Annotated in this window: 109 protein-coding genes and 1 tRNA gene (2 of these 110 cut by a window edge); 80 read left to right on the top strand and 30 right to left on the bottom strand. The window is 71.5% G+C overall.

The features are described from left to right. The 7 genes from ACQPXB_RS34435 to ACQPXB_RS34405 form a co-directional block, all read left to right on the top strand. Nucleotides 1-648: the 3' portion of an RDD family protein gene (locus tag ACQPXB_RS34435; RefSeq protein ID WP_432845819.1), read on the top strand. 561 nt of this gene lie to the left of the window's left edge; the window shows 648 of its 1209 coding nt (coding positions 562-1209); the start codon falls outside the window, past its left edge; the stop codon is at nucleotides 646-648. 121 nt (nucleotides 649-769) lie between these two features. After that, on the top strand, nucleotides 770-1237 hold the full coding sequence (locus ACQPXB_RS34430) for a CD225/dispanin family protein (protein WP_432845818.1): 468 nt from the start codon (nucleotides 770-772) through the stop codon (nucleotides 1235-1237). 57 nt (nucleotides 1238-1294) lie between these two features. Continuing rightward, nucleotides 1295-2056, top strand: coding sequence for a DNA repair protein RecO (gene recO, locus ACQPXB_RS34425; RefSeq protein ID WP_285973984.1), 762 nt, complete (start codon nucleotides 1295-1297; stop codon nucleotides 2054-2056). A gap of 43 nt (nucleotides 2057-2099) precedes the next feature. Further along, nucleotides 2100-2936 carry an isoprenyl transferase gene (locus tag ACQPXB_RS34420; protein WP_432845817.1) on the top strand — a complete coding sequence of 279 codons (837 nt, stop codon included), beginning with the start codon at nucleotides 2100-2102 and terminating at the stop codon, nucleotides 2934-2936. Continuing rightward, nucleotides 2933-3355, top strand: a complete 423-nt coding sequence (locus tag ACQPXB_RS34415) for a YbjN domain-containing protein (protein ID WP_285973986.1) — start codon at nucleotides 2933-2935, stop codon at nucleotides 3353-3355. Before ACQPXB_RS34420 ends, ACQPXB_RS34415 begins: the two co-directional genes overlap by 4 nt. Nucleotides 3356-3485: 130 nt before the next feature. Then, entirely contained in the window at nucleotides 3486-4505 is a 1020-nt protein-coding gene (locus ACQPXB_RS34410; protein WP_366582594.1) for a permease, read from the top strand. Then, nucleotides 4502-5290, top strand: coding sequence for a TIGR03943 family putative permease subunit (locus ACQPXB_RS34405; RefSeq protein WP_432845816.1), 789 nt, complete (start codon nucleotides 4502-4504; stop codon nucleotides 5288-5290). The genes ACQPXB_RS34410 and ACQPXB_RS34405 overlap by 4 nt, the downstream gene beginning before the upstream one ends. A gap of 7 nt (nucleotides 5291-5297) precedes the next feature. Here ACQPXB_RS34405 and ACQPXB_RS34400 read toward each other — a convergent pair whose 3' ends face one another. Both ACQPXB_RS34400 and ACQPXB_RS34395 read right to left on the bottom strand, forming a co-directional pair. Then, nucleotides 5298-5753, bottom strand: a complete 456-nt coding sequence (locus ACQPXB_RS34400; protein ID WP_432845815.1) for a Fur family transcriptional regulator — start codon at nucleotides 5751-5753, stop codon at nucleotides 5298-5300. Nucleotides 5754-5755: 2 nt separating this feature from the next. Then, nucleotides 5756-6157 carry an ArsR/SmtB family transcription factor gene (locus tag ACQPXB_RS34395; protein ID WP_366582597.1) on the bottom strand — a complete coding sequence of 134 codons (402 nt, stop codon included), beginning with the start codon at nucleotides 6155-6157 and terminating at the stop codon, nucleotides 5756-5758. A 281-nt stretch (nucleotides 6158-6438) separates the two neighbouring features. Between ACQPXB_RS34395 and ACQPXB_RS34390 the strand changes: the two genes are divergently transcribed. The 13 genes from ACQPXB_RS34390 to ACQPXB_RS34330 all read left to right on the top strand — a co-directional run bounded on the left by ACQPXB_RS34390 (nucleotide 6439) and on the right by ACQPXB_RS34330 (nucleotide 20465). Then, nucleotides 6439-7548: a hypothetical protein gene (locus ACQPXB_RS34390; RefSeq protein WP_366582598.1), complete on the top strand. Its 1110-nt coding sequence runs from the start codon at nucleotides 6439-6441 to the stop codon at nucleotides 7546-7548. Between the two features lie 7 nt (nucleotides 7549-7555). After that, nucleotides 7556-8194 carry a class F sortase gene (locus ACQPXB_RS34385; protein ID WP_366582599.1) on the top strand — a complete coding sequence of 213 codons (639 nt, stop codon included), beginning with the start codon at nucleotides 7556-7558 and terminating at the stop codon, nucleotides 8192-8194. A 75-nt stretch (nucleotides 8195-8269) separates the two neighbouring features. Beyond that, nucleotides 8270-8911 (top strand): class F sortase, encoded by a 642-nt coding sequence (locus ACQPXB_RS34380; protein ID WP_366582600.1) that lies wholly within the window; start codon nucleotides 8270-8272, stop codon nucleotides 8909-8911. A 91-nt stretch (nucleotides 8912-9002) separates the two neighbouring features. After that, complete coding sequence (locus ACQPXB_RS34375) at nucleotides 9003-10391, top strand: glycine--tRNA ligase (protein WP_366582793.1); 1389 nt, start codon at nucleotides 9003-9005, stop codon at nucleotides 10389-10391. Nucleotides 10392-10540: 149 nt separating this feature from the next. Further along, nucleotides 10541-11497, top strand: coding sequence for an ATP-binding cassette domain-containing protein (locus tag ACQPXB_RS34370; protein ID WP_432845814.1), 957 nt, complete (start codon nucleotides 10541-10543; stop codon nucleotides 11495-11497). Continuing rightward, entirely contained in the window at nucleotides 11494-12234 is a 741-nt protein-coding gene (locus ACQPXB_RS34365) for an ABC transporter permease (protein ID WP_366582602.1), read from the top strand. Before ACQPXB_RS34370 ends, ACQPXB_RS34365 begins: the two co-directional genes overlap by 4 nt. 111 nt (nucleotides 12235-12345) lie before the next feature. Then, on the top strand, nucleotides 12346-13479 hold the full coding sequence (locus ACQPXB_RS34360) for a sensor histidine kinase (RefSeq protein ID WP_432856904.1): 1134 nt from the start codon (nucleotides 12346-12348) through the stop codon (nucleotides 13477-13479). Continuing rightward, nucleotides 13476-14081 (top strand): response regulator transcription factor, encoded by a 606-nt coding sequence (locus ACQPXB_RS34355; RefSeq protein ID WP_360600620.1) that lies wholly within the window; start codon nucleotides 13476-13478, stop codon nucleotides 14079-14081. The genes ACQPXB_RS34360 and ACQPXB_RS34355 overlap by 4 nt, the downstream gene beginning before the upstream one ends. Before the next feature lie 43 nt (nucleotides 14082-14124). Beyond that, the gene (locus ACQPXB_RS34350) at nucleotides 14125-14775 is read left to right on the top strand and encodes a YdcF family protein (RefSeq protein ID WP_386952437.1); all 651 of its coding nucleotides are present in this window, start codon (nucleotides 14125-14127) and stop codon (nucleotides 14773-14775) included. Nucleotides 14776-14919: 144 nt separating this feature from the next. Next, entirely contained in the window at nucleotides 14920-16197 is a 1278-nt protein-coding gene (locus tag ACQPXB_RS34345) for a deoxyguanosinetriphosphate triphosphohydrolase (RefSeq protein ID WP_432845813.1), read from the top strand. Nucleotides 16198-16845: 648 nt separating this feature from the next. Continuing rightward, nucleotides 16846-17934, top strand: a complete 1089-nt coding sequence (locus tag ACQPXB_RS34340) for a serpin family protein (protein WP_432845812.1) — start codon at nucleotides 16846-16848, stop codon at nucleotides 17932-17934. Beyond that, complete coding sequence (locus ACQPXB_RS34335) at nucleotides 17934-19766, top strand: glycosyl transferase (protein ID WP_432845811.1); 1833 nt, start codon at nucleotides 17934-17936, stop codon at nucleotides 19764-19766. The genes ACQPXB_RS34340 and ACQPXB_RS34335 overlap by 1 nt, the downstream gene beginning before the upstream one ends. A 132-nt stretch (nucleotides 19767-19898) precedes the next feature. Next, nucleotides 19899-20465 (top strand): carboxymuconolactone decarboxylase family protein, encoded by a 567-nt coding sequence (locus ACQPXB_RS34330; RefSeq protein ID WP_386952446.1) that lies wholly within the window; start codon nucleotides 19899-19901, stop codon nucleotides 20463-20465. Here the strand turns inward: ACQPXB_RS34330 and ACQPXB_RS34325 are convergent. After that, on the bottom strand, nucleotides 20428-21657 hold the full coding sequence (locus ACQPXB_RS34325; protein ID WP_432845810.1) for an epoxide hydrolase family protein: 1230 nt from the start codon (nucleotides 21655-21657) through the stop codon (nucleotides 20428-20430). The genes ACQPXB_RS34330 and ACQPXB_RS34325 overlap by 38 nt on opposite strands. Before the next feature lie 143 nt (nucleotides 21658-21800). On the opposite strand from ACQPXB_RS34325, the gene ACQPXB_RS34320 reads away from it, so the two are divergent. Next, nucleotides 21801-22733, top strand: coding sequence for an alpha/beta fold hydrolase (locus ACQPXB_RS34320; RefSeq protein ID WP_432845809.1), 933 nt, complete (start codon nucleotides 21801-21803; stop codon nucleotides 22731-22733). Here the strand turns inward: ACQPXB_RS34320 and ACQPXB_RS34315 are convergent. Continuing rightward, complete coding sequence (locus ACQPXB_RS34315; protein WP_366582610.1) at nucleotides 22730-23668, bottom strand: sigma-70 family RNA polymerase sigma factor; 939 nt, start codon at nucleotides 23666-23668, stop codon at nucleotides 22730-22732. The two genes, ACQPXB_RS34320 and ACQPXB_RS34315, sit on opposite strands and share 4 nt — an antisense overlap. On the opposite strand from ACQPXB_RS34315, the gene dnaG reads away from it, so the two are divergent. Genes dnaG through ACQPXB_RS34300 form a run of 3 tightly spaced genes read left to right on the top strand, consistent with a single transcriptional unit; the run spans nucleotide 23667 to nucleotide 26973 of the window. Next, nucleotides 23667-25628 carry a DNA primase gene (dnaG, locus tag ACQPXB_RS34310; protein ID WP_432845808.1) on the top strand — a complete coding sequence of 654 codons (1962 nt, stop codon included), beginning with the start codon at nucleotides 23667-23669 and terminating at the stop codon, nucleotides 25626-25628. The genes ACQPXB_RS34315 and dnaG overlap by 2 nt on opposite strands. A 1-nt stretch (nucleotide 25629) precedes the next feature. Beyond that, nucleotides 25630-26154, top strand: coding sequence for a hypothetical protein (locus ACQPXB_RS34305; protein ID WP_432845807.1), 525 nt, complete (start codon nucleotides 25630-25632; stop codon nucleotides 26152-26154). Between the two features lie 54 nt (nucleotides 26155-26208). Further along, complete coding sequence (locus tag ACQPXB_RS34300) at nucleotides 26209-26973, top strand: trans-aconitate 2-methyltransferase (protein WP_432845806.1); 765 nt, start codon at nucleotides 26209-26211, stop codon at nucleotides 26971-26973. A 49-nt stretch (nucleotides 26974-27022) separates the two neighbouring features. On the opposite strand, the gene ACQPXB_RS34295 is transcribed toward ACQPXB_RS34300, so the two are convergent. After that, nucleotides 27023-27199, bottom strand: coding sequence for a hypothetical protein (locus tag ACQPXB_RS34295; protein ID WP_366582614.1), 177 nt, complete (start codon nucleotides 27197-27199; stop codon nucleotides 27023-27025). Nucleotides 27200-27364: 165 nt separating this feature from the next. Here ACQPXB_RS34295 and ACQPXB_RS34290 point away from each other — a divergent pair. The 5 genes from ACQPXB_RS34290 (at nucleotide 27365) to ACQPXB_RS34270 (ending at nucleotide 31057) form a co-directional block, all read left to right on the top strand. After that, nucleotides 27365-27437 (top strand) — tRNA-Asn (locus tag ACQPXB_RS34290). Between the two features lie 462 nt (nucleotides 27438-27899). Beyond that, nucleotides 27900-28649: a hypothetical protein gene (locus ACQPXB_RS34285; protein ID WP_432845805.1), complete on the top strand. Its 750-nt coding sequence runs from the start codon at nucleotides 27900-27902 to the stop codon at nucleotides 28647-28649. Nucleotides 28650-28656: 7 nt separating this feature from the next. Beyond that, entirely contained in the window at nucleotides 28657-29247 is a 591-nt protein-coding gene (locus tag ACQPXB_RS34280) for a PH domain-containing protein (RefSeq protein WP_432845804.1), read from the top strand. 16 nt (nucleotides 29248-29263) lie between these two features. Next, on the top strand, nucleotides 29264-29806 hold the full coding sequence (locus tag ACQPXB_RS34275) for a hypothetical protein (protein ID WP_432845803.1): 543 nt from the start codon (nucleotides 29264-29266) through the stop codon (nucleotides 29804-29806). Between the two features lie 433 nt (nucleotides 29807-30239). After that, nucleotides 30240-31057, top strand: a protein-coding gene (locus ACQPXB_RS34270; RefSeq protein ID WP_432845802.1) for an IS5 family transposase whose coding sequence is annotated in 2 segments (ribosomal slippage) — nucleotides 30240-30582 and nucleotides 30582-31057 — 819 coding nt in all. Because the reading frame shifts where the segments join, the coding sequence is not laid out codon by codon here. 382 nt (nucleotides 31058-31439) lie between these two features. Here the strand turns inward: ACQPXB_RS34270 and ACQPXB_RS34265 are convergent. Further along, entirely contained in the window at nucleotides 31440-32324 is an 885-nt protein-coding gene (locus ACQPXB_RS34265) for a hypothetical protein (protein WP_432845801.1), read from the bottom strand. A gap of 219 nt (nucleotides 32325-32543) precedes the next feature. Here ACQPXB_RS34265 and ACQPXB_RS34260 point away from each other — a divergent pair, with 219 nt between their 5' ends. The 5 genes from ACQPXB_RS34260 (at nucleotide 32544) to ACQPXB_RS34240 (ending at nucleotide 39358) form a co-directional block, all read left to right on the top strand. After that, on the top strand, nucleotides 32544-35015 hold the full coding sequence (locus tag ACQPXB_RS34260; RefSeq protein ID WP_432845800.1) for a HAMP domain-containing protein: 2472 nt from the start codon (nucleotides 32544-32546) through the stop codon (nucleotides 35013-35015). 1 nt (nucleotide 35016) lies between these two features. After that, nucleotides 35017-36195 carry a poly-gamma-glutamate synthase PgsB gene (pgsB, locus tag ACQPXB_RS34255; RefSeq protein ID WP_432845799.1) on the top strand — a complete coding sequence of 393 codons (1179 nt, stop codon included), beginning with the start codon at nucleotides 35017-35019 and terminating at the stop codon, nucleotides 36193-36195. Then, on the top strand, nucleotides 36195-36677 hold the full coding sequence (locus tag ACQPXB_RS34250) for a poly-gamma-glutamate biosynthesis protein PgsC/CapC (protein ID WP_432845798.1): 483 nt from the start codon (nucleotides 36195-36197) through the stop codon (nucleotides 36675-36677). The genes pgsB and ACQPXB_RS34250 overlap by 1 nt, the downstream gene beginning before the upstream one ends. A gap of 7 nt (nucleotides 36678-36684) precedes the next feature. Beyond that, on the top strand, nucleotides 36685-37692 hold the full coding sequence (locus tag ACQPXB_RS34245) for an NlpC/P60 family protein (protein ID WP_432845797.1): 1008 nt from the start codon (nucleotides 36685-36687) through the stop codon (nucleotides 37690-37692). Between the two features lie 847 nt (nucleotides 37693-38539). After that, complete coding sequence (locus ACQPXB_RS34240) at nucleotides 38540-39358, top strand: alpha/beta fold hydrolase (protein ID WP_432845796.1); 819 nt, start codon at nucleotides 38540-38542, stop codon at nucleotides 39356-39358. A 186-nt stretch (nucleotides 39359-39544) separates the two neighbouring features. Here the strand turns inward: ACQPXB_RS34240 and ACQPXB_RS34235 are convergent, their stop codons facing one another. The 4 genes from ACQPXB_RS34235 to ACQPXB_RS34220 all read right to left on the bottom strand — a co-directional run bounded on the left by ACQPXB_RS34235 (nucleotide 39545) and on the right by ACQPXB_RS34220 (nucleotide 42351). Next, nucleotides 39545-40054 (bottom strand): DUF3291 domain-containing protein, encoded by a 510-nt coding sequence (locus ACQPXB_RS34235; protein ID WP_432845795.1) that lies wholly within the window; start codon nucleotides 40052-40054, stop codon nucleotides 39545-39547. Nucleotides 40055-40085: 31 nt separating this feature from the next. Continuing rightward, entirely contained in the window at nucleotides 40086-40748 is a 663-nt protein-coding gene (locus ACQPXB_RS34230; protein ID WP_432845794.1) for a helix-turn-helix transcriptional regulator, read from the bottom strand. 110 nt (nucleotides 40749-40858) lie between these two features. After that, on the bottom strand, nucleotides 40859-41230 hold the full coding sequence (locus tag ACQPXB_RS34225) for a hypothetical protein (protein ID WP_432845793.1): 372 nt from the start codon (nucleotides 41228-41230) through the stop codon (nucleotides 40859-40861). 98 nt (nucleotides 41231-41328) lie between these two features. Continuing rightward, nucleotides 41329-42351, bottom strand: coding sequence for an Lrp/AsnC family transcriptional regulator (locus ACQPXB_RS34220; RefSeq protein WP_432845792.1), 1023 nt, complete (start codon nucleotides 42349-42351; stop codon nucleotides 41329-41331). A 327-nt stretch (nucleotides 42352-42678) separates the two neighbouring features. Between ACQPXB_RS34220 and ACQPXB_RS34215 the strand changes: the two genes are divergently transcribed. The 3 genes from ACQPXB_RS34215 to ACQPXB_RS34205 all read left to right on the top strand — a co-directional run bounded on the left by ACQPXB_RS34215 (nucleotide 42679) and on the right by ACQPXB_RS34205 (nucleotide 45362). Next, complete coding sequence (locus tag ACQPXB_RS34215; protein WP_432845791.1) at nucleotides 42679-44163, top strand: CocE/NonD family hydrolase; 1485 nt, start codon at nucleotides 42679-42681, stop codon at nucleotides 44161-44163. Then, nucleotides 44160-44306 (top strand): hypothetical protein, encoded by a 147-nt coding sequence (locus ACQPXB_RS34210; protein ID WP_432845790.1) that lies wholly within the window; start codon nucleotides 44160-44162, stop codon nucleotides 44304-44306. Before ACQPXB_RS34215 ends, ACQPXB_RS34210 begins: the two co-directional genes overlap by 4 nt. A gap of 138 nt (nucleotides 44307-44444) precedes the next feature. Next, nucleotides 44445-45362, top strand: a complete 918-nt coding sequence (locus tag ACQPXB_RS34205; RefSeq protein WP_432845789.1) for an SDR family NAD(P)-dependent oxidoreductase — start codon at nucleotides 44445-44447, stop codon at nucleotides 45360-45362. Here the strand turns inward: ACQPXB_RS34205 and ACQPXB_RS34200 are convergent. Genes ACQPXB_RS34200 through ACQPXB_RS34190 form a run of 3 tightly spaced genes read right to left on the bottom strand, consistent with a single transcriptional unit; the run spans nucleotide 45325 to nucleotide 48792 of the window. Beyond that, nucleotides 45325-45666: an AtuA-related protein gene (locus ACQPXB_RS34200; RefSeq protein WP_432845788.1), complete on the bottom strand. Its 342-nt coding sequence runs from the start codon at nucleotides 45664-45666 to the stop codon at nucleotides 45325-45327. The genes ACQPXB_RS34205 and ACQPXB_RS34200 overlap by 38 nt on opposite strands. Beyond that, nucleotides 45667-47010, bottom strand: a complete 1344-nt coding sequence (locus tag ACQPXB_RS34195) for an acyclic terpene utilization AtuA family protein (RefSeq protein WP_432845787.1) — start codon at nucleotides 47008-47010, stop codon at nucleotides 45667-45669. Nucleotides 47011-47034: 24 nt separating this feature from the next. Continuing rightward, on the bottom strand, nucleotides 47035-48792 hold the full coding sequence (locus ACQPXB_RS34190) for a CocE/NonD family hydrolase (protein WP_432845786.1): 1758 nt from the start codon (nucleotides 48790-48792) through the stop codon (nucleotides 47035-47037). 410 nt (nucleotides 48793-49202) lie between these two features. Between ACQPXB_RS34190 and ACQPXB_RS34185 the strand changes: the two genes are divergently transcribed. Beyond that, the gene (locus tag ACQPXB_RS34185) at nucleotides 49203-50672 is read left to right on the top strand and encodes an MFS transporter (protein WP_432845785.1); all 1470 of its coding nucleotides are present in this window, start codon (nucleotides 49203-49205) and stop codon (nucleotides 50670-50672) included. Here ACQPXB_RS34185 and ACQPXB_RS34180 read toward each other — a convergent pair. Beyond that, the gene (locus ACQPXB_RS34180; protein WP_432845784.1) at nucleotides 50641-51495 is read right to left on the bottom strand and encodes an alpha/beta fold hydrolase; all 855 of its coding nucleotides are present in this window, start codon (nucleotides 51493-51495) and stop codon (nucleotides 50641-50643) included. The two genes, ACQPXB_RS34185 and ACQPXB_RS34180, sit on opposite strands and share 32 nt — an antisense overlap. Nucleotides 51496-51967: 472 nt before the next feature. Here ACQPXB_RS34180 and ACQPXB_RS34175 point away from each other — a divergent pair, with 472 nt between their 5' ends. Then, on the top strand, nucleotides 51968-52786 hold the full coding sequence (locus tag ACQPXB_RS34175; RefSeq protein ID WP_386952493.1) for an alpha/beta hydrolase: 819 nt from the start codon (nucleotides 51968-51970) through the stop codon (nucleotides 52784-52786). 71 nt (nucleotides 52787-52857) lie between these two features. Next, complete coding sequence (locus tag ACQPXB_RS34170) at nucleotides 52858-53745, top strand: alpha/beta fold hydrolase (protein WP_386952496.1); 888 nt, start codon at nucleotides 52858-52860, stop codon at nucleotides 53743-53745. Between the two features lie 66 nt (nucleotides 53746-53811). Here the strand turns inward: ACQPXB_RS34170 and ACQPXB_RS34165 are convergent, their stop codons facing one another. Continuing rightward, nucleotides 53812-54858, bottom strand: coding sequence for an AraC family transcriptional regulator (locus tag ACQPXB_RS34165; protein WP_366582795.1), 1047 nt, complete (start codon nucleotides 54856-54858; stop codon nucleotides 53812-53814). A gap of 46 nt (nucleotides 54859-54904) precedes the next feature. Between ACQPXB_RS34165 and ACQPXB_RS34160 the strand changes: the two genes are divergently transcribed. Together ACQPXB_RS34160 and ACQPXB_RS34155 are read left to right on the top strand one after the other, a co-directional pair. Further along, the gene (locus ACQPXB_RS34160) at nucleotides 54905-55372 is read left to right on the top strand and encodes a MarR family winged helix-turn-helix transcriptional regulator (RefSeq protein WP_432845783.1); all 468 of its coding nucleotides are present in this window, start codon (nucleotides 54905-54907) and stop codon (nucleotides 55370-55372) included. 104 nt (nucleotides 55373-55476) lie between these two features. Beyond that, nucleotides 55477-58362 (top strand): ATP-binding protein, encoded by a 2886-nt coding sequence (locus ACQPXB_RS34155; protein ID WP_432845782.1) that lies wholly within the window; start codon nucleotides 55477-55479, stop codon nucleotides 58360-58362. 50 nt (nucleotides 58363-58412) lie between these two features. Here ACQPXB_RS34155 and ACQPXB_RS34150 read toward each other — a convergent pair whose 3' ends face one another. Further along, nucleotides 58413-59210: an SDR family NAD(P)-dependent oxidoreductase gene (locus tag ACQPXB_RS34150; protein ID WP_432845781.1), complete on the bottom strand. Its 798-nt coding sequence runs from the start codon at nucleotides 59208-59210 to the stop codon at nucleotides 58413-58415. Between the two features lie 402 nt (nucleotides 59211-59612). Here ACQPXB_RS34150 and ACQPXB_RS34145 point away from each other — a divergent pair, with 402 nt between their 5' ends. Together ACQPXB_RS34145 and ACQPXB_RS34140 are read left to right on the top strand one after the other, a co-directional pair. Then, nucleotides 59613-60452 (top strand): alpha/beta fold hydrolase, encoded by an 840-nt coding sequence (locus ACQPXB_RS34145; protein ID WP_432845780.1) that lies wholly within the window; start codon nucleotides 59613-59615, stop codon nucleotides 60450-60452. 114 nt (nucleotides 60453-60566) lie between these two features. Continuing rightward, entirely contained in the window at nucleotides 60567-61118 is a 552-nt protein-coding gene (locus ACQPXB_RS34140; protein ID WP_386952513.1) for a DUF302 domain-containing protein, read from the top strand. 30 nt (nucleotides 61119-61148) lie between these two features. Here the strand turns inward: ACQPXB_RS34140 and ACQPXB_RS34135 are convergent, their stop codons facing one another. From ACQPXB_RS34135 to ACQPXB_RS34110, 6 genes are read right to left on the bottom strand one after another with little or no spacing between them, the layout of a single operon-like run. After that, nucleotides 61149-61697, bottom strand: a complete 549-nt coding sequence (locus ACQPXB_RS34135; protein ID WP_366582633.1) for a hypothetical protein — start codon at nucleotides 61695-61697, stop codon at nucleotides 61149-61151. After that, nucleotides 61694-62449 (bottom strand): FAD:protein FMN transferase, encoded by a 756-nt coding sequence (locus ACQPXB_RS34130; RefSeq protein ID WP_432845779.1) that lies wholly within the window; start codon nucleotides 62447-62449, stop codon nucleotides 61694-61696. Before ACQPXB_RS34130 ends, ACQPXB_RS34135 begins: the two co-directional genes overlap by 4 nt. Then, nucleotides 62446-62886, bottom strand: coding sequence for an FMN-binding protein (locus ACQPXB_RS34125; RefSeq protein WP_432845778.1), 441 nt, complete (start codon nucleotides 62884-62886; stop codon nucleotides 62446-62448). Before ACQPXB_RS34125 ends, ACQPXB_RS34130 begins: the two co-directional genes overlap by 4 nt. An 11-nt stretch (nucleotides 62887-62897) precedes the next feature. Next, a complete protein-coding gene (locus tag ACQPXB_RS34120) occupies nucleotides 62898-64307 on the bottom strand; it encodes a ferredoxin reductase family protein (RefSeq protein WP_432845777.1) in 1410 nt (469 codons plus the stop codon). Between the two features lie 51 nt (nucleotides 64308-64358). Then, entirely contained in the window at nucleotides 64359-65747 is a 1389-nt protein-coding gene (locus ACQPXB_RS34115; protein WP_432845776.1) for an ATP-binding protein, read from the bottom strand. Next, complete coding sequence (locus tag ACQPXB_RS34110) at nucleotides 65744-66427, bottom strand: response regulator transcription factor (RefSeq protein WP_432845775.1); 684 nt, start codon at nucleotides 66425-66427, stop codon at nucleotides 65744-65746. Before ACQPXB_RS34110 ends, ACQPXB_RS34115 begins: the two co-directional genes overlap by 4 nt. A gap of 205 nt (nucleotides 66428-66632) precedes the next feature. Between ACQPXB_RS34110 and ACQPXB_RS34105 the strand changes: the two genes are divergently transcribed. From ACQPXB_RS34105 to ACQPXB_RS34055, 11 genes are all read left to right on the top strand, one after another. Beyond that, nucleotides 66633-67649 carry an Acg family FMN-binding oxidoreductase gene (locus ACQPXB_RS34105; RefSeq protein ID WP_432845774.1) on the top strand — a complete coding sequence of 339 codons (1017 nt, stop codon included), beginning with the start codon at nucleotides 66633-66635 and terminating at the stop codon, nucleotides 67647-67649. Next, on the top strand, nucleotides 67646-68512 hold the full coding sequence (locus ACQPXB_RS34100) for a universal stress protein (protein WP_366582640.1): 867 nt from the start codon (nucleotides 67646-67648) through the stop codon (nucleotides 68510-68512). Before ACQPXB_RS34105 ends, ACQPXB_RS34100 begins: the two co-directional genes overlap by 4 nt. A 13-nt stretch (nucleotides 68513-68525) precedes the next feature. Further along, nucleotides 68526-69158 (top strand): CBS domain-containing protein, encoded by a 633-nt coding sequence (locus tag ACQPXB_RS34095; RefSeq protein ID WP_366582641.1) that lies wholly within the window; start codon nucleotides 68526-68528, stop codon nucleotides 69156-69158. Continuing rightward, nucleotides 69155-70027 (top strand): polyphosphate kinase 2, encoded by an 873-nt coding sequence (gene ppk2 / locus ACQPXB_RS34090; protein WP_432845773.1) that lies wholly within the window; start codon nucleotides 69155-69157, stop codon nucleotides 70025-70027. The genes ACQPXB_RS34095 and ppk2 overlap by 4 nt, the downstream gene beginning before the upstream one ends. 50 nt (nucleotides 70028-70077) lie before the next feature. Beyond that, on the top strand, nucleotides 70078-70914 hold the full coding sequence (locus ACQPXB_RS34085) for a universal stress protein (protein WP_366582643.1): 837 nt from the start codon (nucleotides 70078-70080) through the stop codon (nucleotides 70912-70914). Between the two features lie 18 nt (nucleotides 70915-70932). After that, on the top strand, nucleotides 70933-71505 hold the full coding sequence (locus tag ACQPXB_RS34080; RefSeq protein ID WP_366582644.1) for a CBS domain-containing protein: 573 nt from the start codon (nucleotides 70933-70935) through the stop codon (nucleotides 71503-71505). 176 nt (nucleotides 71506-71681) lie between these two features. Then, nucleotides 71682-72575, top strand: a complete 894-nt coding sequence (locus ACQPXB_RS34075; protein WP_432845772.1) for a universal stress protein — start codon at nucleotides 71682-71684, stop codon at nucleotides 72573-72575. A gap of 255 nt (nucleotides 72576-72830) precedes the next feature. Then, nucleotides 72831-73445, top strand: a complete 615-nt coding sequence (locus ACQPXB_RS34070; protein ID WP_366582646.1) for a CBS domain-containing protein — start codon at nucleotides 72831-72833, stop codon at nucleotides 73443-73445. Further along, complete coding sequence (locus ACQPXB_RS34065; RefSeq protein ID WP_366582647.1) at nucleotides 73442-74344, top strand: universal stress protein; 903 nt, start codon at nucleotides 73442-73444, stop codon at nucleotides 74342-74344. The genes ACQPXB_RS34070 and ACQPXB_RS34065 overlap by 4 nt, the downstream gene beginning before the upstream one ends. Nucleotides 74345-74542: 198 nt before the next feature. After that, nucleotides 74543-76207: a GAF domain-containing sensor histidine kinase gene (locus ACQPXB_RS34060; protein ID WP_366582648.1), complete on the top strand. Its 1665-nt coding sequence runs from the start codon at nucleotides 74543-74545 to the stop codon at nucleotides 76205-76207. Nucleotides 76208-76321: 114 nt separating this feature from the next. Continuing rightward, on the top strand, nucleotides 76322-76960 hold the full coding sequence (locus ACQPXB_RS34055; protein ID WP_366582649.1) for a response regulator transcription factor: 639 nt from the start codon (nucleotides 76322-76324) through the stop codon (nucleotides 76958-76960). A 4-nt stretch (nucleotides 76961-76964) separates the two neighbouring features. Here the strand turns inward: ACQPXB_RS34055 and ACQPXB_RS34050 are convergent, their stop codons facing one another. After that, the gene (locus ACQPXB_RS34050) at nucleotides 76965-77951 is read right to left on the bottom strand and encodes an Acg family FMN-binding oxidoreductase (protein WP_366582650.1); all 987 of its coding nucleotides are present in this window, start codon (nucleotides 77949-77951) and stop codon (nucleotides 76965-76967) included. A gap of 145 nt (nucleotides 77952-78096) precedes the next feature. On the opposite strand from ACQPXB_RS34050, the gene ACQPXB_RS34045 reads away from it, so the two are divergent. Continuing rightward, on the top strand, nucleotides 78097-79827 hold the full coding sequence (locus ACQPXB_RS34045) for a GAF domain-containing sensor histidine kinase (RefSeq protein ID WP_432845771.1): 1731 nt from the start codon (nucleotides 78097-78099) through the stop codon (nucleotides 79825-79827). A gap of 39 nt (nucleotides 79828-79866) precedes the next feature. On the opposite strand, the gene ACQPXB_RS34040 is transcribed toward ACQPXB_RS34045, so the two are convergent. Then, complete coding sequence (locus tag ACQPXB_RS34040; RefSeq protein ID WP_366582652.1) at nucleotides 79867-80346, bottom strand: universal stress protein; 480 nt, start codon at nucleotides 80344-80346, stop codon at nucleotides 79867-79869. A 190-nt stretch (nucleotides 80347-80536) separates the two neighbouring features. On the opposite strand from ACQPXB_RS34040, the gene ACQPXB_RS34035 reads away from it, so the two are divergent. Both ACQPXB_RS34035 and ACQPXB_RS34030 read left to right on the top strand, forming a co-directional pair. Beyond that, on the top strand, nucleotides 80537-81514 hold the full coding sequence (locus ACQPXB_RS34035; protein WP_432845770.1) for an Acg family FMN-binding oxidoreductase: 978 nt from the start codon (nucleotides 80537-80539) through the stop codon (nucleotides 81512-81514). Between the two features lie 28 nt (nucleotides 81515-81542). Then, nucleotides 81543-82526 carry an Acg family FMN-binding oxidoreductase gene (locus ACQPXB_RS34030; protein WP_386952553.1) on the top strand — a complete coding sequence of 328 codons (984 nt, stop codon included), beginning with the start codon at nucleotides 81543-81545 and terminating at the stop codon, nucleotides 82524-82526. A gap of 17 nt (nucleotides 82527-82543) precedes the next feature. Here the strand turns inward: ACQPXB_RS34030 and ACQPXB_RS34025 are convergent, their stop codons facing one another. Continuing rightward, nucleotides 82544-82966, bottom strand: coding sequence for a CBS domain-containing protein (locus ACQPXB_RS34025; RefSeq protein WP_386952556.1), 423 nt, complete (start codon nucleotides 82964-82966; stop codon nucleotides 82544-82546). Between the two features lie 213 nt (nucleotides 82967-83179). Between ACQPXB_RS34025 and ACQPXB_RS34020 the strand changes: the two genes are divergently transcribed. From ACQPXB_RS34020 to ACQPXB_RS34010, 3 genes are read left to right on the top strand one after another with little or no spacing between them, the layout of a single operon-like run. After that, the gene (locus ACQPXB_RS34020; protein WP_432845769.1) at nucleotides 83180-83779 is read left to right on the top strand and encodes an Rv1733c family protein; all 600 of its coding nucleotides are present in this window, start codon (nucleotides 83180-83182) and stop codon (nucleotides 83777-83779) included. Between the two features lie 25 nt (nucleotides 83780-83804). Next, nucleotides 83805-84071, top strand: a complete 267-nt coding sequence (locus ACQPXB_RS34015; protein ID WP_366582657.1) for a dsRBD fold-containing protein — start codon at nucleotides 83805-83807, stop codon at nucleotides 84069-84071. Nucleotides 84072-84084: 13 nt separating this feature from the next. Next, a complete protein-coding gene (locus ACQPXB_RS34010; protein WP_366582658.1) occupies nucleotides 84085-84606 on the top strand; it encodes a flavodoxin family protein in 522 nt (173 codons plus the stop codon). Nucleotides 84607-84792: 186 nt separating this feature from the next. On the opposite strand, the gene ACQPXB_RS34005 is transcribed toward ACQPXB_RS34010, so the two are convergent. Continuing rightward, the gene (locus ACQPXB_RS34005; protein ID WP_366582659.1) at nucleotides 84793-85419 is read right to left on the bottom strand and encodes a hypothetical protein; all 627 of its coding nucleotides are present in this window, start codon (nucleotides 85417-85419) and stop codon (nucleotides 84793-84795) included. 176 nt (nucleotides 85420-85595) lie between these two features. On the opposite strand from ACQPXB_RS34005, the gene ACQPXB_RS34000 reads away from it, so the two are divergent. From ACQPXB_RS34000 to ACQPXB_RS33965, 8 genes are all read left to right on the top strand, one after another. Further along, nucleotides 85596-86126, top strand: a complete 531-nt coding sequence (locus ACQPXB_RS34000; protein ID WP_432845768.1) for a flavodoxin domain-containing protein — start codon at nucleotides 85596-85598, stop codon at nucleotides 86124-86126. Nucleotides 86127-86402: 276 nt separating this feature from the next. Then, entirely contained in the window at nucleotides 86403-86903 is a 501-nt protein-coding gene (locus tag ACQPXB_RS33995) for a universal stress protein (protein WP_432845767.1), read from the top strand. Between the two features lie 113 nt (nucleotides 86904-87016). Then, nucleotides 87017-87865, top strand: a complete 849-nt coding sequence (gene mobA, locus ACQPXB_RS33990) for a molybdenum cofactor guanylyltransferase (protein ID WP_366582662.1) — start codon at nucleotides 87017-87019, stop codon at nucleotides 87863-87865. 39 nt (nucleotides 87866-87904) lie between these two features. Further along, entirely contained in the window at nucleotides 87905-89707 is a 1803-nt protein-coding gene (locus tag ACQPXB_RS33985) for an aldehyde ferredoxin oxidoreductase family protein (protein WP_386952567.1), read from the top strand. 53 nt (nucleotides 89708-89760) lie between these two features. Then, on the top strand, nucleotides 89761-92715 hold the full coding sequence (fdhF, locus tag ACQPXB_RS33980; protein ID WP_366582664.1) for a formate dehydrogenase subunit alpha: 2955 nt from the start codon (nucleotides 89761-89763) through the stop codon (nucleotides 92713-92715). Further along, nucleotides 92712-94442 carry an NAD(P)H-dependent oxidoreductase subunit E gene (locus ACQPXB_RS33975; RefSeq protein ID WP_432845766.1) on the top strand — a complete coding sequence of 577 codons (1731 nt, stop codon included), beginning with the start codon at nucleotides 92712-92714 and terminating at the stop codon, nucleotides 94440-94442. Before fdhF ends, ACQPXB_RS33975 begins: the two co-directional genes overlap by 4 nt. Next, nucleotides 94439-95659 carry a molybdenum cofactor synthesis domain-containing protein gene (locus tag ACQPXB_RS33970; RefSeq protein WP_432845765.1) on the top strand — a complete coding sequence of 407 codons (1221 nt, stop codon included), beginning with the start codon at nucleotides 94439-94441 and terminating at the stop codon, nucleotides 95657-95659. The genes ACQPXB_RS33975 and ACQPXB_RS33970 overlap by 4 nt, the downstream gene beginning before the upstream one ends. Beyond that, a complete protein-coding gene (locus tag ACQPXB_RS33965) occupies nucleotides 95656-97563 on the top strand; it encodes a molybdopterin biosynthesis protein (protein WP_432845764.1) in 1908 nt (635 codons plus the stop codon). Before ACQPXB_RS33970 ends, ACQPXB_RS33965 begins: the two co-directional genes overlap by 4 nt. Nucleotides 97564-97794: 231 nt before the next feature. Here the strand turns inward: ACQPXB_RS33965 and ACQPXB_RS33960 are convergent, their stop codons facing one another. Continuing rightward, nucleotides 97795-98151 (bottom strand): VOC family protein, encoded by a 357-nt coding sequence (locus tag ACQPXB_RS33960; protein WP_366582668.1) that lies wholly within the window; start codon nucleotides 98149-98151, stop codon nucleotides 97795-97797. A gap of 123 nt (nucleotides 98152-98274) precedes the next feature. On the opposite strand from ACQPXB_RS33960, the gene ACQPXB_RS33955 reads away from it, so the two are divergent. The 10 genes from ACQPXB_RS33955 (at nucleotide 98275) to ACQPXB_RS33910 (ending at nucleotide 109017) form a co-directional block, all read left to right on the top strand. Then, on the top strand, nucleotides 98275-98676 hold the full coding sequence (locus ACQPXB_RS33955; RefSeq protein WP_432845763.1) for a nuclear transport factor 2 family protein: 402 nt from the start codon (nucleotides 98275-98277) through the stop codon (nucleotides 98674-98676). A 93-nt stretch (nucleotides 98677-98769) separates the two neighbouring features. Then, nucleotides 98770-99687 (top strand): LysR family transcriptional regulator, encoded by a 918-nt coding sequence (locus ACQPXB_RS33950; RefSeq protein ID WP_432845762.1) that lies wholly within the window; start codon nucleotides 98770-98772, stop codon nucleotides 99685-99687. 172 nt (nucleotides 99688-99859) lie between these two features. Then, nucleotides 99860-100693, top strand: coding sequence for a helix-turn-helix transcriptional regulator (locus tag ACQPXB_RS33945; RefSeq protein WP_432845761.1), 834 nt, complete (start codon nucleotides 99860-99862; stop codon nucleotides 100691-100693). A 99-nt stretch (nucleotides 100694-100792) separates the two neighbouring features. Continuing rightward, complete coding sequence (locus tag ACQPXB_RS33940) at nucleotides 100793-101638, top strand: SDR family NAD(P)-dependent oxidoreductase (protein ID WP_432845760.1); 846 nt, start codon at nucleotides 100793-100795, stop codon at nucleotides 101636-101638. A gap of 48 nt (nucleotides 101639-101686) precedes the next feature. After that, complete coding sequence (locus ACQPXB_RS33935; RefSeq protein ID WP_432845759.1) at nucleotides 101687-102367, top strand: isocitrate lyase/PEP mutase family protein; 681 nt, start codon at nucleotides 101687-101689, stop codon at nucleotides 102365-102367. Nucleotides 102368-102400: 33 nt separating this feature from the next. Continuing rightward, nucleotides 102401-102544 carry a hypothetical protein gene (locus ACQPXB_RS33930; RefSeq protein ID WP_432845758.1) on the top strand — a complete coding sequence of 48 codons (144 nt, stop codon included), beginning with the start codon at nucleotides 102401-102403 and terminating at the stop codon, nucleotides 102542-102544. 299 nt (nucleotides 102545-102843) lie between these two features. Continuing rightward, on the top strand, nucleotides 102844-103890 hold the full coding sequence (locus tag ACQPXB_RS33925) for an amidohydrolase family protein (protein ID WP_432845757.1): 1047 nt from the start codon (nucleotides 102844-102846) through the stop codon (nucleotides 103888-103890). Between the two features lie 41 nt (nucleotides 103891-103931). Beyond that, complete coding sequence (locus ACQPXB_RS33920; protein WP_432845756.1) at nucleotides 103932-104786, top strand: amidohydrolase family protein; 855 nt, start codon at nucleotides 103932-103934, stop codon at nucleotides 104784-104786. A 281-nt stretch (nucleotides 104787-105067) separates the two neighbouring features. After that, nucleotides 105068-107830 carry an AAA family ATPase gene (locus ACQPXB_RS33915; protein WP_432845755.1) on the top strand — a complete coding sequence of 921 codons (2763 nt, stop codon included), beginning with the start codon at nucleotides 105068-105070 and terminating at the stop codon, nucleotides 107828-107830. Nucleotides 107831-108192: 362 nt separating this feature from the next. After that, nucleotides 108193-109017: an alpha/beta fold hydrolase gene (locus ACQPXB_RS33910; protein ID WP_432845754.1), complete on the top strand. Its 825-nt coding sequence runs from the start codon at nucleotides 108193-108195 to the stop codon at nucleotides 109015-109017. A gap of 98 nt (nucleotides 109018-109115) precedes the next feature. On the opposite strand, the gene ACQPXB_RS33905 is transcribed toward ACQPXB_RS33910, so the two are convergent. Beyond that, on the bottom strand, nucleotides 109116-110183 hold the full coding sequence (locus tag ACQPXB_RS33905) for a cupin domain-containing protein (protein WP_432845753.1): 1068 nt from the start codon (nucleotides 110181-110183) through the stop codon (nucleotides 109116-109118). A gap of 227 nt (nucleotides 110184-110410) precedes the next feature. Here ACQPXB_RS33905 and ACQPXB_RS33900 point away from each other — a divergent pair, with 227 nt between their 5' ends. Then, on the top strand, nucleotides 110411-111220 hold the full coding sequence (locus ACQPXB_RS33900; protein ID WP_432845752.1) for a class I SAM-dependent methyltransferase: 810 nt from the start codon (nucleotides 110411-110413) through the stop codon (nucleotides 111218-111220). 12 nt (nucleotides 111221-111232) lie between these two features. On the opposite strand, the gene ACQPXB_RS33895 is transcribed toward ACQPXB_RS33900, so the two are convergent. Next, the gene (locus ACQPXB_RS33895; RefSeq protein WP_432845751.1) at nucleotides 111233-111934 is read right to left on the bottom strand and encodes a maleylpyruvate isomerase family mycothiol-dependent enzyme; all 702 of its coding nucleotides are present in this window, start codon (nucleotides 111932-111934) and stop codon (nucleotides 111233-111235) included. Then, a protein-coding gene (locus tag ACQPXB_RS33890; RefSeq protein WP_432845750.1) for a (2,3-dihydroxybenzoyl)adenylate synthase crosses the window boundary here: on the bottom strand, nucleotides 111931-112608 show its end. Its footprint extends 1011 nt past the window's final position; only the last 678 of its 1689 coding nucleotides appear in the window; its start codon lies beyond the right edge, outside the window; the stop codon is at nucleotides 111931-111933. The genes ACQPXB_RS33895 and ACQPXB_RS33890 overlap by 4 nt, the downstream gene beginning before the upstream one ends.

The raw sequence follows: 112608 nt of genomic DNA, 5'->3' as shown, positions 1-112608 counted from the left end.
CTCGTCAGCGAGGCCACCGGGCAGCCGATCGGCGCCGGCATGGCGTTCCTGCGCGACCTCGCGCACGTCCTCGACGGCTTCCTCTGCTCGCTCGGTTACCTGTGGCCGCTGTGGGACGCCAAGTCCCAGACGTTCTCGGACAAGATCGTCGGCACAATCGTCGTGCCCGCCGACGCCGCGCCCGCGGGCCAGGCGGGGCAGCCGGGCTTCGGCCAGCAGCAGCCCTTCGGCGGCGGGTTCCCGCCCGCCGGGCAGCAGCCGGGCGGGTTCGCCCAGCAGCCCGCCGGGTTCGGCCAGCAGCCGAGCGGGTTCGGCGCGCAGCCCGGGTTCGGGCAGCCGGCCGCCGGCGGTTTCGGCCAGCCGGGCCAGGCGCCGTCGGGCGGTTTCGGCCAGCCGGGTGCCCCGGCGAGCGGCGGGTTCGCGCAGCCGGGCGCCGAGTCGCCGGGTGCGACCGCGTTCGAGCAGGCCGAGCCCACGCAGATGCTCAAGCCGGGCGGCGGCGCCGCGCAGCCCGAGAGCGGCGCGTTCGACGGAGCCGAGCGCACGCAGATGCTGCAGCCGGGTTCGCCGGCCGTGGAAGCGCCCGCGCCGCCCGCGGAGACGCAGAAGATCCAGCCGGGCGAGTTCGGCCAGCCGCCCCAGCAGTGACCCGCGAAGCTGTCAAACCGATCGACAGCGCCGGGCCACGGCCTCGATCGCGCAGGGGCGCGGACCAAGACCCGCGGCGGGGGGAGCTCGCCGGAAGCACGAGGAGTTTGGGGAACCAGTCATGACCAATCCGTACGGTCAGCCGCAGCCGCCCTACGGCCAGCAGCCGTATGGCACGCCGTCCGGCCCGATGCCGACCCCGTATGGCCAGCAGGGCCCGTACGGCCAGCAGGGCCAGTTCGGGCAGCAGGCGCCGTTCGGGCAGCCCGGTTACGGCCCCGGCATGGGGATGCCGCCGGGTGGCGACATCAACGCCATCAAGGAGTACAAGGGCTGGGCGATCGGCTGCATCTTCCTGATGTGGATCCTCGCGATCTTCGCGATCATGAAGTCCAACGAGGTCCGCACCTTCAAGATGCAGGGCAACTACGCGATGGCCCAGCAGGCGTCGCAGACCACGAAGACGCTGTGCCTGATCGCCACGATCATCGGCGGCATCGGCTACGCCCTCGCGATCACGTTCCTCATCATCGGGATCGTCGCGGCGACCACGGTCACCACGTACTGCACCGGCTACTACGGCTGCTGACGCGCCCAACCAGGGTGTCACCGCCCCGGCATCGCCCGGAAGTGGGACGATGTCGGTGTGGTGAACCTCTACCGCGACACCGGAGTGGTGCTGCGCACGCACAAGCTGGGTGAGGCCGACCGGATCGTCACCCTGCTGACCCGCCGGCACGGGAAGGTCCGTGCCGTGGCCAAGGGCGTGCGCCGCACCTCGTCGCGGTTCGGGGCCCGGCTGGAGCCCTTCGGGCACGTGGACGTGCAGTTCTACACCGGCCGCACTCTCGATGTGATCACCCAGGTCGAGACCGTGGACGCGTTCGCGCTGCCGCTGGTCGCCGACTACCAGCGCTACACCGCGGCCAGCGCGATCGCGGAGACGGCCGACCGGCTCTCGGCCGAAGAGGGTGAGCCGGTCCTCAAGCTGTACCTGCTGGTCGTGGGCGCGTTGCGCGCGCTCGCGGGTGGCGAACGCGACGCCTCCCTCGTCCTCGACGCGTTCTTCCTGCGGGCCATGGCCTACGCCGGCTGGGCGCCCGCCATCACCGAGTGCGCCCGCTGCGGCCTGCCCGGCCCGCACGCCGCGTTCAACGTGGCCGCCGGCGGCTCGATGTGCCCGGACTGCCGCATCGCGGGTTCCGTGCACCCCGCGCCCGAGGTGCTCACCCTGCTCGAGGCCCTCCTGCACGGCGAATGGCCGGTGGCGGAGGCCTCGCACGGCGTGACCCGGCGGGACGCGTCGGGCCTGGTGGCGGCCCACCTGCAGTGGCACCTCGAACGCCAGCTGCGTTCGCTTCCGCTGGTCGAAAGGCGTGCCCGGGAGACCGTGACACCGGCCAAGTAGGGTCTTGCGCGTAGGAAATTTTCACTCTTCCAGGAGGCGCGAAGTGCTGCGCAGGGGACGCGAGGTCCGGGCGTCGGGGTACGAGCTGCGGGCACCGGATCCGCACCCGTCGGGAGCCAGGCCGCCGGAGATCCCGAAGGATCTCGTGCCGAAGCACGTGGCGCTGGTGATGGACGGCAACGGGCGCTGGGCCAACCAGCGGGGCCTGCCCCGCATCGAGGGCCACAAGCGCGGCGAGGCCGTGATGATCGACGTGGCCAGCGGCGCCGTCGAGCTCGGGGTGAAGTGGCTTTCGGTCTACGCGTTCTCCACGGAGAACTGGAAGCGCAGCCCGGAGGAGGTCCGCTTCCTCATGGGCTTCAACCGCGACACCATCCGCCGCCAGGTCGACTACCTGGGCTCGATCGGCGTGCGCATCCGCTGGGCGGGGCGCCGGCCGAAGCTGTGGGCCAGCGTGATCAAGGAACTGCAGGTCGCGGAAGAGAAGACCAAGAGCAACACCAAGCTCAACATGACGATGTGCGTCAACTACGGCGGCCGCGCCGAGCTGGGCGACGCGATGCGCCGGATCGCGCAGGACGTGGTGGACGGCAAGGTCAAGGCCGACAAGATCGACGAGCGCACCATCGCGAAGTACCTGTACCAGCCCGACATGCCCGACGTGGACCTGTTCCTGCGGCCCTCGGGCGAGCAGCGGACGTCGAACTTCATGCTGTGGCAGTCGGCGTACGCGGAGATGGTCTTCCAGGACACGCTCTTCCCCGACTTCGACCGCACGCACCTGTGGAACGCCTGCCTCGAGTTCGCCAAGCGCGACCGCCGGTTCGGTGCCGCGGTCGACCAGGCGGAAGCCGAGCGCGCGGCCGGGGAAGCGTCGTGAGCACCTCCGAGGCGGCCGACACGGCCGCGCTGCTCGCGCTCGCGCGCGAGGCCCTGGAGCGCTACCTCGACGTGCACGTGGACGACGACGGCGCGATCACCTTCCGCCACGCCGAGGTCCCGTGCGTCATCCAGGCCACGCGCCTGGCCGACGGGCTCACGGTGCTGAGCCTGACCTGCGTGGTCGCCTGGGACCTGCCGGACAACCCGGCGATCGCCGTCGCCGTGGCCGAACGCGCGGGGCAGGGCCTGTTCGGCACGCTCGGTGTGGGCCACACCGACAGCGGGGTCGACGTGACCCTGCGCTACGCGTTCCCGGCCGAGGGCATGGATCCGTCGGCGCTGGGCACGTTGCTGATGCTCGTGGTCTCCACCGCGTCGCAGCTGCGGACGGAACTGCCGGGGCTGGGCCAGGACTGACGTTTCGCGCCCGGCTTGTCCGGTTGGCGGGCGCGCGAACGGCGGATTCGGGCCGAAAACGGTCCGAGCGGTCCCGTCGCGCTGTGTCCCGCTGGGGTCGGGCGGGTCCGGGCTGGCATCATCGGGCCTCGTGAAAACCCTTGTCGACAACGCGCCCGAGCAGAAGCGGCGCGCGCGGCGGATCCGGGTCAGCTCGATCGAGATCCTGTGCGCGGTGCTGCTCGTCGCGATCCTCGCTCAGGGCCGGCTGCAGGACCTGTTCGACGTGCCCGCGCTGCGCACCGGCTCCACGGTGTTCGTGGCCGTGTGCGTGCAGGCGCTGCCGTTCCTCGTGCTCGGCGTGCTGATCAGCGGTGCGATCGCCGCGTTCGTGCCGGCGCGGGTGCTGGAACGCGTGCTGCCCAAGCGCGCGGGCGCGGCGGTGGGGGTCGCCGGGCTCGCCGGCGTCGCGCTGCCGGGGTGCGAGTGCGCGTCCGTGCCGGTGGCACGGCGGCTGATCGGCCAGGGGGTCGCACCGGCCGCGGCGCTCACGTTCCTGCTGGCGGCGCCCGCGGTGAACCCGGTGGTGCTGGTGGCCACGGCGGTCGCGTTCCCGGGCCGGCCTGAGATGGTGCTGGCGCGGTTTCTCGGTTCGCTCGCGACGTCGATGGTGATGGGCTGGATCTGGGCCCGCTGGGGCAAGCTCTCGTGGATCACCGAACGCGCGCTGCGGCGGCTGCCCGACGTCGAGCCGGGGCAGCGCTGGAAGGTCTTCGCGGAGACCGCGCGCACGGATCTCGTCGAAGCGGGCGGGTTCCTCGTGCTGGGCGCGCTGATCTCGGCGACGCTCAACGTGCTCGTGCCCGCGAAGTGGTTCGGGGTGCTGGCCGACCAGGTCGTGGTCGGCGTGATCGTGATGGCGGTGCTGGCCGTGGTGCTCGCGCTGTGCAGTGAGGCCGACGCGTTCGTGGCCGCTTCGCTCACGGCGGTGCCGATGCTGCCGAAGCTGGTGTTCCTCGTGGTCGGCCCGGCCATCGACGTGAAGCTGTTCGCGCTGCAGGCCGGCACGTTCGGGAAGTCGTTCGCGGTGCGGTTCGCGCCGGTGACGTTCGTGGTGGCGCTGGCGTGCGGCACGGTCGTGGGCGCGCTGCTGCTGGGGGGTGCGCGATGAGGCGCGAGACGCAGAACGTGCTGCTGATCCTGCTCGGCGGGGCGCTGGTGAAGATCGCCGTGAACGGCGACTACCTGCGCTACGTCAAGCCCGCGCAGCAGCCGTGGATCATCGCGGGCGGCGTGGTGATGCTGGTGCTCGGCGCGGTCGCGATCCTGCGTGACCTGGTGACGGCGCGGGCCGCGGCCAAGGCGGCGGCGCTCGAGCCCACGGCGGCCGGACACGGCGGTCACGAAGGCCACGACGGCCACGAGCACGTCGACGACGGCCACGGCCACGCCCACACGGCGCGCTCGGCCTGGCTGCTGGTGGTGCCCGTGCTCGCGGTGTTCCTGGTGGCGCCGCCCGCGCTCGGCGCCGACTCGGTCACGCGCACCACGGCGCGCGTGCCGCAGAGCGCCGCGACCACGTCGGCGGCCGCGTTCCCGCCGTTGCCGGCGGGCAAGGTCGTGGAGCTGGCGATGAACGAGGTCGTCACCCGGGCGGGCTGGGACTCCAACGGGACGATGAACGGCCGCACCATCGGCATGTCCGGGTTCGTCGTGCACGAGGGCAGCACCACGCTGCTGGCGCGCCTGGTGATCAGCTGCTGCGCCGCCGACGCCGCACCCGTGACCGTGCACCTGAAGGGCGGCGCCGCCGACCGGTTCCCGAGCGACACGTGGCTGAAGGTCACCGGGCAGGTCGTGCCCGGCACGGCGAACGAGAACAACTCGTACACGCCCGATTTCGTGCCCGCGACCGTCGAGCGGATCGCCGCGCCGAAGGACCCCTACGAGTACTGAGGGCGCGTCAGCCCGCGTGCTCGGCGCAGGTGCCCGTGATCTCCACGGTGTGGCTGATGTCGGAGAACCCGTGCTCGGACGCGATCTTCTCGGCCCAGCGCTCCACGGCGGGGCCCTCGACCTCCACCGTGCGCCCGCACACGCGGCACACGAGGTGATGGTGGTGGTGCGTGGAGCAGCGGCGGTAGATGGCCTCGCCGGAGTCGGTGCGCAGCACGTCGATCTCGCCGGCCTCCGACAGCGACTGCAGCGTGCGGTACACGGTGGTCAGGCCGATGCCGTCGCCGCGCTTGCGCAGCTCGTCGTGCAGTTCCTGCGCGGACCGGAAGTCGTCGACCGTGTTGAGCAGGTCGACCACCGCCGTGCGCTGCTTGGTCGAGCGGCGCCCGGGCACCGGGGCGGAGTTGGTACTGGGGCTCGGGGTGGGGGCCGATGGGGGCGCCGGGTGGGGGGTCGAGGTCATGGTCACTTCCCTTCCTGCACGTGGGCGACCGCGTCGACGACGATGTGGGCCAGGTGGTCGTCCACCAGGCGGTACACGACTTCCCGGCCCCGGCGTTCGCCCTGCACGACGCCCGCCGTCTTCAGCACCCGCAGGTGCTGGCTGATCAGCGGCTGAGCGACGTCGAGGGCGTCCACCAGCTCGTGGACGCACCGGTCGGCCTCGCGCAGCTGCAGCACGATGGCGATCCGGACGGGGGCGGCGAGCGCGCGCAGCAGGTCGCCGGCGTCGGCGAGCGCGGAGCCCGACGGACCCAGCGGGCCCGAGGCGGAACCCGGAGCCTCGAGCGGGCCGGCCGGCGCCGTCACCGGGTCACCGGACGTGCCGGTGCCGGCCGAAAGAGCGCCCGTGCTGGCCGGTGCCATCATTGCCTCCCCTTGCGCGCGAAGCCGCCGGACGAGCCGGCGGGTTCCGAAGTCGGATGTCATTGTCGACAACGGTCATCGCCATCGTAGTGTTCCCCTCCGTGGCCCCGGTCGGTCACCGGTCACCCACACCAGTCTCACCCGATCGGGTGAGTTCGTCAGGAATCGGCACTTCGGCTTCGCAACCGGTGGCCGACGGTGCAAGGTTGACGCGGGGGCGTTTCGTCGCTTCTCGTACGCTGACGATCCGCCCGGATCGAGGCGGAGGCAGTGGGGAGACAATGACTCGTTTCGTGACGAAGGCGGCAATTCTGGCGGTGGCGGCGTTGCCCGCACTCGCTCCGGTGGCCGCCGCGCAGACGACGCAGACCGTGAAGGCCGTCGACGAGAAGACCGGTCCCGTGTCGTTCGCCAACGTGGCGTCGGTGCGGCTGGGCTCCGACCCGCAGCACGGCGGCTCGCTGATCACCGAGACGCAGCGTTCACCGCTCACCCCCGGCCAGTCGAAGCTCTCGGCCGACCGCGTGGCCGTGCCGAAGAACGACGGCGAGCGCTCGACGTTCGGCGGCAACTGGGAAATCGACCTCGGCAAGTTCGGCGACGCGGCCACGAGCCCGTACCCGGCCGGGATCGCGAGCCGCGACCACAACGTCGTCGCGGCCCTGCAGGCCACGAACGTGCCGACGGCCGTCGCCGAGACCAACTACGCCCTGCGTGACAACGCCCGCAGCAAGGCCCGCCCGGTCGACAACACGATGCTGGTGCTGGAGAACGCGCGCAGCGCCGCCGACTGCTCGGCCCCGAACAAGGTCACCGGCACCACCACGCTCACCCGGCTCTGGGTGCGCGGCGAGGACGACACGCTCAAGCAGGTCTCGATGCCCGCGGGCTCGGCTTCGCTGAGCGTGAAGAACCTGCGCATGGGCGCGCCCGGCTCCGTGCCGCAGGCCGACGCCGGCAAGACGCTGTCGGACGTCGTGGTGTCGCGGATCTCGGCGTTCGACCAGCTGATCAAGCAGGACGGCTGGCGCGGCGGCGACGTCACGGCGCAGGCCGGCTGGCGCGTCGACGTGACCACCCACGTGCACGACGCGTCGAACGCGTTGCTGCAGGACGTGAACACCACGCTGGTGCTCGGCGGCGTGAGCTGCTCGATCCCGAAGAACTTCGTGGCCGTGTCCGGCGGCAGCGGAAACGGCAACGGCGCGACCGCGACGCAGCCGCCGGTGCCGACCGAGGTCCCGGCCGGTTACCTCGGCACGACGGCCGCTGCTCCGGCGAGCGACTACCGGCTGCCGCTGGGCCTCGGCCTGCTGGTCGCCGGCCTGGTGTTCGGCGGGCTCGCGATCGGGCTGGGCCGCCGGCGCACGGCGCGTTCGCGCGGCGAGTAGGTCCCCCGTGCTGCGCACCGCGCTGGCCGTCGTGTCGGCGGTCGTCGCCGTGCTCGCGCTGGCCGCGGGCGTGGTCGTGCTGACCTGGGGCCCCGCGCCCGTGCCCGCCGCCGCGGCCGAACCGCCGCCCGGCTCGCTGCCGGGCGAGGACGGCGCGCCCGCCGAGCTGCCCGCGGACGGCGCCGCCGTCGGGGTGCAACGGCCCGGCAGCGTCCGCCTGCCCGACGGGTCCGAGGCCCGGCTCGTGCGCACCGAGGTGACGCTCGACGGGATCCTGCCGATCCCGCGCGGGCTCGGCGACGCCGCGTGGTGGGGCGCGCGCCTCGGCTCGAAGCAGGGCGCGGCCGTGTTGTCCGGGCACGTGAACTGGGCCGGCACGAAGGGACCGTTCGACGACCTGTGGCGCGTGCGCACGGGCGACAACGTGAGCATCGTCGACTCCGCGGGCGGGCGCTGGCTCTACCGCGTGACCGGCGCGGCGACCGTGCGCAAGGAGCAGCTCCCGGAGCAGGCGCCGCAGTGGTTCGCGCAGACCGGGCCGCACCGGCTGGTGCTGGTGACCTGCGGTGGCGACTACGTCGGCGGCACCGAGGGCTACGACGAGAACCGCATCGTCACGGCGAACCTGGTCTCGCGTCCGGACTGAGCCCGATCGGGTGCAACCCCGCCCGCGTCCCGCGGCATGTCTTCCTGCGCACGACACACCGGAGCAGGGAGCACGATGCAAGGGACACAGGAACGGCCCGCGAGGACCAAGTGGGCAGCGGCCGCCGTCGGGGCCGTGGTGGTGGCGGCGCTCGTCGCCGCCCTCCTGATTTTCACCCGAAACGATGAACCCGGTCTCGCCAGTACCGCGGCCTCGGTGCCGGTACCGACGGCGGGAGCGGGCGCGGCGCAGCGGCAGGCCGACCCGGGGCGGACGCCGGGCACCGTGCTGCTGCCCGGCGGTGGCACGGCGAAGCTCGTGCAGGAACCCGTGGGTGACGACGGCGCGCTGGTGATCCCGCAAAGCCTCGCCGAAGCCGCGTGGTGGGGCTCGGGTCTGGGTGCCGACCAAGGCGTGACGCTGTTCTCCGGGCACGTGAACTGGAAGGGCCGCACCGGTCCGTTCGACCAGCTGTGGCAGGTGAAGCAGGGCCAGACCGTGACGGTCACCGACACCTCGGGCGGCAAGTGGAGCTACCGCGTGGACGAGGTCCGCACGATCCACAAGTCCGGGCTCGCCGCGGAGTCGGCGAAGCTGTTTTCCCCGGACGGGCCCCACAAACTGGTGCTGGTGACGTGCGGCGGCGACTACGTCGGCGGCACCGAGGGCTACGACGACAACCGGGTCGTCACGGCGTCGCTGACGGGCCGGCCCTGAGCCCTGCTCACCTCGCCGGAAGCACCGCGGGGGCGGCCGGATACGCTGAACCTCCTAGTCCAACCGTCCCCGCATGCGTCCGGAGCGTGGAGTGCCCGCCAACACCATCGAAACCGTCGTCAGTCTGTGCAAGCGCCGTGGCTTCGTCTTCCCGTCGGGAGAGATCTACGGCGGCACCAGGTCGGCGTGGGACTACGGGCCTCTCGGCGTGGAGCTGAAGGACAACATCAAGCGCCAGTGGTGGAAGACCATGGTGCAGGGCCGGGAGGACGTGGTCGGGCTCGACTCGTCCGTGATCCTGCCGCGTCAGGTTTGGGTCGCCTCGGGCCACGTGAACGTGTTCACCGACCCGCTGATCGAGTGCCTCCACTGCCACAAGCGCTTCCGCGCCGACCAGCTCGCCGAGGACTACGAGGCCCGCACCGGCAAGGCGACGTCGGAGGACGACCTGTCCGACGTGCCGTGCCCGAACTGCGGCACGCGCGGCAGGTACACCGCGCCGCGCGACTTCAACATGATGCTCAAGACCTACCTCGGCCCGGTCGAGTCCGAGGAAGGCCTGCACTACCTCCGCCCGGAGACCGCGCAGGGCATCTTCGTGAACTTCCTGAACGTGCAGACGGCTTCGCGCAAGAAGCCGCCGTTCGGCATCGGCCAGGTCGGCAAGTCGTTCCGCAACGAGATCACGCCGGGCAACTTCATCTTCCGCACGCGCGAGTTCGAGCAGATGGAGATGGAGTTCTTCGTCGAGCCGGGCGAGGACGAGCGCTGGCACCAGTACTGGATCGACGAGCGCACCAAGTGGTACACGGACCTCGGCATCAAGCCGGAGAACCTGCGCCACTTCGAGCACCCCAAGGAAAAGCTCTCGCACTACGCGAAGCGCACCGTGGACATCGAGTACCGGTTCGACTTCAACGCGGGCCAGGAGTGGGGCGAGCTCGAGGGCATCGCCAACCGCACCGACTTCGACCTCACCACGCACTCGAACCACTCGGGCGTGGACCTGTCCTTCTTCGACCAGGCCTCGGGCCAGCGCTACCGCCCGTTCGTGATCGAGCCGGCGGCCGGCGTCGGCCGCTCGATGATGGCCTTCCTCGTCGACTCCTACGACGAGGAAGAGGTGCCGAACGCCAAGGGCGGCACCGACAAGCGCACCGTGCTGCACCTCGACCCGCGACTCGCGCCGTTCAAGGCCGCGGTGCTGCCGCTCTCGCGCAACGCCGACCTTTCGCCCAAGGCCCGCGACCTGGCCGCCACCCTGCGCAAGCACTGGAACGTCGACTTCGACGACGCGCAGGCCATCGGCCGCCGCTACCGCCGCCAGGACGAGATCGGCACCCCGTACTGCGTCACCGTGGACTTCGACTCGCTCGAAGACCAGGCCGTCACCGTCCGCGAACGCGACAGCATGACCCAGGAACGCATCGCGATCGACAAGGTCGTGGACTACCTGGCGCCTCGGCTGCTCGGCTGCTGATTTCTTTCCGCGCAACGGCCCTTCCCCGGTTTCGGGGGAGGGCCGTTGCGCTTTGCCGGGCCACGACCGGGGACCCCTGACACCTGTCACGGTCACGTCGTGACGCTCGGCCTGCGGACCGACGCCGAAATCCCGGCAGTCTTCAAGCCATGGAAACCACACAGGCCACGCGCGGGGCGCGGGACGTCGCGGCGGGGGCCGCCGTTCGGTTGGACGGGTTGAGGAAGCACTACGGCGCCGTGAGGGCCGTCGACGGGGTCGAGTTGACGATCGCGCCGGGGGAGGTGGTGGCGTTGCTCGGGCCGAACGGGGCGGGCAAGTCGACCACCGTCGACATGATCCTGGGGCTCAGCAAGCCCGACGCGGGCGAGGTCACGGTGTTCGGCAAGACGCCGGGTGACGCGGTGCGCGCCGGGATGATCGGGGCGATGCTGCAGGGCGGGGCGCTGCTGGAGGACCTGACCGTGCGCGAGACCGTGCGCATGGTCGCGAAGCTGCACCGCACGCCGATGCCGCTCGATCAAGCGCTGCAGCGGGCGGGCATCGAGGACATCGCCGACCGGCGGGCCAACAAGCTCTCCGGTGGGCAGAAGCAGCGCGTGCGCTTCGCCGTCGCGCTGGTGTCGGACCCGGATCTGCTGGTGCTGGACGAGCCGACGGCCGCCATGGACGTGGGGACGCGGCGCGAGTTCTGGAAGTCCATGTACTCCTTCACCGACAGCGGCCGCACGGTCCTGTTCGCGACGCACTACCTCGAAGAGGCCGAGGAGTTCGCCGACCGCGTGGTGCTCATGCGGGCCGGGCGCGTGGTCGCCGACGGGTCCGTCGCGCAGGTGCGCGCGCTGGCCGGGGGACGCACCATCCGGGCCGTGCTGCCGGGCGCCACCGAACAAACCGAACGGCTCGTCGCGACGCTGCCCGCGGTGACCGACTTCGAGCTGCGGGGCGAGCGCGTGGCGATCTCCAGCAGCGAGTCGGACGCCACGCTGCGCGCGCTGATGGCCGCCGTGCCGGCCGTGCACGACATCGAGATCGGCGCCGTCGGCCTCGAAGGCGCGTTCCTGTCCCTGACCAGCGACGAAAACCAGGAAGAAGCAGCCCGATGAACCCGTCCTACCTCGCCGTCGAGATCCGGCGGCTGTTCCGCTCCATGCGGTTCCTCATCTTCGTCGTTGCGTTCCCCGTGGTGATGTTCCTGTTGCAGGCCAACGTCTTCACGAAAGCGTCGGCCCCGGACCACGCCGCCGTGGTGGCCGTGGTGATGGTCAACATGATGGCGTTCGGGCTCTTCGCCGCGGCGACCACCAACGGCACGCGCCTGGCTCTCGAACGCGCCAGCGGCTGGCAGCGGCAGCTGCGGCTGACCCCCTTGTCGGGTACGTCCTACCTCGGCGGCAAGGCCGTGGCGGGCATGCTCGTGGGCCTGCCCGCGCTGCTGCTGGTGCCGCTCGTGGCGATCTTCGCCGAGGGCGTGCACCTCGACGGGGCCGGCTGGCTGCGCGTGATCGCGGGCCTGTGGCTCGGCACCATCCCGCTCGTGCTGCTGGGCCTGCTGATCGGCCAGATCGCGACGCCCGAGTCGATGCAGCCGATCTCCATGATCGTGATGCTCGGCATGGGTTTCCTCGGCGGCCTGTGGATCCCGCTGGAGGGCATGCCGGCGTGGATGCAGGACGTGTCGCAGTTGCTGCCCACCTACTGGCTGATCGGGCTGGTGCGCCCGGCCGTGACCAACGAGCTGCTCGTGAGCTTCCCGGCCGCGCTCGCGGTGCTGGCGGGCTGGACCGTGGTCCTCGGAGCGCTCGTGATCAGGCGATACCGTAAGGACAGCGCCCGGGTCTGACCGGGTCAGGAGGGAACGACGGTGGAGCGGACGAAGGACGACCCCGGGTCGATCGCGGTCACCCGGTTCCGGTTCGCGTTGAACGACCGGGCCTCGTGGTGGGACGACCCGATGGTCGGGCACCGGGGCGGGCCCAACAAGATCGGCTGGCCGATCTTCGCGGTGCTCTTCCTGCTGCCGTTCCTGATCCCGGCGACACACGGGCTGGTCGAGAGCACCGACCCGCTGTGGGCGCGGGTGCTGATGGGCGTGCTGTTCTACGCCTACGGCGCCTGCTACGCGATCTTCCCCGCGGTGTTCGGAAAACCGACCAGGGTCAAGCTCGTCTTCGGCTGCGCGATGCTGGCGCTGGGCCTGCTGTCGGCGCTGCTCACCGACGTCAGCCCGTACATCCTGCTCTACGCCACCGCCACGCTCGCGTTCCTCTTCCCGGCCGGCTGGGCGGCGATCCTCGACACGCTCGCGTTCGGCGCCGTGGCGATCGTGCTGCTCGCCGGCGGCAAGATGGACGCCGACGGCGGCGACCTGATCTCCGTCGCCGCGATCACGCTGGCGATGTTCTTCATGGCCAACCTCATCCGCGCCATCCGCCGGCTGGAGATGGCCAACAAGGAGATCGCCACCCTCGCCGTCGCCAACGAGCGCCAGCGCGTGGCCCGCGACCTGCACGACCTGCTGGGCCACAGCCTCACCACGATCACGGTGAAAGCCGGCTTGGCGCGGCGGGTGCTGGAGAGCTCCGGCGACATCCCGCGCGCGGTCGAGGAGATCCGCGAGGTCGAGGGCCTGACGCGGAGCGCGCTGTCGGACGTGCGGCTGACCGTGTCGGAGTACCGCGAGGTGTCGCTGGCCGCGGAGCTCGCGGGGGCGCGGGCGGCGCTGCGGGCGGCGGAGATCGAGGCGGACCTGCCCTACGCCGTGGACAACGTGCTGCCGCAGTTGCAGAGCACCTTCGGGTACGTGCTGCGCGAAGCGGTCACCAACGTGCTGCGCCACTCCGGGGCCAAGTGCGTCAGCGTCCGGTTCGGGCGCGACTGGCTCGAGGTGGAGGACGACGGCGCGGGGGCCGATGCGGTGCAGGGCAACGGGCTGCGTGGGCTCACCGAGCGCGTCGGCGGCGTCGGGGGGACGCTGCGCAGCGGGCCGCGGGCCGGGGGAGGATGGGTGGTCCGGGCGGAGGTTCCGGAACCGGAGCCGCCGGCCGTGCAGGCCGTGCGCGCCGAACCCGCGGGAGGACTGGCGTGATCCGCGTTCTGCTGGCCGACGACCAGGCGATGGTGCGGGGCGCCCTGGCCACCGTGCTCGGGCTGGAGGCCGACATCGAGGTCGTGGCGCAGGTCGGGTCGGGCGACGAGGTGCTGGCCGCGGCGAAGGAATCGGCGCCGGACGTCGCGCTGCTCGACGTCCAGATGCCCGGCAAGGACGGCCTGGCCGCGGCCGCCGAGCTGCACACCGCGCTGCCCTCGTGCCGTGTGATCATCTGCACCACCTTCGGCCGGCCCGGGTACCTGGCCCGCGCGATGGCCGCGGGCGCCGCGGGGTTCGTGGTGAAGGACGCGCCGCCGGAGCAGCTCGTGGAGGCCGTCCGGCGCGTCCACAGTGGACTGCGGGTGGTGGATCCCGCGCTGGCGGCCGAATCGCTGGCGACCGGGGCGAGCCCGCTCACCGGGCGCGAGCGTGACGTGCTCTCGACCGCGCGCGACGGCAGCACCGTCGCGGACATCGCGAAGGCGCTGTTCCTCTCGGAAGGCACTGTGCGCAACCACCTTTCGGCCGCGATCGGCAAGACGGGCGCCCGCACGCGCGCCGAGGCCGTGCGGCTGGCGGAGGAACGCGGCTGGCTCTGACGCCCGGGGTGCCTCCGTCCGGATCGCGCGCGGCTCTGAAAAGATGACGGGCATGAGGACACCACCCACGTGGGCGAACTGGCTGCGCCGCGTCGCGTTCGGCGCGGTGCTCGTGGTGCTCGCCGTCGTCGGCGGCACGGCGTTTCGCGTGTGGCAGGTCGCGCGCGAGAACGACCGCACGCCGGCCGACGTGATCGTGGTGCTGGGGGCAGCGCAGTACAACGGCAAGCCGTCGGACATCTTCACAGCGCGGCTGGAGAAGGCGCGCCAGCTCTACGACGCGGGCGTCGCGAAGATCGTGGTGACCGCCGGGGGCAAGAAGGCGGCCGACAACTTCACCGAGGCCGCGGCCGGCGCGCGGTGGCTGACGCAGCACGGCGTGCCCGCGTCGGCGACGCTGGCGGTCGGCGAGGGCAGCGACACGCTGCGGAGCCTGCGGGCCGTGGCCGACCAGGTGCAGGCGCGCGGCTGGCACACGGCGGTGCTCGTGAGCGACCCGTGGCACTCCTACCGCGCGCGGACGATGGCGGCGGACCTCGGTCTGGACGCGTGGACCGCCCCGACGCACAGCGGCCCCATCGTGCAGGAGCGCGTGACGCAGGTCCGCTACATCTTCCGCGAGACGGGCGCGCTGCTGTTCTACGAGCTCACGAAATCGCCGGCCGACGAGCTGTTCGACACCTTCATGGGCTGAACTTCCCCGGGGAATTGTCGGTGGCCGCGCTACTGTGCCGATTATTACTAATCCGACCACAGTCACGGCCGAATGGCTTCATAGCAACGGTTGCGTGTCGCTCGGGGGTCGGCCTACTTTTGGCCGGATCAGTAAACTGACCGGGTGAGCGACGGGTACTCCGAGTACGACCGCGCCCGGGTGCTGGCCGAGGCGCCCAAGGGCGCGGCGCTGGCCGGCGCGCGGCCCGACGGGCGCAGCGACTTCGCGCGCGACCGCGCCCGCGTGCTGCATTCGGCCGCGCTGCGCCGGCTGGCGGGCAAGACGCAGGTGGTCGGCCCCGGGGAGGGGGCCGAGGTCAGCGGCGTGCCGCGCACGCGGCTCACGCACTCGCTGGAGGTCGCGCAGATCGGGCGCGGCATCGCCGAGGAGCTGGGCGCCGACCCGGACCTCGTCGACACGGCCGGGCTCGCGCACGACATCGGGCACCCTCCGTTCGGGCACAACGGCGAGCAGGCGCTCGACGACGTCGCCCAGGCGTGCGGCGGCTTCGAGGGCAACGCGCAGACGCTGCGCATCCTCACGCGCCTCGAACCGAAGTCCCTCGACGAAGCCGGCGCGGCGGCCGGGCTGAACCTCACGCGCGCGTGCCTCGACGCGACCACGAAGTACCCGTGGCGGCGCCGGCCGGGGCAGCAGAAGTACGGCGTGTACGCCGACGACGTGCCCGTGTTCGAGTGGGTGCGCTTCCGGGCGCCGGGCGAGCGGCGGTGCCTCGAGGCCCAGATCATGGACTGGTCCGACGACGTGGCCTACTCCGTCCACGACGTCGAGGACGGCGTGCTGGCCGGGCGCATCTCGCTCGGCGTGCTGGCGGACCCGGACGAACGCGCGGCCGTCGCGGAGGCCGCCGCGCGGCACTTCTCCACGCTGTCGGCGTCCACTTTGGAGGGCGCGGCCAAGGAGCTGCTCGACCTGCCCGTGGTGGCCGCCCTCGTCCGCACCGCTCCGGACGGCTCGCTGCGCGCGCAGGTGGCCTTGAAGCAGCTGACGAGCGAGCTCGTGGGCCGCTTCGCCTCCGCCGCGGTCACCGGTACCCGCAGCGTCTACGGCGAGGGCCCCCTCCTGCGCTACGGCGCCCGCCTCGCCGTCCCGGACCAGGTCGCGGCGGAGGTCGCGCTGCTCAAGGCCCTGGCCCTGCGCTACGTCATGAGCGACCGGCGCCGCCTCGCCATGCAGGACGGCCAGCGCGAGCTGATCGCGCAGCTGGTCGCCGCCCTCCTGCGCCGCGCCCCGGAATCCCTGGACCCCCTCTTCGTCCCCCCTTGGCACGCCGCCACCGACGACGCCGCACGCCTGCGCGTGGTGGTCGACCAGGTCGCCTCACTCACCGACGCACAGGCCCACGAATGGCACCGCTGGCACGTGGGCCGGCACGCCTGACCTGGTGTTGTCGTGCTTGCTGCTGTTGGGGGTGGCGGTGGGCCGGGTCGCGTCGTTGACGGATGCGCAGGTTCGCGAACGGCATTGCTGGTGCGTGGGCCGGCACGTCTGACCTGCTGTTGTCGTGCTGCTGCGCGCCCTGTGTGTGGCCGTGGGCGGGGTCGCGTCGATGACGGACGCGCGGGTTCACCAAGGGCACCGTGGGCACGTTGGCTGGCACGGTTGAGCTGTCGCCGGCTCGACCGCGCCCTTCTCGACCGCGCCCGTCTCGACGACGCCCTTCTCGACGACGCCCTTCTCGGCCGCGCGGTCTTGACCACCGCGCTGCCCTCCGCTCCGCCTGCCCACAGCCCTCGCGGGCCGGCCAACCCCGCCCAAATGCGGCGTTCGGTGCGCTCAACGCACCGAATGCCGCGTTGGGTGCGCTCGGCGCAACCAACGCCACATTGGGGTGCTCGGGGCCGGCCGGAGAGATGGCGAGCCGAGGGGGTGAGCCGACCGGAGGGGTCAGGGGTGAGCGAGAGGGGACGGGCGAGCCGGAGCGGAGGGCCAGCCGGAGTGGCAGGGCGGGGCGAGGCAGGGGCGGGACGAGGCTTCAGCTGATCGGTTCCGTGCCGCCGGAACCACCCGGTCGGGTACGGTCGCCGCATGGCCGTGGACAGCCACTTGGACTTCACGCTCGCCCTGGGACGCACCGCTGCGGCGGGTGGGGGTGACGCGTGTTTTTCGCCGTACTCCGCGGCCAGTGCGCTGGGCCTCGCGGCCCGGGCGGCGCGCGGGCGGACCGCCGAGGAGCTGCGCGAGCTCCTGGCCACCAGCGAAGCCGACCTCGACGCGCACGCCACAGTGCTGCGCGACGCCGCGGCGCTCGGCGATGAGGCCCGGCTGGCCGTCGCCAACACGCTCTGGGCGTCCGATGAGATCACGGTCGAGAGCGCCTTCCTCGACGAGCTCATCACCTGGCCCGGTGGCAAAGCCGAGACCGCGCCCTTCACCACGGACCCCGAAGCCGCGCGCGGACTGATCAACACCGACGTCGACCGGATCACCCACGGCCTGATCCCGGAGCTGCTGCCCTCGGGCACGATCAGCGCCGACACGCGCGCCAGCCTCGTCAACGCGCTCTACCTCAAGACCGCCTGGCGCCACCCGTTCCCCGACGGTGCCACCGCGCCCGCGGACTTCCACAGTCCCGGGGCCACCCGCCGGGTGCCGACGATGCACCTCGAGGAGACCGTCGGCCACCACCACGCCGATGGCTGGCAGGTCGTGAGCCTCCCCGCGCAGGGCGGCGTCGAAGCCGTCGTCCTGCTCCCGGACGGCGACCTTGCCCCGGCCGAGGCCGCGCTCGACACGCAGAGCCTCAAGCAGCTCCTCGACAGCCCGAAGCGCCGCAAGGTGCGCCTGTCCCTGCCCAAGATCAAGCTCGACGTCCGCACCGACCTCGACGGTGCCCTGCGTGCCCTGGGCGTGCGCGAGGTGTTCACGCACGGCGCCGACCTCACCGGGCTCACCGCCACGCGTCCGCTGTGGGTCGACAGCGTGGTGCACCAGGCCGTGCTGCGCCTCGACGAGCAGGGTCTCGAAGGCGCGGCCGCCACGGCGATCCAGATGCGCACGCTGTCCCTGTCCACGGCCGAGCCGCTCGAAGTCGTGGTGGACCGGCCGTTCCTCCTGCTCGTCCGGCACGCCGGCACCGGCGCGGTGTACTTCTTCGCGCGGGTGGTGCGCCCGTAGTGAGCCTTTTCCAACCGGAAGCGAGGACCGAGCTGATCCCCGCCGTTCCCGGGCCGTCCGCGCCCGCCGCCACACCGAAGCTGCGCCCGTCGTGGGCCGACGCCGGCATCATGGCGGCCTTCCTCGCGTTCGCCTTCATCCTGTACGGCGGGCTCTGGAGCGACCTGGGCACGGGCTACCTGTGGAACAGCGCGTCGGACCAGAACCTGTGGGAGTGGTTCTTCGACGTCACCGCGAAGTCCGTGCTGCACCTGCAGAACCCGCTCAACTCGGACCTGCAGAACTACCCGCTCGGCGTGAACATGATGGCCAACACGGCCATGCTCGGCGTCGGCATCCCGCTCACGCCGATCACGCTCGCCTTCGGCCCCACGGTCACGTGGGCGATCGCGCTCACCGGCAGCCTCGCCGGCACCGCGGCCGCCTGGTACTGGGTGTTCTCGCGCCACCTCGTCCGGTACCGCGCGGCCGCGGCGATCGGCGGCGCGGTGGCCGGGTTCGCGCCGTCGATGATCTCGCACGGCAACGCGCACCCGAACTTCGTCGCGTGGTTCGTGCTGCCGTTCCTGGCGCTGAAGGTGATCCACCTGGCGCAGGGCCGCAAGCTCGTGCGCAACGGGATCTGGCTCGGCGTGCTCACGGCGTACCAGATCTTCCTCGGCGAAGAGCCGCTGCTGATCTTCGCGCTGGGCTTCGTGATCTTCGCCGTCGCGTACCTCGCGTCGCGCCCGCGGGAGATCAAGGCCATGGTGCGGCCGCTGCTGCTCGGCGGCGGGCTGGCCGTGGTGATCACCGCCGTGCTCGTGGCTTTCCCGCTGTGGTGGCAGTTCTTCGGCCCGCAGAGCTACTCCGGCCTGGAGCACGGCCCGGTCGGCAACGACCTCGCCGCGTTCACGCGGTTCGCCACGCAGTCGGTCGCCGGCCAGCCCGACGCCGCGGCCGACGTGTCGATCAACCGCACCGAGGAGAACGCGTTCTTCGGCTGGCCGCTCATCGCGCTCATGGTCGTGGTGACGATCTGGCTGTGGCGCGAGGTCGTGGCGCGCTCGCTCGCGATCTCGATGTTCCTCATGGCGTGGCTGTCGATGGGCGTCGAGCTCATGGCGGTGCACGTGGACACCGGTGTGGCGGGGCCGTGGAAGCTGCTGGCCGACCTGCCGCTGTTCGAGTCGCTGCTGGAGTCGCGCCTGGCGATGGCGTGCGTGCCCGCGATCGGCGCGCTGCTCGCGATCGCCACCGAGCGCGTGTTCGCCACGGCCGAGACACTGCCGGACCCGGAAGAGGGCCGGCGCCGGTTGCCCCTTCGCCTGCTCTGGGTGGGTGCGGTGATCGCCGTGCTCCTCCCGATCGCGCCGACGCAGCTGCTGGTCAAGGACCGCCCGCCGACGCCGGCGTTCTTCGCCGACGGCACCTGGCGCACCTACGTCGCCCCGGCCGGCACGGTGGTGCCCGTGCCGTTGCCTGGCTCGGGCGAGTCCGAGCCGCTGCACTGGCAGATGGACGCGGGCCTGGGCTACGCGATGCCCGAGGGCTACTTCGTGGGCCCGAGCGGCCCCGACGACAAACGCGGCCGCTACGGCTCCTACCAGATGCCGACGTCCACCCTGCTCGACCGCGTCCGCGACTCGGGCGAGACCCAGCCCGTCACCGACGCCGACCGCGACCAGACCATCAAGGACCTGCGCTACTGGAACGCCAGCGTGCTCGTCCTCATCCCGCGCGAACACGCCGACGCGTACCGCGCCACCGTCGAGCTGCTGCTGCGCAAACCCGCGCAGTTCGTGGACGGCGTGTGGCTCTGGGACGTGCGCGCGATCACGGCCGGCCGCTGAGGCGCGCTTGTCCGTGCTGCGGGCGTCTGGTGTTCGAGGTGGTGGCGCCCGGCCTACTGGCGCCGCCGGTAGCTGTCACACCTCCGGGGCCCGTCTCGTTCCTCCGTCAGCACCGACGAAGAGGAGACGACCATGCCCCGCATTCCGGCGAAGCGCACCACCGAGGCCGGCCCGCTGCTGAAGCTGTTCTACCGGTTCGCCGGAAAGCGCTTCGGCGCCGTGCCCGAGCCGATGGCCGTGGTGGCGCACCATCCCGGGCTGCTGCGCGCGACCGTGGTCCACGAGCTGATGGCCGAGAAGGCGTCGAAGCGGCTGCCCGCCAACGTGCGCGAGCTGGCGGTGTACCGCGTCGCCACGCGGATCGGGTGTTCGTGGTGCGTGGATTTCGGCACGATGCTGCAGCGCCACGACGGCCTGGACATCGAGCGGCTGCGCCACATCGACGACTACGCGACCTCGCCCGCGTTCTCGCGTGCCGAGCGGCTGGCCGTGGCCTACGCCGACGCGATCTCGGGCGCGCAGGTGAGCGTGACCGACGAGCAGGTGGCCGAACTCGAAGCCGAGTTCGGCCGCGCCGGCGTGCTGGAGCTGACCTACCAGATCGCGCTCGAGAACTCCCGCGCGCGCATGAACAGCGCGCTCGGCATCGTCGACCAGGGCTTCACCTCGGGCGACGCGTGCCGGGTGCCGCTGCCATGAGCGGCTGGAACGCGGCCCGCAGCTCGGCGGCGAACAGGTCGGGTTCCTCCCACGCGGCGAAGTGACCGCCGCGCTCCGCCTCGTGGAAGTAGTCGAGGGTGGGGTAGGCCTGTTCGGCCCAGGTGCGCGGTGTCCGCCAGATCTCGCCGGGGAACGTCGTGAAGCCGACCGGGACGCGGACCGGGGGCGGCGGCGGGTTCTGCGCGGCGGGCGCGTCCGGCCCGTACGCCTCCCAGTACGACCGGGCGGCCGATGCGCCGGTGCCGGTCAGCCAGTACGCGGTGATGTTGTCCAGGACGTGGTCGGGGGTCAGGTTGCCGGAGGGCTGCCCGTCGAGGAAGGCGCGGGCGATCTTGGCGTAGGCGTCGGTGTCGTGGTCGAGCATCCAGGCGGCCAGCGCCGCGGGGGAGTCCAGCAGCGCGTAACCGATCGTCTGCGGCCGGGTGGCCTGCTCGACGAAGTAGCCGTTGCCGCTGGTCTGGAACGTCTTGATCGCCGCCTGCGCCGCCCGTTCCTGCTCGGTGCCCGACGGCAGGGCCGCCGGGTCGTTCAGCGCGGGCACGAGCAGGTTGGTGTGGATGCCCACCAGCCCCTCGGGTGCCTGGCGGCCCATCACGTCGGTGACCCCGGCGCCGACATCGCCGCCCTGCGCCACGAAGCGCGAGTAGCCGAGGCGGCGCATCAGCTCCGCCCAAGCGTGGGCGGTGCGGCCGAGGTCCCAGCCGACCTCGGCCGGCTCGGCGGAGAAGCCGTAGCCGGGCAGCGAGGGCAAGACGACGTGGAACGCGTCCTGGGCGAGCCCGCCGTACGTGGTCGGGTCGGTGAGCGGGCCGATCGAGTCGAGCAGCTCCATGACCGAGCCCGGCCAGCCGTGGGTCATGATCAGCGGCAGCGCGTCTTCGTGCCGCGACGGCACGTGCAGGAAATGGATCTCCACGCCGTCGATCTCAGTGGTGAACTGCGGCAGCGCGTTCAGCCGCGCCTCGACCCGCCCGGTGTCGTACCCGCTTGCCCAATACCGGCAGACCGCTTGCAGCACGGCCAGCTGGACGCCCTGCGAACGGTCGTCGACGAGTTCCGCGCTCGGCCAGCGGGTCGCGGCGAGGCGCCGCTCGAGATCGTCGAATGCCTCGGGCGGCACGGCCACCGAGAACGGGCGGACGGCACCGGTTCGCTCACCTGTCGTTGCCACGACGGACCTCCGGATCGTTGGGGGCGGACGACCCCGGACAGTGGCACGCGCTCGCGGGCCACGGGTCATCTGCCGGAGGTGATGCCGTCCGCAAGGGGGCCCAGAACCATGCATGCCTCAGGGCCGAACCCAGCGAGGCGACGATGAACACGAGCGAAGGCCGCGCCGGCGGCGCGAGCGGGAAACCCGACCGGCAGGCGGCGTGGCTGGGCGGCGACCTCCGTGAGGGCTACGCGGAAGTCGGCGACGTACGGCTGCACTACGTCGAAGCCGGCGAAGGCCCGCTGATCGTGCTGCTGCACGGCTTCCCCGAGTTCTGGTACGGCTGGCGCAAGCAGATCGCACCGCTGGCGGCAGCGGGGTTCCGCGTTGTCGCGCCGGACCTGCGTGGCTACAACCTGTCCTCGCGGCCGACGGAGGTCGACGCCTACGACACCGACCGGCTGACCGCCGATCTCGGCGGCCTCATTCGCGAACGCGGCGCCGAGCAGGCGCTGCTGGCCGGGCACGACTGGGGCGGAACCGTCGCCTGGGCGACCGCGATGAGCCACCCCGAGGTCGTGGACCGGGTGGCCGTCCTCAACGCGGCCCACCCGCGCAAGCTGTCGCAGGGACTGCACCACCCCGGCCAGCTCCGGAAGTCCTGGTACTTCTTCATGTTCGCCCTCCCGGACCTGCCCGAGACGATCGTGCACGCGAACAACTGGCACTTCTTCCGCCACTTCCTGCAGGACGCGAACCCGGCGTACACAGCGGAGGAGATCGACCGGTACGTGCAGGCGTGGTCCCAGCCGGGCGCGGCGACCGGGATGATCAACTACTACCGGTCCTCGGTGCGGACCCCGCCGAAGAAGGCGGAAGCGGCGATCCGCCCGATCAAGGCGCCCACCCTGGTCATCTGGGGCGACAAGGACCGCTACCTCGGCCAGGAGCTGGCCGAGCCCGAGGCCGAGGACGTCCCCGGCCTCGACCGCGTGGAACGGCTGCCCGACGCGTCGCACTGGGTGCACCACGACGAGGCCGAGCAGGTCACGCGACTGCTCGCCGACTTCTTCGCACCCGCCCGCCGAACCTAGGCGGGGCGCGTGATGTGCGTGAGCTTGTCGGGGTTCACGATGTCGTAGATGGCCACGATGCGCCCGTCGCGCAGGCTCATGGACTGCACGTGCTCGTCGACGGACAGGAACCCGTCGCGGCCGGGCATCGGCGGCAGCCACAGGCCGAGGTCGCCGTTGACCAGGATCGGGGCACCGCGGCTGAACACGCCCGGCTCGTACTTCTCCATCAGGCCCAGGAAGAAGCGCATGAGCTTGTCGGCGCCGACCATGATCTGGCGCGTGGTGCGGCCCTTGCCGTCGGAATCGCCGATGAGCACGACGTCCGGGTGCAGCACCTCGGTCATGCCCCGGATGTCTCCGGCCAGCAGCGCGGTCACGAACCGCTCCAGCACCTGCTGCTGCTCCGTGAGCTCGGCGCGCGGCGGCGGGTCGGCGCTCTCGAGCGCGCGCCGCGCCCGGGAGCCGTGCTGGCGGGCGGCGTCGGGTGAGCAGCCGAGGATCTCGGCGATCTCCCCGAACGGCACGGAGAACGCGTCATGCAGCACGAACGCCACGCGCTGCTCGGGCGTGAGCTTGTCCAGCACCACGAGCGCGGCCATGCGGATGCCGTCGTCGCGCACCGCGGCCTCGAGCGGGTCCTCGCTCACCGGTGCGCCGAACGGCGTCACGATCGGCTCGGGCAGCCACTGGCCCACGTACTGCTCGCGCCGCGCCGGCGCCGACCGCAGCCGGTCCAGACAGATCCGGCCGACGACCGTGGTCAGCCAGGCCCGCAGGTCGCGGATGCCGGCGCGCCCGGCGTCGTCGAGCGCGGCCAGGCGCAGCCACGCTTCCTGCACGGCGTCCTCGGCGTCCGAGCGGGTGCTCGTGAGCCGGTAGGCCACCCCGATCAGGTGGCCGCGGTGGGTGGCGAACTCCCGGGCGAGGTCGTCGAGCGCCGTCGGTGTGGGCATGAGGCCGAGTGTGCCGCAAAGCCACCGGGGAGGGAGAACTATTGTGGATACCGTGGCAGGACGGATTCGGGAGAGCGACATCGCGGAGGTGCGTGAGCGCAACCGGATCGACGAGGTCGTGGGGGAGTACGTCGCGCTGCGGCGCGCCGGGGGCGGCAGCCTGAAGGGGCTGTGCCCGTTCCACAACGAGAAGACCCCGTCGTTCAACGTGCGCCCCACGCACGGCACGTTCCACTGCTTCGGCTGTGGCGAGGGCGGCGACGTCATCAAGTTCATCCAGAAGATCGACCTCGTCTCGTTCGTCGAGGCGGTCGAGCGGCTGGCGGACCGCGTCGGCATCCGGCTGAACTACGAGGGCGGCGGCGGGAGCGTGCAGCGCGACCGCGGCACGCGTTCCCGGCTGATCGAGGCGCACCGCGCGGCGAGCGAGTTCTACATCGAGCAGCTGGTGACCGACGAGGCCCGCGCCGCGCGCGACTTCCTCTCCGAGCGCGGGTTCGACGCGGCCGCGGCCAAGCAGTTCGGCTGCGGCTTCGCACCGGGCGGCTGGGACAAGCTCACGAAGCACCTGCTCAACCGCGGGTTCGAGGTCAAGGAGCTGCTCGCGGCGGGCTTGTCCAAGGAGGGCCAGCGCGGCCCGATGGACCGCTTCCACCGGCGGCTGGTGTGGCCGATCCGCGACGTCGGCAACGACGTGGTGGGCTTCGGCGCGCGGCGGCTGTTCGACGACGACCGCATCGAGGCGAAGTACCTCAACACCTCCGAGACGCAGATCTACAAGAAGTCGCAGGTCATGTTCGGCCTCGACCAGGCCAAGCGCGAGATCGCGAAGCGCCACCAGGTCGTGGTGGTCGAGGGCTACACGGACGTGATGGCGATGCACGCGGCCGGCGTGCCGACGGCCGTCGCGTCGTCGGGCACGGCGTTCGGCGAGGACCACATGAAGGTGCTGCGCCGGCTGATGATGGACGACGACGCCTTCCGCGGTGAGATCATCTTCACCTTCGACGGCGACGCGGCGGGCCAGAAAGCCGCGCTGAAGGCGTTCGAGGGCGACCAGACCTTCGCCGGCCAGACCTACATCGCGGTGGCGCCCGACGGCATGGACCCGTGCGAGCTGCGCATCGCGAAGGGCGACGCGGCGGTGAAGGACCTCGTGGCGCGCCGGACGCCGCTGTTCGAGTTCGTGATCAAGAGCACGCTCAAGCAGTTCGACCTCGACGCGGTCGACGGCCAGGTCTCGGCGCTGCAGAAGACCGTGCCGATGGTCGCGGCCATCAAGGACCGCGCGAGCCGCGACGGGTACGCGTCGAAGCTCGCGTGGTGGGTCGGCTGGCAGGACGTGGCGCAGGTCGTGAACCGCGTGCGCGGCGCGGCAGGGGCCACGGCCAAGCGCGGCGGCCAGCCGCAGCTGCGGCAGCCCGCGTCCCGGCAGGCGCCCGCGCCCGAGCCGGAGAAGCAGGACCTGCCGCGGCCCGCCCCCGGCGACCCGCGCTTCATGGGCCAGCGCGAGGCGCTCAAGGCCGCGCTGCAGCAGCCCGCGATCGCCGGGCCGGAGTACGACTCGCTGCCGGAGGAGGCGTTCACGCACCCCGTGTACGTCGCCGTGCACCTGGCGTTGCTCAAGGCCGGCGGTGCCGCATCGGGGCTCACCGGCTCGGCCCTGCTCGACGCCGCGCGGCAGCACTGTCCGGAAGGGACGGTGCGGCGCGTGCTGAGCGAGCTGGCCGTGGAACCGTTGCGCGCCTTGGGAGAAGTGGACTCGCGTTACATCTCCGGCGTGCTCGCGGGGGTGCAGGAAAGCCTCGTCGGTCGGCAGATCGGCGAGATCAAGTCGAAGCTGCAACGACTTTCGCCGGTCGAGGCGCCCGACGACTACCGTGCGTTGTTCGGCGACCTCGTGGCGCTGGAGCAGTACCGCAAGTCGCTGCGCGAGCAGGCCGCGTCCGGATGGGACTGACATGGGCTGGCTGAACCGGCTGATGGGCGGGGGACTCCCCGCGGACTTCCCGGGGGAGCTCGCTCCGGGCGAGAACGTGATCGCGGTCGCGGGCGTCGAGGGCGGTGGCGAGCTCGTGGTGACCAGCCTGGGCCTGTGGGTGCCGTCCGAGGGCGGCCCCCGGCGCGTCTACTGGCACCTCGTGGCCAAGGCCGCGTGGGGCGACGGTGTCTTCGAGCTCACGGAGTCGGAGGAGACCGGGGAGGCCGGCGCCGTGATGGTGGTCGTCGACCGCCCGCCCGTGCGGTTCCGGCTGCCGGCGCCGGGCAAGGTGCCGCCGCAGGTGCGCCTGCGCGTCGACGGCTCCGTGCGCGCGCGCCACCGCCACGACTTCGGGGCCGGCGGCGGCGCGTGGTTCGTGCAGCGGAAGGTCCCCGGCCGCGACGGCACGGTGCTTCAGGTGCGCCCCGACCCGGGCACGGATCCGGCGCTGGTGGAGGCGATCGCGGGGGAAGTCGCCGAGAAGCTGGCCAACCCGGGGGAGTAAGCAGTACGCTCGTACTCAGTACGGGCGTACGGTTTAGCTCTCGGGAGGCTCGCCATGTGGGATCCGGCCAAGTACCTCGACTACGCGGACCTGCGGGCCCGCCCCTTCTACGACCTGATCGGGCGAATCTCGTCCGACGCGCCGCGTCGCGTCGTCGACCTGGGCTGCGGCCCAGGCAACCTCACGCTCGACCTGGGCCGCCGCTGGCCCGGCGCCACGCTGGAGGCGCTCGACAGCTCGCCGGAGATGGTCGATGCCGCCCGCGCTCGCGGCGTGGACGCGCACGTCGCCGACGTCCGCGAGTGGGCGCCGCACCCGGACACCGACGTGGTCGTCTCCAACGCGGTGCTGCAGTGGGTGCCGGGCCACGACGAGCTGCTGCGCCGCTGGGTCTCGCAGCTGCCGTCGGGTGCCGTGCTGGCCGTGCAGGTGCCGGGCAACTTCGGCGCGCCGTCGCACCGCATCACGCGCGAGCTGGCGGCGTCCCCGGCGTGGGCCTCGCGCCTGGCCACCCTGGTCTTGCGCGAGGACGAGGCCGTGTCGTCGCCTCTGGAGTACGCCTCCCTGCTGGCCGACGCGGGCTGCCTCGTCGACGCCTGGGAGACCACCTACATGCAGCGCCTGGCCGGCGAGAACGCCGTGCTGGAGTGGATCACCGGCACCGCCCTGCGCCCCATCCGCGCCGCCCTCCCGGACGACGACTGGGCCGCCTTCCGCACGGAGCTGGCCCCGCTCCTCGACGAGGCCTACCCGCCCCGCGCGGACGGCACGACGTGGTTCGAGTTCCGCCGCATCTTCTTCGTGGCGCGCATCCCCTGACGTTTCCGGGCGCGCTCGCAGGCCCCCTCGGCGGCAGTGTGCGCGAGGCTCAGCGCCCCCGGCCGAACTTCTCCCCGACCTTGGCCCGCGCCACTCCCGCGGCGCCCTGGACCATCGGGTGGTCGATCACCTTGCGGTAGGTGCGCACGAGCTGCTCGTACCGTCCCCGGCCGGCCCTGGTCCCCAGCACGTATCCCAGACCCACGCCCAGCAGGAACTTCTTCATCAGTGGCCACGCCTCTCGTTCGTCGGACTCCCGACTCTCCATTGTCCAGCAATCCGGCGCCCCCTGGGCGTGATCCGCAAAGAGGGGCCCCCTGTTCGGGTGGCGCGGGGGGTGCGCTAAAGTTCTTTCCATCGCACCGGAGATCCGGTGCACAACCGAATACGATCCCCTGTAGCTCAACTGGCAGAGCATTCGGCTGTTAACCGGAGGGTTCTTGGTTCGAGTCCAAGCGGGGGAGCAAAGCCCAGGCCACAGGCCTGGGCTTTTTTGCTACCCGTTGGTAGGGGCGGTTTGAGGGCGATAAAAACCCCAAGTTGTGACGGCCAGGGGACCGTCCAACGTGCTGGTCATGTTCGCCTTCCACGGATGAAGCGGTCGGCTCCGGCCGACAACCCGACCGCCGTCGGCACCGCCACCCAGGACTTCGACCCCGCCGGCCAGCTCTGCTGGACGCTCCCGCCGGAACAATCCCCAACCCGGCCTGCACTGCAGCACCGACCGGCGCCACGGGAAACACGTACAACACCCAGGCTCAGCGCACCTCCGCCACCCCCGCGTCGGGCCCGGCCACGACCGAGGCCTACGACCAAGCAGGACACCTCACCGCCTTCACCGGCCCCACCGGAACCTCCACCTACGTCTACGACGGCCTCGGACAACGCACCTCGAAAAGCACGGCGACTTCCTCCACCGCGTTCACGTGGGACGGATCACCACCCCCAACCTGCTCTTCGACGGCACGCCGGCCTACCTCTACGGCCCTGATGGACTCCCGATCGAACAAACCGGACCCGCGGGCACCAACTGGTTCGTCCACAACAACATCGGCTCCATCATCGCCCTGCTGACCAACACCGGAACCGTCGACACCACACACGCGCCCTACGCCTATGCCGGTGACAACCCCGTCAACGCCAGCGACCCTGGAGGACTGGCCAGCCTCTGCACGTATGCGCAAGAGAAGCATGACCCGGCGCTGATCGCGCGAGATTGCAAGGCACCCACCCAAACGCCGGACCCCAATCGCTGCCCACGATTCAATGAGGACGGCCTCGGGTGTGCGGACGCGGCCTGGAACCAGGCGCACCCCTTCAGCAAAGGTGCCACCGGCGTCTGCTTGGGCGGCACCCTCGCGTTCGTAGGAGGAGTCACAGGCAATGTCTGCTTCGCGGCCACCGGATCCAGCGCTGGTTTCACCGCTTCCTGCGGGCCTGTTCTTGGCGTCGCCGCGGAAGCCGGCCTTACCGGCTTCTCCTCGAATGCGAAGAAGATCAACGATCTCAGAGCGGGCTTCGAGTCGGGCTCTGGGTCCGGCCTCGGACCGTTCGGCGCCTCGTACTCGGGGGAATCTTCCCCCGACGGGTGGGTCAACGTGTTCGGCCTCGCATTCGGCTATGGCTTCGGCTCCTGGACCGGCCCCACGTACACCTGGCTACTGTTGGGTGGGTGACGCAGCGATGACGACTTTCCGCCCTGTCGGCTCGAGGCTGGTGGCGTTGGGTATGTGCCTCGGCCCGAGTGCGCTTGTGGTGAAACTGGTTGCCATGGCGACACATTTCGGCGCGTCGCCCGGTGTCACGAACGTCGCGGCCGGCGCGTTGGGAGTGGTGCTCGCGCTTGCCGACGTGGCGCTCTCGTCGCGGGTCCGGATCACTGTCGACGACCGCGGTGTCCGTTTCCGCAATCTGTTTCGCAGCCGGAGCTACGCCTGGAGCGACCTCAGCGCCGTGACGATCAAACGCTGGGGCGCCCGTATCACCGCCGCCGACGAGGTCGCCGCCACGCTCCCGGTCGGGCTCGGTACGTATGGCCGCAAACACGGCATCGCGTTCGAGCTTGCCGACGGCACGCTCTCCCCGACCTCCGCGGCAACTGCGTGGGTTGGCGCGAACTCGCGTCGAATCCTGCTCGATGCTCTCGACACCCGTGCCACAGCCCACGGTTTCGTCGTCCGGATCATCAACCCGAACAACGGTGGCCTGTTCGGGTTCGGCTGGGACATCCGCATCGGAGACGGAGTTCCACGACCGCAGAAAGCCCGTCCATGAACGAGAAAACCACCAGGTGGATCGATCGTGGGGGTCGGCCGTGCGCTTGATCGCGTTGTGGTGCGCGCTGGCGTTGGCCGCCTCCCTGGCGGTGTTCGTCGACTCGTTCCTCCCCGGCGCGCCGCACCTGCCGGGGCCGGTGTTGTTCACCGCTGTCGTCGGGATCTTCCCGGTAGTCGCGATCACCGTCGCGACAGTCGCCCTGCGTCGCTCCGAGCTGCCTGTCGCGACGATCGCGCCTCGCCTCTTGCGGCTGCTTCCCGCCGCGCTGCGGTGGGGTGCTCCGGCCGTCATCGTGGGTGCCGCCATCGTCGCTGTGCTCACCGGCCCGCAGGTGCCCGACGGTGTCCCCGAGACCACCCCCGGCGGCTACCTCATGGACACCCGCACCGGCGACGTCCCGATCAGCGCAGGCGAGTACCTCCACGCCCAGGCCGAGAACCGGAGGTTGTTCGCCGCGATCTCCATCGCTCTGAACACCGCGGGCGGCACCGGTGCGTTTGCCCTACGACCTCAATCCCGGCGCCGACCGCGACTCGACGCGACGAAGCCGCTTTGACGGTGGCTGCTGTCGAAGACCGCGCAGATAAGACGCCGTTCTCGTATTTCTGGCAGGATGGTTGGTGACTATGAACAGGGCCAGGTTGGGCTCGGCAATGGGTTATCACGTTGGTGAAGTTCTACGGGTTTCCGCCCCAGCTTTTGATACGCACGTCGTGAAGTCAACTTCGCGACGGGTTCTCGTCAAATGGCCATGGTTGGAAGTGGATCAAGCCTCACAAAACGATTGGGATGGAACATTCGGGTTTCCGCGTGACCCGGATTCCGGCGAATGTTCTAACACGCCTTGGCGGGTTGAGCCGGACCCTCTGGGGCTACGGGTTGGCGACAACTGTATGGTCGGAATACCTAGCGTAGATGTTCGGGTCATCGCAATCTATAAGAGCGTGTCTTACGTGGTGATCAACGACTGATGCGTCATGATCTTGGTTGTGGTTGATCGTTTGTCGTTGCGGCTGGTGCCGGACGAGCTGTGGGACCTGGTGGAGCCGTTGATCCCGGTGTTCGTGGCGCGTCCCCAGGGCGGAGGAACAGCGCCGTTGGAACCGCGGCAGGTGTTCACGGCGATCGTGTACGTGCTGACCAGTGGGTGCGCGTGGCGGGACCTGCCGCCGTCGTTCGGGGTGCCGTTCCAGACCGCGCACCGCCGCTTCGCCCAGTGGACCGAGGCTGGGCTCTGGCGCGAGCTGCACCATGTCCTCCTCGACGAACTCGGGAGCAGGGGCTTGCTGGACTGGAGTCGCGCGATCGTGGACGGTGCCTGTGTTCGCGCGAAAAAGGGGGATCTCTGACCGGTCCCAGCCCTGTCGACCGGGGCAAGCCGGGCTCGAAGATCCACGTCTTGTCCGATCGCGGCGGGCTGCCGCTCACGGTCGCGATTTCCGCCGCGAACACTCACGACTCACACGCACTCAAACCCCTGGTGATGGCCATCCCGGCGGTGAAGTCCCGTCGCGGCCCCCGGCGGGGCCGGCCGGCGAAGCTGCATGCAGACAAGGCCTACGACCAGCGCGCGCTGCGCCACTGGGTCAGAACCCAAGGCATCGGCGTGCGGATCGCCCGCAAGGGCATCGAATCCGCCGAGAAACTCGGCAAACACCGGTGGGTGATCGAACGGACGATCGCCTGGCTGACCGGCTACCGACGTCTCACCCTGCGCTACGAACGCAAAGCCGCACACTTCCTCGCCTTCCTTCAACTCGCAGCCGCCGTGACCTGCTGGAAGAAACTCCGAAAACTAACCACATGAGACAAGCTCTAAGTATGACCCGCCGGCGGACTTCGGGTTTCTGCCTCGTCCAGAGTATGTTCTCGATGTCTGCCCTGTGGGCGAATTGGACGACGAGGAAGCCGGTTTCGGGATAAATCTGAATAGTGGTGAGCCGATTGAGATAGATTTTGTTGAGCGCAGGGATTAGCTGGTGTGCCATTGATTCAAATTGTGCCGTCGATGTCTTCTGCGTGGCGATTGTATCTGGAGAAAGTGGAGCTCAGGAGACGTTGAGACCTGCCGAGTTGCTTTGACTCGCCAGCATCGGCACCGGCCGCTTCACAAATGCAGCCGATACCGCGGTCGCCGACAGCGACGGCACGGCATCTCCGCGAGCGACGCGGCCGGCTGTCAGGTCCTGCTACGGCGTGCGCAGATCGGCTTCCACGAGAGCGCGGACGACCTGTGCCCGGCGTTGCGGCGACTCGCGGACTGTGCGGCTCATCTCGACGTGCAGGAAACCCGTGTCGTCCTTGGCGGCTGCTTTGCCCTGAACGTTCGTGCCGCCCTCCAGGCCTGTGCACCGGTCTGCCCAGGCGCGGCACACGGCGAAGCCGTCCGCCGCCAGCCGGTCAGCGGCGCGGCGGGCGGCACCGCCGGCAACTGTGGCGCCGGACGACAGCACAACGTCCGTCGACGGCAGGTTCTGGTCGTGAAAGCCGTGCAGCTGCACCTGCGTCAGCCCGCGAGCCGCCAGCGCGGCCGCGACGACGCGGAACACCGAATTCTCTTCGTGCGCGACGTCGGCGTGGCTGTCGTCGGCTTTCCGGTGCGCGCCCGCGACCAGCAGCACTGCGCCGGGCACCTGCCGGAACAGGTCGACCCCGAACAGCTCCGTCCGCAGGTCGAACCCCGGATGCGGTACCTCGACGACCAGCGACGGCGGCGCCGAGCGGTCGATCACGTACATCCCCCACGCGCGCTCGGTGCCCGGCTCGTTCGTCGCGATCGTGTACGGCCGTCCGGTCGCGGGGTCGACGCCGTCCCGTACCGAGAAGCCGAGTTTCTGGAAGTCAGCGGGACCGCGGCGGTCGAGCAGCGCGGCGAGCCCCGCGGCGGCCGTCCGCCGTTCGCCGGCTTTCGGCGGGCGGTAGGTCTGGTCCGCGGACAGCGCAGAGGTGAATTCCGTGACCAGGGTGTCCAGGCCGGGTTCTGGTGCCGGCCGGGCTACCTGGGGCGCCGGGGTCGCACCGGGCATCAGCAGCAGGATCAGCGCCAAGGTGAGGGCCAGGCTGACGCCAGCCACGCTGAGCAACACTCGACGTTGCCTGATCACCATATGGAGTGTACGGGTCCGTCCCGTCCGTGAGTCTTGCCCCCGTTTGCGTTGTGCAGAGGCCTTGTAACGCTACTGTCGGTTTCGTTGATACGTTCTCGGAGCCCAAATGGGTGGCGACGTTCCACGAACGGCCGGGAGGCCGGCGATCCTGCGGGATCGAGCGCCTGAAAGGCCTCGGGGGACAAGGTGAACCGGCCGAAACAATCCGACGACCGTGCTGCGCGGCTACGCGAGCAGATCCCCGAGGCGGGTTTCCCGCGCGGGGCCGGAGTGGCCTCGGCCACCACCTTCGTGTTGCTGGTACTGGTCGCCGCCTTCACCGCCGTGTACCTGTCGACTGCCGGGCCGCTGTCGTTGATCCACGCGAACGCAGCCGCGGACGCGGTTTCCGACCAGGTCACCGCCGATCAGCAGCGTGCGACTGTCGGGCTGGCCCAGAGCGTCGCGACGTCGGCCGCGTCGGTCGCGGAAGACCTACAGGTCGCCGGCAGCTCCGGCGTGTTCGACGGCGCCGACGATGCCGCCCTGCTCACCCGGCTCGGCGAAACCTACCCGGACTGGCGCGGCACGGTCGTATACGACCCGGACAAGCACAAGGTGCTGGCCGCCCACGGTGAGCCGGTGCCCGTGGAGACTCTGCGCGGGGTAGCAGTTGCCAGGCTCACTCTGCGCCCGGTCGCTCGTCCCGGCGATGCCCCGCTCGTGCTCACCGCGCTCCCGCTCACCGGCGCCCGCACCGGGCGCCTCCTCGTTGTTTCGGCGGCGCTGCGCGAAACAACCGGCGACCTGGACAAGGAGGCGCGGCAGCAGGTCCGCCTGGTCACCACCGACGGCGCGGTCCTGCACTCGCTCGGTACCACGGTGCCCAAGCAGGACACCGGCGCGCAGGACCTGCTCACGCGCGCCGCGATGGCTGCCGCCGCAGGTCAGTCCGGCGTGCTCACCGGCGACGCCGCCGGTGATCCCGGTCGGCGGGTCGCCCCGGTCGTCTCCTACGCCCCGGTGGCCTCGCGAGAGATCGGTGGCAGCCTCGGCCTGTCCGTCGTGTCCCTCAGCCGCGTCCCGATCGAGCCGGTGGCGGCCCGCTGGCCCGGCCTAATCCCGGCGGCCGCACTTCTCGGCCTGGCCCTGGCCGGGTTCGGGCTGCTGCGTCGCGCGGTCGTCGCACCGATCCGGCGGGTACGCGCCGACGCCCTAACCATCGCGGCGGGCCTGCACACCGAACCGGTCCGCCAGTCGCGGATCCGCGAGGTCAACCGGCTGACCGCTGCTTTCGAGCGCTACCGATCCAAGCTGCACCGGCGGAAGCCGACGGCGAGCGCGAAGCCGTTCCTCTCCGCCCAGTTCGTCGTCGCCGTGGTCACGCTGGGCCTGCTCGGGTGGTCCGGTGCCGTCGCCGCGACGCTCGGCCGGCAACACGCCGAGGTCTCGCCGGCGATGCTCAGCGAGCAAGGCGTTCGCGTCGCGCACTCGGCCGACACCCTCCGCCGCAGCCTCGTCGAAGGCCTGAGCGACTTGCGCTCGCTCGCCCGGCTGGCCGCGGGGAAGCAACCGGATCAGCTGCGCGGCATGCTCGGTCGGCTCGCCGACGGGGACAGCCGCTTCCGCAGCGTCTACATCGCCGACGGGCAGGGCGCCGTGGTGCTCCAGGCCGGGCGAGAGTCGTTGCGAGACCCCGGAAAACTGCCCGCCGGCGAAGGGCTGCACCAGCACAACACCAGCGGCCGCGTCCCGGTCGTCTACGCCTTCACGCCGCTACCCGGCTCGGCGAACACCCTCGTCGGCGAGTACGACGTGCCGCGAATGGCCGAGCTGCTCGGCTCCGCGGGCGGCCGCGTCCGCGTCGTCGACGAGGGGAAGCGCACCATCGCCGATACCGAGGGCTACCTCGCCTTCGCTGCGCTGACCGATCCGACTCTGATCAAGAACGTGGACGCCGCGCAGTCCGGCAAGAACGCCCGCGAGACGACTTCCGCGTCGCTCGTCGCGGCACAGCGACTGGCGGCGGAAGGCACCACTGCTTCGTTGAAGTGGGTCGTCGTTGCCGAGCAGCCGATCGGGTCGCTCGGCCTCGCGGACAACACCGTTCGTGCCGGCGCCCGCGTCGCGGCACTCCTCGTCGCCGTCGTCGCGCTGCTGCTGTTCGGCTGGCACCTGCTGATCGTCGTGCGGCCATTGCGCCGCGTCGGGGACGAGGCCGTCCGGATCGCCGGCGGCGACACCGGCGCCGTCGTGTACCCACAGCGCCACGACGAAATCGGCACGATCGCTTCGTGCGTCGAGATCTGTCGGCAAGCTCTTGCCGAGGGCAAGGACCGGCTGGGGGAGGTGCGCCGCCCGGCCGGTGCGGCGACGGACAAGACCGAGCTGTTCCAGCGCCTCCACCGCGAGCCCGGGCCTCGGCGGGCCGGCAAGCCTCGGCCGCGGGAGGAACCGGCCGCGGCTCGCAAGGCACCGCGGGCAGAACACCGTGACCGTGGCGAATCGGGGCCGCCGCGTGACGAACGGCGTCGCGAGCCGGCCGGCCCGCAGCGGAGGCCGTCGCAGACCCCGGCGGCGCAGTCGCGGACGCAGAAACCGCCACCGGCCCCCGCCCGTACCGCGGAGGAGCAGGCTCGTAGGGACTACCTGCGCTGGCTGGACGAGGCCGGAGTCTGACGTGCTGTTTCTGTACCTCGTGCTGCTGCTGGCGTCGGCGGCCATGCTGACCGCGGGAATTTCCGAACAACGCCAGCACTACAAGCACCTGCACAGCATCCCGACGCGTGTGCTCGTCAACGGCATCCGCGGCAAGTCGTCGATCACGCGGCTGTGCGCGGGCGCCCTAAGGGGTGGCGGGCTCGTCACCACGGCGAAGACCACCGGCACCGCGGCCCGGTTCATCCACCCGGACGGTAGCGAGGAACCCGTCTACCGCAAGTTCGGTATTGCCAACGTCGTCGAACAGATCGGCATCGTCCGCCGTGCCGCGGCCTACCGGCCGGACGCATTGGTCATCGAGTGCATGGCGGTGATGCCGGACCTGCAGGAGATCAACCAGAGCAAGCTGATCCGCTCGAATATCGGTGTGCTGTGCAACGTCCGCGAAGACCACCTCGCGGAGATGGGCCCGACGCTCGACGACGTCGCCCGCTCGCTGAGCCGCTCGATGCCGATCGGCGGGATCTGCCTGACCGCCGAACGGGACCGGCTGCACATCCTCGAGGAGGAGGCGGCGAAGCGGAACTGCAAGCTCATCGCCGTTGACCCGGAATCGGTCTCCGACGAGGAGATGCGCGGCTTCAGCTGGATCACCTTCAAGGAAAACGTCGCGATCGCGCTGGCCGTAGCCGACCTGCTGAAGGTCAACCGCACCTCCGCCCTCGAGGGCATGTGGGCGGCGCCGCCGGACCCGGGTGTGCTGCAGGTGCACCAGTACCGGGCGGGGCGGCGGCTGCTGCGCTTCGCCAACGTCTTCGCCGCGAACGACCCGGAATCGACGTTGATGAACATCGATCAGCTGCGCCGCCAGGGCGCGATTTCGGACCCGCTGCACGTCATCATCAACTGCCGGCCGGACCGCGTCGAGCGCAACGGCCAGATGGGCGCGCTCATCCCCCGCATCGCCCCGCACCGCGTAGTGCTCATCGGTGAGCCCACGCGCAGTGCCCGCGTCGCCATCCCCGCAGAATGGCACGACCGGGTGGTCGACCTCGGCGGTTCACGCGCGCCGAGGGAGCTGCTGCGCGGCATCGTCAGCGGCGTCGAGCGGGAGGCGTCGTTGGTCGCGATCGGCAACATCCACGGCCAGGGGGAACTGCTCCTCGAAGAACTCGCGAAAATGGAACCCGCCGCCTGATGCTGACCACGTCCCTCGCCCCCGAGGTCGCCACCGTGGGGCTTGCCCTCGGCTTGCTGTTCTCGCTGGTCTGCTACCTCACCACGAACCTGTCTCCCGGCGGCATGATCACGCCCGGCTGGATCGCGCTCACACTGGTGGAGGACTACCGGCGGGCGGCGATCATCGTGCTCATGACGGCGCTGACGTACGGCGGGACCAGGTTCCTGCAGCGCGTGGTGATCCTCTACGGCAAGAGGTTGTTCGCCGCGGTGGTCCTGCTCGGTGTGGTACTGCAGACGACGTTGCTCATCGTGTTGCAGGCCGACTTTCCGCTGCTGTTCGTCCACCAGACATTGGGGTTTGTCGTGCCCGGCTTGGTGGCGTACCAGCTCGTCCGGCAGAAGCCGGTGGCGACGATCCTCGCCACCGGCGGGGTGAGCCTCGCCAGCTACGCGATCCTGATCAGCGGAGTGCTGGTCGGCTTGGTTCCCACGGTATGAGGTGAGAATGCGCAGGGCGATTCGAATCGGGGTGCTGGGTGCAGTCATTACATTCTCCGGCACGGCCGCCGTCTACGTCGCGACGCAAGACGACAACCAGATCATGGCCGTGTCGGCGGCCTCGGTCCCGGCTGGTGCCGCACTGACCGGCAGCTACACCTACGAGCGGCTGGACAACCCGCCCCGGACGATCGTCCGCGACTCGGCGGGGGTTCAGCTCGCATCCTTCACCGACGGGTCCCGCACGGTGATGCTCACCGGTCCGAGCCGGACCTTCACCGAGTCCCGCTTCACGAAGGTCACGGTGACCTCCACCGCGTGGATCCGCCTGGCTCCGCAGGAGTGGAGGGCCGGTGCGGAAAAGGAGAAGTGGTTCACCGACTGGTTGCCCAAGGTCGTAGGCGACACCTCCGCGGACGTCCTCGCCATCGCACTCCAGTACACCGACGGCGCCACCGACCAGATGGCGAAGAAGCTGCGTGTCGGAGGGGACGCCAGCTTCGGCCCCGACAGCGCCGAAGGCCGGTTGGAGAAGTCCGACTTCTACGATTACCTCGGCGTCGACTGGGACTTTCCCGACGGTGTGCACGAGAGGGCCGAACCGATGCGGGCGCGGTCGCTGGACTGCTCCGGATTCGTGCGCATGGTCTACGGCTATCGATCGGGGTACCCACTGCTGGGCACGAACACGAAGGGGCCAGGGCTGCCCCGGCGAGCGTGGGCGCTGTCCGAACTGGGTCCGGGCACCGAGGTGATCCACGACGAGAAGAAGGAGGCCACGAACTTCAGCGCCCTTCAGCCCGGCGACATCCTGTTCTTCAACCTGGAACCGCAGCTCGGGTCGCAGGTGTCGCACACCGGCATCTATCTGGGCATCGACAGCGACGGGCACCGGCGCGTCCTGTCCAGCCGCAAGGTCGCGAACGGGCCGACCTTCGGCGATGCCGGCGGCGTGTCCCTTATCGACGGTTCCGGCACCTACGCCAAAGCATTCCGCGCCGCCAAGCGGCTCTGACCCACGCCAACGGTCCTTCGCGCACCCAGGCGGAGCCGCAAGGGTCATTGCGGTGCGGACGCTGCCCTCGTGCCGAGTCGCCCTCCACTGGTCGGAGGCATTCCCTGCTGGTGGGGTCTGGTCGGGAGTAGAGCGTGGATCCGCAGCCGGCCGCAGCGCACCACTCCGCGAGCTGATCGAGCAGCTGGTCGAACTGGAAGAGCACGGTCTTGACGGCGTCGATGATCGAGCCGATTGTGTCGCCCCACTCCATGGTCGGCTTCCCGGATGGACTGGGTGGCGTTGTTCCTCGACGACAGCGTCCGTAAGACGCCGGTCTGTCGACCTGGGGCGGGGAAGCCTGTACAACCGGGTGGAGTGTGCGGGTCGTCGATGGCGGACCAGTATTCGCCTCGAGTGGCTCTGGAGTCCGTTTGCGTGGTTGTTGCTCAGAGCCGGCTAGGCAGCCTGGCTTCCGTGATTCGCATGTTTCGACGGTCATCGTCGATGCCATGGCGGTCGCTGTCGAACCAGGGGCGATTTGAACGAGGCGTCACCGTCGACTACGCGAACGTCCACCGATGGGCCACTTGGGTCGGCAGCGTCAGCCCCGACGGCGGTCACGAACTGGGCTTCTACCGCCCTGGCCGCCGTCCACGACAGCTGACACTCGAGCAGAAGGGCAGCGCCCGACCGAGTCCGGCACGGCCCGCTGTCGCCGTCCGACCGGTCCCGCTGGGTCCGTCCGGACCGCCGGGCCTGCGCGCTCGCCCGCGACCGGCCACAGGACTCATTACGTGCCAGGTAATCGACCAGCGTCTCATCCTCGGCGACCATTGGGTCACAACACAATGGTGAGGAGCGGAAAATGCCTTTCTTCGAGGTCGGTGACGGGACCCGCCTGTCGTACGAGGATTACGGTTCGGGCGCGCCGATGGTGTTCGTTTCCAGTTGGGTGCTGAACGCCGAAATGTGGGAATATCAGGTTCCGTTCTTCGTCGAGCGAGGATTCCGGTGTGTCCTGCTGGACCGGCGGGGGCACGGCCGCTCGGACCGCCCCTCCTCCGGCTACGACGCGGACACCGGCGCCGACGATCTGGCCGCGTTGATCGAGCATCTGGACCTGCGCGGCATCACGCTCGTCGCCCACTCGGCCGGCGGTGGCGAGGCCGCACGCTATCTGTCCCGGCACGGCGAGGAGCGGGTCTCCCGTGTCGCGTTCCTGGCGGCGACGTTGCCGTACCTCGAATTGACCGAGGACAATCCCGAGGGAATTCCCGAGGCGGTCAACGAGGCGACGCTGGCACAGCTGCGCAAGGACCGGCCGAAGTGGTTCGCCGATCGAGCGCAGGGCTATTTCGCCACGCACTTGGGCAACGACGTTTCACCGGCACTGATCGAGCACGAGATCCGGCGCTGCCTGTCGGCATCGCCGTTCGCGACGGCCGCGATGTTCCACTCGAACTTCCACACCGATTTCCGCCCTGATCTGCGTCAGATCACCATTCCGACGCTCGTTGTGCACGGAGTGGCCGACCAGTCCGCCCCCATCGACGTCACCGGCCGTCGCACCCGGAAGCTGGTGCCCCACGCCGTCTACCGGGAATATCCCACTGCCGGGCACGGCCTGTATGTCACCCACGCTGAGCAACTCAACGCCGATGTCTTGGAGTTCATCAAGAGCTGAGGTGGTTCCGGGTCGCGCGCGAGGGGCCGGAGATCGTACTTCCCCGGAACGACTGATCGAGAGGAACGCCGTGTCCACAATGGATTGATTGCGGTACCCGGTGGGGCTGTCGGTCCACGTTTCCGCCGCGAGCTGCGCCAAACTGATCCTGCTGCACGGATTCCCTCGCGGATCGCGCGGCCGCCACTACCTCGCGAGCTGGCGGCGCCGAGGAGCCTCCGCCGGGTGCCGAGGTGTCGAGTCGCCGTCCGCGGGCTGGTAGGTGTCGCGGAAACCGAAGGCGCTGGGCGTGGGGCCCTGTGCGCGTAACAGTTCCAGGCGTTCGACGGCCTCGTCGACGGTGGGAGTGTGCCCGGCGGGGATCCACCACATGACCTGGAACGGCGCCTTCGGAGGCTCGAACCATTCCGCCCGGCGGCGCAGCACGTCCAGGTGGCCGCTGCGGTAGACGTAGTCCCACAGGGCGTCCCGGCTTTCCCAGACGGACATGTTCACCAGGACGTCATTGCCCAGGGACGTGCGGATCGCGGTGGCGTCGGTGCCGCTGTCGTCGACCAGGCGCCAGATGAAGCCGGGTGCGTTGTCGGCGACCTCGTTCAGCGTGTCGAGCATGGACGTGAAGCCGTCCATGCGGCTGTCGGCGAGGGGGAATTTCATCGTGCCCACGTTGAGCTGGGCGAGGTGGTGTCCCGTCATGCCCTCACCTCACCATCGTGGTGTTTCTATGTCAACTCGCGTTATTTTTAGAGAGTTCGACGACGACGCAGCACATCCCCGGTCGCGGGTCCATGCGGGCCTGCAGGCTGACGGCGTCCTCCAGTAGCCCTTCCAGCAGCGCCAGGTTCATGCCGCACACCAGCACCGGATGCCGCTCGGAAAGGGCGTGGAAGGGGCAGTTGGCCAGGCGCAAGGCGTTCTGGTCTTCGTCCAGGCGGGGCTCGTAGCCGCGAGCGGCCAGCAGGGCCTTCGCCGCGTCGAGACCGTCGACCGGCGCGGGCGCAGAGGCGCGAGCGGCCCGCCCCTCCCGCCTGGCGGCGGCCTGCAGTTCGGTGTCCAGGCGGGCGGTCTCGGCGACCTCGGCCAGCAGATCGGCGGGGGTGCGGTAATCGCGCGGGGGAACCGAGAACTGGCGCTCGGCGCCGGACCTGCGGTAGAGCTTGGCCGGCCGCCCGGCGCCGGGGCCCGTCCGCCCGCTCAGCCGCCTGCTGTCGGTCTCCAGCAGCCCCGCGTCCACGAGCTTGTCCAGGTGGAACGCGGCCAGCGTGCGCTGGATCCCGGCGCTCTCCGCCGCCTCGTTCCGGCTCACCTCGTGGTCCTGGGCTGCCACGTAGTCGTACAACCGCCGCCGGACGGGGTCCTGCAGCAGGGTGATCGCTTCGATGTCCTCCACGCGGCCAGTCTAAGAACAACGGGGATACTTGTTAGAGACCGCCCGGGGCGATCCTTGGCGAAGCCCTCGCCGCGCTGATGCGGACGAAGGCCGACCGGTTCGTCGCAACGCTACGGTCGGAGCCGCTCGAGCTGGGGGTCATAGCAGACCAATCCGTGTTCCGCGGCGAGCTGCGCGGCCCAGGCGGAGACCTCCTCGCACCGGCTCCACACCATCGGGAAGTACATCAACGGTCCGACCGCCTCGCTGAGCAGCGGCGCGGTCGACCAAGGGCTGTCTTCGCCGTCTTCCTCACTGATGTCCGGGTAGCGATCGAGCAGAGCCAAGGCGAAGGTACGGATGCGGTCCGAGGGTGGTTCCTGACTGTCGGACTCGATGTGGCGCTCGTACAGCGAATGGAACTCGTCGCCGGCCGCTTGGTCGCCGGCCGCTTGGTCGCCGGACGGACGGTCGCCCTCCCATACCGCCAAGTCGTAGCTCATGCGTGGATCATGCCAGCGATGCTGTCGCCGCCTCCAGGCGCGAGCCCATCGCCCGTGCGAAGGCCGGCGAGGCCTGAGCCGCCGCCGTTGACGACTGCCTACTGGGCGGGCTGCGGTGTGTCCGTGTCGAGGTGGCCGTCGGGGCGTAGCAGCCAGCCGGCGCGTTTGCGCGTGCGCAGGGTTACGGAGCTGTCGATGAGGGCGCCGGGCGGTAGCAGGTCCTCGAGTACGCCCTGGAGCTGCATCAGGTCGGCGAGGCCCGCCGTCCAGGCGAAGACGACGAAGTTCGCGGGGCCGGTCATCGACATGCACATCCGCACGCGCGGTTCGGCCCGCATTCTGGCGACGACGGACAGCAGGAGAGGTTTCGGCACGCGGCACCACCAGATGACGCTCACCGGCCACCGGGTGTGCAGCTGGGACAGTTCGCACCGCATCGCCAGCGCACCTGCTTTGAGCAGCCGGCCCAACTGCCGCCGGACGGTCGAGGCCGGGCGGCCGACCTGGTCGGCGATGTCGATCGCCGTCGCTCTTCCGTCTTTGCTCAGGGCCGACATCAGCGGGGCGTAGGTGGGCGCGGTGATGTCGACCGGCGCGCCACGCGGGCTGGGGGTGGCGGCCTTCGCGGCCTTCTCGATCGCGGCCTGTTCACGGGCGTCGAGCGCGTCGAGCCGCCACTGCCTGCCTTCGATGTGCATCTCGGTGCCGAGGTGCGTCCTCGTCGACTGCACGCCCGGGATCCGGGACAGCTCGTCCAGGATCAACGACGACAGCTTCTCGAAAGTCGGTGCCGCGACGATCGTCATCAGGTCGCGGCCGCGGGCCGCGTACTCGATGGCGCGGACGTGGACCAGCCCCTCGAGTGTGCCGACCACGTCGTCGAGCCGGCCCGGCGCGCAGTCGAACTCGACGATCGCCAGCTGACGGTTGCGCGCGGCCACGCCGCCGAGCGGGTAGGCGTAAACCCACGCGACCTCGTTCTCGCGCAGCCGGATCCACCGGCTCGCGAGCGCCGGGGCCGACGTGCCCAGCACGGGCGCGCGGGAACTCCAGCTGGCTCGTGGCCACAGTTGCAGCGCATGGATGAGCGCGAGGTCGTCCTCGGACAATTGCTCTTGCATGACAGGGCTCCAGGAGCGCAGGGTGCGCGGGAAACACCCATGGTGGCCGAACGCTACCTGTTTCTGCGTACGAAGGTCACTTCCGTGATCGCACAAAGGATTGAATCCGGCCGGCGCGCGCGTTCACCGAATCAAGATCTCCGGCGCCGCGTTTGCGCAGTTGGGCGGGTTTCGGTCGCACCAGAAGTCAGAGAGGACGCCGGTCGAAGTGACCGCAGAACGCCCGATCAGAGGTTGGAATGGGTGTTTCTGCGCCACAAGGCGGAACGAATGATCACTTTGTCGACTTGGCGCCCTCAGCCAGGCTGTCGTGGATACGCTCCGGACATGCCGGAACCGTTGTCACCTGCCGATCTGTCCGCGCACTTCGCGGGACTCGATCTCTCGAAGCCCGTGGCTCCCTCGACCTCGTCGACGGATCCGTTCTTCACCTATGCGAGACCGGAAACGCACGGCGTTCACGTGAGCAAGGTCCAGGTCGAGATGGGGGACGGGGTGCTGCTGGCCGGGGAGCTCCACCGCCCCGCGAACCCGGACGGTTCCCCTGCGCCCGGGCGGTTTCCCGGCATCGTGTACGAGTTCAACGGGTACAACGCGGTGTCGTTCATGGCCGCCGGTGCCCGCGCGTTCGTGACCCGGGGGTACGTGGTCCTGGTGTGCAGCGTGCGCGGCAGCGGTGACTCGCCGGGGGAGATCGACCCGTTCGGCCCGCAGGAGCAGCGTGACAACGTCGACCTGATCGAGTGGCTCGGGACGCAGCCGTTCTCGACGGGCAAGGTCGGCCAGACGGGCGTGAGCTACGGCGGGCACACCACCCTCCTCGCCGCCGTGCACCAGCCGGAACACCTCACCGCGGTGATCGCGGCCCAGGCGCTGAGCGACTGGTACGAGGACACGATCTACCTCGGCGGCGGCATCTACAACAACCGGATCCGCGGCTGGCAGTCCGACACCGCCCCGGCGACCCTCGAGACCTACCCCCGGCACCCGCTCTACGACGACTACTGGCGCGACCGCAGTGTGCGGGCGCGCTGGGACAGGCTGGACGTTCCGGTGCTCGACGTCGGCGGCTGGCTGGACCAGTACCGCAACGCCATGGTGAAGAACTTCCAGGCCCGCCCCGAAAACGTCTGGATGGTCGCGGGCCCGTGGAGCCACGGCATGCTCCCGGGCCAGTTCGAGGACATCGCGACCGCGGCGTACCTGGCGTGGTGGGACCACTGGCTCTCCGACGACGTCCCCGGCCTCCTGCCCGAAACCCGGGTGACCTCCTACGAGATGCCCGACGCGGGGTGGAAGCAGTACTCGACCTGGCCGCCGGCCCAGGCGCGGGAAGACCACCTGACTTTCGCGCCCGGCGGCAAGCTCGTGGCCGGTCCGGTGGCAAAGGGCACCGAAGTGTTCGACGTGGAGACCGGTGCGCCGCTCGCCGAGACGGAGTCCCTTCCGGCGGATCTGGTGCTGGCCGGTACGCCGTTCGTCGATCTGCGCGTCGCCTTCACCGCGGACGAAGGCTACGTCGCCGTGATCCTGGAAGACCTCGGCCCCGACGACGAGGTCTCCAGGGTCACCCACGGTTTCCTGCGCGCCAGCCACCGGGCCGGCAACGAGGTGCGGGTGCCGGTGGAGCCAGGAACTCCCTACGACCTGCGCGTGCCGCTGTGGGCGACGCACCACCGGTTCAAGGCGGGGCACCGGCTGCGGATCCGCGTCGCCAGCCGTGACGAAGGCGTGATCGACTCGGACTCGCCCGCCGGAACCGTGACCGTCCACTATGGTCCGTCCGCCTTCACCTACCAGGCGATCGGATGACCCGGCCGATCCCCGCCGGCGAGACCGCCGTCGTCACCGGCGCGGGCCAGGGCACCGGTGCCGGAATCGCCCGGGCGTTGGCCCACAAAGGCGCTTCCGTGTCGGTGGTCGTCGACGGAGCCAGGGCGGCATCGCGGGCCTGACCCGGGTCGCCGCCTGCGAATGGGCCTGCTACGACATCACTGTCAAAGCCGTGGCCCCTTCGTGCTCAGCGAGCAGGCAATTCGGCGGTTGCGGCACCTTCTTCAGCTGACCGACTCCTACGAACCGGAAGGTTTTCCATGCAGGACAAAGTCGCGCTCATCACCGGGGCCGGCGGCGGGATCGGCGCGGCCTGCGCCGCGGAGTTCGCCCGGCGCGGGGCGGCCGTCGTGCTCGCCGACATCAACGGCGAGGCCGCCGAAACCCGCGCGGCCGAAATCGTCCGCGGCGGCGGTCGTGCGGTCGGCATCGAAACCGACGTCGCCGACGAGAAAGCGGTGCAGGCGATGATCGCCGAAGCGGTCGACCGGTTCGGCCGCCTCGACATCCTGCACAACAACGCGGCGGCGACCTTCGCGTCGCAGCAGGACGACGATCTGACCACAATGGACGCGGACCTGTGGGACCGGTCGCTGGCGGTCAACCTGCGGGGACCCATGCTGGGCTGCAAATACGCGATCCCCGTCATGATCGAGGCCGGCGGCGGGGTCATCGTCAACACCTCGTCGGGATCCGGCGTGATCGGTGAACCGACGCGATTCGCCTACGGAGCCTCGAAAGCGGGGCTCAACTCCCTCACTCGCTCGGTCGCCGCCCGCTACGGCAAGCAGAACATCCGGTGCGTGGCGGTCATGCCGGGAATCACGTTGAGCGAGCAGGGACTGGAAGCGCTGAGCGGTACTCACTGGCTCAGGATGATGGCCCGCCACCACACCACCCCCCCGGCTCGGGCACTTCGACGACATCGCCAAGTTCGTCGCCTTCGTCGCTTCCGACGACGCCGGATTCATCAGCGGCAGCGTGCACGCCGTCGACGGCGGCGTCCTCAGCGTCGCGCCGTATGCCGCCGACATGCGCGAGTTCGGCACACAACCCTTCTGAGCACAGTCAACCCGAGGAGACCTGGGGCCATGGCGAGGCAGAACTCCGCCGCCGTCGGCCACCGCGGGATCGCGGAAATCACCAGTTCATGGCGAAGCGGGCCGGATCGACGGTGACCGGTTCCGGGACGACCATTTCCAGCAACGACGAGGACAGGCTCTTGCCGTGCGCGTCGAGATCGGGTGTGCGGGTGACCCCCGTCAGCGCGTCGCGCAGAACGAACTTCAGTGCGAAGAGCTGCGGCACCTCGTATCGCTCCACCTCGCCGAGGGCGAGGTCCGCGAAGTGCTCGCGGACGCGCTCACCGGTCACGTACCGGCGCAGATGCTCGTAATGGTGCGGCCGGTAGGCGACGAGTGTGATGTCCGAGGTCGTCCCCTTGTCGCCGGCGCGAGCGTGGGCCAGCAGGTGCAACAGCATTCATACCTCCACAATGGACACTTCGGTACGGACGGCGTGCCTGGGCAAGAGTGCCGACGCGATCGCCACGACCGGTTCGGCTCGCCGGGTCGCGCCGCCTCCGCCGGCCGGGCCGTTGAGCCACAAGGCGCTCACCTCGCGGCCGAGGTACCGGGCCGCGTCGAGCGAGCTGGTCCAGCCGGCGACGCGAACGCGCACCTCGCGCGGATCGGCGACGTCCACCCGCGGCCCGCGCAGCACGGCGTCGACCCCGATCAACTCGTACCGCAGGTCCGCGCCGGAAAGACCGGCGGTCGTGAGCCGCTCCCGGACGATGTCGAGAGCCAGCCGGCCGCGGGCGACCGCGTTCGGTCCGGCGTAGGAGATTTGGCCTTCACCGAGGAAACCGTCGAAGTAGCCGACCGAGACCTTCAACCGGTCCGGGCGCGCACGACCCGTGGCGCCGGTGACCTGGACCCGGTCCGTGCCCAGCTCACACAGGCGGACACCGGAGAAATCCGCAACGGCGTCGGGACAGACGTAGGCGGCCGGATCGTGCACCTCGTACAGGAGCTGCTCGGTGCAGGTGCGCACGTCGACGAGGCCACCCGAGCCGGCGACCTTGGTGACGACGAAGGTGCCGTCGGCCTCGGCGACCGCGAGGGGGAAGCCCAGCCGCGCGAGGGCCGGGACGTCCTTGAATCCGGGGTCGGCGAAATAGCCGCCCGTGACCTGAGCCGCGCACTCGAGCAGGTGGCCGAGGCAGAGCCCCTTGCCGATCCGGTCCCAGTCGTCCAGGGCCCAGCCGAACTCGTGGACCAGCGGCGCGAGGTACAGGGACGGATCCGCCGTACGGCCGGTGACGACCACGTCGGCGCCTTCGGCGAGCGCGCGGACGATGCCCTCGCAGCCCAGGTAGGCGTTGGCGGAGACCACATTTCCCAGGGAGGAGACCGACCCGGGCCGGTCCAGCAGCGGAAGGTCCTCGGCGGTGACGAGGGAAAGGACGTCGTCACCGGTCACCGCGCCGACCCGCAGGCCCGCGAGGCCCTCGTGCCGCGCGATCTCGACCACGACGCGAGCGGCCTCGAGCGGATTGGCCGCACCCATGTTCGTGATGATCTTGGTGCCGTTGGCCGCACAGGTCGCCAGCACCGCCCGCATCCGGTCGGGGAGCCATTCGTGGTAACCGGCCAGCGGGTCGCGTGACCGCTCCAGCTGGGCCAGAGCGATCGTGCGCTCCGCGAGGCATTCGAAGACCAGGTAGTCGAGTTCACCCCGCTCGGCGAGCTCGACCGCCGGCTCGATCCGGTCGTCGGCGAAGCCGGCACCCGAGCCGATCCTGACCGTTCGCCTGGACGCCATCCTGCACACCTCCTGTGCGGTTCGCTAGCGGGGGATGATCGGCAGCACGACGCGGCTGGGACAGGCCGCCGTCCGGTGGACCGTCTGGCGGGCCGTGCGCAGGTCTTCGTTCGTGTCGGTTCCGAGCGGGTTTCCCGTGTTGGGGTTGGGTTCCCATTCGGGGTAGCTGCTGGAAGAGACGTAGACGCCGACGCGGTGGCCCGGCGCGAGCACGATGCTCGTCGCGGCGAGGTCGAGGGTGAAGTGGTAGACCGCGCCGGGTTCCAGCGGCTTCGCCGGGAGCTGGTGCCTCGCCCGGACCGCACCCTCGCAGAGGTTGAGGGCGCGACCGTCGGGGTGCACGTCGAGGAGGACCGCGGTGAAATCGGTGTCCGGGGCGTCGGTGGAGGCCCACAGGTCCATGGTGACCGGGCCGGTGAGCTCGAGTTCCTCCGTGAGCTCGGCCGACAGGTAGGTCAGCACGTCGCCGCGGGCGAGGTTGGGCCGTTGGTCGGCCGGGCCCGCGACTTCGCCGCCACTGCCGAGCAGGCGTCCTCCGATGGTGGGGACGGGATCGCGCGGGTCGTAGGTGAAGGCGTCCGCGCCGGTGTCCGCGGTGGGGCGCCGCGGGTCGAGCACGGCGCCGTCGTGGAGGTAGAACGGGGTGAACTCGGTTCGGGCCAGGGGCCATTCGGCTTCGTCCCGCCACTCGTTGCGCCCCATCACGAACAGTCGGACCGGCGCCGTGTCGTCGGGTGCGCCGTCGAAGTGCCGGCGGAACCACCGGGCGCGGACAGCGGTGATGTCGATGGCGGCTTCGGGACCGAAGTCGACCTCACCGACGAGGTGCACCGTCGGGTGCCAGTGGTCCCAGGGGCCGATGATCAGCCGCTGCGCAGCACGCGCGGCGGCGGTGGGCGCCTGCCGGCGCATGCCGGTGTAGTGGCGGAGCGTCGCGCCGAGGTGGATGTCGTACCAGCTGCCGATGTGGAGCGCGGGCAGGTCGATCCCGCTGTAGTGCGTGGTGGGATTGTGCCGGAGCCACGTGGAGTCGTCGCGGGATTCGTGGTCGAACGCTTCCTCGAGCCACCCGGCCCGGCCGTGCCACAGCGGGTTGTCGCGGAACGGCCGGGTGCGGAAGATCTCGTCCAGCGCGGTGGCGGCCGCCGCGCGGGCCTGCCGCCGCTGTTCGGGATCGCCGGTGGCGACGGCACTGTGCAGGCCGAGGGTGACGCTGCGCAGATGCGCCAGCCGCGCGTCGTCGATTCCCCATTCCTCGGCCATTTCGGAGATGACGTGCGCCGTCCAGCCGACTCGCAACGCGAGCCGGAAGGTGCCGCCCGCGTCGAAGGTGCCTTCCCAGTAGTCCGCGGCGCAGGCTTCAGGGGCGATCACTTCGAGGTGCGGCGGGCGCGTCTGGGCGGCCAGCCATTGGGTCGACCCGCCGTAGGACTGGCCGAACATGCCGACCCGCCCGTCGGACCACGGGCGGCCGGCGGCCCATTCCACGGTGTCGTAACCGTCTTCGACGTCGGAATGGACGTAGGACCACGTGCCACCGGAGCCGAAGCGGCCGCGGCAATGCTGGACGAGCACCGCGAAACCCGCCGCGGCCAGCCGGTGCGGGTTCAGTGCCGCCGTCACCATCGAGGGGCTGTAGGGCGTCCGGGAAATCAGCACCGGATGGCGATCGGGTTCCGCCGGGCGCCACAGGTCGGCGCGGAGCAGTACGCCATCGCGCATGGGTATCCGGATGTCGTGTTCGGTGATCACCAGCGGCGTCGGCGGTGCGGTGGCGGTCATGGGCCGGCTGCTCCTTCGGGTCTGACGTCGGTGTCCGGGTGCCCGAGGGCGTCGGCCGAGGCTGCTCCTCGACGTCGTCGAGCGTGCGGACGAGCGTAGATCCGGAGTGCGTGGCCATCGGCCGATTCCGCCGAAGCGCTCATCGAGGGCCGAGCTCGCTTCGCAAACGACCAAGACCGGGTGCCAACGGGGATGAACGATCACCGTCCGTTCGCAGCGGCCGCCGAGCGGTCGTGAACGCGGTCCGGCGGCCACCTCGGCGAGCGTTTCCGAAGAACGATCAGCGAACCGGCTCCCTCGACCTACCTTCTGTGGACGCCGCGGCACGCGTGGGTCCCGTTCGCAGGACGACGCAGCAGCCGCGGCGCTCTCCCTCCACGCGGACCACGATCGGAGCTCCCGTGAACGAAATGACGACGGCAGCGTCGCCGTCGACGACCGCTTCCCCGCACCGCGGCTCAGTCCGGCGCGCGGTGGGAATGCTGGTGGTCGTCGAGATGGTGAGCGGCCTCATCCAGGGCATGACCCCGTCACTGATCCCGCAGATCGGCAAGCAGTTCGGCATCGTGGCGGCGGACCTCAACTGGATCGCGTCGATCCAGCTGCTCGCCGCGTCGATCTCGGTGCCGATCGTGAGCCGCCTCGGTGATCTCTACGGACATCGCCGGCTGATGAGGTTCTCCTTGGCCTCGGTCCTGATCGGGGCGGCACTGTTCGCCTACGGTCCCTCGTTCCCGGTGATGCTGCTGGGGCAGGTGTTCCTCGGCCCGGTCGCCGCCCTGCTGCCGCTGCAGCTCGGGATCGTGCGCAGCCGGTTGGACAGCACCAGGGCGCGCAGCGCCATCGGCTTCCTCGCCGCCGCGGCCATGATCGGCGGCACCGCCGGGTTCGAAGTGGGCGGGATCGTGCAGGCGACCACGAACAACGTGCGCGCCACGCTCACCGTTCCGGTTCTGCTCGCCGTTCTCGGCCTCGTGATCGTGTTCTTCTTCGTGCCGCAGAGCGGCGTCCGGGCCCGCGGCAACGTGGACTGGGCCGGTGCGCTGGCCGTCAGCGTCGGACTGGGCTCACTGCTGTGGGTTCTCGGCGGAGCGAGTGGCCGTCCGCTCGCGATGACCGTCGGGCTGCTCGCCGGATCCCTTGCGGTGCTGGCCCTGTGGGTGGTGATCGAGCTGAGGAGCGATCATCCGCTCGTCGACGTGCGCGCGCTCGTGCGGCCGCAGCTTCTCCGCTGGTACCTCGCGGCGATCACCCTCGGCCTCGCGCTGATCGGCTCGCAGACGGTCGGCTTGACGTTCCTCTCCGCGGATCCCGCGAAGGTCGGGTACGGGCTGAAACTCCCGCCCATCGTCCTCGCCCAGGTACTGGTGGTCGCCGGTTTGGCCGGGGGAGCGGGCGCGTTGCTGATGTCCCGGTTGAGCCGCGCCATCGGGGGCACCCGCACCGCGGTCGCGGGCATCGTCATCGACGTGGTCGTGCAGATCGTCTTCATCGTGCAGCACGAGTCCACTGTGCTGTTCGTGGTGCTGACTCCGCTCTCGACGCTGGGCACGTCGCTGGCGTTCGCCGCGCTCCCGGCGATGATCGCCGAGCACAGCCCCGCCGACGAGATCGCGGTGGCCACGGGGATGTACAACACGACGCGAGCCATCGGCGGCAGCCTGGGCGGTGCGGTGTTCGCCTTCGTCCTGTCCAGCATCACCTTGCCCGGCACGAGAATCGCCCGCGAAGGGGCCTACGTTCTCGCCTGGACGATCTGCGCGGCAGCGGGCGTCCTCACGATCGGTTTCCTCGCTCTCGTCGGCCGCAGGAGCAGCCGGGAACAGCGCGACTCGTTCGGCGGCGTGGTCACCAGGTCGCCGGTGCGCGGTCCGCGATGACGTCCGCGACGCGGGCCGGTGCCGACAGGAACGCCGAATGTGCCGTGGGCAGCTCGACGACCGTCGTGGGGTTCGTGGGGAACGCCGTGTCCGCCTGAGTGATGAAGAGCCGCTGCAGCCCCGCCGGAATGGTGCGGTCCTTTGTGCACACCACGTACGTGCGGGGAATCGATCCCCAGCCCTGTTCGGTCAACGTGGTGCTCTCGGCCACCATGGCCAGCGGCGCGTCGCAGCTGAGCAGAGCGGTCGCGGCCGCCGCTCGTGAAGGTTCGACGTCGCCGTAGAAGGCTTCCCGGATGGCCGACTGGGCCTCGGGATCCGGGCTGCGGTGGTCGATCCGCAGCGCGCCGATGGCCGCCGGGTCGCCGACCAGCAACTGCATGAACCGGTTGTCCCGGCCCTCGGGAAGCGCCGGGTAGCCGAGGCACGGCGTGTTCGAGGCCGGCATGTACGCGGCCAGGTACACCATGTGCGCGACGAGCCCGGGCTGCCGTTCGGCTGCCCGGGTCAGCACCGCACCCCCCATGCTGTGCGCGACCACGCAGACCGGCTTTCCCTTGCCGACGCTGTCCAGCTGCGTCACCAGAAGGTCGGCGGCGGCGTCCAGCCCGACCCCCGAGACCGGCGACGGCTCCGTGGCGTAGGCGACCGGGTCGAACGGACGCCGGGCGGCCGACGCCGGAGACGCCGCGTGCAGGCCGTGCGCCGCCATGTCGACGGCGACCGCGGTGCGGCCCCGCCCGGCCAGCTCGGCGATCACGTCCGTCCAGGCCCACGCTCCGTGGTAGAAGCCGTGCAGCAGAACGACCGGCTCGTTCGACATGAATCCTCACTCTCGACGCGGGGGCGCGGGTGTTCCGCCGCAAGGTAACGGATTCGGGACCGTCGCGGGCACTGTCATCCGACTGTCGCCGCCTTCGCGGTGGGCGGACGTGCTGCCCTGCCCGGATTAAGCCAAGTGACTGTGCGCAGGCCCGCGGCTCGTCTTGACCGCGGCCGGGGGATGCGGAAGGGCACCCGGGAGAGCTGGAACGGCCGCGCGCCTCGAAGTGCGACCGGCCTACGCGGCAGCGACAGCTGTTGAACGACTGTCCGAGGCGGCGCGCCGGCGTCGATTCCCGGTGGCCATCCGACAGAAGCGGACGAGCGGAGCGGCACCGGATCCTGAGAACCGCCGCGGGCGCGTGCTCGGCCCGCATCGAGGCGGCTTTCGAGGAGCGCCGGCCGGGCCTGCTCCGGTGAGGACGGTGTCCGGTTCAAGTCCTGTTCAAGTCCTGCTCAAAGGAAAGATTCGCATGACTGATTTCTCTGCCCACGAGGCCGACACGATCGTGCTCGTTCACGGCCTCTGGGTGAACCCGCGCAGCTGGGAGGGGTGGAAACACCATTACGAGGCTCGGGGATACCGGGTGTTCACCCCGGCCTGGCCGGGGCTCGACCGCGAGGTGGAGGAGCTCCGGCGTGATCCCGCGGGCATCGCGGGCGTCGGCCTTCGCGAGGTGGTCGACCACTACCAGAGCGTCATCCGCTCGCTGGCCCGGCCGCCGATCATCATGGGCCACTCGTTCGGCGGCACCATCGTGCAGCTGCTGCTCGACCGCGGGCTGGGCCGCGTCGGCGTCGCCATCGACTCGGCAGCCGTCAAGGGCGTCCTTCCGCTGCCGCTGTCGACGCTGAAGTCGACCTGGCCGGTCCTGGGAAACCCGGCCAACAAGAACAAAGCGGTTTCGCTGACGCCCGAGCAGTTCCACTACGCCGTCACCAACACGCTCACCGAGAGCCAGTCCGCCGCCCGCTACGAGCGGTACGCCGTGCCCGGCTCGGCCCGTGTGCTTTTCCAGGGGGCGTTCGCCAACTTCAACCCCCGCGCCGTGACCCGGGTCGATTTCCGCAAGCGCCAGGCCCCGCTGCTGTTCATCGCCGGGGAGGCCGACCACCTCGTTCCGCCCAAGGTCAACAAGGCCAACTGGCGTCTGTCGCGCAAGTCCGCGGCCGTCACCGAGTACCAGGAATTCCCCGGGCGCTCGCACTTCATCATCGGCCAGGACGGCTGGCAGGAAGTCGCCGACTACGCGCTGAACTGGGCCGAGGAGCACGCCCCCGCCCGCGTGTGACCCACCACGAACCCCCGCGGACAGACCTGTCCGCGGACCGCAGTGACAACCTTTTCGAACAAGGAGAAACCGTGCGTAAACGTCGTGTTTTCCGCTCCGCCGTCCTCGGCGTGACCGGGATCGCCCTCGCCGCCGGCGTAACCACGCTGGCGTCGGCCGCACCATCCCCGCAGACCGCGCCTGCCGCGCTTTCGCACCCGGCGACCGCGGCTCCGAAGCCGACGATCGTCCTCGTCGACGGAGCCTGGTCGAACTCCCAGAGCTGGGGCGATGTGACCAGGTCCCTGCAGGCGGCCGGCTACCCGGTCGTCGCCCCGCCGACGGCCCTGCGCAGCCTCTCCGGCGATTCCGCCTTGCTGGCCTCCTACCTCAAGACCATCCAGGGCCCGGTCGTCCTGGTCGGGCAGTCCTACGGTGGAGCCGTCATCACCAGTGCCGCCACGGGCAACCCCAACGTCAAGGCGCTGGTCTACATCTCGGCCTTCGAGCCGGACACGAATGAAAACGTCACGACCCTGACCGGGCAATTCCCGGGCAGCCACATCAGCACCGATCCCACCGCGGTCCCTCCCACCGCGCTCAGCCCCGTCCCCGTTCCCTACCCCAACCCCGCCGGCGATCCCGAGATCGAGCTGTACGCCAAGGCGGCCCAGTACCGGGACCTGTTCTTCAGCAACCGCGTCTCCGCGGCCACCGCCGCGGAACTCGCCGCCACGCAGAACCCCGTCGCCTCGACGGCCCTGGGCGAGAACCTCGCCGGCGAGCCGGGCTGGAAGACGATCCCCTCGTGGACCCTCGTCTCCACCGCCGACCACTTGATCCCCCCGGCCGCCGAGCGCTTCATGGCCACTCGCGCCCACTCCCACATCGTCGAGGCCAACACTCCCCACGCGGCACAAGTGACCAACCCGGGGATCGTCGTCAACCTCATCGAACGGGCCGTCGCGGGCACCCGGTGACGTGAACCGGACGACACCGCCGGCCAATTCGGCGGTGTCGTCCGGTGTCGTCCGGTACCGGCCGATTTATTCCGGCGTTCGTTCGGCGGAATCAGAACCGGCCCCGCCGCGCCACGCCCGTGGCGAACTGCCGTAGGCACGGGAAAAGGCGCGGCTGAAGGCGGCTTCGGAGGTGTAGCCCACGCGGGCCGCGATCCGGCCGACCGGGTCGGCCGTGCCGCGCAGCAGGTGCGCCGCTTGGCCCAGCCGGCACCGCAACACGTACGAACCGGGCGTTTCCCCGACCGACTCGGCGAACCGCGTCGCGAACGCCGAACGCGACAGCGACGTGAGCCGCGCCAGCTCGTCGACGGGCCAGTCACGGCCGGGGTTTCGGTGGATTGCCGTGAGGACCGGTGCGAGCACCGGGTCCAACGCCGCCGTCAGCCAGCCGGCGTGGCGCACATCGCCGGACGCGGCCCACGTCCGCAGCGACCAGATGAAGAGCAGATCGAGCGCTCGCGACACCATCACGCGGGCGCCGGGTGCCGAGCGAATCACCTCGGACACGAGCAACTCCCGGATGGGCAGCAGCCACCCCGCCGATCGCTCGTCGCCGCGGATCACGATCGCCGCGGGCAGAACATCGAGCAGCGGCGCGGCGACGACCGTCTCGACGAGGAACTCCCCGGTCACCCAGCTCGCGTCCGGCGACGCTCGGACGACGTGGGCGTCACCCCGCGCGAGCAGCACCAGGTCCCCGGTGCCCAGTTCCGCCGCGTTTTCGCCCGCGACCTCGACGCTGATCCCGCCCTCCTCGACGATGTGCAGCACCCTGGCCCCGGCCGGGTGGCGCTCACGCGGGCTCGACCGGCGTCGCACATCGCCACCCTGCAGGTGAATCGCCTGCAACACGTCCGAGAGCGCATCGTGCTCGCCGTAAGCCGGCGGCTCTGGAGAATCGGCAAAGTCTTCCGGATCTTGAGTCATGTTTTTACTTCGACCTCCTTCTAGGCTGCGACGCTGAACGCGCGAGTGGTTCCGCACGACCGGATCCCGGCGCTCCCGGCCAAGGAGGCAACCGCCATGATGTCTGCCGAGTGGACCATATGACATCGGATCATCTGATCGCATCTGATCCACGCTTGGACGATCCGGATGCGGATGATACGTTCGCGCGGTGTCTCCGAAGAGCGAGCGCCGCAACCCGTTGCCGCCACCCGACGCCGCCTCGGCGATCGGTGACCTGACCTGGCTGGCCCACCGCGCGGCGGCGGCGCTCGGCGACGCGTTCAACGAGGTCTCGCGGGATGCGGGGCTGGCCGATCTGCGCGACTGGCTCGTTCTCGAACTGATCAGCACCGGTCCGGAGCGGACGCAGCTGGAGATCGCGACGGAGCTCGGTGTCGACAAGACCACGCTGGTGTCGATCCTCGACCGGATGGAGCGCGACGGGCTCGTCGTCCGCGAACTCTCCGCTCGGGACCGGCGGGTGCGCATTCCGAGGGCAACCTCGAAAGGCGTCGAGGTGAAAGACCAGGTCGCCATCGCTCGCGACACGGCGATCATGCGTCGCCTGTCCTCGATCCCCACCCGTGACCACGCCAAGTTTCACGCGATGCTCTGGAGCATCGTCCAAAATTACTGAGCACCCGAACGCGGAACCACTGCTTCAGCGCCACGTCTGCACAACGGCTGACGTCGGCACTCCGCGCGGCCGGAGTGAAGGATCGCCTACGTTGACAGCCAGAAGTGAGCACCGGCGAATCGCTTGTGGACAGTCCGGCCCGCGAGGTCGCGCACCGGGCCGGGAATTCCGGACGGCCCGCGTGGGCGGGGGAGCGTGATCCGGTGGGAGACAACGGACTTTTCGAACACGGTGGTGTCGATTCCCTGGTGGGACGCGGCGTGGCGCTCGAGAGGATCCGCGGGTTCCTCGCCGCCACGGATCGCGGTGGGGCGCTGCTGTTGTCGGGCGCGGCGGGGGTGGGCAAGACCGTTCTGCTCGATGCCGTGGCCGAAGCCGCGGTCGCGAGTGGCTCGCGGGTCCTGCGGGCCGCCGGCGTCGAGTTCGAGGCCGACGTCAGCTATTCCGGGCTGAACCAGGTGCTTTTCCCCCTCTACGAGGCGTTCGGCGAGCTCGACCCGCCGCACGCCGATGCGCTGCAAGTCGCCCTGGGCTTCGGGAGCGGAGCACCGCCGGAACGGCTCGTCGTGTCGAACGCGAGTCTCATGCTCCTGCGTCACGTGGCGAAAGCCGGCCCGCTGCTCCTGATCGTCGACGACCTGCCGTGGCTCGATCGGGCCAGCGCCGCCGTGCTGGGCTTCGTCGCCCGCCGGCTCAACGGCACCCGCGTCACCTTCCTCGGCGCCATGCGCTCGGGAAGCGAGACCTTCTTCAACCACGGCGGCCTGCCCGAGTACGAGGTGCCGCCGTTGGACGGAGAATCCTCGCAGCTCCTGCTCAACACCCGGTTCCCGACCCTGGCGGCTCGCGTGCGTCAGCGCCTGCTGTCGGTGGCCGAAGGGAACCCGCTGGCTCTGCTCGAGCTGCCCACCGTGCTGAGCGGGGAGCAGCGGGTGGCCCTGGAGAGCCTTCCCGCGATCCTCCCGCTCAGCCAGCGGCTCCAGGCGCTGTTCCTGTCCCGGGTGTCCGCCCTCTCCCTCGCCGCGCGGCGGCTGCTGCTGCTCGCGACGCTGGAGGGAACCGGCAATCTCGCGGTCCTGCAGGCGTCGGCACGCCAGGCCGGCTACGAGTCCGACCTCGAAGACCTCGCTTCGGCCGAGCAGGACCGGCTGGTGGCTTTCGACGAAGGGACGCGCCGGCTCGTGTTCCGGCACCCCTTGATCCGGTCGGCGGTGGTGGATGCCTGCACGAGCGCCGAGCGCCGGGCGGCCCATCGAGCGTTGGCCCACGTGCTGGTGAGCCAGCCCGAGCGGCGGGCCTGGCACCTCGGTGAGGCTTCCGTCGAGCCGGACGAGCAGGTGGCCGGCCTGCTGGAACAGGCGGCCAGAAGCATCGCGGCCCGCGGAGACGCCGTCGGAGCGGTCGCGGCGCTGGTCAGGGCGGCCGATCTGAGCCCGCACAGCTCGAACCGCGCTCGCCGCCTCGCCGAGGCCGCCTACATCGGCGCCGATGCGACCGGGCAACTCCGCAACGCCTCGGAACTGCTCGAAGATGCCCGCCTGGCCGACCCGGAGCTGATCGGCTCCCTCCACTTCGCGGCCGCCGCGGTCTTCTTGATCATCAACGGCGACGGGGACATCGACACCGCCCACCGGCTGCTGACCGGTGCCATCGAAGCAGGTGTGCACCGCTACGACGCCAAGGACGGCGCACTCATCGAGGCGCTCCACCTGCTGGTGCTCCTCTGTTTCTTCAGCGGCCGCGCGGAGCTGTGGGAGCCTCTGTACGCGACGCTGCGACGCCTGCGACCGGAGCCGCCCGCCCTGCTGTCCGTGGCCGCCAAGACCTTCTCCGACCCGGTCCGTTCCGGTGCGGGGGCGCTGGCTCAGCTGGACTCCGTTCTCAGTGACCTGCAGAAGGAAACCGACCCCGGCCGGATCGTCCGCGCCGGCACCGGCTCGCTCTACCTCGATCGCCTGGCCGATGTCCGCGAGCCGTCGTGGCGAGTCGTCTTCCAAGGGCGAGACGGTGGTCCGCCGCGCCGGCACGTCGGCGCGCTGATGCACCTGTGCCTGGACGACTACCTCACCGGCCGGTGGGACGAATGCCTGGACCTGGCCGACGAGGGAACCCAGTTGTGCCAGGACTCCGGGTACCACTTCTTCACCTGGTACTTCTGGTACTGCCGAGCCGTCGTCTCCGCGGCCCGCGGCGACGACGAAGCGGTCGACCGGCTGACCGACCAGATCATCCGCTGGGCCACGCCCCGGGGAGTGGGGGCGGCACTGCACTACGCCCGGCACGTCCGCACCGTCGCCGAATCCGGCCGCGGTGACTTCGAAAACGCTTACCAGAACGCGACGGCGATCAGCCCGGCCGGCACGTTCGCCTCCCACGTGCCGCATGCGTTGTGGGTGGCCTTGGACGTCGTCGAAGCCGCGGTGCGGACCGACCGGCAGAGCGCCGCCGCCGCTCACGTACGCGCCATGCAGGAAGCCGGCATCGCCGCGCTGTCCCCGCGGCTCAGCCTCCTCGCCGCCGGTTCGGCGGCGTTGTGCGCCATCGACGACGACGAGGCGGTGCGCTTGTTCGAGGAGGCGCTGGAGATCCCGGGCGTCGACCGGTGGCCTTTCGACCTGGCCCGCGTCCACCTGGCGTACGGGGAGCGACTGCGCCGCGCGCGGGCGAACGCCGACTCCCGGGAGCCGCTGCGCCTGGCCCACGACGCCTTCACGCTGCTCGGCGCCGGCCCCTGGGCGGATCGTGCCGCGAAGGAACTGCGGGCCACCGGATGGGGCGCACCGAGAACCACCGCGAGCGGAGACGTGCTCACGCCCCAGGAACGGGAAATCGCGGATCTCGCGGCGTCCGGCTTGAGCAACAAGCAGATCGCCGAGCGCCTGTACCTGTCGCACCGGACCATCGGCGCGCACCTCTACCAGATCTTTCCCAAGCTCGGGATCACTTCCCGAGCGGCACTTCGCGACGCCCTCGCGGCCCTGGAGGAATGACGCCGCCACGGTGCGCAACGCCGAGTAGCCGGATCGCTCGTCCACCGGGCTTACCACACGGCGCCCTCGCCGGATCCGGCGTCGGGCCGACCGGGAACGATCCTCAGTGGACGGGTGCCCTTGGGGCTGCCGACGACGGCCGCGATGGCCTGCGCCGCGAGGGCGACCTCCGCGCCCGTGAGCGCCCGCGCGGCCAGCTTCGAGTCCACCTGGTGGACCAGGCCGGGGTATCGGCTTTCGTACGCCTGAATCGTCTCGGTGTCGTCCGGGTGGACGGTGCGAACGTGCGGGCCGTTCTCGGGGACCAGGAAACCCGGGAAGACGATCGTGGTCTCGACCCCGAACTCGGTCAGTTCCCGGGCGTAACTGCCCGCGAGATGGTCGATCATCGTGACGACTTCGGAGTGCAGCGCGAGGTAGGGCGCGTCCTCGGTGTCGTGGTTCGCGGGCACCACCCAGACCAGGAGGCCGTCCTGCCGCTCCCGCATCCGCGGCAGCACGGAACGGTTGACGCGCTGGGTGGACAGCACATGCGCGTCGTAGATCTGCGCCAGCTGGTAAGGGGTGAAGGACTCGAGAGGTCCCCGGGGCACCGGGCCGACGGCGTGGACCACCGCGTCGATCCTCCCGGCTTCGGTCAGGATGTCACCGACCGCGGTCGAGACCGAGCGCTGGTCGGCCACGTCCAGCGAAATGGGGCGCACGCCGGTCCCGTGCTCGCTCGGCTCGGCAAGGCGGGCGGCCGGGCCGATCCCCGCGTACGCGGTGTGGCCTGAACCGGCCAGCGCACGGGCGGTGGCGGCTCCGAGGTCACCGGAAGCCCCGGTAACAAGGACGATCTTCGACATGCTGCTCCTCGTCACCCTTCGGCAGATCACGGACGCGGCGCGGCGACCGAGAACGGTCGGCACCGGCCGGCTCACCCTCGCCGGCCCACACCCGGCTGTCCCCTCAGTGTCGGCACGACGGAATCCCTTCGCATAGGTCGAATGACTGCCGGCGAGACTGCGGCTCGGTGATCCGGCCCTGAGCACGTGAAATGCGCGGGCGGTGCCGTCGTCCCGCCTGCGCCGACCCGCGCGCAAAGCGGTGGCACGGAGGAATGACTGCCTGGCGCGGAATGCCGCACTGCCCGGCGGTGGTCTTCCGACGGAAGCGGCTGCCCGCCGATCCCCGCGAGGCTGTCGAACAGCGCCTGGAGGCGAATTCCTCTCGAAGAGCGCGGGGCCACCGCGCGGGAAAGGCAAGACATGGCAGCGAGTTTTGTGCAAGCACCGGCCCAGACGGTGGACGTCGGCGGAACGCCGTTCGCGTACCGCGAGCTGGGCCCGGCCGCCGGCGTGCCGCTGGTGTTGCTGAACCACATCACCGCGGTGCTCGACGACTGGGACCCCGCCGTGGTCGACGGCTTCGCGGCCGAACGACGCGTCATCGTGGTGGACCTGCGGGGTGTCGGCGCCTCCGGTGGCACCACCCCCGACAGCATCGAGGCGATGGCCGCCGACACGGTGGCCTTCCTGGCGGCGCTCGGGCTGGACACGGCCGATCTGCTGGGCTTCTCCCTGGGTGGCATGGTGGCCCAGGCGGTCGCCCAGCAGCGACCCGATCTGGTCCGGCGGATCGTCCTGGCCGGCACCGCGCCCGCCGGCGACGAAGGGCCGGCCGGCTGGGGCCCCGGGCTGCAGCGCGCTTTCGGGAGGTCGGCGGCTGAAGGCAAGCACCCCAAGCACTTTCTCTTCTTCACGCCGACGGCCCGCAGCCAGGCGGCCGCGGACGCCTTCATCGCCCGCCTGGACGAGCGTACCGAGGACCGCGACACGCCCGTGACGGACGAGACGATCGGTGCCCAGCTGACCGCGGCCGCGAAATGGGAGCAGGACACCTCACCGGCCGGTCTGGCCACTGTGGACAAGCCCGTCCTGGTCGTCAACGGCGACAACGACATCCTGGTGCCGACGATCAGCTCGTTCCACCTCGCGCGGCTGCTGCCCGATGCCACGTTGAGCATCTACCCGGACGCGGGTCACGGCGGGATCTTCCAGTACCACGAGCTGTTCGTGCGGCAGGTCCTGGACTTCCTCGGCGACTGACCGGCCGCCACGGTGCCGTCGGCGATCGGCACCGTGGCCGCCATCCTCGCTCGTCCCACCGGTTCCCCCGGCCCCTGTCAAGCAAACCCATGACGATCGAAGGACGGCAACGCCATGCCCGCCAGCGATTCCCCTTCCATCCAGACCTTCGCGCACGAGGTGCTCCGCCTGAGCATCCCCGTTCCGACGACCTTTTCGGAATTCCGAGACGCCTACGAACGCGCGGTGCCCGTGCTCGACGCCGCTCGAATCGAGCAGTTCAAGAGGGAACGGGCCAGTTGGGACGTCGTCCGGGAGGCTGCCGAGGAAAACGCCCCGCACAGCTTCATCCGGTACTGGGGCACCGATGTCGCCTCTCTCATGGAGCTGGCCGCCGAATCGCGTCCGTGCGCGGAATACCTGATGGGCAATCACGTCTACGCCCAGCGCATGTTCCGGCACGACCCGTCGGTGATGCTCTACGCGCCGTTGCGCACCGCGATCTACGTGGACGGCGACGACCGCACCTGGTTCACGATCGACCAGCCCAGCACCCGATTCGACAGCTTCCACGATCCGCGCATCGCGCAGGTCGGGCGAGAACTCGACGCCGAGCTGGCCGACCTCCTCGACCACCTCGGCCTGCCGGTGCCGGCCGAATTGATCCCCGACGCCCACCACGACTGACGATCGGCGCGCGGCAGCCACCGCGTCCGATCAGCGGTGGCTGCCTCGGGGTGCGGGGGTGGCGGAGAACTGGCCCTGCCAGCTGGCTTGCGCACCGGAGTCGCCGATGCGGTAGATGTCGTAGGCGGCGCCGGCGGCGACGAGGATCGCCGCGGCCGCGATGGCCGCGGTCACGGGTGTCGAGCGGGGTGCGAGGAGGGTCCGGCGAGGAGCCGGCAGCCGCAGCACGCGCCGGGGAAGGCCGTCGGCGGGGAAGGTGCTTTCGCGGTGGCGCCACCAGATCACGAGGGCGAGCGCGGCGACGGCGACGGCCGCCCAGACGGCGGTGTCGCCGAGTTCGGTGTGGGCGCGCACGAGTGGCGTGGCGGCCACCCGTCGCTCGAGCCATTCGCCGGCGTCGGTGGTGATCGGGACGAGGACCAGCACGAGGACGGCGAGCACGGCGTTGGGCCCGGCCAGCTTGCGCCGCGCGGCGGGCCACAGCGCGCAGAGGACGAGGAGCAGCGCGGCGAGGGGGAGCAGCACGACGATGGCGTGCACGAGCAGGATGTGGGCGGGCAGGCCGTTGAGCGTGGTCATCGGTTCCTTCGGGCGGGTTCAGGGCAGCGGACTACGAAGCAGGCTTCGTAGTCCGGAGCTCGGGCGCGCACCCAGCGTTCGACGTTGCCGCCGCGCGCGATCGCGGCGGTGGCGTACACGTCGGCCCACAGCAGGCTCGGGCCGGTGACCGTCGCGGACATCAGGGCTCGCGCCGGGGCACCGGTGCGGGGATCGACGATGTGGTGTCCGCGGGCCGCCGTGCCGGACGTGGCCACGCCGCCCGCGCGCACGGTTCGCACGGCCAGCAGGCGGCCGCGGTCGCGGGGGTCTTCGACGCCGACCCGCCACGCCGCCGAATCCGGGCCGCGCGCGGCCACCACGACGTCGCCGCCCGCGTTCAGGCAGTAGTCGTGGTCCGGCAGCCGGTCGAGCAGGGCGGCGGCGGTCTGGGCGGCCCAGCCCTTGACGAGTCCGGACGGGTCGTATCCACCGGGGAGGTCGGCGTCGAACCACCCGTCGGTGCGCTCGCGGGCTTCGGCGCACAGCCGGGCGACTTCGCGGACCCACGGATGCCGGCCGCCGGGCGGGAGCTCGCCGCGGCGGACGCGGTTCACCTCGCTCCCGGGCCGGTGCAGGCTGAACAGCCGGTCGATCGCGCGCAGGTGTGAGAACACTTCCGCGACAACGGCTTCCGCCGCGGCATCGGTGCGGACACCCGGGCCTCGCAGGTGCAGGCTGATCGGCATCCCCATGATCACGCGCGTCCACGCGCGCCGGTCCGGCCCGGTCACCGGTGGGCCGCGTCGATCGCGGACTGCAAGGACTGGACGTAGCCCTGCGAGGTGTAGGTCGCGCCGCTGACGGTGTCGATCTGCGCGCTCTGCGCCTGCAGCACCTCCTGGTTCAGGACCGGCACCGCGGCGGAGTTGATGCGCACGTCGCGGCCGGACTCCTGGGGCACCTGCAGCACGCGCGCGGCCGTGATCTTCCCGCCTGCCACGGTGATCTCGACCTGGACCGGGCCGTACGGCGTGTCGGCGGCCTCGCCGGTGAACGTGCCGGCACCCGAGCCGGTTGCGGACGGAGCCGACGGCGCCGAGGTCGACGGCGACCGGACGACCCCGGGTACCTGTGCGGTGACCGACGTCTGGTTCGTGCTCGTGCGGTAGCTGAACAGCAGGACGACGATCGACACGGTGGCCGCGATCGCGATGGCGATTCTTCGCATGTCGGGAGCTCCTACCAGGCGAACTGTTCGAAGTGGATCCGCTGCCGTGGGACCCCGCACCGCGAGGCGCACTCGATCGCGACCCCGGCCCACGCCGTGGGGCCGCAGACGTACACGTCGTGCTCGGCGATGTCGGGGACGAGGTGGCGCAGCACGGTGTGGTCCGGCACGGGCGCGTAGCCCGTGGGCAGCCACGAGACGCGGTCGTGGGCGCGATGGCCTGGCAGGTAATGGATCCGCACGCCGCGCGTTCTCGCGAGGTGCTCGAGCTCGTGGCGGAACAGGGCCTGCGCAGGAGCGGCGAACCGGTAGAACAGGACGGCGTCGCCGGGGGCGTAGGGCAGTTCTTCCAGCAACGCCCGCAACGGCGTGATGCCGATCCCGGACGCGAGCATGGTGATCTTGCGGCCGGTCCGGACCGCGCCGGTGAGGGTGCCGTAGGGGCCTTCGAACCACACCGGCGTCCCGGCCGGGAGGGTCGCGAGCCGCGCGCTGCCGGGGCCGAGGTCGCGAGCGGTGATCCGGAGGCGGCGGCCGTCCGGAGCGGCGGACAGGGAGAACGGCTTGCCGCGCGTCCAGCCGGTGCCGTGCCGGAACCGCCACACGAAGAACTGCCCGGCCACCACGGGCAACGCCTCGAGCCGGCGGCCGCGCAGGTGGACGGAGACGACCCCGTCCCCTTCCCGCACCACGCGATCGACCACGAGCCGGTGGCGCAGGCTGCGCGTGAGCGGCAGCGCCACCCGGAACACCAGCATCGCGGCGGCCGCCGCGGCGTAGGCGGTCCACCAGAACGCGGTCGCCGCGGCCGAGCCGGTGAAGTCCGTGCCCGTCCACAGCTGGTGCGGCAGGGCGAGGCCGGCACCGAGGTAGGCGTAGAGGTGCAGCAGGTGCCACGACTCGTAGCGCAACCTGCGCCGTGCGGCCCGCACCGAGGTGACGACGACCAGCACGAGCGCGGCCGTGCCGGCGGTCGCCAGCAGCATGCCCGGGTACGTCGTCACGAGGTCCCACACTTCGGCGATCAAGCCGGTGCGGTCGGTCGCGGCGTAGCCGAGCGAGATCAGGACGAGGTGCAGGCACAGCAGCACGAACGACGTGAACCCGGTCAGCCGGTGCCGGCGCGCGAGCGCGTCCTGGCCGTAGCTGCGCTCGACCCACGGGATCCGCGCCATGAGCAGCACCTGCAGCAGCAGGAGCGCGGCCGACACCAGGCCGGTCAGCCGGCCCGCGGAGGTGAGCCCGGACGCGGCCGAGCCCAGCTGCCGCACGCCACCGTCCGAAACCCACAGCGCCGTGACGAACAGGACCGTCGCCCACGCCACCAGCCCGGCGGCGTCCCGCCACCAGCGGGGTGCCGGACGGGCGCGGCGCCGGGCGGGAGCCTCGCCTGGCCGGATCGACAGGGGAACGGTGGACATCGGGTGCTCCTGGTGGTGTTCGCGGTGTGCCACCACCCTTGCGGAGCCCGGTTAGTCCCCGGCGTGATCCGGGTGAGAAGACGGTAAGAGCCGATCACCGCCTACGGTGAACCCCACGACGGCTCCGCCACCGGGGCGCGGGCGGGCGAGGACCTCGCCCTGGTGGGCCAGGGCCGTCTCCCGCACGATCGCCAGGCCGAGCCCGGAACCCGGCAACGCCCGGGCGGCGTCCGCGCGGTGGAAGCGGTCGAACACGTGCGGCAGGTCCCGCTCGGGGATCCCCGGGCCGCGGTCGAGGACCTCGATCCGTCCTTTTCGGACGGTCAGCTCGATCGGCCGGGTTCCGCCGGCGTCGAACTTGACCGCGTTCTCCAGCAGGTTCGTCACCGCGCGTTCCAGCCGCCGCGTCTGACCCGACGCGACGGTGCCGTCAGCGTCGACCACGATCGTCCGGCCGGACCGGCGCCGCACGCGTTCGGCGGCGCGTTCGGCGACCCCGGCCAGCTCGACCGGCCCGTCGTCTTCGCTGTCGTAGCGGCGGGTCGCGAGGTCGACGATCTCGGTGATGAGGTGCGTCAGCTCGCGGGTTTCGCCGTCGACGTCGTCGAGCAGCCGGGCGCGGGAATCGGGGGACAGCTCGTCGAAGCGCCGCATCACCTGCGCGTTGGTCCGCAGGCTCGTCAACGGTGTCCGCAGCTCGTGCGCGGCGTCCTGAACGAGCCGCTCCTGGTCGGCGCGGGCGTCGGCGAGCCGGCCGAGCATGCGGTCGAAGGACGTCGCCAGGCGGCCGACCTCGTCACGTCCGCCCGCGGGGACCCCGGCCTGCCCGAGGCCGCCGTCGCTCACCTGCTCGGTGACGGCCGTGAGCCGCACGAGCCGGCGGGTGATCTGGCGGGCCAGCAGCCAGCCGACCAGCGCGGCGGCGACCAGGACAGCGGCGCTGACCAGCGTGATCCGCGTGGCGAGGGAGGCCAGGACGTGCCGGGACTCGTCGACGTCGACGCCGAGCTGGACCGCCCCGCGGTCCCGGCCGAGCGCCACGGTGATCACGCGGTAGTCGTCCGGGCCGACGGTCAGATCGCGATAGGAGTCCTGGCCCGGCCTGCCGTTCGCCGCCAGCGCCCGGTCGGTGTCGTCGACGGGGAAGGAGACCGCCGGGCGGCCGCCGATCCGCCGCACTTCGCCGTCCGGTGCGATGGCCTGCGCGACCATGGGCTGCGCCTCGTCGTGGTCGTTGTCGTGCGGGCCGGCGGTGAACGGGCTGGGCGCGAGCACCTGCGTCGCGCCGGCCTGGATCTCGGCCGACGTCGTGAGCAGCGCGCGATCGAGCTCGGCACTGATCCGCTGCGACGCCGTCTGGTAGCTGAACACGCCGACGAGCACGCTCGCGGCCGCGCCGACCCCCGCGAACGCGATGGCCAGCTTGCTGCGCAGGTTCACGACGCCTGCACCGAGTAGCCGACGCCGCGCACGGTCCGGATGAGCTCGGTCGCCCCCGCCTTGTCGAGCTTGCGGCGCAGGTATCCGATGTAGACGGCCAGGTTCTTCGAGTCCGAACCGAACTCGTAGCCCCAGATGCGCTGGTAGATCGTGGCGCGGTCGAGCACGATGCCGGCGTTGCGGACCAGCAGTTCGAGCAGGTCGAACTCGGTCTTCGACAGGTCGACCTCCACGTCCTGCCACCGCACCCGCCGTGCGGCCGGGTCCACGGTCAGCGCGCCGAGCCGCAGCACCCGCGGCGCCGCGGCGTCGGGTGAGGTCCGCCGCAGCAGCGCCCGCAGACGGGCGAGCAGCTCGTCGAGATCGAACGGTTTGACCAGGTAGTCGTCCGCCCCCGCGTCGAGCCCGGCGACTCGGTCGGGCGGCTCGACGCGCGCGGTGAGCATCAGGATCGGCGTCGGGTCCCCGTCGGCGCGCAGCACACGGCACACCCCGAGCCCGTCGACGCCGGGCATCATCACGTCGAGGATCAGCACGTCGAAGCGGTCCCGCCGTGCTGCGGCGAGTGCGGCGACCCCGTCGGTCACCTCCGTGACCTCGTAGCTCTCCAGCTCCAGCGCACGGAGCAGCGACTCTCGGATGGCGCGGTCGTCGTCGGCGAGCAGGACGCGGGGCGGCATGCCGCCATCATGCACCGGCGTTTCGCGGGATGCCGGGCGCGAAAGGCAAGCGGGCGGCAAATTCCAGTCCGTTGTGGACACCCGAAAAGCGGCGCCGCTTCGGTGACGTTGGTCCTTCACCGCGGTGGCTTGTGGCCGGCGCGCCGGGCCCGCTGCCGGCGGTTGGCTGAGTGGGTCCGGCCAGTCGACACGCACAGGAGAAGCCTTGACCAGCGAAGCCGATTCGGCACCCGGCCCGCGGGGTGGTGCCTGGACGAGCGCCGAAGTGGAGGTGCTGGGCCGCGCGGTCCTGCGGGCGCCGTCAGTGCACAACACCCAGCCCTGGACGGTCGAGCCGATCGCGGGAGCGGTCGTGCTGCGCGAGCGGACGGATGTCGCGTTGCCGCGGCACGATCCCGATCGGCGCGACCTGGTGATGTCGTGCGGGGCGGCGCTGGCGAACCTCGAGCTGGCGGTGCGGGTGCTCGGCCGGCGGGCGGACGTCACGATCCTGCCCGACCCGGCCCACCCGGAAGTGGTGGCGCGCATCGATGCGACGGTCCCGGAGCCACCGTCGGACACGGACCTGAAGCGGTTCTCCGCGATCGCGACCCGGCGCAGCCAGCGGACGCGGTTCACGGGAATCCCCGTGGCGCGGCGGTTGGTCGCGGAGGTGGCGCGAGCCGCGGTGACGACCGGGGCCCAGGCGGTGCCGCTGCCCGACGCCGGTGAACTGGCGGCGTTGTTCGGCCACGCGGCGCGCGAGATCCGTGACGACGGGGCGTACCAGCGGGAGATCGCCCTGTGGACGATTCGCGACGAAGCGAGCCACCGCCACGGCGCGGGGCTGGGGCGCACCGCGGTTCCGGGCGGCGAGTTCCCGTGGGCGGGGCTGGTCCGGCGCACCACCGAGGTGCCGGAGCTGCCCGTCTTGCGCTCCCGGCTGGCGGGCGAGACCTTCCTGCTCTTCCTGACCACCGACGACGGCCGGGCCGATCACGTCCACGCGGGCCGCGCGCTGGAGCAGTGCTGGCTCGAGGCGATCACGCGCGGGCTGTCGGTGGCGGTGCTGACCCAGCCCCTGCACGTGCCGGAGGTGCGTTCGGCGCTGTGCGAGGACCGCGGTTTGCCCGGTTTCCCCCAGGCGTTGATGCGGCTGGGTCGCACGGCCCGCATCGCACCGCGGAGCCTCCGCCGGGGTCTCGGGGAAGTCCTGATCGGGCAGCGGGGGAACGGGTCGTGACCGATCACGTGGTCGTGGGTGTCGACGGCAGCGAGGCGGCCGCGGTGGCGGCTCGCTGGGCCGCCCGCGAAGCCGCGTGGTGGCGGACGTCGCTGACTGTGCTGACCGTGAGCGGGGTGGAGGGTCCGTCCGTCGGCGGGCCCGAGTGGCGCGCGGCCAAGGAGGCACTCGCGCTGGAGGTGGCGCGGACGACGCGCGACGAGCTGGCGGCGGCCGAGCCGGGCGTGCCGATCACCACCGAGACGAGCGACGCCGGCGTCGAGGCCGCCCTGCGGCAGGCGTCCCGGCACGCGCTGCTGCTGGTGGTGGGGCCGCCCACCGGCACGCTGTCCGGTCTGCTGGCGGGTTCACCGGACGCCGACCTCATCGCCCGCGCCGGCTGTCCGGTGGCGATCGTCCGCGGCAGTGGCTCCACGCGGGTGACCGGGCCGGTGGTCGTCGGCGTGGACGGCAGCCCGACGAGCGATGCCGCGATCGGATGGGCGTTCGAGGAGGCATCGCGGCGACGCGTCCCGCTCGTGGCCCTGCACGCGTGGCAGGACAGCTACAGCGGCCGGCCGTTCGGGGAGAACCGCGCGACTCCGTTGATCGACGTCGGCGAAGCGGAGAAGCGCGCACTCGCCCGGCGCCTGGCCGGTCGGCGCGAACAGTTCCCGGACGTCGGCGTCGAGCTCGTCGTCGAGCGGGACCGGCCGCGCGACCGGCTGATCGACCACGGCAAGGCGGCGTCCGTCGTGGTCGTGGGCAGCCGCGGGCGAGGCGGCTTCACGGGCATGGTGCTCGGTTCCACGACCCACGCGTTGCTGCACCACGCCGACTGTCCCGTGCTGGTGGTCAGCCGGGAACGGAACGGACGGACCTGACACTGGAGGAGCGATGAACACGAGCACGACACCTGTGGCCGCGGTGATGACGCCGAGCCCCGTGTGCGCGCGGCTGGACACGCCGGTCAAGGAGATCGCGGAAACCCTGGTCCGCCGGAGGATCAGCGCGGTGGCCGTGGTCGACCGCTACGGCGCGATCGCCGGTGTAGTGTCCGAACGGGACCTGCTGCCGCTGCTGCGCTCGGATCGCCCTCGCGGCTGGTGGCGCCGCAACGCGCTGCCGCTGCGCACGGCGCGGGACGTGATGACGAGCCCGGCGTTGACCGTGGCCGCCGGCGCACCGATCGCCGACGTCGCCGCGCGGCTGGCCGAATCGGGGCTGCGGCGGCTTTTCGTCGTCGCCGCCGGGCGGCCGGTGGGTGTCGTGGCGCGGCGCGACCTCGTCGGGTTGATGTCGCGCCCCGACTCCGAGATCGGCCGCGACGTGACGGAGGTGCTGAGGAAGTCCCTGAAGATCGGGCCGGATCGCGCGCGGGTGATGGTCCACGCCGGGGTGGTGACGGTGGCGGGCCGGGTCGAGCGGTGCAGCGACATCGCGGCCGTGACCAGTAGCGTCGAAGCGGTGCCCGGGGTGGTCGAGGTGTGCAACGGCCTCGACTTCGTGTGGGACGACGTGACCCGATGAGCGGCAAGCACCCCGTGGCGCGGCTGTCGCGCGCGGTTTACGAGAAGGAGCTCGCCCGGCTGCAGATCGAGCTGGTGAAGATGCAGGAATGGGTGCGCGCGGAAGGGGCGCGCGTGGTCGTGGTGTTCGAGGGCCGGGACGCGGCGGGGAAGGGCAGCACGATCAAGCGGCTGACCGAGCACCTCAATCCCCGGGTGGTGCGGGTCGAGGCGTTGCCGAAGCCGACCGAGCGGCAGCGCACGCAGTGGTATTTCCAGCGCTACGTGGAACGGTTGCCCGCCGCCGGTGAGATCGTGCTGTTCGACCGCAGCTGGTACAACCGCGCCGGCGTGGAGCGGGTCCTCGGGTTCTGCACCCCCGACGAGTACCACCGGTTCCTGCAGCAGTGCCCGATTTTCGAGCGCCTGCTCGTGGGCGACGGCATCCTGCTGCACAAGTACTGGTTCTCGGTGAGCCGCGACGAGCAGGAACGCCGGTTCCGGGCGCGGATCGACGACCCGCTCCGGCGCTGGAAGCTGTCCACGACGGACCTGGAATCGGTGTCGCGGTGGGAGGACTACTCCCGGGCGAAGGACGACATGTTCGTGCACACCGACATCCCCGAGGCACCGTGGAACGTGGTCGACAGCGACCGGAAACGCAACGGGCGGATCAACATGATCGCGCACCTGCTCGCGGGCATCCCTTACCGCGAGATCCCGCGCGAAGCCGTGGCCATCCCGCCGCGGCCGCGCGAAAGCGGGTACGAGCGAACGGACCGGCGGTTGCAGCGCGAGGTCCCCGACTACGCGGCGACGCTGACGAAGCACTCGGCGCTTTCGTCCCACCCGGAAGGGACTTCCTCCCCTGACCGCGCTCATCGTGGCTGAGCGACGGTGGAGCGAGTCATCGGCCGAGGTGGCGGGAACGGAGGCACGTCGTGAGGGGAACGACAGTCCGCGCCGCGGTGGTGGTCGGGGTCGACGAATCCGAGGCGGCGCTGGCCGCCGCCCGGTGGGCGGCGGAAGAGGCGGTGCGCCGGGAGTGCGTGCTCCGGCTGTTCCACGCCGGCCTGGTCGACCCGGCCGGCCGTGAACGGCCGGGCGAAGAACCGTTGCCGCTGGAGCGCGCCCGCCGCTGGATCGAACGAGCCGTGCAGGTCGCCCAGGAGGCCGCGCCGGGCGTGCGCATCGAGTACGTGGTCCGGCTCGGAACCGCCGCCGACTTGCTCGTCGGGCTGTCGGACGAGGCGGCGCTGATCGTGCTGGGTTCGCACGGACTCGGCGGGCTGCGGGGTGCCGCGATCGGGTCGGTGGCGTTGCGGGTCGCCGCGAGCGCGCGCTGTCCCGCGGTGATCGTGCGGGGCCGGGCGAAGCCGGGCGGGCCGGTGGTCGCGGGTGTCGTCGGCGACGGTGACGATCGCACGCTGCGGTTCGCGGCCGAGGCCGCACGCGGCCGCCAGGTGCCGCTGATCCTGGTGCACGCGTGGCACGAGGGACTGCTCGACGATCCGGACCTGGTCGAAGCGGCCGCGGAGGGTGAAGAACGAGCGCTCCGGCGCCGGGCCGACGACCTCGCCCGGACCGGCCCCGGCGGCACGATCCTCGCCCGGGCCGTCCACGAGCGCTCGGCCGCGCGGGCGTTGCTGGGTTTCGAGGACGCCCAGTTGCTCGTGATCGGCAGCCGTGGCCGGGGCGCGGTGACCGGCGGTCTGTTCGGCTCGACGGGGAACCGGTTGCTCGCCCACGCGATCTGCCCGGTCGCCGTCGTTCGTTGACACATCAGGAGGACAGCCGTGCGCGCACGGGACATCATGACCCGGCCGGTGGTCGGGGTCGGGCCGGCGACACCGGTGCGGGAGGCGATCGTGCTGCTCATGGAGCACCGCATCGCCGCGCTGCCCGTGGTCGACGAAGAAAACCGCGTCGTCGGTTCGTTCACGGAGGCCGACGCGCTCAGCGGGGTGCTGACCGGGGAACCGGTCGCGCCGGGCCGGCTCGTGGAATCCGTGATGACCAACGCAGTCGACGTCGTCGAGCTCGACACCGATGTCAGCGACATCGCCGCCCGCATGCTCGTCGACCGGCTGCGCAGCATCCCGGTCGTGGACGACGGTGGTCTGGCGGGGATGGTCAGCCGGTGCGATCTGCTGCGCGCGCTCGTGCGGCACGACGACGCCATCACCGCGCAGGTCCGCGGCTTGTTCAAGGACTACACGGGCCACCGCGACCGGTGGTCCGTCTCCGTCACCGAAGGTCTGGTGACTGTCCACGGCACGTTCGCCGACGAGGCCGAACGCCGGCTCGTCACCGCTCTCGCGAAAACGGTCGAGGGCGTCACGGCGGTGGAACTGGCCGGCGCGAGCTGACTCGCGAGGCCGCGGTCCGGGCCGCCGAACCTGATCTCGAGGAGGAGTGATGCACGCACGACGCGGCGACTGGCTCGTGGTGAGGGGAGCCCGGGTCGAAGCGGAGACGACCGCGCGTGGCGAAACGGACCTTGCGCGGTTCGAGCGGCCGCGGCAGCCGGACGGAGGTGCGCGCGGTGTCCCGGCCTGACGACCGGGTGGTGCTGGCCGGCGTGGACGGTTCGGCTTCGGCCCGGCACGCCGCGGTCTGGGCCGCCGAGGTGGCTGCGCGGCGGGGCGCGGTGCTGAGGCTCGTGCAGGCGTACGTGGTCCCGTCGCCGGGAGTCTCGGGAATGGCTGTGACCGCCGTCCGCGAAGGGTTCCGGTCGCGCGCCGAGTCGGGGGTGGCCGAGGCCGAGGGTGCTGTGCTGGCCGAGTGGCCGTCGCTGCGGATCGAGCGGGCGGTCGTGGAGGGCGGCCGGGTGGGCGTCTTGCTGCGAGAGTGCGCGAACGCGGAAGTGGCGGTGCTGGGCTCGCGCGGGCTGGGCGGGTTCACCGGGCTGCTGATCGGCTCGACCGCGGTCTCCCTCGCCGCCCACGCACCGTGCCCGGTCGTCGTGGTGCGCGGGCGCCGGCCGGACGACCCGCCGCCGATCGCCGGCCCGGTGCTCGCCGGGCTCGACGGGTCTCCCGAAAGCAACGACGCCCTGGGTTACGCGTGCGAAGAAGCGGCGGCCCGTGGCACCACGCTCGTGGCGGTGCACACCTGGAACGAGATCACGCCGGAGGGACGGTTGCGGGCGGCGGCCACGCGTCCGGAGGACGTCGCCGCGGCCGAGCGACGGCGGGTCGCCGATCAGCTCGCGCCCTGGCGTGAAAAGTTCCCCGACCTCCCGATCGACGTCGTGGTGGTCCGGGGACGGCCGGTGCGGACCCTGCTGGAGCTCGGTGCGGACGCGCGGCTCGTCGTGGTGGGCAGCCGGGGCCGCGGCGGGTTCACCGGGATGATGCTGGGCTCCACCAGCCGAGCGCTGCTCGTGCACTCCGCGTGCCCGGTCGCGGTCGTCCGCCCGGGTGGCCGACCGTCGTGAACCTCCGCGGCCCGGCGGCGGCCGGGTCACTCGCCGTGTCCTCGGGCCGCTGGGTTCGCGGTGATCGGGAGCCGCGCACCCGCGCGGCGGAAGCGTCCCTTGTGGACAGTCGTGCCGGCAACCGGCACGGCGCCCGGGGCGACCGGGCCGGCGCGCAGCCGGTGACGTTGGTCCTTCGCGGTGATGACTCCGGACCGGCGTGGCCGGCCCCGCCCGGTGGCTACTTTCGGTGTGACGAATGAAGAGGTGAACTCCATGCGCGCACGAGACCTGATGTCCGCGCCGGTGGTGACGGTGTCCCCGGCGGCGCCGGCCAAGGAAGCGGCCGAGGTGCTTTCCGAACATCGGTTCACCGCACTGCCGGTGGTCGACGACGACGAACGCCTCGTCGGCATCGTCACCGAAGCCGACCTGATCCGTGGGCGCCTCCCGGCCGACGCGCGGTCGGCCCACCTGCACCCGGAAACCCCGTCGGTGGCGGAGACTTCGGTCGAGCAGGTGATGACCACGCCGGTCACCGCGATGTCGTCGGGGACCGACATCGCCGAACTCTGCCAGGCCCTCGTCGACGCCAGGATCCGCGCGATGCCGATCGTCGACGGCAGCCGCCTGGTCGGGATCGTCACCCGGGGCGACGTGGTCCGCGTGCTCGCCCGGGCGGACAGCGCGATTTCCGCCGACGTGCGGCACCGGCTCGAGATCTACGGCGGCACCGACCGCTGGAAGGTCGAAGTCCACGACGGAATCGTGCGGATCGTCGACCGCTACGACGACCGGACCGACCGCCACGTCGCGACGCTGCTCGCCCTGGCCGTGCCGGGTGTCGTCGGAGCCGAGACGGTCGCGTCGGGAGAGGACCCGTGGTCATGACCACGCACAACAGCACCACCGTGGTGGTCGGCGTCGACGGTTCGGCCGGCGCGGACGAGGCGGTCCGCTGGGCCGCGCGGCTCGCGTCCGGGCGGGGGCTCGCGCTGGAACTCGTAAACTGCTTGCAGGGCGCCGCGCTCTACTACGGTGGCGGCCTGGCCGGGAGTGACGAGCTGTTCGAGCAGTTCCGGCAGGAAGGTGAGCGGCTGGTCTCGGCGGCTCGCGAGCTGGCCCTGTCCGTCGACGCGGCCCTCGCCGTGCGAACCGGCGTGCTCTTCGACGATTCGGCCCCGGCCTTGCTCGACCGGTCGAGGCGGGTTCGGCTGATCGTGGTCGGCCGCAGCGGCACCGGCGGCTTCGCCGGGATGCTCGTCGGCTCCACGGCCGCCACCGTGGCCGCCCACGCCGAGTGCCCGGTCGCGGTGGTCCGCGGGCGGCACGGCGACGGCCCGGTTCCGCTGGAGGGCCCGGTCGTGGCCGGCGTCGACTGCACCCCGAACAGCGAGGCCGCCGTCGCGGCGGCCTTCGAGGAAGCGGCGTTCCGCGGTGTGCCGCTCGTGGCCGTGCACGCGTGGAACGACGTCACGTACGACTCCGCGGACAGCACGGCCCGCCTGATGCCCCAGCCGGAATCGCTCGAGCCGACGGAGGAGCGGCTGCTGGCCCAGCGGCTGGCCGGCTGGCAGGAGAAGTTCCCCGACGTGGAGGTCCGCCGGGCGCTGGTCCGGGACCGGCCGCGGCACGCGCTGCTCGACGAGTCCGACCGGGCACAGCTGGTGGTGGTCGGCAGCCACGGCCGCGGCGGCTTCACGGGAATGCTGCTGGGCTCGACCGCCCAGGCACTGATCCATCACTCGTCCTGCCCCGTGCTCGTGGTCCGGCCGGAGCCGCGACGGTAACCGGCTCTCCGCGGGCCGGTACGGGTGCACGTCGGCGGAAAACCCGTGGTCAACTCCCCGGCGGCCGTGCCGCCGGTGGCTTGACGGGTTCGCCCGGCTGCGGCGAAACTGAGGCGCTTCGCGGGTTTCGTCTGAAGTGCGCGCTGCCGACGTGCGGGAGTTGCGGTGAGCGAGGACGACGTAGCCGAGCCTGGCCGGTTGACGTTTCCCGACCAGCCGCGGCTGGAGCTGGACCAGCTGCTGGGCCAGCTGGTGGATCGCGCCCAAGAGGTGATCGGCACCCAGGGCCGGTTGCGGGGCCTGCTGCGAGCGACCCAGACGATCACGAGCGACCTCGCGCTTCCCACGCTCCTGCGGCGGATCGTCGACGCCGCGCGCGAGCTGATCGGCGCGCGGTACGCCGCACTCGGGGTGATCGGTGCCGACGGCCGGCTGCTGGAGTTCGTGCACGTCGGCATGGACGCGGGCACCGTCGCCGAGGTGGGGCACCTGCCCGAGGGCAAAGGCCTGCTCGGGGCCCTGATCGAGGACCCGCGGCCGATCCGGTTGACCCGGTTGCAGGAGGACCCCCGCTCCATCGGGTTCCCGGCGGCCCACCCGCAGATGGAGAGCTTCCTGGGCGTGCCGATCCGCGTGCGTGGCGCGGTGTTCGGCAACCTCTACCTCGCCGACCGACAACGCGGCCGGTTCACCGCCGAAGACGAGCAGCTCGCGCTGGCGCTCGCGGCCGCCGCGGGCAGCGCGATCGAAAACGCCCGCCTCTACGAGACCGCGCGCAGCCGGCAGGCCTGGCTGCGCGCCTCCGCCGAGATCGCCCGCGAGCTCCTGTCGTCGGATTCGGGAAGCCCCCTGGACCTGATCGCGAACCACACCCGGGAGCTCGCCGCCGCGGATCTCGTCACGATCATCCGGCCGACGGGGGAAACCGGTGCGCTGCGGGTCGACCGCGCGGTCGGCCTCGAAGCGGACCGCCTGGTCGGAGCGCACGTACCCGCGGAGACGACGCTGGCGGGAACGGTGATGGCGAGCGGGACGCCGATGACGGGTTCCTGGCCGGAACAGCGGGCTCGGCTGGCGGCCCGGCCGCTCGTCGAGCTGGACCTCGATGCGGTGCTCGTGGTGCCGCTGACCGCGGGTGGCCGGGTGACCGGCGTGCTGACCGCCGCCCGGCGGGCGGGGCGGCCGCTGTTCACCGAAGACGACCTCGCGATGGCGGCGGCGTTCGCCGACCAGGCCGCCGTGGCGATCGAGCTGGCGCGGGCCCGCGTCGAGCAGCAGCGCAACGCCCTGCACGACGAGCGCGACCGGATCGCCGCCGAGCTGCACGGCAATCTTGTCCAGCGGTTGTACGCGACCGGGCTGTCCTTGCAGAGCACGGTCGGCCTGGCGAAATCGAGGATCGTCGCCGCGCGGCTGCGGGACACGATCGCCGAGCTCGACGACATCATCGGCTACGTGCAGGCGACCGTGTTCCGGCTCGACGACGTCGCTCCGGGCCCGGAGGAACCGTTGCGTGACCACGTGCTGCGCGTTCTCGCCGAGGCGACTCCGGCGCTCGGCTTCACCCCGGCCACGGAGTTCTCCGGCAAGTTCGACGCCTGTCCGCCCGAGGCCGTGATCCCCTTCCTCAAGGAGGCGCTGCGAGTGGTGGCCAGGGCCGGCGCGACGTCGGCCGATGTCACGCTCAGCGCGGAGCCTGACCGCTTGCTGGCCGTCGTGCGGTGCGCGGGCGCCGAGGACCTGGATCTGGCCGCCGGCCCCGAGCTGGACGCACTCGGCGGCCGGGCGCGCGAACGCGGGGGCACGCTGGTCGTGGACCACGATCGGGGGCGGTCCCGGCTGTCCTGGTCCGTGCCCGCGTGAAAGGGACTTCCTGCCGGTGGCCGGGGACTTCCGTCATCGCCGCCGCGGCGCGCGCGGTCGTACGCTTCTCGTGGCCGCACGGGGCACCGCTGTGCCGGAGTGGGAGACAGTCGAATGCTGCGGGTTTTCCTGGTCGACGACCACGAGGTGGTCCGGCGCGGTGTCGCCGAGATGCTGGAGGACGACGAGGAGCTCACCGTCGTGGGTCAGGCCGGCAGTGTTTCGCAGGCGCTGGCCCGCATCCCGGCGCTGCGGCCGGACGTCGCGGTGCTGGACGTGCGCCTTCCCGACGGCAACGGCGTCGAGCTGGCGCGCGAGCTGCTGTCGAAGCTGCCCGGGCTGAAGTGCCTGATGCTCACGTCCTACACCGACGAACAGGCGATGCTCGACGCCGTGCTGGCCGGGGCGAGCGGTTACGTCATCAAGGACATCAAAGGGGTCGACCTGGTGTCGGCGGTGCGCGAGGTCGGTGCCGGCAAATCGCTGCTCGACGCGCACGCGGCAGCGGCGCTGATGACGAAGATCCGCGACACCGCGCAGAAGAAGGGGCCACTGGCCCAGCTGTCCGAACAGGAACGCACGTTGCTGGAGCTGATCGGCGAGGGACTGACGAACCGGCAGATCGCCGAGCGCATGTTCCTGGCGGAGAAGACGGTGAAAAACTACGTTTCGCGGCTCCTGACGAAGCTGGGCCTGGCGCGGCGCACCCAGGCCGCGGTGCTCGCGACGGAACTGCGTGGCCGGCGCGACTGAGCGCTCACGCGGTGAGCGACGAGCGTTCCCTGAGCACTTCGGCGAGAGCCCGCCGCGGGGTCCACGCGACCGGGGCGCCGTAGCCGATGCGCAGCACGATCTGCGGCCACAGCCCGTCGCCCAGCAGCTGCCGCAACCGGATCCGCGTCGCGGGGACCTGGACCGGCTGGGAGATGAACGAGGCGTCGAGGCCGTGGGCGGTCGCGGTCAGCAGCACCCGCTGCATCGCCTGCCCGGCCCGCAGCCGGTCGGCCTGCGAGTCGCCGAAGGACCCGATCACCACGACGAGCGGCGGCGCCGGAGCGGAAACCCGTTCGGCCGGGTCGCCGAAGTCGCGCAGCACCCAGCTGTCGTCGGCGGCCGGGGTTCCGCCGGCGGAGGAGGGCACGCCGTCCCGGGCCGTCCGGGCCCGGCCGGTCCAGCGCCGCCACTCGGCGCGGAACGCCGGGTCGCGCTCCTGGACGAGGTGGCTTTCGCTGACGAGTTCGCGCAGGCAGGCGAGCTGGTCGTCGTCGAGCCGGGGCAGCCACGCCTGCTCGGCCTCCGCGGCGCGGCGGAGCAGGCCGACGACCTCCGCCGGGACGGGGCCGCCGCTGAACGGTGTGCGGTTCGTGTGCCGCCGCGGGACGGCCTTGGCCAGCCTGACGAGCCGGTGGTCGAGCGCGACCGGGTTGCGCGGCCGCACGACCGCGAGCAGATCGGAGTCGTCGCGGCGGGGGAGCAGCACGGTGTCGGGGTGCACCCCGAGCGCGTGGATCGTGATCCGCAGGTTGAACAGCGCCGCGCCGCAGGAGAGCATGAGCTCGCGCCGGTCGGCGTCGGCGACCGGCAGCACCCGGTCGGCGTCCGCGTAGAGCTCGATGCCCGCGGCGCCGCTCGTGAAGAGCCAGGGCTGGGTGTTGTGAGTGGACGGAGCCAGCGTCGCGGCCCGCAGCGCCGAGACCACTTGGTCGGCGTCGAGCCGTCCGGCCGGCTCCACTCGGAGAGTCATCGGTCTCCCTTTGCCACGCGAAGCGGCAGACTGTCGGTGGTGGAGAGTCGTCATGGCCAGCGTGGGCGCCCCGTCCTCCCGGACACAGGGGACAAAGTCACCAATCGCCCCGCGGTGGCGAGCCGGCGCGGAAGAGGGTGACGGGATGCCGGGGTCGGAGGAAGGAGGAGGCGGCCGTCGGCTGTCGGGCACCTTGTCCCAGCTGCACCTGCGGGAGACCTTGCGCGACCTCCAGGAGCGCATCGAGGTGCTGATCGGCACCCGCGACAAGATGGACGGCCTGCTCGACGCCGTGCTGTCCGTCGCGTCCGGCCTCGAGCTCGACACCACGCTGCAGCGAATCGTGCGGGCGGCGGTCGAGCTGGGCGAGGCGCGGTACGGAGCGCTCGGCGTGCTCGGTGAAGACGACGGTCCGCTGGCCGAGTTCGTGTACCGGGGGATCGACGCGGAAACACACGCGCGGATCGGTGACCTGCCGGAGGGCCACGGCCTGCTGGGCGTGGTCATCGACGACGCGAAACCGTTGCGGCTGGACGAGATCTCGGCCCATCCGGCGTCGGTGGGCTTCCCGGCGAACCACCCGCCGATGCACTCGTTCCTCGGTGTTCCGGTGCGCGTGCGCGACGAGGTCTTCGGCAACCTCTACCTGACCGAGAAACGCGGCGCGGCCGGATTCACCGACGACGACGAGGTCATCGTGCAGGCACTCGCCGCCGCGGCCGGGATCGCGATCGAGAACGCCCACCTCTACGAGCAGACGCGCCTGCGCCAGCAATGGCTGGGCGCGACCGGGGAGATCACCACCGAGCTGCTCGGCGGCACCGACCCGGTCGACGCGCTGGACCTCATCGCCGGGCGCGCACTCGAGCTGACCGGCTCGGACGCGACGATGCTCGTGCTGCCCGGGGCCGGCCGGCTGGATTCGGACGAGGACCCGGACACCGAGCCCGACGATCTCACGGTCACGGTGTGTGCGGGCGTGCGCGCGGACGAGCTCACCGGGCAGCGCATCGAAATCGCCGGCACCGTGCCCGGCTCGGTGTACCGCGACCGCACGCCCCGGCGCGTCGCCGAGCTCGCCCTCGACGGCCACCGGCGGTACGGCCCCGCACTGGTGGTCCCCCTGCGCGCCGGTGAGCGCACCTCCGGGGTGCTGATCGCGATGCGGGAGCCGGGCGCGCCGGCGTTCGGGACGGTGCAGCTGCCCGTCGTGGCGTCGTTCGCGGACCAGGCGGCGCTGGCGCTGCAGCTGGCCGCGCAGCAGCGCGCGGCCCGCGAGCTCGACGTGCTGTCCGATCGCGACCGCATCGCCCGGGACATGCACGACCACGTCATCCAGCGGCTGTTCGCGGTCGGTCTCGCGATGAAGGGCACCCAGCGCCGGGCCCAGGACCCGGACCTGCGGCGCCGGCTGCAGGAAAGCGTCGACCAGATGCACGAGATCGTGCACGAGATCCGGACCGCGATCTTCGACCTGCACGGCGGGAGCGCCGGGGAGACCCGGCTGCGGCACCGGTTGCACGACGCGATCGCCGAGCTCACCGACGACGCTCCGCTGCACCCGACGATCAGCATGGCCGGCACGCTGGACACGGTTCCCCCGCTGCTGGCCGACCACGTCGAGGCGGTCGTGCGCGAGGCCGTGAGCAACGCCGTGCGCCACTCCGGCGCGGCGACGCTGACCGTGTCGGTGTCGGTGCGCGACGGCGAGATCAAGATCTCGGTGGCCGACGACGGAGCGGGCCTGCCGGCCGACATCGCGGCGAGCGGGCTCGCCAACCTGCGCGACCGCGCGGAGTCGGCCGGCGGCACGTTCACGCTCGACTCGCGTCCCGGCGGCGGCGTGCGGCTTCAGTGGACCGCGCCGTTGCGGTGATCCCGGCGCGTCTCGGCTGATCCCGGCGTGTCTCGGCGGTCAGGCGGACGTGGCCGCGGCCAGGCGGCGCGCGGCCCCGGGCGGGACGACCACGACCGGGCAGCGCGAATAGCGCACGCAGTCGCGCGAAACGCTGCCGAGCAGCAGTTCCCGTGTACGGCCGGCGCCGTGTGCGCCGACCACGAGCAGATCGGCTTCGGTGGACGCGGTGATCAGCTCCGTGGCCGGATCGCCCCGCGGGGTCGAGATCGTGACGTCCGCGGCGCCCGGGAACTGGGCGCGGATGCGCGCGATGTCGTCGTGCGGGGCGTACGCACCGGCGGCCCGGCGGCCGCGCGGCTGCGGCGCGAAAGACGAGCCCGGCAACAGGGTTTCCGCCGGCCGCACCAGCACGGCCCGCACGGAGTCACCGGGCTGGGCGGCGACGCCGAGCACCCAGCGCAGCGCCGCGTCGCTCTGCGGAGAGCCGTCGAAGCCGACGAGGATGAGGCGGCCGGAGGCCGGGTTCGCGGAACTCATCGCACACGCCTTTCCTCGGGTCACCGGTCGAGCGTGGTCTAGGGGGTCGGGCGGGGCTAGGGCACGAGGTCACCGGTACGGGCGAGGACGTCTGCCGTGGGCGCGGTGACTTTGGGCCCCATCGGCGGGATCGCGGGACGGCGAGCATGGGGTTCGCCGGAGTGACCGTCTCCGGGTACAGGAGTGGAACATGAGGACCTCGGCGCAGGCGACGGCGCTCGCTCCTTCCGAGATCGCGGTGCTCGCCCGGGCGATGAGCCGGGCCCCGTCCGTGCACAACACGCAACCGTGGCGCATGCGGGTCCGGCACAGCGACGTAGACCTGATCGAGCGCGCTTCCGTGGCGCTGCCGAGCCACGACCCGGAGGGCCGCGACCGCATGGTTTCCTGTGGCGCGGCGCTCGCGCACCTGCAGACGGCGGCTCGGGTGCTGTGCCGGGCGACCACCACGACCTACCCTGCCGGCGGTGCGGTCGTGGCCACGGTCCACGCCGAGCCGGGCTTCAGCCCCGACCACGCCGAGCTCGCGCGCTTCCACGCCATCGGGCGCCGGCGCAGCCACCGCCGCTGGTTCTCGGCCGAGCCGGTGTCCGAAGTGGACCAGAAGGCGGTGTCCGCGGCGGGCGGCGAGACGTGCGTGTGCGCCGTGGTGCCCCGGCATCTCGGCGAACTGGGGGCGATGCTGGGTTTCGCCACCCGGGCCTTCCGTGCCGACCCGGCCTACCAGCGAGAGCTGCGCGCGTGGACCGCGAGCACGTTCGGTTCCCACGCGTCGGGCGCCGAGGACGGAGTGCCCGAGGCGGCGCTCGGCTCCGAGTCGCTGCCCGCCGCGGGGCTGGTGCGCCGCGAAACGCCGGTGCCGGACGACGCCCGGCTCACCGCGCGGCTCGAAGCGGAGCACCTCCTGGTCTTCTGCACCGAGGAGGACAGCCGGCGCGAGCACCTCGCCGCCGGCGCCGGGTGCGCCCGGACGTGGCTGGAAGCGACCGCGCGCGGACTCGCCGGGTCGGTCCTCACCCAGCCGCTGCACCTGTGCGGCTTCCGCGAGGTGCTCGCCGAGCGGCTTGCCCTGCCGGGACTGCCGCAGGTGATCTTCCGCTACGGGCACCCGCTGGCCCCTGCGCCGCCTTCGCCCCGCCGCCCCCTCGCCGACCTGCTCCCGGACTGACCCGGGCCGGCTCGCCCAGGAGACCACGATGACCACAGTCCTTTCCCCCGTCGTCGAACAGGCCCTGTCGGCCGCGGTCCGCGCGCCGTCACCGCACAACACCCAGCCGTGGCGGTTCGTGGTCGAGGGGCCCCGCATCGAAGTGTGGCTCGACCACGACCGCGTCCTGCCCGTCGCCGACCCGGATTCCCGCGAGGCCCGGCTCTCGTGCGGGGCGGCGGTGTACAACCTGGTGATCATGTTGCGGGCCAACGGATTCGACGCCGCGGTGCGGATCATCCCCGAACCCGACCGCCCGGACCTGCTCGCCGTCGTGCGGGTCGTCGGCGGCACGTGCCCGGCCTTGCCCGACCGGCGGCTCGTCGAGGCCGTCTGGCGCCGGCACACCAACCGCCGCCCGATGTCCGCGCACCCGGTGTCGCCGGTCGCCCGCGCGCGGCTCAAGTCCGCCGCGCTCGGTGAGGGTGGGGTGCTGGAGTTCCTCGACGCGTCGGGCCGGTACCCGAAGGTGACCGCACTCGTCCGCCGGGCCGAGGCCGAACAATCGCTCGACGCCGAGTTCCGCGCCGAGACCGCCCGGTGGACGGGCCGTGAGCCGGACAGCCCGGACGGGGTGCCGACGATCGCCTTCGGGCCGCCGCCGGACGTGCCCGGGACGTCGCCGTTGCGTTCGTCGCACGAGAACCCGGCCATCGCGCCCCGCTCGTTCGAGCAGGATCCGGTGCTGGCCGCGGTGCTGACCCGCGACCGCGGTGCGGCCGCCGAGGTGCGTGCCGGGCTGGTGCTGCAACGAGTCCTGCTGACCGCAACCGCGGAAGGCCTCGCCTCGTCGTTCGTGTCGCAGCCCTTCGAAGCGCCGGGCACCCGCGCGCCGTTGCTCGACCTGTTCCGCGGCACCGGCCGGCCGCACACGCTGCTGCGCCTCGGCCACGGCCTGCCCTCGCGGATGACGGCGCGCCGTCCGGTGGCGGACGTGACGACCGTGCGCGCCCCCGACGTGCCCGCTCGCTGACCACCTGCCGCGATGTCCTATGAGGACGGTTCTCCGGCGGGCAGGACGCGCAGCAGGTCCTGGAACGTCACCATGCCCACCAGCAACCCGCTGTCGTCGACCACGGGCAGCGCGCGCACCCCGGCTTCGGTCATGCGGTGCGCCAGCGCGGTGGCGTCGAGGTCGGGGGTCGCGGTCGTGGCACACGGGCGCATGACCGCAGACACGGTGCGATGGCCGGCGAGCAGGACGCCCGTGTCGGGGTCCCCGGTGGCCGAGTCGCCGGGGAAGCCGGCCTGGACGAGGTCCGTTTCGCTGATCAGGCCCACGAGCTTGGCCGAACGGGTGACCACGGGCAGGGTCGTGAAGCCCCACCGGGTCATCACGCGAGCGGCTTCGGAGAGCGAAGCGTCGAAAGTCACGCTGATCACCGGGGTCGTCATGACGTCACGCGTTCGCATCGCGGTTCTCCGTTCGGGCGCGTGGGTGTCTCGTCCGACCTTGACGCCCGCGGCCGGGACGGGCCAAGGGTCTTTGGTCCCCGGCCGGACACCGGCAGGGGTGCACGCCGGGGACCGGCGACCCGGCGATGCGGGCAGAAGGCCTCTTCGGGCCGGCCGGTGCGCGGCCCATGCTGAGCGGAAACCGGCCCGTCGAACGGAAAGGCGCGAGACATGATCCCGTCGGCGAACCGCTTGCCGCGGTGGTGGCACGTGCTCGTTCCCGCACGCGGTTCCGTCGCGCGGGCTTCGGACCGGCTGCAGGCCGGACTGGTGCTCATGGTGCTTCTCGCGGCCCTGGCCGCGGTCCCGTTCTCGGCCGCCGCCGGCTCGTCGGTCTACGCTTCGCAGCAGGCGGTCTCGGCGCGGGAACTCGCCGACTACGCGCCGGTGACGGCGACTCTGCTCGCGGACGGTCCGCCGGTTTCCGTGAGTGGCCGCAGCGGCGCCGCCGGCAGCCCGGTGCCGACCGACGCGACCTGGCACTCCGCAGACGGTGTCCGGCACGTCGGGAAGGTGGATGCGATCGAAGGCTCCCACCGCGGCGATACCGTGCCGATCTGGGTGGATCGCGCCGGCGTCGTGGTCGACCCGCCGCTGAGCGCCGCCGCCGCCGTCGTGAACGCGGTCGCGGCCGCGGCCGGGCTGTTGTTCGCGGGGTGGCTCGGGCTGGCGCTGCTCTACGGGATCGCCGTCTTCGCACTGAACCGCCACCGCATGGGGAAGTGGCAGCAGGAGTGGTTCGCCATCGCGAGCAGGAAAACGCGCTCGTGAACCGTCGGCGGAACAGGAGGAAGTCATGCACACCAGGCAATGGCACGTCGAAGTGCTGCTCAGCGAGGACGAAGGGCGGACGAACGCCACGGCCCGGCTGCACACCGGGTCGGGTACGCCGCTCGACGCCGCGGGCACCGCGCGGCTCAACCCGGTCGACCGCGACGTCCCGGAGATCGGCGACGAGCTCGCCGCCGCCCGGGCGCTGAGCGCGCTCGCGCACCGGCTGCTGGACGTCGCCGCGGAGGACATCGAAGGCAGCACGCACGAGCCGGCTCGGCTCGACAGGTGAGGAGGTGGACGGGATGCACGCGATCATCGTGTACGAGTCCATGTTCGGTGACACCGAAGAGGTGGCCCGCGCGGTGGCGGACGGGCTGGGTTCCGCCGAGGTCGTCCCCGTCGACCTCGCGCCGCGCGATCTGATGGGGCGCGACCTGCTCGTGGTGGGCGCGCCGACGCACGTCCACGGGATGAGCCGGCCGTCGACGCGCAAGGCGGCGGCGGAGCAGGCCCCGGAAGGGACTCTCACGCACGAGTCGGGGATGCGCGAGTGGCTGGGCGGGTTTCACGTCCTGCCACCGGGAACGACCACGGCCGCGTTCGATACCAGGCTCCACAAACCTCGGTGGCTGACCGGCTCTGCCGCGAGGGTGGCCGACAAGATCCTGCGCCGCCTCGGTCATCCGCCGATCGTCCCGGCGACGAGCTTCTTCGTCGAGGTGGTGGACGGCGAAACGCGGCTGGTGGAGGGAGAACGAGCCCGCGCCCGGGAGTGGGGCGAGTCCCTCGCCCGGGCCCAGCGGACCGGGTCCGGCCGCGGCTGAGGATCCGGTGCGGCGGTGACGGCTCGGTGGGGGCGGCTCGGCGGGAAGGTCGGTCGCGCCACCGGATGATGCCGTGACCCGCCGGTCGGGGGACGGCGCGCGATCGGGAAAGCCGTGGTGTCCGATACGCCTGCGGGGAACCCGAGCCGGTTCCCGAAGCCGCGGCCGCCGGGTCGAGCAGCGTGTTCAATCCGGCCGGCCGGGGGCGGCGAGAGCCCGGGCCCGTGCCTCCTCGGAGATCGTCCGCACCAGCGTGGCGTGCGCCGCCTGGGCGAAGGGCCGGGCGATTCGCCAGTACCGGCGGAACTTGAGCCAGCTCTGCGGGTCCGTCATCTGCACTCGGCTGTCGACGGTCAGCAGGCTGTGGTGGACTCCGTAGGACCGCACGCCGAACGTGATCACCAGTTTCCCGTACCCGGGTTCGGAAAACGCCGCGAAGTCGTCCGGGTCGACCCGGCGCCAGGTGACGACCGGGCGCCAGAACTTCCCGGCGACGCCGACCGCGAACTCGGTGCCCGGGTGCTCGCCGAGGAGCGCCCAGTCGGAACCGCTGTCGAGGTCGTCGACGGTCAGGCGGGTGGGCTGCCGGGGCGGGCCGTGGCGCCGGTCGCGCCAGCGCGCGGGCAGCTCGCGGACCCGCTCCGTGACGGTCAGAAGTCCACTGTGGACGTCCGTCAGGTCGAGGTCGCGTGCCGCCGCGTACGTCTCCTTGGCCGGCGCGTCGACGATCTCATGGCGCACCAGGGAGAACTGGGGGTGCGGGACGAACCGGTCGCCGAGCAGATCGGGTGCCTGCGGGTGGGAATCCGTCATGGTTCCTCCTCTTCGGGCGGGGGTGGAGTGTCCAGGCTCGGCGCGCCCCCGTGCGCGCGCCAGGATCGGACGGTGTGTGCGTGGCCGATTTCGTCATCGCCGGAAGTGACTTCCTGCTCTGCCGCGGGCCGCGGCGGGACGCCACGGTGAGGGGGTCGATCGGAAGGCGGCTGGCCATGAGGATTCTCGTCGTGGTGGCGACCAGGCACGGCGCCACGAGGGAAATCGCCGAGCAGATCGCCGCGACGGCCAGGGCTTCGCTCGAGGAAACCGGTGTCGTGGTGGAGGCCGAGGTGCGCGATGCCGAGCACGTCACGTCGTTCGCGGGGTACGACGCGGCGGTGCTCGGCAGCGCGGTCTACTTCGGGCATTGGCTCGACAGCGCCCGTCGTGTCGTGCACGAGCACCAGGAGGAGCTGCGCCGCGTCCCCGTGTGGCTGTTCTCCAGCGGGCCGGCGGGGGAGCAGGCGCACCCGGGGGAGGATCCGGTGGACGTCTCGGACGTGCTGGTCGCTTCGGGCGCCCGCGAGCACCGGCTTTTCGGCGGCCGCATCGAGCGCGCGAAGCTGCGCTTCCCCGAACGGGCCGTGGTCGCCGCGCTGCGAGTACCGGACGGCGACAACCGCGACTGGCCGATGATCCGGGCCTGGGCGCGGACCATCGCCGGCGAGCTGGCCGCGGCGCCCGCCCAGCGGCAGGGCCGGTGATGAGGGGGAGAGCCGCGGACGTGCCCGTTCCGGCTCGTGCGCCGGGGGCGCCGCGCGGACGACGGCACGGGACCCGGCTGCCGTCGCCGGCGATCCGGGCCGCGTCGATCGGGTGCGAACGTCGGCGAAACCCGCCTTCACCGAGCTACTGGTGCGGACCGGTATCACGTCGATCTCGGTGGACCCCGACGTGATCGGTCGGGCCTGGCACGCGATCGCCGCGGCCGAGCGCGGCGCCCTGCCGGGGCCCTGTCCCCGTCGGGAGAGGAGAACGCCGTGACCACGGCAGACGAGAACGACATCGTCGTCGGTGTCGACGGTTCGGCGGGCAGCGCCGCGGCGCTGCGCTGGGCCCTGGCCGAGGCGAAGGCGAGCGGCCGACGGGTCGTGGCGGTCCGGGCGTGGACCTACGACCCCACCGCCGATCTGGAGTCGGCGGCGGCGCGGTCGTCGCGGGACCTCGAAAACCGCTACCGGCAGCGGCTGGCGCAGTCCGTCGCCGAGGCACTCGCCGGCGCCGACCCGGTGCCGGTCCGGGCGGAGCCCGTCGACGGCGCGCCCGGTCCGGTCCTCGTGCGGGTCTCGCAGAACGCGGCGATGCTCGTCGTCGGGAGCCACGGCCACGGCCGCCTGCTGCGGCTGCTCGTCGGGTCCGTGTCCGCCCACTGCCTCAAGGAGTCCCGCTGCCCGGTTGTCGTCGTGCCGGTTCGCACGGCGGAGGAACGGGGGCCGGTCCCGGACCCGGCCGTGACCTACGAGCCCGGCCCGCTGCTGTGAGCACGCCGCAGTCGCTCTTCTCGCTCCCCGGCCCGGCCGAGGCGGCCGGGCCGGGGAACGCCGCGGTGGCTGTTCCTCGCCATCGTCCGCGACTCGCGGCTATCCTCCGGCAGATGCAGACCGAGGCGGGTGTGGTGCTTGCCGGTGGGCGATCGTCGCGGATGGGCCGGCCCAAGGCCGGCTTGGAGTGGCACGGCTCGACGCTGCTGTACCGGACGTGTGCCGTGCTGGGACGGGTGATCGACGGCCCGGTGGTGGTCGTCGCGGCGGCCGGGCAGGAGCTGCCCGAGCTGCCGGCGGCCGTCGAGGTCGTCGAGGATCCGGTCGAGGGCCTGGGGCCGATGCAGGGGGTCGCGGCGGGACTGGCGGCGGTGGCGGAGCGGGCCGAGGCGGCGTTCGTGTGCTCGACGGACATGCCGTTGCTGCATCCCGCGTGGGTGCGGCGAGTGCTGCGCGGGCTGGCGGAGACGGGTGCGGACATGGTGATGCCGGTGGCCCGGGGGTTCCGGCAGCCGCTGGCGGCCGCGTACCGGACGTCGCTGGCCGGGCTGATCACCGGGCTGATCGGGGAGGGCGACCTGCGGCCGGGGATGTTGTTCAAGCACTGCACCGTCGCCCAGCTCGAGGACGCCCAGCTGCTCTCGGACCGGGCGCTTGCGAAGCTCGACCCGGAGCTGGAGTCGGTGATCAACGTGAACACGCCGGAGGACTACGCCGAGGTGCGGCACCGCCCGGCGCCGGAGGTGACGGTCGAACGGTTCGGGGCACTGGCGGGCAAGGACGGGCACCGGCCGCGGACCGGCCGGGCGGCCACGTTGGGTGCGGCCGCCGAGCTGGCCGGGCTGGCGCTGGACCGGCACGTGGTCGCCGCGGTGAACGGTGAGCAGGTGACGCGGGATCCGTTGCTGCCGCTCGTGACGGGGGATTCGGTGGCGTTCCTGTCGGCAGATGCCGGCGGCTGAGCGCGCCACAACCGCTCGAACGGGCCTACAGTCGGAGGCATGGCGCCGGGAGGCTTTTTCGGGCGGGCACTGGTCGTCGACGTCGGGGACGACACGGCGACCGGTGAAACGTGCGAGCTGGACGAGCGCGTGCTGCGCGCGTACCTCGGCGGCGTCGGGCTGGGCACGTGGCTGCTGCACCGGTTCGCGCCGCCGCGGGTGGATCCGCTCGCGCCGGAAGCACCGTTGGCGTTCGTGTTCTCGTCGCTCGTGGGCACGCCACTGACCACGAGCGCGAAGTTCGCCGTCGTCGCCAAGTCCCCGTTGACCGGCCTGCTGACCGACGCGTTGGCGTCGAGCCAGTTCGCCATCGCCGGGAAGCTGACCGGGCACGACGCCCTCGTCATCCGCGGTCGCGCCGCCCGCTTGTCGGTGCTGCTCGTCGACGGCGACGGAGTGCGCCTCGAACCGGCGCCGGAGCTGGCCGGGTTGCCCGCGGCCGACGCCGAAGCACGGGCCCGGCAGCGGTTCGGGCGGGGCTGGCGCACGGCGGCGATCGGGCCGGCCGGGGAACGTCAGGTCCGCTACGCCACGATCAGCCACGACGGCCGCCACGCCGGGCGCGGTGGGCTCGGCGCGGTGCTGGGCGCGAAGAACATCAAGGCGGTCCTCGTGCGGTCGGCGACCAAGGTGGCCGTCGCGGACCAGGCCGGGGTGCTGGCCGCGGCGAAAGACCTGCGGCGACGCAGTTTCGGCCCGGCCACCGCGAAGTACCGGGAGCTGGGCACGCTGGCGAACCTGCTGGCGTTCAACGCGGTCAGCACGTTGCCGACCCGCAACTTCACCGCCGCCACCTTCGACGGCGCGCCGAAGCTCGCCGCCGAGGAGCTGCACGAGCTGCGCGGGGTGGCCCGCAACAGCTGCGCGTCCTGCTCGATCGGCTGCGAGCACATCTACTCCCGCAAGGGCGGCGGCAGTCAGCGGATGGAGTACGAGAACGTGTTCGCGCTCGGCCCGCTGTGCGGGGTCTCCGATCCCGACGACGTGTTCGCCGCCAGCGCGAAGTGCGACGAGCTGGGTCTGGACACGATCTCGGCCGGCGGCACGATCGCGTGGGCCATGGAATGCGTCGAGCGGGGCCTGATCGACGAGCCGTGGTTGAAGTTCGGCGACGGCGCCGCGTTGCTGCGGGCGCTCGAGGCGATCGGCGCCCGCGAGGCCGGGCTGGGCGAGCTGCTGGCCCAGGGGTCCCGGCGCGCGGCCGCGATCGTCGGGCACGGCTCGATCGGCTTCGCCCCGCAGGTCAAGGGCCTGGAGCTGCCGGGTTACGAGCCGCGCAGCCTGCAGTCGATGGCGCTGGGCCTGGCGGTGAACGCGCGCGGCGCCGACCACAACCGGTCCGGCGCCTACGAAGCCGACCTCTCGGGCGAGGTGAACCGGTTCCGCGGCGGGGCGGCCCACGTCGGCGCGGCGATCGGCACCGAGGACCGGGCCGCGGTGATGGACTCGATGATCCTGTGCAAGTTCCTGCGCGGGGTGTTCGAGGACCCGTTCACCGAGTGGGCCACGCTGCTGTCCCTGGTCACCGGCTGGCCGGTCGACGCGGACGAGCTGCGGGCCACGGCCGAGCGGATCGTGCGGGCCAAGCGGGCCTTCAACCAGCGCGAAGGTGCCACCGCGAAGGACGACACCCTGCCGCCCCGCATGCTGGAAACGCCGCTGGAGCTGGCGTCCGGTCGTGCCGCGACGTTGACCGCGCAGCAATTGCAGGCCATGGTCGACAGTTATTACGTTGCCCGTGGGCTCGATGAGGAAGGACGGGTGCGCGCCAGCGACCTTCCCGGACTCCTCCTCGAAGCCTGACTGTACGAGGTATGTTGTATACGACATACGCTCGCTTGTGACGGAGGTCAGTGATGACGACAGTCGATGAGCCGGCCACAGCGGTGCGTACGGTGACCACGACGATCGACGGCCACTCCGTGACGGTGCCCGAGGGAACGAGCATCTACAACGCGGCTCAGCAGGCCGGCATCGACATTCCCGTGCTGTGCCACAACGAGCGCTACGACCCCGTCGGCGTCTGCCGGATGTGCGTGGTCGACACCGGCGGCCGCGTGTTCGCCGCCGCGTGCGTGCGCCCGTGCGAGGACGGCATGGAAGTCAAGACCAGCACGCCCGAGCTGGAACGCAACCGCGCGACGCTCACCGAGCTGCTGCTGTCGGACCAGCCGGACCGCGCCGAGGACCCCAAGCAGACCACGACCGGCGACAACCTGCTGCTGGAGCTGGCCGACCGCTTCGACGTCGCCAAGGAGACCACCGACCTGCCCTGCGGCTCCGGGCGCGGCACGGACCTGTCCAACCCGGTCATCGCGGTCAACCACGACGCCTGCATCCTCTGCGACCGCTGCGTGCGGGCCTGCGACGACATCCAGGGCAACGACGTGATCGGCCGCTCCGGCAAGGGCTACTCGACGAAGATCGCGTTCGACCTCGACGACCCCATGGGCTCCAGCTCCTGCGTCACCTGCGGCGAGTGCGTGCAGGCCTGCCCGACGGGCGCGCTGACCAACAAGGCGATCAACCTCATCCCGATCCAGCCCCGCGAGCAGCTCGACGCCGTCGACAGCGTCTGCCCCTACTGCGGGGTCGGCTGCGCGCTGACGTACTACGTCGACCGCGACCGCGGCGCGATCTCCTTCGCCGAAGGCCGCGACCAGCCCGGGTCGAAGAGCCGGCTGTGCGTCAAGGGCCGCTACGGCTGGGACTACGCCGCTTCACCGCAACGGCTCACCACGCCGCTCATCCGCATCGACTCGTCGTACCCGAAGGGCCCGCTGTCCGCGGACGTCCGCGGCGACGCCGAGAACGACCGTGGACGCGGCGGTGGCGGCGGGAACCGCAGCGGGGGCGGCCGGAGCCAGAAGCGCGGCCGCGACGGCCGGCGCAAGCCGGGTGGGCTCGTCGACTACGACGAGGTCATGCCGCACTTCCGCGAGGCGACCTGGGACGAGGCGCTCGACCTCGTCGCGCGGCGGCTCAAGGAGATCCACGCGACCGGTGGGCCGGGCGCCATCGCCGGGTTCGGCTCGGCGAAGTGCTCCAACGAGGAGGCCTACCTCTTCCAGAAGCTCATCCGGGCCGGGTTCGGCACCAACAACGTCGACCACTGCACCCGGCTGTGCCACGCGTCCTCGGTCGCGGCGCTGTTCGAGGGCGTCGGCTCGGGCGCGGTGTCCACGACCTACGGCGACGTGACCAACGCGGACATCGTGATCATCACCGGGTCCAACCCGACGGCGAACCACCCGGTCGCCAGCTCGTTCTTCAAGCAGGCCCGCCGGCGCGGTACCAAGATCGTGTACGTGGACCCGCGCGCCAGCACGGTGTCCGAGCACGCCGACTACTACTGCCAGGTCAAGCCCGGCACCGATGTCGCGTTCTACAACTCGATCATGCACGAGGTGATCCGGCTCGGGATGATCGATCGCGAGTTCATCGCCGAGCGCGTGTCGGGCTACGAGGAGCTCGCGCGCACGGTCGCGGAGTACCCGCCGGAGCGGGCCGCGCAGATCACCGGCGTGGACGCAGACCTGATCCGCGAGGTCGCCCGCGAGTGGGGCGAGGCCGGCGCGGGCGTCATCTACTGGGGCATGGGCATTTCCCAGCACACCACCGGCACCGACAACGCCCGCTGCCTGATCGCGCTGTGCTCGATCACCGGCAACGTCGGCCGGCCCGGTACCGGGCTGCACCCGTTGCGCGGCCAGAACAACGTGCAGGGCGCCTCCGACGCGGGCCTGATCCCGATGTTCTACCCGGACTACCAGGGCGTCGACCGCGACCGCACCCGGCAGCGGTTCGAGCAGGCCTGGGGCACGACCCTGGACCCGAAGCGCGGGCTGACCGTCACCGAGATCATCGGCTCGGTGCTCAAACCCGGTGGCGTGCGCGGGATGTACATGCTCGGGGAGAACCCGTTCCTGTCCGACCCGAACATCAACAAGGTCCGCAAAGCCCTCGGCGCGCTGGACTTCCTCGTGGTGCAGGACATCTTCCTCACCGAGACGGCCGAGTTCGCCGACGTGATCCTTCCCGCGTCGTCGTACCTGGAGAAGGACGGCAGCTACACCAACACCGACCGGCGGGTGCAACTGGGCCGCAAGGTCATGGACCCGCCCGGGCAGGCGCGGGTCGACTGGGAGATCGTGCAGGACATCGCCCGGCGGATCGGCCTGGACTGGAACTACTCGGGCCCCAGCGAGATCTTCGACGAGATGGTCGCGCTGATGCCCTCGTACAAGAACCTGCGCCACGACAACCTCGGCCTGTCCGGGAAGCTCTACCCCAACGCCGACCCGGAGCACTCCGACGGCACCGTGGTGCTGTTCGACGAACGGTTCAACACCGACGACGGCCTGGCCCACCTCGTCGCCGCGCAGTGGCTGCCGGCCAAGGAACTCCCGGACGCGGAGTACCCGCTGGTGCTCAACACCGGCCGGCTGCTGGAGCACTGGCACACCGGGTCGATGACGCGGCGCTCGTTCGCGCTGGACTCGATCGCCCCGATCCCGGAGGTGTACATGCACCCGAAGGACGCCGCCGACCGCGGCCTGGCCCACGGTGAACGGGCGCGCGTGCGGTCCCGGCGCGGGGTGATCGAGCTGCAGGTGAAGATCTCGCACCGCGAACAGCTCGGGAACTGCTTCATCCCGTTCCACTTCCGGGAAGCGGCGGCGAACCTGCTGACCATCGACGAGATCGACCCGTACGGCAAGATCCCCGAGTTCAAGTTCTGCGCGATCCAGGTCGAGGCCCTGGGCGCGGCGCACACGGAATCCGTCACGGCGGCAGGAGTCGCGGAATGACCTTGAGTCCCGAGCGGGTGCCCGGCGTCGAGGCGCGGGCGGGCAAGTTCCCCGGCCCGTCGCTGATCCCGGCGCTGAACGCGATCCAGGCCCGGCTCGGCTGGCTGCCGCGCGAGGAGCTGGAGGAGCTCGCGCGCGACGTGAGCCGGCCGCGGTACGAGATCGAGGGCCTGATCTCGTTCTACCCGCACTTCCGCACCACCCCGCCGAAAAAGGTGCAGATCAGCGTCTGCCACGACCTGTCGTGCTGGCTGCGCTCGGGCGAGGACCGCATCGCGGAGATCAAGCAGCAGTACGGCGAAGACACCGACGTCGAGCTGGTCGAGGTCTCGTGCCTGGGCCGCTGCGACGCCGCGCCCGCGGCCGCGGTGAACGAGCACCCGGCGCCGGTGTCCGAAGTGGACACGTTGGTCACCGCCGCGCGCGGCGGGGGAGTCGGGCCCGCGTCGGCGGTGCGGCGCGAGGAGCCTTGGCCGAACGATCCGTACCCCGGCGGTTCCGGGGTGGGCGAGCGCTATCGCTCATTGCGCGCGTTGCTGGCCGGCGAGATCAGTGCCGAGTCCGTGGTGGCGACGCTCAAGGACTCCGGGCTGCGCGGCATGGGCGGTGCCGGGTTCCCGACCGGGCAGAAGTGGAATCTGGTCGCCGGCGCCCAGCCGGGCACGGTGAAGTACGCCATCTGCAACGCCGACGAGTCCGAGCCGGGCACGTTCAAGGACCGGCAGATCCTCGCCGAGCAGCCGCACCTGGTGCTGGAAGGGCTGCTGCTGGGCATGGCCGTCGTCGGTGCCGAGCAGGGCTGGGTGTTCATCCGGCACGAGTACGGCCCCGAGGAACACGTGCTGAGCGACGAGATCGCCGCGTTGCGCGAGGCCGGGGTGATCGGGCCGGACGCGTGCGGCAGCGGGCGGCGGCTGGAGCTGGACCTCTTCGTCTCCCCGGGCGGCTACATCCTCGGCGAGGAGACGGCGCTGCTCGAGTGCATGGAGGGCCACCGCGGCGAGCCCCGCAACAAACCGCCGTTCCCGGGCAACTACGGCCTGCACGGGCGGCCCACCCTGATCAACTCGGTGGAGACCTTCGCCGACGTGCCGGTGATCCTGCAGCGCGGCGCGGACTGGTGGCATTCGCAGGGCATCGGCGACTCGACCGGCTGGAAGTTCTTCGCCGTCTCCGGGCATGTGGCCGACCCCGGCGTGTACTGCGTGCCGATGGGTACCACCGTGCGGGAGCTGATCGACACCGCCGGCGGGGTGCTCGACGGTGCGTCCGTGGGCGCGGTGCAGCCGGGCGGGGCGTCGTCCAATTTCATCGGACCCGACCAGCTCGACCTGCGGCTGGACTTCGCGTCGCTGGCCGAGGCCGGGACGATGCTGGGCTCCGGCGCCCTGGTGGTGCTGGCCGAGGGCACCGACCTGCTGGCCGCGTCGACGAACGTGCTGCGGTTCTTCCGCAACGAGTCGTGCGGCAAGTGCGTGCCCTGCCGGGTCGGGTCCACGAAGGCGCACACGCTGCTGCGCGGTGTGCTCGACACGGAGTCCGAATTGGACGAAGCCGGGCGCGGGAAGATCCTGCAGCTGGAAGAGGCGATGCGCAAGACGTCGATCTGCGGGCTCGGCCAGGTCGCGCTCGGGCCGGTGGTGTCGGTGCTGGGCTTGGCCAAGGGCGGCGCCGCGGCGCGTCCCCACCCGAAGCCCGAGGGAGCGAAGGACCAGCCGGGTCGGTGAGCGGACGCGAGTTCTTCACCACCCGCACCGTCGCCGAGGCCCTCGCCGGGTTCCGTCCGGCGCACCGCACCGCCGTCGAGACCGTCGCGTTGCCGGCGGCCCTGCACCGGGTACCGGCGGGCGACATCCCTTCGCCGCACGCGCTGCCGGGCTTCGTCAAGTCCACAGTGGACGGGTTCGCGGTCCGGGCGGCGGACACCTACGGCGCCTCCGACGGCCTGCCGTCCTATCTGGACCTGCTCGGCGCGGTCCGGATGGGCACCGCGCCCACGGTGTCCGTGCGGCCGGGCGGCTGCGTGGCGATGCCGACCGGCGGGGTGCTGCCCGACGGGGCGGACGCGGTGGTGATGGTCGAGTTCACCGCCGAGACCATGCCGGGCACGATCGAGGTCACCCGGCCGGTCGCGCCGGGCGGCGGGCTGGTGCGCGCCGACGACGACGTGGCCCCCGGCGCGCCGCTCGTCCCGGGTGGACGGCCGTTGCGGGCGCCGGAGCTGGGTCTGCTGGCCGCCGCGGGAGTGGTGTCCGTGCCGGTGCGCGCGCGGCCGCGGGTCGTGATCATCTCGACCGGCGACGAGGTCGTCCCGCCCGAGACCGCCACGCTCGCCGCCGGCCAGGTGCGCGACGCCACGGCGTCCGCGTTGGCCGGCTTGGTCTTCGAAGCCGGCGGCGACCCGGTGCTCGCCGGCATCGTCTCGGACGAACCCGGGGCGCTGAAGGACAAGCTGACGGCGGTGCTGCCCGGGGCGGACCTGGTGGTCGTGTCGGCCGGGTCGTCCGTCGGCGCTCGGGACGAGACCGCGGGCGCCGTCGCCGCGGTCGGCGAGGTCTGGTGCCACGGGCTGGCGATCAAACCGGGGAAGCCGACGCTGCTGGCCGAGTGCGGCGGGATCCCGGTGATCGGCCTGCCGGGCAACCCCTTGTCCGCGCTGGTGGTGTTCGGGCAGATCGGGATTCCCGTGCTGTGGCGGCTCAGCGGGTGTGAGATCCCGCCCGCGCGGCCTTCGACGCGCGCGCGGCTCTCGCGCGATCTGGCCTCGGCCGCCGGCCGGCTCGACGTGGTCCAGGTCCGCGTGCGCGACGGTGTCGCCGAGCCACTGTTCGGGCCGTCCGCGCTGCTGTCGGTGCTCACCCGCGCGGACGGGTACGTGGTCGTCCCGGAACCGGCGACCGGGCTCGACGGCGGCCTGGACGTGGATGTCACGCTGTACGCATGAACAGCCCGTTCATCTCCGATGTCCCCGCCGCCCAGGCCCACGCCGCCTGGCGGGAAGCGCGGGCGGCCGCCGGGTGCCCGGCGCGGGTCGGGGCGATCCGGGTTCCCGTCGGCGAGGCGGTGGGGCGGGTCACCGCGGAACCGGTGTGGGCGCTGCGGTCCTCACCGGCGTTCGACTCGTCCGGAATGGACGGCATCGCCGTGCGCGCGGCCGACACGGTGGGGGCCTCGGAGACGGCGCCCGTGGTGGTGACGGATTTCGAAGTCGTCGACACCGGCGACCCGCTGCCGCCCGGGTACGACGCGGTGGTCATGCGTGAACACGTCCACCACACGCCCGGCGGCGCCGAGCTGCACACGGCGGTGCCGCCGTACCAGCACGTGCGCTCCATCGGGGAAGACATCAGCGCGGCCGAGCTGCTGCTGCCCGAGGGCCATCGGCTGCGTCCGGTCGACGTCGCCGCGAGTGCCGCCGCCGGCGTGACCGAGCTGGCCGTGCGGCGGGCACCGGTCGTGGTGATCATCCCGACCGGTGACGAGATCCGGCCACTCGGGACCGAGCTGCGGCCGGGCGAGATCGCCGACACCAATTCGGTGATGCTCGCCGCGCAGGCCCGCGAGGTCGGCTGCGACGCCCGCGTCACCGCCATCGTCGCCGACGACCCGGCCGCCATCACCGCCGCCGCGCGCGCGGCCGCCCGCGAAGCCGACCTGGTCATGCTCATCGCGGGGTCCAGCGCGGGCCGCGACGACTACACCGCCCGCGTCGTCGCCGAAGCCGGAACCGTTGCCGTGCACGGGGTCGCGGTGCGGCCCGGGCATCCCGTGGTGCTGGGGACCGTCACCGGCGATCCGGCGACGCCGATCCTCGGGGTGCCCGGTTATCCCGTGTCGGCGGCGCTGACGTTCGACATCTTCGCCGCGCCCCTGCTGGCCGAGCTCGAAGGCGCCGCGCCCCGCGAACGGCCCTCGACCACGGCCCGCCTCGCCCGGAAACTGCCGTCGGTGGTCGGCATGGACGACTGGGTGCGCGTGCGGCTGGGCCGCGTGCAGGACCACGTCGTCGCGACCCCGCTCCCGCGCGGCGCCGGGGTGCTCACCTCCCTCGTGCGGGCCGACGGCCTGCTCGTGGTCCCGGCCGGCGTCGAAGGGCACCACGCCGGGACCGAGGTCCGCGTGGAGCTGCTGCGCGGACTCGCCGAGATCGACCGGACCATCGTCGCGATCGGTTCGCACGACCTCGTGCTCGACCTCGCCGCTTCGGCCCTGCGCGCCGCCGACCCGCTCGTGACACTGGCCTCCTCCAACGTCGGCTCGCTCGGCGGCCTGGTCGCCCTGCGCGACGGGCTGTGCCACCTCGCCGGCTCGCACCTGCTCGACCCCGCCACCGGCGAGTACACCCTGCCGTACGTGGAACGCCTGCTCGGCGACGAGGCCGCCGTGATCCGGCTCGTGCACCGGGACCAGGGGCTCCTCGTCGCGCCGGGAAACCCGTTGGGCCTCAAGGACATCGACGACCTCGTCCGGCCGGGGGTGCGCTACGTCAACCGCCAGCGCGGCGCCGGCACCCGCGCCCTGCTCGACCACGAACTGGGCCGCCGCGGCCTCGATCCCGCCGCCATCCCCGGTTACGCCCGCGAGGAACACACCCACCTCGCCGTCGCCGCCGCGGTCGCCGCCGGCCGCGCCGACACCGGCCTGGGCATCCTCGCCGCGGCCCGCGCCTTCGGCCTCGACTTCGTTCCGGTGGCGCAGGAACCCTACGATCTCGTGCTGCGGGCCGCGGACGTGTCGCACGAGCTCCTGGCTCCACTGTGGACACTGATCGCGGACCCCGGCTTCCGCACGCGCGTCGAGGAGCTCGGCGGCTACTCCTGCGCCGAGACGGGCAACCGGATCCGCTGAGTCGATCTCGACAGAAGCCGATCTTCTGGCGCACGGGAATCTCCGGCTCGTTCTGACACGATCGGAAACGGTCACGGAGAAGGCCGAGTCGCACCAGGATCCGATCGAGGAGACAGACGTGCTGATCAGCTTGCCGCTCGATGCCGCCCGGCCCCTCGCGCCCGCAGGAACCGCCGGCTGCTCGCCGAGGGCCAGGAGGAGTGACCACCCCATCCGGTGCGTGCCGGAGGCCTATGCCGCGCCCGGCTCGAAGCACTCGAACAGGTTGCCGTCCCGGTCCTTCAGGTGCACGCGGCGGCCGCCGGCGGCTGGGGCGACCGGGGACACCAGCTCGCCGCCACGGCTGGTGAAGGCGGCGATGGCGGCGTCGAGGTCGTGGACCCGGAGTGTCGCATTGCGACGGTGCGCCGCCAGGACTTCCGGGTCGCCCTCGAACAGCATGAAGGGGCCGACGACCGCGAGCCGGAATTCGGGGAACGACAATTCCCGCACCGGGCTGTCGCCGGCGAGGCACTGGTAGGTCGGCAGGGCTTCGCCGATGTTCTTCACTTCGATCCGGGTGCTCACGGAATCGATGATCTCGCTCATGGAATCGAGCGTAGGCGGATCCGTGCACCGATGGTGGTTTCATCACCACCAGCCTCACCGCTGGTGAAATCGCCGCGGCCCTGCTTAGGGTCGGGAATCAAGCGGGGGAGAGAGGTCGCGAAGATGACGAAGTACGCCGGTGGCGAGAATCGTCAGGCACTCGAAACGATCGCGGACGCGTTCGCCCGCGCCTGGACGGACGGCGAGTGGGACGGCTACCTCGCGCTCTACGCGGACGATTTCGTGTTCGAGTACCCGGCTGAGCCGTCCGCGGGGCGGTGGACGGGTGCGGACGCGGTGGCCCACCGGGACCGGTGGCACCAGCGCTTCAAGGACGTCCGGGTGGTCACGACGGGGGAGGACCTGCGGATGTTCGCCGGGCCGTGGGTCGCGGTGTGCAACCACAGCGAAAGCGTGATCGCGGGGACCCGCCGGAAGAACGTGCTGACAACCGTCCTGCACCGCATCGACGGCAGCGGCCGGATCGTGGAGTACCGCGAGTTCCTCGGTGCCCGGCCGGAATGAGCGCAGCGGCCGCGGAACCGAAGGTCCACCGGGTGGCCGCACCCGCGCCGTCGTGACCCCGGGCCGCGGGCGTGGCCGGTATGGCTGACCACGATGGCCTTCACTGACTCGTCGCTCACCTCCCTGCGGGTGTTGCGGGAGGTGGCCGAGCGAGGCACGTTCACCGCCGCCGCGCACGCGCTGGGCTACACCCAGTCCGCGGTGTCCCGGCAGATCGCGTCGCTGGAGGGCGCGGCGGGACTGCCGTTGCTCGAACGACGTCACGACGGGGTTCGCCTCACGCCCGCCGGCCGGATCGTGGTGCGTCGTGCGGCCGCGGCGATCGACCAGGTCGACGCCGCCGCGCGGGAACTGGCGGGCCTGCCCGAGGAGCACGGCACGGTGCGGCTGGGCTGGTTCGCGAGCGCCGGCGCGTGGCTCGTTCCGCGCGCGCTGGCCGCGCTGCGCCGGACGGATCCCGCCATCACGGTGATCACCCGCGAGGGTGGCACCCCGGCGTTGGCGCGGGCGTTGCGCGCCGGCACGCTGGACCTGGCCGTGCCGGCCGCGGCGCCGCCGTTTCGCCCGCCGGACAGCGAAACGCCCGCCCTCGACCTTCAGCCGCTCGTCGAACGCAGCCTGAGCGTTGCCGTGCCCAGCACGCATTCCCTGGCCCGCGCCGAGTTCATCGACGTGGCCGACCTGCGCGGCCAGCGCTGGATCGCGAACCCGGGTGACGAGCGGGCGATCGGGGTCTGGCCGGGACTGGACGAACGCCCCGCGATCGCGCACACGGCACGGGACTGGCCGGCCAAGCTCCACCTCGTCGCCGCGGGCCTGGGTATCACCACCATGCCCGCCACCTTCGCGCAGCTGGCGCCACCCGGGGTGCGCGTGCTTCCGGTCCGCGGCGGTCCGGCCGAACGGCGGCGCATCCTGCTGGCCCGGCTGCCCCAGCGTCCCCCTGAGCCCGTCGCCCGGCTCGCCGCGGCCTTGCGCGCCGCCGCGATCGACGAAGGCTTTCCCGCCTGACGCCGGCCCGTTCCCGGTTCCTCCGCGAGCCATGACAAGACCGCATACCGGGTGTGCCGAACTCTCGTTGGCCTCATGGCTCAACGGCTCCTACGCTCGACCCGTGGAGTGCCGCGGGCCCTCCTCAGCCCACACGGTGATGTCCTCGCGAGCGCAGGAAGGGAGGTTTCGCATGCCCGAACTGGTCCAGCGCACCGAACTCGGCGCCTTCCTGCGCGCCCGCCGCGAAGCCACCGATCCGGCGTCGGCCGGCTTCGCACCGGGCCCGCGCCGGCGCACACCCGGTCTGCGCCGGGAAGAACTCGCGCAGCTGGCGAGCCTGAGCGTCACTTGGTACACCTGGATCGAGCAGGGCCGGGACATCAGCATCAGTCACCAGGTGGTCGAGAGCCTGGCCCGCGCCCTCCGGCTGTCCCCGTCGGAGCGGGCGCATCTGTTCACCCTGGCCGGGCTGGCCCTTCCGCCCGCTCCGCCGAAACCGCGGTGCGTCGACCCGCTCCTGAGCCGGCTGGTGCGCGAGCTGCACCCGAAGCCCGCCTACGTGGTGAACCCCTGGTGGGACTTGCTCGCCTACAACGACGCGTACGCCGAGCTCCTCGGCGGGCTGGACCAGCGGACCGAACGGGAACGCAACATCCTGTGGCTGACCTTCGTCGAAGCCCGGGGGCCGGGGCTGTTCGTCGACTGGGCGGCCGAGGCGCGCGCTCTGGCCGGCCGGCTGCGGGTGGCGCTGGCGCGGCATCCGGACGATCCGCGGGGCCGCGAACTGCTTCACGGCCTGGAAGAAGCGTCCGAAACGTTTCGTGAGCTGTGGGCCGAGCAGAGCGTGAGCGGGTTCTCCCCGGCCCGAAAGGAACTGCGTCACCCGCGTCACGGCCGCGTCGACCTGGACTGCCTCAAACTGATGGACGCGCAGAACGAGCAGCAGTCACTGATCGTTTTCCTGCCTGCCGAAGAAACGGCAGAGATCGCGCCCACAGGGCATTTGGCCGCGTTACCCAGGTAGCGGCGGCACTAGCACAACAGACACCCAAACAACGGGGTGCGGCACGCATTTCTCCCCGGCATTCTGGTGTTCACGGCAAGAGATGACCGGAGGAAGAACATGACGGACCGACCGCGCGTTGCACTCGTCACCGGGGCGACCCAGGGCTTGGGCCTGGCTCTGGTGAAGGGCCTTGCCCAGCGCCTCGGCCCCGACGACGTGGTCTACGCGACCGGACGTGACCGCGGGCGGCTCGACAAGGTCGCCGCCGAGCTCGGCGGTCTCGGCGGTCTCGGCGCGCAGGTGAGGACCGAACTGTTCGACGTGGCGGACCCGCACCGCGCCGAGGAGCTGGCGGCTGCCCTGACCGAGCGGCACGGCGGGGTCGACATCGTCTTCAACAACGCGGTCATGGCCGTCACGCCCGACGACGACGCGCGCGCGATCGTCGGCGACTACACGCAGGTCAACAACTTCGGCACCACGCGCGTGCTGCGGGCGTTCACGCCGCGGTTGCCCGACGGCGGGCGGATGATCGTCGTCGCGAGCTCACTCGGCACCCTGCGGTACCTCGCTCCCGTCCTGCACCGGCAGTTCGACGACCTCGCGACGCTCGACGACGTGGACGCGGCGGTGGCCGCGTGGCGTGACGCGGTGCGGGACGGCAGCGCGTTCGGGGGAGCGTGGCCGGCGTTCGTCAACATCCCCTCCAAGATCGGCCAGGTCGCCGCGGTCCGCACCCTCGCCGCACAGCGCCGGGACGGCGACCTGGCGCGCGGGGTGCTCGTCTGCGCCGTGTGCCCGGGGATGATCAACACCCGGATCTCGTCGGTGTGGTGGGACGTCAGCGGCGCGCCGACCCCGGACGAGGCGGCCGTGGCTCTGCTGGAGCTGGCGCAGGGCCCGGTGAATCCCGACCACTACGGCGCTCTGGTGCGCAAGCACGAGGTGCTTCCGTGGCGGTAGGCGGGCTCCCCGCCCCTGCCGCCCGCACGAACTCACGAAGGATCCACCATGGCGAACACCCTCCGGCACGCGATCGCGGCGGCGAAACCGCTTGCGGTGCCGAGTGTCCACGACGGAATTTCCGCGCTGCTCGTCCGCGAACTCGGCTTCCAAGCCGCGTACGTGGGCAGCTACGCGACCGGAGCCACCAAGTACGGAGTGCCCGACATCGGCTACCTCGGCCTGGAGGACATGGCCGACCAGGTGCGCCGGCTGGCTCCGCTCGTGGAAGTGCCGATCATCGTCGACGGCGAGGGCGGCTGGGGCAATCCGCTGCACGTGGCCCATGCCGTGCGAGTGCTGGAACGCGCCGGCGCAGCCGCGACCCACATCGAGGACCACGTTTTCGGCAAGCATCTCAAAGCGGACCCCGATCTGGAGACCGTGCGGCAGACGGTCGACAAGATCAAGGCCGCGGTCGACGCCCGGTCCGATGCGGACTTCATGGTCATCGGGCGCACCGACGCCTCGAAGCGAGGAGCCGCGTCCGCGGACGGCCCGGCTCAGGCGGTCGAGCGCATGCTGGCCTACCAGGAGGCCGGTGCGGACGGCGTGTTCATCGCCGGACGGCTGGACGAGCAGCACTGGTCGGTGCTGAAGGCCAAGGCCGAGGTGCCGGTGTTCACCGTCGACTTCCCCGGGTACAGCGCCGCGGAAGTGGGCGCGTGGGGCGCGGACGTCGTTCTGTAACGGGCACTCGGCCCGTTCGCCGCGGCCCGCGCCATGCGAACCGCGTTCGAGACGCTGGCCCGCGAAGGCTCCACGACGAGCATCGAACCGAAGCTGGGCACCCTGCCCGAGTTCGACCGGTTCCTCGGCATCGAACGGGCCCGCGAGGACGCGCGCGCGTACGGCCTGCTCGACTGATCGTGCCCTCGTCCTTTCCCCGCTCGGCAACCAGAGGGGCTTCGCCATGCCCGACCCCGTTCATTTTCACGGCGCTCGCGTCATCACCGGTGACGGCCGGACCGTTCTCGAGAACGCCGGCATCGTCGTCGACGACGGCTTGATCACGGCGATCGGCCCGTCACTTCGCGTCCCACCCGACGTGACCCGCGTCGACCTCGCCGGCAAAACGGTCATGCCCACGATCGTCAACCCCCACGGGCACATCGGCTACCTGCGAGACGCCACGGTGTCCAAAAGACAACTACTCGCGCGAGAACGTGCTGGATCACCTGCGCCGCCTCGCCTACTACGGAATCAGCGTCTTCCAGTCGCTCGGCACCGACCGTGATGACGTGGAGATCACCCTCCGGGACCAGCAGCGGTCGGGAGAGCTCGACGACCCCGAGCTGCCCCTGCTGTTCACCGCCGCCACCGGTCTCGTGGCACCGACCCCGGGCGAAATCAACGGCGGCCCTTACTTCGCCACGGACGTGGTGCACGAGGTATCCACTGTGGACGAAGCGCGGGCGACGGTCCGGGAGCTCGCGCGCAAACGTCCGGATGCGATCAAGTTCTGGGTCGACGACCGCTGGGGGACGCGCGAGAAGCTCGCTCCGGAGGTGTATTCGGCGATCATCGGCGAAGCCCACCGCCTCGGGTTTCTCGCCATCGCGCACATCTTCGAGCTGGCGGACGCGAAGGGGGTTCTCGAAGCGGGGGTGAACGGCATCGCCCACATGGTCCGCGACCCGGGGCCCGACGCCGAGCTCATCCGCTTGCTGCAGAAGGACGCTGTCTTCGCCTTCACCTCCATGGGGATCCAGCGCACCGCGTACGACGACAGTGCCTGGCTGGACGAACCGGCGCTGACCGAGACCGTGTCGGCCCGGGCGCGGGCCGAGGTCCGTGCGCGGATCGCCGCGCTCCCGCCCGAGTCCGTCGCCGCGAGCCGGCGCTCCTACGCGATTCTCGAGGCGAGCCTGCGGGCCTACGTCGAAGGCGGCGTCCGCGTTCTGCTGTCCGCGGACACGGGAGCACGCACCCAGTTCTTCGGCATTGCCGAGCACCGCGAGATCGAGTCGATGGTGCTGGCCGGGATGGCGCCCCTCCAGGCGACCCGGTCGGCGACCCAGCTGCCGGCCGAGGTCCTGGGCCTGCCCGACCGCGGCACCCTCGACGTCGGCAAGCGCGCGGACCTGCTCGTCCTCGACGCGAATCCGCTGGAGGACATCGCCGCCACCCGCAAGATCTCGGCGGTCCACTTCGCCGGACACCCCGTCGACCGGGAGCGCCTTCGCCGGCAGTGGGCGGCCGAGGCGGGCTGATCACCAGCACCCGCCGAAGAATCCCGAAAGGACTTTCCCCCATGGACATTGTGGACTCCCAGATCCACCTCCACCTCACGATGAACGCCGAAGAGACCCTCGCCGCCATGAACTCCCTGGGCATTCAGGCCGCTGTGATCGACGAGTTCTGGGGCTTCGACGAAACGACCGGGCGCGGTAACCCGGGCATCCTCCTGCCCGAGGCACGGGCCTTCCGCGCCACGGCTCCCGGCGCCGAGCTGGCCGCCCTTCGCCATCCGGAGCGCTTCTCCTACCTCCTGCGCATCCACCACCGCGACCCCGAGCTGGCCGCCGGCGTGAAGGCCGTGGCCGACGCCCCGCACGCGCGGGCGGTGCGGATCGTCGCCCGCGCCGACGAGGACGTCAAGGAACTGGGACAAGGCGCGTTCCGCCCGGTCTTCGACGCGGCGGCCGACCACGGCCTGCCGGTCTTCGCCATGACCCCGCGCAACGCGCCGATGCTGCGCCCGTACGCCACGGAACACCCGGACGCCACGATCATCCTCGATCACGTCGGCATGCCCGCGAACGAGGACGAGTTCCAGGACGTGCTGCGGCTTTCCGACCTCCCGAACGTCGCCGTCAAGTGGGGGCACGGGCCGGAGCTGTTCCACGCCGGCGAATACCCCTTCGGGCCGGCGACGGACAAACTGCTGCAGGTCCTGAACGCCTTCGGCCGCGAACGGGTCATGTGGGCGAGCGACTACACCGCGATCACCGGCGACCACCGCTGGGCCGACGAGCTCTTCGCGCTGCGCGAAAGCGACCTCCTCGGCACCGAGGACAAGGAATGGGTCCTCGGCCGCACCGTGCGCACGGTCCTCGGCTGGCCGCGGCCCGCCGAGCCGTACACCCCGCCGAAGATCCGCCACTGAGGACACCCCTCCGGAGGTGGAACTATTTTGACGGAAAATGGAACGATCCGGGGTATTCGGCCACCCTGATCGGCGTGAGGATGACGCGGTGCGAGACGCCCGCGTGAGGATGCAGAGCGTCGCGTGGATGCCTGGCGCGCAGCGAGAACGGCCGCCGCGCCGATCGCTGAAAATTTCTCTTGTCTTGGTGTGGTGGGAAAGGGAGTGGATTGCTCACAGGGGGCGCGGGTCCGGAGAACTTCGATTCCCGAACGTCCACCTCGGCGCCGGGCCGCTGGCCGGTGACCCTCGTCGGTCGCGATGGTGAGCTCGATCTGCTGCGCCGGTTCGTCGACGGTCCGGCGGTGCCTGGTGCGGCCCTGCTCGTGCTGGGGGAAGCCGGCGTCGGCAAGAGCGCCGTGATCGACGAGTTCGCGGCGAGGGAAGAGGCGCGTGGCACGCGCGTCCTGCGCGCTGCCGGAGTGCAGTTCGAGGCGGAGGTGAGCTACTCCGCGCTCAACCAGCTCCTGCTCCCGCTGGGCGACGACATGGGCGCGCTCAACGGCGCGCACCGCGCGGCCCTGCGGTACGCGCTGGGGTTCGAGCTCGGCCCGGCACCGGATCGGCTGGTGGTGTCGAACGCGGCCTTGCTCTGGCTGAGAGCCGCGGCGGCCGAGGCGACGCTCCTGATCGTCGTCGACGACGTGCATTGGGTGGACCGCGCGAGCGCGGAGGTCCTGAGCTTCGTCGCCCGCCGGCTGGTCGGCTGCCCGATCGTCTTCCTCGCGGCCTGCCGGTCGGCCGAACGCGGGTTCTTCCGGGGAAACGGCCTCGCCGAGCTCACGTTGCCACCGCTGCGGGCGGCGGCGTCTCGCACGCTGCTCGACCGTCACTTCCCGGAGCTGGCTCCCGCGGTCCGGCATCGGTTGCTGACCGAGGCGGCGGGAAATCCGCTGGCGTTGCTGGAGCTGCCGGCGGCCCTCGACCGGGAGCAGCGTGAGGACTTCACCGCGCTGCCCGAGTTCCTGCCGCTGTCCGACCGGCTGCGGGAGCTGTTCTCGTCGCGCGTGCACGAGCTGCCGCAGCGGTGCCGGCTCATGATGCTGCTGTTCACGCTCGGCGGGGCGATCGAAGTCGCGCGCCTGAGGCGGGCCGGCGGTACGGACTGCGACTTCGACGATCTCGCACCGGCGGAAGAGTCCGGGCTCATGCAGGTGAGCACGGCCGGCCTCCGGTTCCGGCACCCGCTGATCGGCGCGGCGGTGGTCGAAGCGTCGTCAGAACACGATCGGCGCTGGGCCCACGGCGCGCTCGCGAGCGTCGTCGACGTGCCCGAACGCCGCGTGCGGCACCTGGCCGGGTCCGCTCTGGGGCCGGACCCGGGTATCGCCCGCGACCTGGAGGAGTCGGCGAAGACGCTGCTGGGCCAAGGGGACGCGATGAGCGCGGTCGCGGCGCTCACCCGGGCCGCGGATCTCAGCGGCGACCCTGCGGACCGGAGCCGCCGGCTGGCCGAAGCCGCCTACCTCGGTGCGGACGCGCTCGGCGAACTGACCACCGCCGGCCGGTTGCTCGACGACGCCCGGCGGCACGGTTCCCCGGTGACCCGCTCCCTGACCGGGGCGGCTGCGGCGGCGCACCTGCTGATCAACACCGAAGGCGACCTCACGACCGCGCACCGGCTCCTGGCCGGGGCGATCGAGGCGGGTGACCACGGGTTCGACGCCGACGACCCGGCGCTGCTCGAGGCGCTGCTGAACCTCATGGTGATCAGCTGGTACGTCGGAACGGAAGAGGCATGGCAGACGTTCCACGCCTTCGTCCGCCAGGTGAAGCCCGAGCCGCCGCCGCTGCTGCGCGTGAACGCATCGGTCTTCGCCGACCCCGCCCGCGCGTCGGACGCGGACCTCGCCGCGCTCGACACGCTGCTCGGCGCCCCGGACACCGACCAGGACCCGGGCCGGCTCATCCGGATCGGCACGGCCGCGGTGTTCACGGACCGGCTGTCGCACCTGCGGTCGTCGTCCGAACGATCCACGCGATCCCGCGGGACCGGCCGCGCACCGGTCCGGCGCCGGTTGAGCGAGCTCGTGCTCTCGGGGGTCGACGGGTACCTCACGGGCCGCTGGGACGAGGCGTGTTCAGCGGCGGACGAGGGCATCGCGCTCTGCGCTCGGCATGGGCTCAGGGTGCACACCTGGACCTTCCACTGGGTGCGCGCGCTCGTGGCCGCGGGGCGGGGTGAGGTGGCGGCGGCCCGGCAGCTGACCGACGACATGGCGCGGTGGGCCGTGGCGCACCAGGCCGGCGGGATCACGCACCTCGCGGCGCAGGCGCGGGCCTTGGCCGACCTCGCGGCGGGCGACCACGACGCCGCCTACCGGCACGCGGCGCGCGTCAGCCCTGCGGGCGAGCTGGCGCCGTATCGGGGCATCGCCTTGTGGTCGGCGTTCGACCTCGTGGAGGCGAGCCTGGACCTGGGGCTGACCGCCGAGGCGTCCGCGCACGCCGAGGCGCTGCGCCGGGCCCGGCCGGACCGGCTGTCGCCCCGGCTGGGCCTGGTGGCCGACGGAGTACTGGCCATGACCGCGGCGAACGACGTCGTGCGCCAGCGGTTCGAGACCGCGTTGTCCGGCGAGGAGCTCGACCGGTGGCCGTTCGATCTGGCCCGCGTGCGCCTCGCCTACGGGGAACGGCTGAGACGGATGTTCGTCACGAACGCGGCTCGCGAGCAGCTGGCGTTGGCGCGCAACGCGTTCTCCCAGCTGGGCGCGGTCCCGTGGCGTGCGCGGGCGGACGTCGAGCTCCGGGCCACGGACCTGCTGCGGCATTCCTCGCCGGACGTCTCGGCGACGCTGACCCCGCAGGACCGCGAGATCGCCGAGCTGGCGGGTGCGGGGTTGACCAACCGGCAGATCGGCCAGAGGTTGTTCATCTCGCACCGAACGGTGGCCGATCACCTGTACAAGATCTTCCCCAAGCTGGGCATCAATTCTCGGGCCGCGTTGCGGGACGCCCTGACCGCATACGATGCGCGGCAGGGGCGGGACAAGCCAGTCCTGTGACAGTTGTCGCGCGAATCCGGCCGGCCGGCCGTCGGCGGCCGGTTCGTCGTCGTCGGGGCGGCGCACAGGTCGACGGGTTCATCGGGGAGTTCATCGCGCCGCACCGGTGAAGGCGGGTCGGCGTGAGCGAGGGGCTGAGCTTCTACCAGGCGTGGGTGCTGCTGGCCGAAAAGGTACTGCCGGCCGTGCTCGGCCGGTCCCGGCGCCGTTGACCGCCGCGGTGTCCATTAAGGCCGGATATCGATGGTTCGAGACCGTCGACGGACCAGTCATTTGACGGTCCCTCGCCCGCCGGGGCGCCGCAAGAGTTGTCGAGAGTCGACGGGCCTGCCCGTCTCGCGTCGAAGGATAGGGAGCACACCATGCCGACGATCACCACCGCCGACGGTGTCGAGATCTTCTACAAGGACTGGGGGACCGGGCAGCCCATCGTGTTCAGCCACGGCTGGCCGCTGTCGTCGGACGACTGGGACACCCAGATGCTGTTCTTCCTGCAGCACGGCTATCGCGTCATCGCCCACGACCGGCGCGGTCACGGCCGCTCGTCGCAGGTCGGCGACGGGCACGACCTGGACCACTACGCGGACGACCTGGCGGCGTTGACCGCCCACCTCGACCTGCGCAACGCGATCCACGTCGGACACTCGACCGGCGGTGGCGAGGTCGTGCGCTACCTCGGCCGGCACGGTGAGTCCCGGGTCGAGAAGGCCGCGATTCTCAACGCCATTCCGCCGCTGATGCTGAAGACGGAAGCCAACCCGGGTGGTCTGCCGAAGAGCGTGTTCGACGATTTGCAGGCGCAGCTGTTCGCGAATCGCTCGGAATTCTACCGCGCGGTCGCTTCGGGCCCGTTCTACGGCTACAACCGGCCCGGTGCCGAACCGTCCGAAGCGATCATCCAGAACTGGTGGCGCCAGGGCATGAACGGTGCCGCGAACGCCCATTACGACGGCATCGTCGCGTTCTCCCAGACCGACCAGACCGAGGACCTGAAGAAGATCACCGTGCCCATCTTCATCGGGCACGGAGACGACGACCAGGTCGTCCCGTACGAGGACGCGGCCCTGCTGTCGGTGAAGCTGGTCAAGAACGGGACGCTGAAGATCTACCCGGGTTACCCGCACGGCATGCCGACCGTCCACGCCGACGTCATCAACGCCGACCTGCTGGAGTTCTTCCAGGCCTGACCGAGGTTCCGGCTCCATCGGTGATTTTCCCGGCTCCCGTGGCCGAGGTGAGGGTGTTCCACCTCGGCCACGGGAGTGGTTCACGACCGTGCGGGCCGTCACTCGTGGTGAACCGCGTTCTTCCGGTACTGGGCGGGCGACAGGCCCACGGTGGCGCGAAACGCTTGCGAGAACGCGGATTCCGAACTGTATCCGACGTCGCCGGCGATGCGGGACATCGAGCGGTCGGAGTTCGTCAGCAGGTCGGCGGCGACCATCATGCGGATCGTGGTGAGCAGGGTGGCGGCGGTGGTGCCGGTGCGAGCGGTGAACCGGCGCAGGAAGGTCGAGCGTGACATGGACGCCGTCTCCGCCATCCGTTCGATCGTCCAGGAGTCCCCCGGCCGCTCGACGATTCCCGAGACCACCTTCCCCAGCGCCTCGTCGCCGAGGGCGGTCCACAACGCGGGCGTGTCCAGGCGCTGTTCGGGTCGGCTGCGCAAACCCATGGCCAGCATCGCATCGCACAGCGCCGACACCACGGCGGCGCTCCCCGGGCCGGCGAAACGGGCTTCGTCGCGCAGAAGATCGGCAAGTGTCGTCGCTGCGGTATCCGGCGTGACGTGCACCAGCGCCGGAAGCAGACGGAACAGCAACTCGCCCGCCGCGGTGTCGAAATGGTAATGCCCGCAGAACAGGTCCAGATCCGGCTTCACGCCGACCGTCCGCCGGGTCGTGAACATCGGCCCCGACTCGTCGCTGAACCGGAACTTGCGTCCCGACGGTGCCGTGACCTGGTGGGCCTCGCCGCGCGAGACCAGGAGCAGGTCGCCGGTCGACAGGGTGACGGTGGCCGAATCCGTGGTCACCGCGCAGCGTCCGTCCAGCACGAGGTAGAACGGCACTTCCCCCGGCTCGGCGGCCTCGTGGTCCACCATGAACTGCCCCGCCATCAGACAGCGGAGGTCGACGCTGCCGTGCAGGTGCGCGAGCCGGATGAGCTGGCTCAGGGCGTCCGTCATCCGGCTGTGGTGGAACGTGAGCCCGTCATCCATTGTCCGCTCCGGTGCTTCGGGTGGCCGCGGAGCCAACCTACAACGCGATCCACGCCCCGCGACGGTGCCGCGCGCCGAGACCGTGCAGCGGTGACGATCGCAAGATTGCCGGTATGGATGGAAGCCGCCCACGAAGCGTCCCCTTTGGACGAACGCCGCTGGAGCTACGAGCACGCCTTCGGCCTGTTGCGACGCGACCACCTCGACAGCTTCAAGCGGCTCGGCGTGATCATCGCGGCCAACCTGCTGCTGTCCTAGTCCTCGCTCCTCGCTCCCCGCCGACGGGCGCGGGCGCACTCGAGCGCATCCGCGGCAGCGAGCACTAACCTGGGCCGAAGCCGACGAAAGGGCCAGGCCCGGTGAGCAACGAAGCGCACTTCGCAACAGACCTCTACCACGGCACCGCCGAGTACTACGACCGCTACCGGCTGCCGTATCCGGCTTCCCTGCTCGCCCATCTGGTGGCCGGCACCCATCTCTCCGGGCACGGACGCCTGCTGGATCTGGCCTGCGGGACCGGCCAGCTCGCCTTCCCGCTCAGCCCGCACTTCGCGGAAGTATGGGCCGTGGACCAGGAACGGGACATGATCGAGACCGTTCGCGTCAAGGCGGCTGACCGGGGCGTGCGGGATCTTCGGCCTATCGTCGCCGGCGCCGAGACGCTCACCGCACAGCCGGACTCCTTCGAGCTGGCCGTCGTCGGCAACGCCTTCCACCGGCTGGAGCGCGAAATCGTCGCCCGCCGGATACTCCACTGGCTCGTTCCCGGCGGGTACCTCGCGTTGTGCTGGTCTTCCGCGCCCTGGGCGGGCGGGGAAGACTGGCAGCGATCACTCGCGGCCACCCTGGCCCGATGGCAGCGGGAGCTCGGTGCCGAGCACAGGGTTCCCGAAGGCGCGGACGGAGCGCACCGACCCGATCCGGAAGTGCTGTCCGCAGCCGGGTTCGAGGTCTGCGGCCGCGCGGAATTCACGGCCGAGCACCACTGGAGCCTGGCCGAACTCTCCGGCCACATCCGCTCCACCTCGTTCCTCCCGCCCGCGGTCATCGGCGTCCGGGCCGCCGCGTTCGATGCCGACCTCGCGGCCAGCCTCAGCCCACACAACGACGGCGGTGTGTTCACCGAGACCGTGAGCTTCGCCTGCGACCTCGCCCGCAAGCCCGGCTGAGTCCGGCATCGTTCACAGCCAGCCGGGCAGTGCGGGCCACTCGGGATGGGAGACACGCCCGGTGAGCCAGCCGACGAGGTCGGCCGCCGGTGCGTCGACTCGGCGCGCCCGGGGTGGTGCGCCGAGGGACCACGTCGTGGGCCGATCGGTGGGGGCGAGCGTGACGGAAGGGCAACCGTCCTTTCGGGACAGCGCGGCGGTGACGTCGTCGAGCAGGAGGTCGACGACGCCGGCGGGCAGGTCGGTGACGGCCGCTCCGGTCCCGAGGTCGACGGGGTGCAGCCAGACTTCCCGGATGCGGATCCACGGGATCTCGGCGGCAGGGATGTCACGGCCGAGGGCGCTGCGCACCCGCGCTTGCCACCCTTCGGGGGTGAGCGCCCCGAGTGCCGAAGCAAGAGTGTCCGAAGTGGACTCCAGCTCCGCGCGCAGGGTGGCGGGTGCCCGGCGAGCCGATTCCTCGATTTCGGCGGCTCGCCGGGCGGGGTCGGGGTACATCGGGGTTTCGACGCCGGTGCGGGCCCAGGTCGCCAGGCGGGTGAGGGCTTCGGCGTTGCGGGCGACGTGGCCGAGGACGTGGGCGCGGGTCCAGCCGGGGAGCCGGCTGGCGCCGCGGAGGGCGTCGTCGTCGAGGCCGGCGGCGGTGCGCAGCAGGTGGGCGGTGCCTTCGTGCAGCCAGGGCAGTGTCGCCGCCAGGTCGTGCCGGCCGGTCACGCCGGGGTTCCCTGGCCGAGGCGCTGGGCGAGGTCCGCGCGCAGCGCTTTCTTGTCAATCTTGCCGACCTTGGTGGCGGTGAGCTCGTCGACGAGGACGAGGTGCTCGGGCAGCTTGAACCGGGCGACGCCGATGTCCTCCATCGCCGCGCGGATCTGCTCGAGGGTCACGCTCGTGCCGGGTTTGGCCACGACGTAGAGGCACACGCGTTCGCCGAGTACCTCGTCGGGCATGGCGACGGCGGCGACCTGGCGCACGGCGGGCAGCTGGTAGACGAGGTTCTCGACTTCTTCGGCGGAGATCTTCTCCCCGCCGCGGTTGATCATGTCCTTGTCCCGGCCCTCGACGATCAGGGAACCGTCGGCCGTCATGCGGCAGATGTCGCCGGAGCGGTACCAGCCGTCGGCGGTGAACGCGCGGGCGTTCTGCTCGGCGGCCCGGTAGTAGCCGCGCGGGGTGTAGGGGCCGCGGGTGAGCAGCGAGCCGGGTTCGCCGGGTGCCACGTCGGCGTCGAGCTCGTCGACCAGGCGGACCTCGTCGGCGGGGGACAGGGGCCGGCCCTGGGTGGTGCAGATGACCTCGGCGCTGTCGTCGACGCGGGTGTAGTTGAGCAGGCCCTCGGCCATGCCGAACACCTGCTGCAGGGTCGCGCCGAGGGCGGGCGTGATCCGGCG

This window comes from Amycolatopsis sp. CA-161197 (assembly GCF_050942255.1).
GTDB lineage: Bacteria > Actinomycetota > Actinomycetes > Mycobacteriales > Pseudonocardiaceae > Amycolatopsis.
Note: the sequence above shows the minus strand (reverse complement) of the source record. Positions and strands in the feature narration are given on the sequence as shown.

Bases quoted from the DNA above. Each gene is read 5' to 3' on its own strand.
- ACQPXB_RS34380 (WP_366582600.1), top strand. From the start codon at position 8,270: ATGCAAGGGACACAGGAACGGCCCGCGAGGACCAAGTGGGCAGCGGCC.
- ACQPXB_RS34370 (WP_432845814.1), top strand. From the start codon at position 10,541: ATGGAAACCACACAGGCCACGCGCGGGGCGCGGGACGTCGCGGCGGGG.
- ACQPXB_RS34040 (WP_366582652.1), bottom strand. From the start codon at position 80,346: ATGAGTTCCGCGAACCCGGCCTCCGGCCGCCTCATCCTCGTCGGCTTC.
- ACQPXB_RS34095 (WP_366582641.1), top strand. From the start codon at position 68,526: ATGAACACGAGCACGACACCTGTGGCCGCGGTGATGACGCCGAGCCCC.
- ACQPXB_RS34165 (WP_366582795.1), bottom strand. From the start codon at position 54,858: ATGCGATCAGATGATCCGATGTCATATGGTCCACTCGGCAGACATCAT.
- ACQPXB_RS33910 (WP_432845754.1), top strand. From the start codon at position 108,193: ATGCCGACGATCACCACCGCCGACGGTGTCGAGATCTTCTACAAGGAC.
- ACQPXB_RS34360 (WP_432856904.1), top strand. From the start codon at position 12,346: ATGGTCGGGCACCGGGGCGGGCCCAACAAGATCGGCTGGCCGATCTTC.
- ACQPXB_RS34070 (WP_366582646.1), top strand. From the start codon at position 72,831: ATGCGCGCACGAGACCTGATGTCCGCGCCGGTGGTGACGGTGTCCCCG.
- ACQPXB_RS34015 (WP_366582657.1), top strand. From the start codon at position 83,805: ATGCACACCAGGCAATGGCACGTCGAAGTGCTGCTCAGCGAGGACGAA.
- ACQPXB_RS34045 (WP_432845771.1), top strand. From the start codon at position 78,097: ATGCCGGGGTCGGAGGAAGGAGGAGGCGGCCGTCGGCTGTCGGGCACC.
- ACQPXB_RS34220 (WP_432845792.1), bottom strand. From the start codon at position 42,351: ATGCAAGAGCAATTGTCCGAGGACGACCTCGCGCTCATCCATGCGCTG.
- ACQPXB_RS34190 (WP_432845786.1), bottom strand. From the start codon at position 48,792: ATGACCGCCACCGCACCGCCGACGCCGCTGGTGATCACCGAACACGAC.
- ACQPXB_RS33950 (WP_432845762.1), top strand. From the start codon at position 98,770: ATGGCCTTCACTGACTCGTCGCTCACCTCCCTGCGGGTGTTGCGGGAG.
- ACQPXB_RS34185 (WP_432845785.1), top strand. From the start codon at position 49,203: ATGACGACGGCAGCGTCGCCGTCGACGACCGCTTCCCCGCACCGCGGC.
- ACQPXB_RS33940 (WP_432845760.1), top strand. From the start codon at position 100,793: ATGACGGACCGACCGCGCGTTGCACTCGTCACCGGGGCGACCCAGGGC.
- ACQPXB_RS34000 (WP_432845768.1), top strand. From the start codon at position 85,596: ATGAGGATTCTCGTCGTGGTGGCGACCAGGCACGGCGCCACGAGGGAA.
- ACQPXB_RS34140 (WP_386952513.1), top strand. From the start codon at position 60,567: ATGCCCGCCAGCGATTCCCCTTCCATCCAGACCTTCGCGCACGAGGTG.
- ACQPXB_RS34145 (WP_432845780.1), top strand. From the start codon at position 59,613: ATGGCAGCGAGTTTTGTGCAAGCACCGGCCCAGACGGTGGACGTCGGC.
- ACQPXB_RS34390 (WP_366582598.1), top strand. From the start codon at position 6,439: ATGACTCGTTTCGTGACGAAGGCGGCAATTCTGGCGGTGGCGGCGTTG.
- ACQPXB_RS34365 (WP_366582602.1), top strand. From the start codon at position 11,494: ATGAACCCGTCCTACCTCGCCGTCGAGATCCGGCGGCTGTTCCGCTCC.
- ACQPXB_RS33935 (WP_432845759.1), top strand. From the start codon at position 101,687: ATGGCGAACACCCTCCGGCACGCGATCGCGGCGGCGAAACCGCTTGCG.
- ACQPXB_RS33965 (WP_432845764.1), top strand. From the start codon at position 95,656: ATGAACAGCCCGTTCATCTCCGATGTCCCCGCCGCCCAGGCCCACGCC.
- ACQPXB_RS34240 (WP_432845796.1), top strand. From the start codon at position 38,540: ATGCCTTTCTTCGAGGTCGGTGACGGGACCCGCCTGTCGTACGAGGAT.
- ACQPXB_RS33985 (WP_386952567.1), top strand. From the start codon at position 87,905: ATGGCGCCGGGAGGCTTTTTCGGGCGGGCACTGGTCGTCGACGTCGGG.
- fdhF (WP_366582664.1), top strand. From the start codon at position 89,761: ATGACGACAGTCGATGAGCCGGCCACAGCGGTGCGTACGGTGACCACG.
- ACQPXB_RS34320 (WP_432845809.1), top strand. From the start codon at position 21,801: ATGAACACGAGCGAAGGCCGCGCCGGCGGCGCGAGCGGGAAACCCGAC.
- ACQPXB_RS34125 (WP_432845778.1), bottom strand. From the start codon at position 62,886: ATGCGAAGAATCGCCATCGCGATCGCGGCCACCGTGTCGATCGTCGTC.
- ACQPXB_RS34225 (WP_432845793.1), bottom strand. From the start codon at position 41,230: ATGAGCTACGACTTGGCGGTATGGGAGGGCGACCGTCCGTCCGGCGAC.
- ACQPXB_RS33920 (WP_432845756.1), top strand. From the start codon at position 103,932: ATGGACATTGTGGACTCCCAGATCCACCTCCACCTCACGATGAACGCC.
- ACQPXB_RS34065 (WP_366582647.1), top strand. From the start codon at position 73,442: ATGACCACGCACAACAGCACCACCGTGGTGGTCGGCGTCGACGGTTCG.
- ACQPXB_RS34030 (WP_386952553.1), top strand. From the start codon at position 81,543: ATGACCACAGTCCTTTCCCCCGTCGTCGAACAGGCCCTGTCGGCCGCG.
- ACQPXB_RS34180 (WP_432845784.1), bottom strand. From the start codon at position 51,495: ATGTCGAACGAGCCGGTCGTTCTGCTGCACGGCTTCTACCACGGAGCG.
- ACQPXB_RS34120 (WP_432845777.1), bottom strand. From the start codon at position 64,307: ATGTCCACCGTTCCCCTGTCGATCCGGCCAGGCGAGGCTCCCGCCCGG.
- ACQPXB_RS34205 (WP_432845789.1), top strand. From the start codon at position 44,445: ATGCAGGACAAAGTCGCGCTCATCACCGGGGCCGGCGGCGGGATCGGC.
- ACQPXB_RS34250 (WP_432845798.1), top strand. From the start codon at position 36,195: ATGCTGACCACGTCCCTCGCCCCCGAGGTCGCCACCGTGGGGCTTGCC.
- ACQPXB_RS34395 (WP_366582597.1), bottom strand. From the start codon at position 6,157: ATGGCACCGGCCAGCACGGGCGCTCTTTCGGCCGGCACCGGCACGTCC.
- ACQPXB_RS34235 (WP_432845795.1), bottom strand. From the start codon at position 40,054: ATGACGGGACACCACCTCGCCCAGCTCAACGTGGGCACGATGAAATTC.
- ACQPXB_RS34200 (WP_432845788.1), bottom strand. From the start codon at position 45,666: ATGCTGTTGCACCTGCTGGCCCACGCTCGCGCCGGCGACAAGGGGACG.
- ACQPXB_RS34295 (WP_366582614.1), bottom strand. From the start codon at position 27,199: ATGAAGAAGTTCCTGCTGGGCGTGGGTCTGGGATACGTGCTGGGGACC.
- ACQPXB_RS34215 (WP_432845791.1), top strand. From the start codon at position 42,679: ATGCCGGAACCGTTGTCACCTGCCGATCTGTCCGCGCACTTCGCGGGA.
- ACQPXB_RS34135 (WP_366582633.1), bottom strand. From the start codon at position 61,697: ATGACCACGCTCAACGGCCTGCCCGCCCACATCCTGCTCGTGCACGCC.
- ACQPXB_RS34300 (WP_432845806.1), top strand. From the start codon at position 26,209: ATGTGGGATCCGGCCAAGTACCTCGACTACGCGGACCTGCGGGCCCGC.
- ACQPXB_RS34175 (WP_386952493.1), top strand. From the start codon at position 51,968: ATGACTGATTTCTCTGCCCACGAGGCCGACACGATCGTGCTCGTTCAC.
- ACQPXB_RS34025 (WP_386952556.1), bottom strand. From the start codon at position 82,966: ATGCGAACGCGTGACGTCATGACGACCCCGGTGATCAGCGTGACTTTC.
- ACQPXB_RS34245 (WP_432845797.1), top strand. From the start codon at position 36,685: ATGCGCAGGGCGATTCGAATCGGGGTGCTGGGTGCAGTCATTACATTC.
- ACQPXB_RS34430 (WP_432845818.1), top strand. From the start codon at position 770: ATGACCAATCCGTACGGTCAGCCGCAGCCGCCCTACGGCCAGCAGCCG.
- ACQPXB_RS34035 (WP_432845770.1), top strand. From the start codon at position 80,537: ATGAGGACCTCGGCGCAGGCGACGGCGCTCGCTCCTTCCGAGATCGCG.
- ACQPXB_RS34150 (WP_432845781.1), bottom strand. From the start codon at position 59,210: ATGTCGAAGATCGTCCTTGTTACCGGGGCTTCCGGTGACCTCGGAGCC.
- ACQPXB_RS33960 (WP_366582668.1), bottom strand. From the start codon at position 98,151: ATGAGCGAGATCATCGATTCCGTGAGCACCCGGATCGAAGTGAAGAAC.
- dnaG (WP_432845808.1), top strand. From the start codon at position 23,667: ATGAGGCCGAGTGTGCCGCAAAGCCACCGGGGAGGGAGAACTATTGTG.
- ACQPXB_RS34055 (WP_366582649.1), top strand. From the start codon at position 76,322: ATGCTGCGGGTTTTCCTGGTCGACGACCACGAGGTGGTCCGGCGCGGT.
- ACQPXB_RS34010 (WP_366582658.1), top strand. From the start codon at position 84,085: ATGCACGCGATCATCGTGTACGAGTCCATGTTCGGTGACACCGAAGAG.
- ACQPXB_RS34195 (WP_432845787.1), bottom strand. From the start codon at position 47,010: ATGGCGTCCAGGCGAACGGTCAGGATCGGCTCGGGTGCCGGCTTCGCC.
- ACQPXB_RS34005 (WP_366582659.1), bottom strand. From the start codon at position 85,419: ATGACGGATTCCCACCCGCAGGCACCCGATCTGCTCGGCGACCGGTTC.
- ACQPXB_RS34330 (WP_386952446.1), top strand. From the start codon at position 19,899: ATGCCCCGCATTCCGGCGAAGCGCACCACCGAGGCCGGCCCGCTGCTG.
- ACQPXB_RS34280 (WP_432845804.1), top strand. From the start codon at position 28,657: ATGACGACTTTCCGCCCTGTCGGCTCGAGGCTGGTGGCGTTGGGTATG.
- ppk2 (WP_432845773.1), top strand. From the start codon at position 69,155: ATGAGCGGCAAGCACCCCGTGGCGCGGCTGTCGCGCGCGGTTTACGAG.
- ACQPXB_RS33955 (WP_432845763.1), top strand. From the start codon at position 98,275: ATGACGAAGTACGCCGGTGGCGAGAATCGTCAGGCACTCGAAACGATC.
- ACQPXB_RS34405 (WP_432845816.1), top strand. From the start codon at position 4,502: ATGAGGCGCGAGACGCAGAACGTGCTGCTGATCCTGCTCGGCGGGGCG.
- ACQPXB_RS33945 (WP_432845761.1), top strand. From the start codon at position 99,860: ATGCCCGAACTGGTCCAGCGCACCGAACTCGGCGCCTTCCTGCGCGCC.
- ACQPXB_RS34050 (WP_366582650.1), bottom strand. From the start codon at position 77,951: ATGACTCTCCGAGTGGAGCCGGCCGGACGGCTCGACGCCGACCAAGTG.
- ACQPXB_RS34400 (WP_432845815.1), bottom strand. From the start codon at position 5,753: ATGACCTCGACCCCCCACCCGGCGCCCCCATCGGCCCCCACCCCGAGC.
- ACQPXB_RS33930 (WP_432845758.1), top strand. From the start codon at position 102,401: ATGCGAACCGCGTTCGAGACGCTGGCCCGCGAAGGCTCCACGACGAGC.
- ACQPXB_RS34305 (WP_432845807.1), top strand. From the start codon at position 25,630: ATGGGCTGGCTGAACCGGCTGATGGGCGGGGGACTCCCCGCGGACTTC.
- ACQPXB_RS34315 (WP_366582610.1), bottom strand. From the start codon at position 23,668: ATGCCCACACCGACGGCGCTCGACGACCTCGCCCGGGAGTTCGCCACC.
- ACQPXB_RS34020 (WP_432845769.1), top strand. From the start codon at position 83,180: ATGATCCCGTCGGCGAACCGCTTGCCGCGGTGGTGGCACGTGCTCGTT.
- ACQPXB_RS34210 (WP_432845790.1), top strand. From the start codon at position 44,160: ATGACCCGGCCGATCCCCGCCGGCGAGACCGCCGTCGTCACCGGCGCG.
- mobA (WP_366582662.1), top strand. From the start codon at position 87,017: ATGCAGACCGAGGCGGGTGTGGTGCTTGCCGGTGGGCGATCGTCGCGG.
- ACQPXB_RS33975 (WP_432845766.1), top strand. From the start codon at position 92,712: ATGACCTTGAGTCCCGAGCGGGTGCCCGGCGTCGAGGCGCGGGCGGGC.
- ACQPXB_RS34350 (WP_386952437.1), top strand. From the start codon at position 14,125: ATGACGGGCATGAGGACACCACCCACGTGGGCGAACTGGCTGCGCCGC.
- ACQPXB_RS34110 (WP_432845775.1), bottom strand. From the start codon at position 66,427: ATGCCGCCCCGCGTCCTGCTCGCCGACGACGACCGCGCCATCCGAGAG.
- ACQPXB_RS34340 (WP_432845812.1), top strand. From the start codon at position 16,846: ATGGCCGTGGACAGCCACTTGGACTTCACGCTCGCCCTGGGACGCACC.